Source organism: Microbulbifer sp. SE14, from assembly GCF_059834885.1.
The window spans coordinates 115344-214294 of sequence record NZ_JCBAJA010000005.1 but is presented as its reverse complement, the minus strand read 5'-3'; the positions used below and the strand labels follow the sequence as shown (position 1 = coordinate 214294).

Genomic DNA, 98951 nt, shown 5'->3' with positions numbered 1-98951 from the left:
GTGAGCCTGGAGTTGCTGTTCGAGATCTTTGTTGTCCATTGTTCTGCTCATGGTATCCTCCGGTGCAGAGTACGGGGGCATGAGCAGTTACACAATTTAATTTACAGTCTCCGATAGCCGGGCATTGTCTTACGGTCATATAGAGCGGTCAACGCCACTATTACATTAAAATCTCCCATTCTGGCAGACGCTCTAATACTATGTGCTGCTCGCCATCTCACCCTGGTATCTACATCCCCTAAGAACGAGTAGAGTTGGCATGCTAATGCTGATTCAACTGTACGCTCAGACTCAATTTTATTCGTTGGAAGTTTTAACCGTGTAGTTAGTCGCTGAATATAACGAATTGTGACATCTGCAATTTGTTCCTCGCTGCAATAATCCGTCAGCAGCCTGATCACCGAATATAGCTTAGGTAAGGACAAAATTTCGGAGTTTTTTTCTAATCCCTCCAGCAGCAAGCTAACCGTTTCTTCTTTGTTTAACTCGAGGTTATGAATAACATCTTTCAGCATTCGTTTGTCGTAGCCATAATTTTCACCATAAGAAAACTCACCCAAGTGATTAGCAATTAGGATTGGCAGATTTTCCTCTCTCCAAGCAGATATGGCGTGAGATGACTCTATCCATAAGTCAATGCAGTCAATTAACGTTTTAGCCCATGTATAGCCAAGATCATCAATTACATGTTCATCGGTCAAAAAATCTAGAAAGGTAATACGATCTTTTGATTCCAAACGACTGATTAAAGATCTCAATATGTCATCGCTGGCAATATAAAAATCTTCACCCCTAACTTCTGTTCGCTTGGTGTGAATTGAATTCATAAAATCGGAAGGTGAAGCAAAGGAAATTTCCGCCAATTTTATATTTCCAAGGAACTCGCGCTCCTTTAACTTCCTGGTTGTCGAATCAAGTTTGTCGTTGCTGGTTTTGGTCTTGGTGCTTTTTTCGGTTTGTGATTTAAATTCAATCAATTGATTAAGTGCTGAATGCCAATATTCACTACTATCACTATACGGAACTAGTTCATTTAACTCCCGACATACTTTTGAGCTGCCACTTTTGTTGAATCTCAACAACTCAGCTTTTGCAATTTCCTCTATCAATTGACTAGCTTCTTGAACGGTTGTAGCTGACGCTAATTTAGCCACAAGCTCCTCACTCAAATCGTCACATAAATTAAGCAAGGATGCAGCTTGCGCAGAGCTTATAGTTCCCTCTGAAATACCCGTAGACATCAACGCAGGAAGAGATTCGCTGGCTTGAATCAAATCACAATCTTCCCAATACCCGATAAGGCTGATCGCTTTCGGCATGTCCAATATAGCAACAGCAGAAATTGCATCATTCCAAGGAAAATTATCATAGCCGTCAAGAAGAGTGCCGTACTCCGTTATTATCGCCGCCACATGACTTGCCATTTGTTGCGATTCTGCGGGCGAAAAGTGGTTTTTGGCGTTTTTGGATAACGCTGAAAATAGAGCCACATCATGCATAGCATCAACATCAACGTCATTAGCGATATCAACTGCTATTTTAAATACTTCTCTAGCTTCGTCATTATCTACAAAAAGCAAAGTCCTGGATAAATCCAAAAGAATGTTGATCTTTTCGTTCGCCGCTGCTTTTAGATTTTTCACTTCAACTGAGCGATCGTAGATATCCTTAACAACTATCGGTTTCAACTCCGGTATTTTTATTAAACTTGCAATGAGTTTACGCTGGCCGGGAGAATATACTGACGGCCATTGCTTAAACGTAGCCTTAGACAAGGATAGTACTGTATTCATATCGATATCAGGCACAACAGACAGTTTGGCTACTGATAAAGAAAGCTGACTACATATGGATTCAAAATAGTGATCCCTAGACATCCTCCAGGAATTTGCAAACAAAGAACTTAGTGCGGCCTTAACTTTCTCTTCAGTATTTTCCGGCAAGATATTGGACAGCAAAACATCCGCTCTAACAGCATAAACAGATATTAAACCTGACAGGTTTTCATTTATTTCTTTGTGCTTTTCCGATAACTTTTGTTTCTGTCTATTTTTTTCCGCCTCATCAATATCATCAGGTATTTCCGTATCAATCCAATACGATTCTATTGTGGCGTCGAGACCACGATGACGCATCAACAAAGAGTAAGCCCTAAAAGCAACATCATTTTTAAGAACGTCATGTATGAAGATATTATTGACTAAACGCCATCTATCCGGACATAGATACTCAAGGATTGGCTCAACAGAGGATAAATCTATTCCATTGGCAGCCAATATTTCACAGCCACTAAGTAGAATTTCCGCATAGCTGAAACCGTCTGCGTATTCAGAGGTGTTCCGTTCCAGCTCTTTTAAATCACAATACTTCAGTATTTCCTTGCTGCACAGTGACTTTTCAAGAGCAGTATAATTAATGTCATTACCGACAAGCGCTAAAGGTATGCTGAATAGCGATGACCAAGGCTCTGGCATACAGTCACTATTCAAAAACTCTTGAATTGTGACTGCCTTGCCCGATAACAATAGGCGATCCAATAATCTGAGCGCGACTTCGTAATGGATACTTTTCGGCTTCCAACCACAAATGAACTCGTATGTAGCCTGGTAGCCCTCCATATCCAGCACTGAATGAGCAACGGCGGCAATATCTTCAAGCTCTAATGGCCAAGCCTCTATATGCGAAAACTGGCGCTCACTTTGTTCGTCTTCTTGGCGTTTAATATCCTCACTTCTTCGATTCATCCATTCACGAAGAATGCGTTTCTTTTCACGAGCAGCGATAAAGTCTCTGTCAGCTGCATCACGAGCAATAATATGCGACAAGAACCTGCCATGATTTTCATACGTTTTTGACGAATAAAGTATATTTCGTCCTACAGTATCAGACGCAAAATGGACGGATAAATCCGGGTTTTCAGCGATAATTTTGTCTACGGCATAATCTGTTTTAATAGCTTCAGCACCAACCAACAAGGTAAATATCGCATCTGCTGGTTCGCCTGCTGATCGACACACTTTCATTGCGAGTTGCAACCTCTGACGTTGCACTTCTCGACGAATTATTTGGTCTTTTATAGCTTTTGGCGCTTCATTCTCCTCTATGATTTTTATAATTTCTTGCCCTTGCCCAGCTGAAAATAGTGCTGAAGCCAAGTGCATTGCTGAATACTCATCATTCTCATGGTTAGCGCTGAAATATGCTGCTGAACGCTTATGAGCCTCTAGCAGTTTTGGTTTCGCCTTTTCTCTGACAAAGAATTCAACATCCTCATCAAGAAATCCTACTTTATCTTCAAGAACACGCATTCCGGGAAGGTCAGAGACAATATCATTAACCCTTTCAATTGATATCCCCACAACACTAGCTAAATGTTGCTTTGGAACTGGTGCAGGTAGTGCTACTAACGATGAACAAACAAGAGACAAGACGTCAGAATTACCTTCCTTCAAAATCGCCTCTTCAAAGTGAGCTTCAAAGATTTGATCCAATCCCTTTCCATTGGGTCTTAAAAACTCAATCGCTTTGCCCGGTTCTGATACTGCATAGTCGAATGCGTAACTTTGTACTCGTGGATTCTGATTAGATAGATTATGAAAATCCTCTATCCATGCTGCGGTTGCGCCGGGAAATCGGTTTAATACATTGAGTGTTGTTTCTTCCAATGAGAAATTGGAAATTTCTACCGAGGTGTATTTAGATGGAATAGATAAGGAATCTAAACGTCCAGTCCTTGCAGAGATCATTAGCCGAACATTAGTCGGCAGATTACCGATTTTGATCAGTTCATGAACGAAACTGATTTCTTCTGGTTTACACTGATTTGCACCTGCTACAGAATTATCCGCAGCATCAATAACGACGACCAACAATGCATTATCTTCTTGCGCCTCTAAAACTTTGCTTGCACTTTCGATTCTTAGTGAAAAAGCCTTAATAAAATCTACAGAATTATCCTGGCTAATCAACAAAGGTAATCGCAATCGAGCCGAGGTTTCATTGATTATTTGCAAGTAGGCATCTTTTGGTCTATGCCGATACGCTTCACTATCCAAATAAGTGCCAGCGCCATAACAGTCATATGTAATCATGACTGAGCCTTCGGGTAATAGACTTTCAACCTGCTTTAATACGGTCGTCTTACCACTACCACCTTCGCCATGCAAGCAGATAAATTGATCACCATTGACCATTGCAGTTTGTATCGCAATGGCAGCATTTCTGTTAACTGGATTTTCTACTGCCTTGAGTCTTGGGGGACATGGGAAAAGAGCAAGAGGGTCAGACACATTCATCCATGTCAGTACTGTTTCTCTAGTTATATAACTTCCTGTAGCCTCCGGTAGCATCAGTTTGTGAACACGATCTTTCAAATCCAACACAAACCCTCGATCAGCACTATGTGTTAGATTTAATATTTCATTAATCGCGTTTTCTTCTTGCTCAAAGCGAGACCCCGTACCACAGTCAGAAAAGTCAAAGAGCTTAATAAATTTCTTGAAATTTATTTTATTGAGGCCACTGGCGACTCTCAACGTTTCATATTTCTTGTTACTGGTACTGGAAAGGGATTTCTGAAGGTCTACGCCAATAGGTCGATTACTGACTAGCCTGATTGTTAGCCCAGCAGCACTGATCAGATCTGGCCTGGTTTTTAATATGGCATTAAATGAATCAGCAAGTCCCTTGATAATGCTGCTATTTGAAGACTTCGACTTGGAGCTTGTTAGCTCCGAAACAGTCCAGTTCTTTTCAGGCGTTGATGAAGAATACTTTAACTGCTCAATGACAACTTTTTCAGCTTGCTCTACTGTATGGCCACCATAAAATAAGCCACAATCAACGGAGTCCCATTCCGTCAATCCCTGAGTATTTTTATCATCAAGATTTACACCTTCAACTGTTACGGCAACCAAAGATGTGTCCGGTTCAAGCAGTTGTAATGCTAAACAAAGCGCCCACCATTCATGAAAATCATCGCCAGTATTGGAGGCCCTAGCGCCTAAGTATTCTGCTTTCATGTCCTAGCCATTGATTCATATTTCATGTCCGCTTTGGGTCGAAATTAGACTTACTTTGACCAACGTATAACAGTTAATTCAAAGGCGTGTGCATATATACACACGGTGTCCATATCTAGGAACTTTTGTCTATATCTGGGCATAAGTGTACAGATCTGACTAGCTGTTTGGGTGTTGTTTCGCGGTGGAGTAACTTCGCCTCGCCAAGGAAAGTTCTGTCTATTTATTGATCACCAGTGAATCCAGAAAAAGCCTCACCGCCGGATGCTCCACCGCACTCCGCTTAAAAGTCGCCGCATTCTGAATCCGATACCGAAACCGCTCCGGGTGCAGCGCCACTAGCGCCCCACTCTGTACATACCGCTCCGCCAGGTACTCCGGCAGAAAGCCCACAAACTGGCCCGACAATATCATCGCCAGGCGCGCGGCCATATGGTTGGCCGTGGATTTATGGGGGAAGAGTCGGTACAGGTGTGCCGCTCCGGAGAGTACCGCGTGGCTGGGGGCGGCCAGTTCCTGTTGGGTTAGCAATTCCTCACTTACTTCCTTCGCGCCGGCCAGGGGGTGCTGGCTGCCGCAGTAGAGCAGTGACTGGTGGTGGAACAGGGGCCGGTAGTCGAGGCCGGGGCGGCGGGAGTGGAGGGGGTTGATGCCGACGTCGGCGCGGCCGGCGAGGATTTCCAGTTCCAGTTCCTGGGGGGCGGCCAGTTGGACGTCCAGCTGCAGCTGCGGGGCCTGTTCGCGGATGCGGGCGATGGTGGCGGGCAGGTCCAGTTGGGGGATTTCCAGTACGTCGTCCGGCAGCACTATGCGCAGGCTGCCGGTGAGGCTCGACTGGATGGCGTTGACCTGGCTCTTGAAGGCCTCCAGGTGGCCGTCCAGCTCGGTGATGGCCCGGTAGACGGCCTCGCCCTCCCGGGTCAGCTTGAAGTCGGCGCGGCCGCGGGATCGCAGGCAAAGCTGCATGCCCAGGCGGGCCTCCAGGTCGGAGAGGTGCACGCTGATGGTGGAGCGGCTGATGTTCAGGGCCACCTCGGCGGGGGCCAGTCCGCCGGCGCGGACTACCTCGCGGAAGACGCGCAGGAGGCGGAGGTCCATGTCGGTGAGGCGGCCGGTTAGGGTGGTCTTTGGTTTGCTCATGGTTTGGGGCTCGCTTTGTGTAGGTGTGGCGCGTGGCCGCGATCGGGAGTCGGTGCCAAGGGCGAGTCTGATCGCGGCCAGCGGCGGATGGCCGCCCCGCCGCTCCTACAAAGAAGATTTGCCCAGCTTAGGGGAAAGTTTGATAAAGGTAAATTTTAGTTGGAAAGATACTACTATTCGCCGCTGCCCGGTCACGCCAGAATCGCGGTAGCAGCTGTTCAGACCAATAATTGCAAGGAGATACGCGGTGCAACTGGCGAATCAAGATTTGTTGAAGCTTCAGAACTATATCGACGGCGAGTGGCGTGACGGGGCGTCCACCATCGAGGTGCGGGACCCGGCCAATGGCGAGCTGCTGGCCCGGGTGGCCGACGGCAGTGCCGCCGATGCCGAGGCGGCGGTGGCCGCGGCCAGTGCGGCCTTCCCGGCCTGGAGGAGCAAGACCGCCGGCGAGCGCGCGGCGGTGCTGAAGCGCTGGTACCAGCTGGTTGTGGACAACGCCGACGACCTGGCGCGCATCCTGACCCTGGAGCAGGGCAAGCCGCTGGCGGAGGCCAGGGGCGAGATCCTCTACGGCGCCTCCTTTATCGAGTGGTTCGCCGAGGAGTGCCGCCGCGCCTACGGCCAGACGATTCCCACCCACAACCCGGCCATGCGCCTGAACACCATCCGCCAGCCGGTGGGCGTGGTCACCTGCATCACCCCGTGGAACTTCCCCAATGCGATGATCACCCGCAAGGCGGCGCCGGCGCTGGCGGCCGGCTGCACCGTCGTGATCAAGCCGGCGGTGGAGACGCCCCTGTCCGCCCTGGCCCTGTGCCAGCTGGCCGAGGAGGCGGGCCTGCCCAGGGGCACCATCAATATGGTGGTGGGATCCGACGCCGCGGGTATCGGCAGGGTCTTGACCGAAGACGCGCGGGTGGCCAAGTTCACCTTCACCGGTTCCACCGCCGTGGGCAAACTGCTGATGGCCCAGTGCGCCAGCGGCGTGAAGAAGATGTCCATGGAGCTGGGCGGCAATGCGCCCTTTATCGTCTTCGACGACGCGGACCTGGACACCGCGGTCAGTGCCTGCGTGGCGACCAAGATGCGAAACGCCGGCCAGACCTGCGTGTCCACCAACCGTATCTATGTGCACGAATCGGTGCACGACGAATTTGTCGGGAAGCTGCGCGCGGCCGTCGCCGAACTGAAAGTCGGCCACGGCTGCGACGAGGGCGTGACCGTCGGCCCGCTGATCCACCGCCGCGCCGCGGAGCGGGTCAACGGCCTGGTGCAGGATGCCATCGAATCCGGCGCGAAAGTGGAGCTGGGCGGTGATTTCCTGTCACAGGGCGAAAACTATTTTGCACCTACACTGATTACCGGTGTCACCGACGAGATGCGCATCGCCCGGGAGGAGATCTTCGGCCCGCTGGCGCCGGTGCAGAAATTTAGCGACGAGGAGGATGTCATCCGCCGCGCCAACGCCACACCTTACGGTCTCGCCGCCTACGTGATGAGCGAGAATATCCGCCGCGCCAACCGCGTGGTGGAGGCGCTGGAATACGGCATGGTGGCCTGCAATACCGGCGTCTTCTCCACCGCGGTGGCGCCCTTCGGCGGCTGCAAGGAATCCGGCATCGGCCGCGAGGGCGGTGTCGAGGGGATGGCGGAGTTTTACGAGACCAAGTATTGCTGTTTTGGTGCCTGATCCCAAAAGGGCGAACACAAGGTTCGCCCCTACGGGTCCAGTGCAGTGGTAGAGCCAGGCCACAAAATTAATTCTGTAGGGGCGAACCTTGTGTTCGCCCAACCAAGCCAGAAAATTTAACCGAATTCACAGGGAAACCGCGGAGCGAAAAAATGTCCGAACTGAAAACCGAAGCCTTCTGGATGCCCTTTACCCCCAACCGCACTTTCAAGTCCGCGCCGCGGATCGTCGAGCGCGCCGAGGGCATCTACCTGACCGAAAAAGGTGGCCGACAGATTATCGATGCCACCGCCGGCCTCTGGTGCTCCAACGCCGGTCACTGCCGCGCGGAAATCGCCGAGGCGATTCACCAGCAGGCGAAAAAACTGGATTACAGCTCCATCTTCAATTTCGGCCACGAGCTGAGCTTTGAATATTCCGAGCGGCTGGTGAAGCACACCCCGGACGGCCTCAACCATGTGTTTTTCGGCAACTCCGGTTCCGAGGCGGTGGAGAGCGCGCTGAAAATCGCCCTGCAATACCAGCGCGCCCGCGGCAAGGGTACCCGCACTATGTTTATCGGCCGCGAGAAGGGCTACCACGGGGTAAACTTCGGCGGAATCTCCGTCGGCGGTATCGCGCCGAATTACCAGACGTTCGGCCAGCCGGTGAAGTCCAACCATATGCGCCACACCCTGGATATCGAGCGCAACGCCTTCAGCCGCGGACTGCCGGAGCACGGCGTGGAACTGGCGGAAGACCTGGAGCGCCTGGTGGCCTTCCACGGCGCCGACCAGATAGCCGCGGTGATCGTCGAGCCCTTCGCCGGCGCCGGCGGTGTGATACTGCCGCCGAAAGGCTACCTGCAGCGCCTGCGCGAGATCTGCGACAAGCACGACCTGCTGCTGATTTTCGACGAGGTGATTTCCGGCTGGGGCCGCACCGGTTCCGCCTTCGCCTCCATCGAGTGGGGCGTGACCCCGGACATGATCACCTCCGCCAAGGGCATCACCAACGCGGCGGTGCCCCTGGGCGCGGTGTTTATCAAGGATGAAATCTACAAGACGGTGATGGACGCGGCCCCGGAAGGCGCGGTGGAATTCTTCCACGGCTACACCTACTCCGCGCACCCGGTGGCCTGTGCCGCGGGCATGGCGACCCTGGATATCTACGAGCGCGAGGGCCTGCTGACCCGCGCCGGCGGCGATATCGGCAAACACTGGGAAAACGCGCTGCACAGCCTCGCCGATCTCGACAATGTGATCGACGTGCGCAACTACGGCCTGGTCGGCGCCATCGAGCTGCGTGCGCCGGAAGCGCTGAAGGGCAAGTTCGGCGGCAAGGTCTCCGGCATGGCCTGGGACGCCGGCGTGATGGCGCGCGGTATTGGCGATGCCCTGTGCATGTCACCGCCGTTGATCATCGAGGCGCACGAGATAGATGCGATCGTCGACAAGCTGCGCGGTGTGATCAACGCGCTGGGTTGATCCTGAAAACGACTTGGGGGAGCGCCGCAGCGCCCCCCTTCCATTCTGAAGACTCGATGGTATTCAAAGAAGGAGTTGTGAATGTCCAGCAGTGGACCCGAACATACCGAGGAATTGGGAGCTGTTAACCGCAAGATTGTCGCCGAGGGCGAAAGCCTGCCGGCGGTGACGCTTCGGGATGGCAGCAGGGTGCAGACCGGCACTGTCGCCACCATGCTGAGAAATGTCGAACTCTACAATCGCGGCGAAAGGGGCCAGGTCGAGCGGGAGCTCGAACTGGCCATCCCCACCCTGATCAAGGTCGGACTCTTTGATCTCTTTTCTCCCGAGGAGTGGGAGAGTGGCCAGAATCCCGGCCGCCGCTTTGTCGGCCAGAAGGCCAGGGCCTACTTGGCGGGCGTAACTGGGCGGGAGCCTGGATAGATAACTACACTCCATGGAGCGGCCCGTGGTCGCGACCGCAGCCTTTGCAGAGTCGGCTGCCCGGTCGCGTCCACGGGCCGCCCTTGTTTCCGGCGCCTGGCGGCCTGTGGAGAACGTTTTCCCGGAAAACTTGGATTTTGTGGGCGACGACACTTCAATAGCTCATCGTTAGCTCAGACGAGAGGCCGAACCCATGCCTACCGATCCCAATTTGGAGCCCACCCTGGCGACCCGCCCGATATTGCGGGTGCTGTCGGAAAACTGGTGGCTGCTGCTGTTGCGCGGCATCGCCGCCGTGATCTTCGGTATACTGTGTTTCGTCTGGCCGGGCCTGTCGCTGCTCACGCTGGTGGTGCTGTTCGGTATCTATGCGCTGCTGGACGGCTTCGTCGCGCTGATTGCCGCAGTGCTGGGGCGCCACAAGGCCACGCCGCTGTGGTGGCTCATTATCGGCGGACTGATCAGCGTCGCCGCCGGTATCGTGACCTTCGCCTATCCGCAGATCACCGCGCTGGTGCTGGTGGTTTTTATCGGCGCCTGGGCGCTGGTGCGGGGTGCGTTTGAAATCATCGGCGCCTTCCTCTTGCGCAAGGAGATCCGCAACGAGTGGCTGCTGATGGCCATTGGTCTGCTGTCGATGATTTTCGGCTTTGCCATTCTCGCCAACCCCGGCGCCGGCGCCCTGGCGCTGGTGTGGTTGATCGGCATCTACGCGATACTCTTCGGCCTGCCGATGATCTGGCTGGCGCTCCGGCTGCGCAAGCAGCAGAAGGCCTAACCGAATTTCCCTCTACCTGTGGGGCGAATGGCAGGGCGCCAGTGGGGCTGGATAGATTGATCGCGGCCGTGGGCTGCTCCTACAAGGTTCTTAATTCCCCCTGCAGGAGCGGCCCATGGCCGCGATCGGCGCTTGTAAGAGTTGCTTAATTCGCCGTTTTAGGCAGAGCCCCAATCAGCGCCTCCCCCTTCTCCCGCAACGCCATACACAACTGAATCTGCTCTTGTGTCTGCGCCAGGCTGCGCTGGTAACCGGGCGCCAGTTGACCATGCTGTTTGAACAGCTGCTGCACCTGCCCCAGTTTCTCCTCGTCGCAGAAGGCGCGGGCGAAGGCCGGGGTCTGGCGGCGCCACTGTTCCGGGATCTTGTTCACCACCTTGTCGAAGTTCAGCTGCAGCCACTGCCAGTTTTCGTCCTGCACCGCCGGTTCCGCCAGCGCGCGCTGGATCAGGCCGAAGGCTTCGCGGGAGCCCATGTCCCCGCTAAGGGCCAGCTGGTGGATTTTATCCAGCTGCTTCGGGTTTTCGCTGCGGCCTATGGCGTTGGCGCTGGCGTTGTCGAAGCGCGGGTCGTCCAGCTCGGCGCGCACCTTGATCAGGTGGTCCAGGAAGTCGTCGCCGGCATCCTGTATCGCCACTGCCAATGCGGCCTCGTAGAGGTCGGAGTCCAGCGCCTCGGGATCGCGCTCGCGCTTGAAGCCGGTGAAGGCGATGGCTTTGTCCGCAAGCGTCTTGCGTGCGTCCTCATCGCCGGCGGTCAGCGCCATAAAGCTCAGCAGTTCGCTGTAGAGCAGCTGCTCCTCGCTGTCCGGACTGTCGGCGGTTTTCTCCAGTATTGGCAGATACAGGTTCTGGGTGAAGTTGAGAAACTCCGCTTGCTTCTCTTCGCTCAGGTAATTCTGCCCGTATTTTTGTAAATAGCGCAGCGGTGCGACCACCACCTGGCGTTTGTCCGCCTTTGCCGACTGTTCCACCACTTGGAGCAGCAGGGCTTCCGGCAGCTGGCCCGCCTCGAAGGCGGCGAAGGCGCTGTCGATAATGGACAGCTGTTCGGTGGGTGTGAACTCCGCAAAGCGTTCCACCAGCGCCCGCCACTGCTCCTCCGCCAGACTCCAGCGGTAGTAGCCACTGCCCTGGGCGTTCGGCATCAGCCATTGCGGGCAGGCGCCGCCGGGGATTTCCACTTCCTGCTCGACACTGGTCAGCATCAGGCACTGCTGTGCGTCGGCGCTGCTGCTGAAACAGAAGGGAATACTCCAGTACTGGTCGGCGTCGGGTATCGGCGAACCGAGCGGTTTGTAGCGGTGCTGGCGCACCAGCAGTTTCGCCTCTCCCTCCTCTGCGCAGTCCACGACGATATCCAGCTGCGGTACGCCCTTCTGTTCGACGAAACTGCGGAATGTCTCGGTCAGTTCCGGGGTATTGGTCTCCTCGCCGATCACCTCGTAGAAGGCCGGGGAGTCGGCCACGCCGTCGGCGAAGGTCTCGATATAGCGACCCAGCGCCGGGCGGAATTTGTCCGCACCGAAGTAGTTGTCCACCATATGGATCACACCCAGGCTCTTGGAATAGGTGATGGCATCGTAGGCGTTGCGGATATTGTTGTTGTCCGCAATCGGTTCGCGGATGGCGCGGGTGCTGGCCAGGGAGTCCAGCTGCATGGCGCTGATGGCGCGCACCGCGGCGTTGAGGTCGTGGCCGCCGTTTGGTTCGAAGATGGTCAGCGCCAGCGGCGTGCCCCAGGTGGCGAAGCCCTCTTTCAGCCACAGGTCGTCCCACCAGGGCGGGGTGACCAGGTTGCCGAACCACATATGGGCGATCTCGTGGGCGTGCACGCCGAGCAGGTCCAGGCGCGCGCCGGGGGCCGGCGTGTCGCCGACCAGGATGCGCTGTTCGCGGTAGGTGATGGCCGCGGAGAGTTCGGTGGCGCCGCTGGGCCACTGGGGCGCGGCGACGATATCCAGTTTCTCAAACGGATAGGGGCGTTGCAGTTCGGTCTCGAAAATCTCCACCATGCGCGGGGTGATATCGAGGATGTAATTCATGTCGCCGCCGCGGCCCTTGCGCGCGAAGCCGCGCAGCGGTATGGGATCCTTGCGGTATTTGTTGGCCGGAATCGCCGGGCGCTCCACCACGTCGAAGGGGCCCACGGACAGGGACAGCAGGTAGGTGGACATGGGGCGGGTGGTGGCGAAGGTGACCTTCTCCAGGCCCTCACCGGCCGGCTCCCGTTTCAGCTCGGCGCCGTTGCTGATGGCGGCATGGCCCTCGGGCACGGTGAGGGTGATATCGAAGGGCGCCTTCAGGCCCGGCTCGTCGAATCCCGGCAGGTACTTGCGCGCCTGGATGGATTCGGATTTCGCCAGCGCGTAGGCCTGGCCCTGCTCCTCCACCTTGAACAGGCCGGCGAGGTTGCGGTCGTAGGCGGCGCTGTAGTCGATGCGCAGGGTGAATGTGCCCGCGGGCAGCGCTTCGGCGAAGCTGACCGCGGCCACGCCGCTGTCCAGCACCTCCCGGTATTCGGCGGCCACCTGCCTGCCATCCGGGAGAACTGCGGTTATCTCGCTGACATCGAGGTTTTTGCCGTGCAGCCAGATATGGTCGGCGGCGCTGGTCATCTCGATATCTATCTCCACCTGACCGGAGAAATCGTCGCGCTTAGGGTCCAGCAGAAGGTCCAGCCGGTAGGCGGTGGGGCGCACGCCGTCCGGCAGCTTGCCCGCCGGCGCGTCGCTGTAATCGATGCTGCTTTCCGCCACCGGTTCGGCGGCCGCTTCCGTGGTCGGCTTCTCTTCCAGTTCTGCTTTCAGTTCTTCGGTGGCCTTCTCAGACGGGCCGCAGGCCGCCAGTGCCAGCAGCGGCACGGCCAGCAGGCTGCGCAGGATGGTCTTGTTCATAGCAACTCAGTTGTTTTTGAATGGGTGTGTCGGCGAAGGTGCCATTGTAGCGGCTCGGGGTGGGATTGCCGAAGGTGGGAGCGGGCGAACACAAGGTTCGCCCCTATGGAGAGAGTTGGCAGGTGCTGATCGGTCTGTGCCTGCCACTGCGCTCGACGTGTAGGGGCGAACCTTGTGTTCGCCCAAAAGGGCCGGCTACAGGTGCGGCACCGTCAGCTTGGAAACCCGGCTGCCCCGGTAGGGCACTTCGATCTCGTAGTCGGTATCCGCGGGCTTCTGGTAGATCAGCCCCTCGGTATCTATCGCCAGGGTCACCCTATGTCCCACCGGTACGTCGTAGCTGGTGGTGAAAAACTCCACGCTGATTTTCTGCTCCTGGCCCACCTCGGCATCGTGCAGCGTGATAGGCGCGTGGGTGATCAGCCGGCCCATGCCGAGGGGATCCGTGTCGTACAGGTGCAGGTGCAGCTGCACTTCCGGCTTGCTCGGTTTTATCCACATTTCCAGGGACGGGGTGCCGCGGATTTCCAGGGTGCTCCACTGCAGCGGCGACTGGTACTCGATCGCGTGGTAGCCGTTGATCGCGGGCATATAGGTGTAGACCGGGATACCGAGCCCCTCCAGCGCATCGGACACTATCGGGATGCCGGTGCCAGCCGCGGTGTCGGCGCCGCCGTGGAACTTATTGCTCCAGCTCCAGCCGGAATAGGGGCTGCTCTTCAGACTGCCATTGCCAAAGTAGGTCAGGCGCGGGTGCAGGTACCAGTGGCTTGCATTCTGTGTCACCGGGAAATCGTCGAACTGTTCCAGGCGGTTGCTGATGCGCACCCTCATGTCCACTTTCGGCTCGCTGTCGATGCCGTTGGCCTCGCCCTTCAGGTAGCGGTCGAACCAGCGGAAGCCGCTGGCCCAGATGTGGCCGCCGTTGCCGCCCAGGGTTTCGGTCACCGCGTGGGTGCCCGGGTTCAGCAGCAGTTTTTTCGGGCCCTCCAGCAGTGTGTAGAGGTCGGTCATGCTGTTGGGTTTGAACAGGTAGTCGGCGAAGTTGTTCGACATCAGCACGGCGGTGCCGTTGGCATTGAGGGCGTCGACGAAGCCCAGCGCAGAACGGGGCGCGGCGAACTCGATGACGCCGTCGATATTCTGCCCGCTGCGCAGGTCGTTCCATATCCGGTCGACGATCGGTTCGCGGTTGAAGGCGGTGTTCACCAGCAGGGTGCCCCACACCAGGTTCACCGTCTCGTTCGGGTAGAGCCCCTCCACCACGTCGGACCAGCCGGACAGGGCCGCCACCGCGTCCACCCGCGGATCCGCCGCCGCGGCCAGCAGTGAGATGCCGGCGCCGTAGGAGATACCGGCCATACCCAGCTTGCCCACCGGGTAGTTGGCCTCCAGCCAGTCGATCAGCACGCTTGCGTCGGCGAGGCTGTTGGCTCCGGCCACATCCACCATACCGCCGGAGTGGCCGAAGCCGCGGGTGGAGTAGCTCATCACCAGGTAGCCGTTGTCCGCCAGTGCGGTGGCCTGCAGCAGGTACTGGTGCTTGTCCAGGGCCCAGCTGTTGGTGAAGAGTACCGTCGGGTAGCCGCCGGCGGGGGGCGGGGTGTCGGGCACGAACAGGTTGGCGTCCAGCTCTGTGCCGTCGAAGGAGGGGATATCCAGGTCGGCAATGAATTGCGGCGCGGCCCAGCTCTGCGCCGCCAGCAGGGCGCCGCCGAGCAGCGCCAGTAGCGGTGAGGTCTTCATCTTTTCTCTCTCATCGGATTTATTATTTAATTATTTTGTGACCATTTAGTCTTTTTTGGTCGCTTGCCCAATATAAGAGCCACGGCCATCGGCTGCACAGCCTGGAGAAAGAAAACTGAGAAGTGGGTCTCGGTCATTGACGTTTGCCACATCTACTTGCAGGGCTCGAGACACTGGGTTGTAGGGACTTTTAAGTTCGAAAAAATCCAACGGAATCGGAGTGCTGGTCTAAAATTGTTCTTTTTTTGTACAGCAAAAACCGGTAGTGTGTTGGCTTCCATGTTTTGCCACGGAGGGCTCAGCAAAAAACGACTCGGTGGCCAGAACTATGTTCTATCGCACTCTCGCATTGTTGGTAATTTTTTCCGGTTTTTTCGTTACGGCCTGTAGCGCCCAGCAGAACCTGGCTGAGGAAACCTGGTATCAGATTGACAGCGCTAACTTCCGCATCGTCACCAATGGCGATCCCGAAGCGGTAAAAACCCTCGCCGCGGATCTGGAGCGCTACCGCGCGGTAGCCCTGGAACTGCTCGGCAATGCGTCGAGCGCCCAGGACGACAAGCTGACCATCTACGCCGCCGCTGACCGCCAGACCTACGCGGGTCTGGTCGGTGGGGAGCTGGCAGAGGTGACCAATGGTCTCTACGACACCACTGCCGAGGGCAGCTATGCGCTGGTGAACCTGGATGGCCGCAGCGGCGAGCGCCAGTTGGCGGCGCGGGAGTTCCTCTTCCACGAGTACACCCACTTCCTGAGCTACAACGGCAATACCACCCACTACCCCTATTGGTACAGCGAGGGCTTTGCCGAGTTCATGTCTACCATGACCTTCAATGACAGCGGTGTCTATCAGCTGGGTGGGGTTCCCAAGGAGCGCGCCATGACCCTGCTGTTCACCAGCCCGATGCCGCTGGAGCAGCTGCTGCGCGCAACCGTCTACAACATCCCGGACGAGGAGAAGCCCGGCGTCTATGCCAGCGGCTGGATGTTGGCCCACTGGTTGATCATGGAGAGTGGCAAGACAGAGGAGTTCAAGGAATACGTGAAGGCCTATAATAACGGCGCCGACCCGGTGGAAGCCCTGGAAAAGTCCCTCGGCATGTCCCTGGCGGAGATAGAAAAGCAATACCAGGCGATGTTCGAGGACGGCAGCTTCGACATGGCCAGCGGCCCCATTCCGGCGGATTTCCGGGAAGTTGAGCCCAGTGTGCGCCAGTTGTCACAACAGCGCGCCGTGGCGGAAGTTGCACACTTCATCGTGCAGTCCGGCTACAACCTGGAAAGCCTGCACGCACTGGTGCGCTACGCCCAGGCCCAGGGCATCGCCAGTCCCGAGCTGACTGCTATCCAGGCGGATGCGGAAACCCGCATCGGCAACTTTGCAGGCGCCGAACATCTGCTCGCCAGGGTGCCGGCGAAGGACCGCGGCAACTTCTGGTACCAGAGGACCGATGCCTGGCTCAATCTCAACCGCCAGATCAATCTGCCGGGCGAGGCGCGCGACCGCGAGAGCCTGAAGCGGGCGCGCGACAAGTTCGTATACCTGGTCAACAACGATGCCGACACCGCCTCCCACTGGTTCGGCCTCGCCATGAGCATGGAGATGCTCGACTACCCTCGGGAGAAATACGTGGAAATGCTCGAGCAGGCTTACCTGCGCGCGCCGCGCGAGCAACACATCGCCCAGTGGCTGGCGCGCGAACTCTACGAGCAGAAAGATGCCGAATACTTCGCCCGCGTCGCCCAGCCCCTGCTGCTGGAAATGAGCAGCGAGGAGGAGTACCAGCAGATGAAGATGATGCTGGCGGAACTGCAACCCAAGTCCAAAAAGAAAGAAAAGGAACGGACCAAGCTGGCGCAGAACGAGAGCTAAGCTTGCAGAGATTAAAAAGCCCCGGCCGCAGGTCGGGGCTTTTTGTTTGTGGTGACAATGCAGGAGCCTGCTTGCAGGCGATGGCTACGAAGCTCCGCCCTTGTTCGCCTGCAAGCAGGCTCCTACAGCCCCGGGGCTTTACCGCAAAGACTTAAACCTGCCTGGCCATACCCCAGTAATTAAAACCGGCAAATTTCGGCGAAAGGATATAGCCCGATTCCATAGACTGAATCTCGAAGCCGCCTTCCTCGATAAAGACCGGAATCGGCCGATTCAGGTTGCAGCCGCCGAAGGCCCTGCCCCAATAGGGGTTCAGCCTGTCCTGCCATTTCCTGACTCCGGCATCCGGTGCCCTGCCGTGTTCACTGAAGATCAGCTCCCCGTCCGGCTTCAGCACCCGGCGCATTTCCTCCAGCGCCCTGTGCCAGTCCGGGATGGTGCACAGGGTATAGGTCAGCAGCACTGTGTCGACGCTGTTATTTTCCAGCGGAATCTCCTCGCCGGGGAGGTCCAGCCAGCGGATCTCCAGTGGGGAATTATTGACGTTCCCGCGAGCGCGGTTGCGCATCCCCTTCGAGGGCTCCAGCGCCCAGACAAGTTCGACCTTGGCGGGGTCGTAGAAGGGCAGGTTGAGGCCGGAGCCGAACCCGACTTCCAGTACGCGGCCGCACGCCTGAGGTACCACCAGGCTGCGTTGCTTTTGGATGGCCGTGAGACCGCAGGCGCAATTGATCAAGTGCGGCAGGCAGTGATTTTCGTAGAAGCCCAAAACGGATTCCTCCTTCCCCGCCCCATTTATATAACGTATCCGCAATCCTTGACTATAGCCCCACGGCCGAGCCGATTGCCAATGCCCAAGAATTGATCGCGCCAGTCATGGCATAATCTCACCAGGCTCGAAAAAAAAAGCCACTAAGGAAAGGGTAGAAGTGTGAAGTACAAATTTGTCCCCGCTCTGGTCTTCACTTTATCGACACTCCTGATTGCGCCCGGCTGCGAAAAACAGCGCGAGCAAAGCGAAGCGGAGGCTGCGCCGACGCCGCAGCAGCAGGTGCAGGAACAGTCCCCGACGGAGCCGTCCGCATTTGAGAATTACATCGAGCTTGGCGATCTATCGGCAATCCGCCAACGCGGCGTGCTGCGCCTGCTGGCGCCGCGCGGTCCCGCGGACGACTCGCTGCCCCGTGACGGCCTGCCCAGCAGCGAGTGGCGGCAGCTGGCCGAGAAATTCGCGCACAGCCGCAGACTGGAGCCGCAGTGGGTGTACGTGGACAGCTTCTCCGACCTGATACCGGCACTGGTGCAGGGGCGCGGCGACGTGGTAGCCACCAACTTTTCCCGCACCGATGAACGCGCCGGGCAGGTCGCGTTCACCCGCGCCCTGCAGTATGTGCGCGAGCTGCTGGTGACGCGCAGCGATGCGCGTCCGGACCAGGAGGGCAACGAACCGCTGCAGGTGGCGGTGCGCCGCGGCAGCGCCTTTGCACAGACGCTGTCTGCCGGCGAGCGCCGGGACCGCTATGCCATTACTTACTTGGACGAACCGATAGAGCACGACGACCTGCTGGCCTCGGTAGCCTCCGGTGAGTATCCGGCCACCGTGATCGACAGCAACCTCGCCGACGCGCTGCTGCCCTTCTATCCGCAATTGGTCGCCAGCACCGAACTGGAATCCCAGCGCGCTATCGCCTGGGCCGTGCGCCGCGATGCAACCGGGCTGGAGCGCGCCCTGAATGAATTCTTCACCTCGGAACACCTGCTCGCCAGCCGGCAACAGCAGCGGCCGCGGCGCGACTGGGCAGAGATACAAAAGAGCCGCACCCTGCGCGTACTGACCCGCAACCACCCCGCCTCCTACTTTATCTGGCGCGGCGAGCTGATGGGCTTCGACTACGACCTGCTCAAACAGTTTGCCCGCGAGCACGATCTGCGCCTGAGCATGGTGGTGCCCGGCCCCGACGTCGATCTGGCTGAGGCCCTGAACGCGGGCATGGGCGACATGGTGGCGGCATCGCTGACCGTCACCGAATCCCGCCGCAAGCAGGGAATGGTCTTCTCGCGCCCCTACCTGAAGGTGACCGAACAGCTGATCGCCGCGAAGAGGGAGGAGCGAAGCAGTGCGAAAACGCCGGCGGCGGATTTGCTGGCCGGACAGCAGGTGGCCGTGAATCCCCTCAGCAGCTTCTACGCCCACCTCAATGCACTGGCCGGGGAGCAGCCCGAGCCGATGGAAGTGGTAGCGGTAGAGGGGGCCACCACCGAGCAGCTGATCGATGCCGTGGTGCGGGGAGACTACCCCTACACGGTGGCCGATTCCCACCTGGTAGCCATAGAGCGCACCTACCGCGACGATTTCACCGTGGTGGGCGAACTGCCCGGCGAGCGCGATATCGCCTGGGCGGTGCGCGGGGATCAGCCGGAATTGCTGCAGCGGCTCAACGGCTTCCTGAAGAAACATCACCGGGATCTGTTTTTCAACGTCACCTACAACAAGTACTTCAAGAACGCCAAGCGCATCCGCCGCCACCAGGGGGAGCGCCTGCGCAGCATCGATCAACTGTCCCCCTACGACCCCATAGTGCGCAGGCACGCCGACCGCGCCGACCGAGACTGGCGTATGGTGGTTGCGCAGATGTACCAGGAAAGCCAGTTCAATCCCCGCGCCGAATCCTTCGCCGGTGCCCAGGGCCTGATGCAGGTGCTGCCGCGCACCGGGCGGCAGATGGGTATCACCAATCTGTTCGAACCGGAAAACTGCATTCGCGCGGGCGTCTCCTACCTGGACTGGCTGGAGCAGCGCTTCCCGCGCGACCTGCCCTTCGACCAGAAAATCTACTTCACCCTGGCCGCCTACAACGCCGGCCACGGCCACGTCATGGATGCGCGCAAGCTCGCCGCGCGACTGGGCAGGGACCCAAACCGCTGGTTCGACAATGTGGAAGAGGCGATGCTGCTGCTGTCCCAGCCGGAGAACTACCGCCGGGCGCGCTTCGGCTATGTGCGTGGGCGCGAGCCGGTCAATTATGTACGGGAGATTCGGGAGCGTTACCTGGGCTATCTGTCGGTGGCCAGGAACAACCATTCCCTATAGTGGCTATCAACCCGGCACCAAATAAATCGGGTTCATAGTGCGGCACAGGGGCGTGCCGCCGGCCCGCCGGGTTAATCGTTCAGGAGGCTGCTGCCTGATTTAAGGTATTTTGCAATATCCCGCTTATTAAAACTGAACGAAGCACTGCATACGGCTTCACTATGTTCGTCCGCAGTGTGCATAAAAATAATGTCTGATTTTGTGACGTAGAAGGCGTCAACCGGTCCGCTGTTGGTACAGTCGACACCATTGTCTTTCTCGATCATTGCAATCTTTTCGTTGAGTTTTTCCCTGGCCTGTGAAAGAACGGCCTCCCGGCTTTCATTACTGGAAAACTCCTCGTCGATGTCCAGTACTTTGGCATTGTCCAAATCGATAGTCAGCGCCCCTTCATCACTGTCCGGCGACCACATCGGTGGGCACATCCACATGGATTCGTAGCGGAAGCTCAAAATCTTGGGTGAAGAGTAGGTCAGTTCCGCGGTAAACGTCTCGTCGCCACTGGTATCGCAACTGTACTTTTCCATTAGGTTCGCGATGAGCCCATTGACCTTCCCGGCGCTCCTGTGGGTCTCAGACAGTTTTGGAAAAGATTTTGTCACCTCCCAATAGCCCACCGGTGAGCTGGGGTCATCGATTTTCTTGGACTTCTCGACAACAGATACGAGTGCCGGGGTGCTATCACTTTCTTCACCGGTGGATTTACGGCTTGGTGTGGCGCTCGAATCGCAACCGATGACTAGAACCGATGACAATAGCGCCGCAATTATTCTCCTCATGTCAATGAACCTTCCGTTGAAAATGCCTCATAAGCTTGTTTCATGCGTACATCATACTTGTTTTTCTCATACTCGGGTCCGTTGTAGCCCCTGGCAAACGCGGCCCAGTTCTTCGCCTTCAGGTGTCTATCGAGGCCGGTATCTCGTAAAAATTTTACGAACGCCTGCAGATGAAATGCCTCGCTTTTATACATGTCGGCAACGAAATCCTTCACGTCGGCGTAGCCACATTTTGCATGATTGAAGCCCATGATCTGAAATTTTCCCCAGGACGTGGATTTCATCGCCGCTTCTGCATCCAAGGCAAAGGCGGAACGGTAGCGCTGATACTCGGCGGTCCCGCCTTTATAATGTACCTTCGTCCACTTCTTGTAGGACAGGGTGGGGTGCCGTTCATCAAACTTGCCTTTCGTGAGACGAGAAAACCAGTGACCCTCGAATAATACCTTGGGCTTGCCATTGGAAAGGAATCCATTGCCCCGGCTCTCGACAGAGGATACTGCCTTGATGATGGCAACTTCCACACCAATTAAGGTAGCGGCCTTTTGGTAATCAGATTCAGTCAATATATTAATCTGCCGGTGCTGTTCTGCCGTATGTTTACCGTTGTTTTCGGACCGGTAAAAAATCTGAGTTTCCAGCAAGGCTGGGGAAAATGTGCCTTCCCTCCCACCGGTTGCTGGTTGTTCGCCGCCCGTGCAAAGTGACTTGAAAGTCCTGCCATCGGGGTCGACACGACCATCGGGCCGCTTGAAGCCAGCGATGCGTCTTTGAAACTCGACAATAACGCCGATGGTAATCGGCCCGCAACTCCCGTCCACTTTGAGGGGAAGCAGGGGGACCATGGCTCCTATGTGTCGATTGAGAAGGGCTTGAACTGTCTTTACGTCAGTGAAATGGTTGGGGGCTCTGTTGCCGACGGCAGCACTGATTCTCATTGCCGAACATCCTTGTGTGGTTTCTGTCTGGAAGTGTTGTGAACGCGCTTATATTCAAGCGCAGGTCTGGAGCTGTAACCGGATTAAGCCATGGAGAAGCCTCTTGCGGGCGAACTCTTGGGAGATCAGGCTACTGTGCGGCCCAGGCTGAATGAGCGATTCATCCTATCATTACTGGGGCATTTAATAGGTGAGCAATTGCGGCAATAGTTCACATTACGCCCAATAAACAAATTCCACCGGGTGGGCGGAAGGGCTCGTGGCGCTTATATCTTCCTTTTGGCTTTGCCAGAACCCTCCTACCCCCGGCGGTCAATCCAGTCTTTGCGCCAGGGGACGGCTTTGGGATAGCCCTCCCGGCCGCACACAAACTTCTGTCCAGACACCCGCTATTCATTGCAGCGGTACCCGAACAGGTCCAGCCCCTTCTCGAGATAGTCGGCCAGCAGCGGGTGGGCAATCAGGTATTCCGCCGTCTCGGGATTCCAGCTGTCGGCGGCCTGCTCGAGGGCATCCCGCCACTCCCCTTTGCTGAAATCCTCGCGGCCCAGCCACAGGAGGGCCACCACTTCCAGTTGCTGGTCGGGCTCCAGGTCCGCGATGATAGCCTTGAATTCCTGGAGGCTGGCGTCGCCCGCGTGGCTGGCCAGCATTTGTACCGCCCAGTCACCGCTGGGATTGGCGGGTTCCTCCGGTATGGAGACCTCTTCCTGGGCGTGAAACTCCCGCGCCAGCTCGATCAGGCGGCAGACGGTGTCGGAACCGATACTGAGCATGGCTTCCTCCTGCAGGTTGGGTGCAGCTTTTTAAAGACTAGGCTGTTTTCAGCGAAGTGTGTATGGCCAGTAGCGGACCGAATCTCTGCGGATTGGCGCGATCTAGTCGCCCTGGGCCCATGCCCAAAGCAGATAAATAAAATCTATGGGTAAAAGTCTGGTTATTGTGCCACTGCCAATCTGTAATGCCATAAAGGCCTGAGTGTGAATTCCGTGCTCTCCATACCCGGCTTCTGACTGGCAATTGGAGTACCTGGAAAGCCCGTTGGCACCGGTGGGCCTGTCGATACTCAGATGATCCAGGTCAACAGATGGCAGAGGAAGAGGATGATCAATGGGTTTACGGTAACCGCGACCACCTTGTCTTCTTTTATCTGCGGCGACTGCACTGATCATCCCAGTCGCCGACCAGGCTGCGAAACAAGCTGTAGAGATTTGGGAAATAGCCCCCGCTTGTCAGCCAGTATTCGCCGGGTGTCCTGCAGGGAAAGGATGTCGTGACCGAACAGATCAAGTGCCAGCGGAACAGGAATTAGAAGATACTCAGACAGGAAAATAGCCACCAAGTATTGCTGATGTCTGATTTCTCGTGCGCCTGCTTGAAAGCACTTCAATGGGGCTCTAATTCGAGCATTTGATCTATTAATTTTTCCATGTCTTTGGTGAACAGGCCCTAAGCCTATAGGGATGATTTTATCCCTTACTTGCTTTTTACTTGTAATTCGACCATGGCTACACACCACTCACTCTGCTGTCTACGATTCTTCAATACCCGTTCCAGCGCCGGCATTAGATCCTTGTTCTGTTTCAGCGCCTGACTATACTGATTGATATCATCCTTGCTGCACACAACCGGGAACAGCATCGCATAGGCTTTGTTGTACAGAGTATCTTTGGTGCCGCTGACCTGTGGCACCGCACCGAACAGCTGCCCACTGAAGTCGCGGTACAGGTCCAACTGCTCAGCCGGGAACATTGAACCGGCGGCGGCGCGGATCTGGCTCAGTTTGTACCGGTCACGCCTGTTGAGGATATTGTCCAGCCACTCTTTTTTTGCTTCCGGTGACGGGCGGATGGCGCTGGCGCTGATGGCGTAGTTGCGGGCGCGGTCGGTGTTGTCCTTTTCCAGCTCTTCTTCCACCATCTTGGCGTAGTCGCCGTGCAGGTGGCGATTCATCAGGACGATCAGTTGCCAGCGCTTGTCCTGGTCTATTGGCAAGCCGTCGATTTCCATTTCACCGGACAGCAGCTGGACGGCGTTGCTTAGGGCTTCGTCGCTGTGGGCGAGTTCAGTGAAGGTACCGAACCAGGTTTTTTGCGCGTCGCTGCCGGCGGGGGCGGTGTTGAGCTGGGCCCAGGCGAAATTCTCGACCGCCTGCAGCCGCTCTGCGCGCAGCTCTTCCGGCACATCGAAGCGGTGCGCGTAGGCTGCCGCCGCTTCCAGATGGCTGCTGATGAGGCGGATTACGTTGATATCGCTCTCGGCGCCAGCGTTGTCCAGGGCAAAGTCGATCCACTCGGACAGCGGCATCCTGGCATCGGTGACGCTGTCGAACAGGCTCTGCCACAGCATCAGGCGGGTGAAGGAGCTCTCTATCGAGTTGATATGTCGGGTTACCTGGGTGACGGATTTGTCGTCGAGGCTGGTTTTCACATAGCCCCAATCCTCGTCGTTCAGGGTTAGAATCTGCGGGCAGGGCTCTCCCTCGGCTTCTTTGACTTGGGTCTTGGCGCCGCTGTAGATGACCGGCACGGCGGCGACACGGGTCATGATATTGTCCTGCATGCGGTAGATGCCAAGCTGGATTTTCTGTTCGCGTAATACCGGGTGCTCCTTCGGCGCCATCTGGTTGATCGCCAGCTGGGTGATCCTGTCTTCGGTGCAGGTGTAGGTTGCGGAGATAGTGTTGACGCCGGCCTTGTAGAGCCAGTTCTGGGTCCATTGCCCCAGGTCCCTGTTGGCGGCCTTGCCGAGGCTGCCCATAAAGTCTTTCAGTTCGGCATTGCCGTAGGAGAATTCCTTCAGGTAGCTGTTGACTCCCTGGCGGAAGGTCTCCTTGCCGAGGTAGTGGGGCAGCTGCTCGAGCACCGAGCCACCCTTGCCGTAAGTGATACTGTCGAAGTTGGAGAATGCCTCGGCGGTGTTGGGCACCGGCACTTCGATGGGGTGGGTGGTGACCAGCTGATCGGCCAGGTAGGCGGACTGCTTGGAGCGCAGGTAGAAGTTTTCCCACACGTCCTCGAACTCGCTGTTAGTGGCCAGGGCCAGGCTGGCCATATAGGTGGCGAAGCTCTCCTTAAGCCACAGGCCGTTCCACCATTTCATCGTCACCAGGTCGCCGAACCACATGTGCGCCATTTCGTGGGCGATCACATTGGCGAGCCTCTGCCGTTCGGCCTGGGTCTTTTCACCGCGGGAGACATAGGCCTCGTTGAAGGTCACCGCGGCGACGTTTTCCATGGCGCCGATGGTGAAGTCCGGCACTATCAGCTGGTCGTATTTGCCGAACGGGTATTCGATGCCGTAGTACTTCTGGAAGAAGTCGAAGGACTGCTGGGTAAAGGTGAACCAGTCCCGGGGCTTGACGTTGGGCGCCAGGGTCTTGCGGGCCATCAGGCGCAGGGGGATATCGCCGGCCTCGCTCTCCCACACCACGAAGGGGCCAGCGTGCAGCGGGAAAATATAGGTGGAGAATTTCTTGGTGGCGGGGAAGTGCCAGTGTTTGCGTCCGTCCGCCAGTTCCTCGGTGTTCTCCTCGCGGGTTGCTGTCACCACCTGCCAATCCGCCGGTGCCTTGACGTCGACGGTATAGCTGGCCTTCAGGTCCGGCTGGTCGAACAGCGGCGCGAAGCGGTTGGCCTTGTAGGGTTCGAAGTGGGTGTAGAGGTAGACGTTGCCATCCTGTGGATCCCGGAAGCGGTGCAGGCCGGAGCCGTCAGTGGAGTAGGGGTGGGTGTAGTCGATGGCAATACTGTTGGGGCCCTGCTTTAGTTGCTCCGGTTCGATGGTAATGAAATAACCGTTGTACTGAACTGGAATGTCCCGGCCGTTGACGCTGACCGACTGCACCTCACCGTCGGTGAAGTCGATGGTAAGGGCCTGCTGCAGCGGCCGGGCGATTTCGGTCTCGGCGATCACGCGACCGGAGAATGACTCGGACTCGCTGTCCAGCTCGACGGAAATCCTGTAGTCCACATTGGCGATCTGCAGCCTGCGCAGTGCCGCCGTTGCGACGGTGAGGCCAGGGGCGTCCGGGCGGGCCACGCGCGGGACCTTTTCCATCTTCGGTGCCGATGTGCTTTCGGGCGTCTGCTCTGCGGGCGGTGTCTTCTCGCCGCAGCTGGTGACCAGGGCTGCGCAGAGCAGCGCGGTGGCGAATTTCCTGGTGGGGTTCATTGTGAGCTCCGACTGCCTTCTTTTTCTTGTTTCGGTTATATCACGAGCGCTACTTCTGTGCATGGTGAGTGGATGCTTACTTTTGTGGCTGTAAAGAGGTGGCGTGGGCGAACACCAGGTTCGCCCCTGCGCGGAGGCTGTAGTGGATGCTGGGAATCTGGGCATTAAAAAAGGCCCCGCAGGGCCCTGGTAAAAAGTGCGGTTATTCGGCCTGTGCGCCGCTCTCGGGCAGTCGCCCCCACAGCCGGGCCAGCAGCCAGTTATTCACCTTACTTCCGGGAATCCGCCGCACGGCGCAGGCGTTTCAGGAATGAATGCTCCCGACAACCGCGCTCCATCGCCCACAGCTTCTGCCAGACATCGTCGCCTCCCAGACTCAGCAGCTCGGTTGATGCCTGCTCCATCGCCACTAAGGCCTTCCGCACTTGCAAAAGCTCTTTTCGGCCTTTTGTGGTAAGGCTGATTACTGTTCGACGCCTATCGGCCGGGTCGCTCTTCTGGACCACCAGGGATAGGCGCGATAGCTCCTTGATCCAGGTAATCACCAGAGTGTGTGATTGCTTCAGGAGGCCAGCCAATTCGGTGACCCCGAGTGGCCCGCGTTCATCCAGTGCGAGCAGGGTCGAAATAGTGCGCGGCGGCGCCGAGACGCCCACCGTCGGATACCAGTCCGCAGCGGCCTGGACCAGTTCATCGGCAAGGCGCCTCAATATGTGCGCAAGGAATGCAGGGCCTTGTTGATGGATAAAATCGTTCATTACACCTCTCTATAGCGTTTTCCCGGCCCAGCTGGAGTGCATGAGCTTGACTGTACAATGAATTTACGTCAACGTTTACGTAAATATTGACATAAATGGTATCGAAATGGCCTGCATCACTCAACCGACCGTCTTGCGCGCCCTAACCTTCGTGGCGTTGTACGGCCTGGCATCGCTGAACGTCCGTGCATCATCCGAAGCCGAAGCTGCTTCGCTTCCATGTGAGGTAGGGAGTTACGTGATGGCGGATGGCACATCGCTCGATATCGGCCCGGATAGCCCGGGACAGCTTCGCTGGAGGCGCCCTGATGGGCGTACGGGCGCACTGGCGCCACGGGGAAAGAACCAATGGGCCAGCGCGTTGGGTTGGACCGGCCGGCCTGACGGGCACCAAGTCATCATTCACTGTTCGCGTGGCGAGATCCTCTTCGACGACGTGGCAGGACAGCGACAGCCGCTGGTCCAAACCGATACGCGCTTTCAGAGCGGTGGAGTTGTTCTGGCAGGGCGACTGACCCTGCCGCCAGGCCAGGCGCGTGCTCCGATCGTTGTGCTGATCCACGGGTCCGAGCATTCCTCGGCGCTGCAGCGTTACTCGCTGCAGCGGGAGTTTGCCAGCGCCGGCATTGGTGTGTTCGTCTATGACAAACGTGGCACGGGCGCTTCGGGCGGCCGCTACACGCAGAACTACCTTACTCTGGCGATCGACGCGATCCACGCTACCCGCGAGGCCAGGCGTCTCGCCGGTGCGCGCGCGGGACGGATGGGATACCAGGCTGGCAGCCAGGGAGGTTGGGTGGCCCCGCTGGCGGCACGTATAGAACCGGTGGACTTTGTCATCGTCAGTTTTGGACTGGCGGTCTCGCCGCTGGATGAGGATCGGGAAGCGATTGAGTTCGATATGGAGCGTGCCGGCTTTGGCCCGAAGATCAAGGCCAAAGCCATGGAATTCGCTGATGCCACTGCAAGGATCGTCGAGAGTGGTTTTACCGAGGGCTACGAGCAGCTTGAAGCCGTGAAGAATAAGTACCGCAACGAACCATGGTTCGAATCAGTCCGCGGCAACATCACCGCGTATCTGCTTAACACGCCTGCGGAGACGATACGCAAGGACGCTCCGCGACTGCTAGATGGCGTTCCAGCGGACTATGATCCCATGCCGGTGCTGACCGGCCTCGAGGTACAGCAGCTGTGGATACTGGGAGGGCAGGATCGGGATGCCCCTTCCGGCGAAACGCTCCGCCGCTTGACCAGGTTGCGCAGTGCCGGTCGCCCGATCACGACAGCCGTCTTTCCGGAAGCAGACCACGGCATGTATGAATTTGAGAAAAGCCCGGATGGAGAGCGTCTTTCCACACGACAACCGGAAGGCTATTTCTATCTGATGAGGGATTTCATCAAGGGGAAGCTACTGGAACCGGAATATGGAAGCGCCAAAATATCAGTTGATCGCTCTGAATAGCGCAGGGGGCAGAGGACGTAGAAATACTTCTTCAGCGCCTTGCATATATCCCGGCCGTTAAATATTGTTGTGGTGATATAGTAACGCCCCCCCCTGCAATACCTCGTACAAGGACGATTATGCCTGTCACTGTCTGGGGCCTGGCCCTCGGTACAGCTCTGCTGGTTACCGGCAATATTCTATTGGTGTCCGTTACCGCGCTGGTCGGCCAGCAACTGGCTCCTTCTCCCATCTACGTTACCTTGCCCGTGGCATTGCAGTTTCTCGGCCTGATGTCGGCTACCCTGCCGGCGGCGCACCTGATGCAGCGCCTGGGACGCAAGGTGGGCTTCCTGACGGGAAATCTGGTGGGCGTCGGTGGCGCGGCACTGGCCTACTGGGCGCTGGCGGCGGAGCATTTCGGGCTCTTTTGCACCGCTACCTTTCTGCTGGGCATATCCATCGGCGTGGGGCAGCAATACCGCTTCGCCGCCATCGAGGCCTGTGAAGCCGCGCTGCGACCGCGGGCGATCAGCCTGGTGATGGGGGGCGGCGTAGTGGCCGCGGTGCTGGGGCCGAACCTGGCGGTGTTGTCCGGGCACTTCGCGCCGGAGCGGGAATTTCTCGGGGCCTTCGGCGTACTGATCGGCCTCTACCTGCTCACCCTGGTATTGATTGCCCGGCTGCCGCTGCCGAAGCCGGAGTCCGCCGGTAGCGCCGCGGGCCCGGCGCGGAGTTACGGCGCGCTGCTGCGCCAGCCGATACTGTTTACCGCGATAGTGGCGGGCTCCATCGGTTACGGGGTCATGGTACTGGTGATGACCGCAACGCCCATCGCCATGCACAGCCATCACCATGCTTTTGGCGATACCGCCAGTGTGATTCAGTGGCACGTACTGGGCATGTTCCTGCCATCTTTTGTCACCGGTCGGTTGGTCTCGCGTTTCGGCGAGGCGCGCATCATCCAGAGCGGTTGCCTGTTGCTGGCGCTCTGCTGCCTGGTGGCGCAGTGGGGATCGGGCTATTGGTATTACTGGTTTTCCCTGGTGACTTTGGGTGTGGGCTGGAATTTCAATTTTATCGGCGCTACTTCGCTGCTTGCGTCCAGCTACCGGCCGGCGGAGAAGGCCCGGGTGCAGGGTATCAACGATTTTGTGGTATTCGGCTGTGCCGCCTTCGGCAGCCTGATGGCGGGGCAATTACAGTTGTGGTTGGGCTGGGAGGCGCTGAACCTGTGGATGCTACCCGCGATCGGGCTGGCCATGTTGCTGGTGTGGTATGCCAGTGTGCGCTCCCGGCCCGGGGTGGAGCCGAGTGTGGCCTGAAAAATAGGGCCCCACGGGGCCCTTGTTGAAAAGCGATTACTCGACCGCTGCACCGCCCTCCCGCAGCGGCCCGCGCAGCAGGTCCAGCAGCCGGTTGCGGATGCGCCCGGCGAGTGCGGCTATGTCCACGCCGATCGCATAGAGCGCCGGCACCAGCAGCAGGGTGACGAAAAAGGCCACGAATACCCCGAAAGCCAGCGCCACCACAATGGGTTGCAGGAAGGCCGCCTGGATACTGCGTTCCAGCATCATCGGCATCAGGCCGACAATGGTGGTGATGGTAGTCAGCAGGATCGGGCGGAAGCGCGCCACGCCGGCCTCCACAATGGCCTCCAGCGGTTGCATGCCCTTGTCCCGCAGCCGGTTGCAGCAGTCCATCAGCACCAGGTTGTCATTGACCACCACCCCCGCGGCCGCGGCTATGCCGAAGTAGCTGAAAATCGCCATTGTCATGCCCAGCACCCCGTGGCCGAAGATGGCGCCGACGAAGGCGAACGGAATGGCGATCAGGATCAGGACCGGCTGGAAGTAGCTGCGGAAGGCCACCGCGAGCAGGCTGTACATGGCGAAGAAGGCCATGGTGTAGAGGCCGATCACCTCGCGCACGAAGCGCTTCTCGCCCTCCGCCTGACCCACGGCGCCGCGGCTGATGCCGGGGTAGCGCTTTTCCCACTCCGGGAAAAAGTTCTCGTTCAGGTCCTTCATGATATCGCCGCGCACATCGTCTTTCAGGTCCGCCATGACCCGTGCCGCGCGGTTGCCGTTCCAGCGCTGGATGCGTTTGATGCCCGGGGCGTACTCGAGTTCGGCCACTGCCAGCAGCGGCAGTTCGCGGCCGTCACTGGTGCGCACGCGGAAATCCTTCAGGCTCTCGATGGAGCGGCGCGAGGCCAGCGGATAGCGCACCATCACTTTCACGTCCTGGCCCGCTCGCGGCAGTCGCTGCACTTCCTCACCAAAGTAGGCCTGGCGCACCTGGCGATTGACTTCCGCCAGGGTCAGTCCCAGCTTGGTGGCGCCTGGCCTGAGGGTGATGCGGATTTCCTCCGAGGCGCCCTCCAGGTTGTTGCGCACATCGTAGAGGCTCTCGTAGGTGCGCAGCTGCTTCTCCAGGTCGGCGGTGGCGGCCCGCAGTACCTCCAGGTCCGGGTGGCGGATGGACAGTTCGAAGCCGGGGCTGTCGTCGCCCTGGGTGTAGCGCACCGAGACTTCTTTCGCGTCCGGCACATCCCCCATCAGCTCCCGCAGGCGCACCGCGGCTTCCTTGGCGGACATGTCGCGGACTTCCGGCGGCGCCAGCTTGACGATGGCGATGACGCTGTCGCGGCGGGAACGGGTATACCAGTTTTCGATCAGCACGCCCTCGCCGCCGGTGCGCCGGTTCACCTCTTCCTCGAGGCGTTCCTCCGCGCCCTGCATCTGCGCCAGCACTTCCAGGGCGCGGCTGTAGGGGGCGCCCTCGGGCATCACCACGTTCATGACGATCTCGTCGGATTCGATGTCGGGCATAAAGCTCTTCTTCACCCAGCCGCTGCCGAACATGCCGAATCCGATCATCAGCACCGAGAAAAAAATGCTCAGTGTCAGGTAGCGGCGCTCCACCGCCCAGCCGCCGATGCGGCGATAGTGGTTTTGCGCAAAATGGACGATGCCGTCGGCAATGCGCTTCTGCATGCGCCCGAAGCGCCCCAGCTTTGTACGCGGCTTCAGGCTGCTGAGGTGGGCCGGCAGTATCAGCAGGGACTCGATCAGCGAGAACACCAGGGCCAGCACCACCACCCAGGTGATATGGCGGGTGAACTCGCTGGTGGAGCCGCTCAGGAACAGCCACGGCAGGAAGGCGAGGATTGTGGTCAATACCGCGAAGATCACCGGCTTGGCCACCAGCTGCGCGCCCAGTACCGCGGCGCTGAGGCCGCCTCCATTATGATGGGATTCCGTGTGAATGCTCTCGCCCACCACGATGGCGTCATCAACGACAATACCCAGCACCAACAGGAAGGCGAAGGTGGAGAGCATATTCAGGGACACGCCCACGCTGGGCAGCAGCACGAAGGCGCCGGCGTAGGCGGTGGCGATACCCATCGCCACCCAGAAGGCCACTTTCGGACGCAGGGTAAGCAGCAGTACCAGCAGCACCAGGACCAGTCCCTGCACCGCGGAGCTGCCGATGGTGTTGAGGCGGCTCTTGAATACCTCGGCGTTGTCGGTCCACAGGGTCAACTCGGCGCCGGCAGGCAGTGTCTCGCGGCGCTCGGCAATCCAGTCGCGAACCGATTCGGAGGCGGTGACGATATCCATGGTCTCGGTGGTCATCACCTGGATCAGCACCGCCGGCTCGCCGTTCAGGGTGGCGAGGATCTCGTTGTCCTCGAAGCCGTCCACCACTTTCGCCACATCGCCGACGCGGATGGTGCCGCCGTCCCCGGTCTGGCGCACGATGATGTCGGCGAAGTCCTGCTCGGTGTCCGCCTGGTTGCGCACCTTGAGCTGGTAGCTGCCCACCTCGGTACGCACGGTGCCGGCGGACTGGTTGAGGGAACTGGCGCGAATGGCGTCGGCCACTTCCTGGAAGCTCAGGCCGTAGCGGCGCATGGCCAGCTCGCTGACCTCGACGGACACCTCCTCCCGGCGGGTGCCGAAGAGTTCCACCACGGAAATGGCGGACAGGTTGGCAACCTCGCGCCGCAGTTCTTCCGCCAGGCGTTTCAGCTCGCGCTCACCCAGGTCGCCCTCGCCCAAGTCACCATGTACCGCCACGCGGATAAACTCGTTGCGGTTCACCCACTGCTGCACCTGGGGCGGTTCTATGTCGCGGGGCAGCGAGGAGATGCTGTCCACGCGGATCTTCACGTCGTTCATAAAGCGGGAGAAGTCGACGTTCTGCTCGGCGAGGATATAAACCTCGCCCAGGCCCTCTGCCGACGTCGAGCGGACCCACTCGATATTGTCCAGGTCGCTGACCGATTCCTCGATGCGCGCGACTATCTGCTCCTCCACTTCCTGGGGGGCGGCGCCGGGCCAGGACACCACTATCTGCAGGCCGGGAAAGCGCACCTGCGGATCCATTTCCCGCTCCATGGCACCGAAACCAAAAATGCCGGCCACGAGAATGCCCACCATGGCCAGGTTGGCGGCGACACTGTTGCGCGCCCACCACTCGATCAATTTGTTCATCGGTGTACTCCCCCCTCTTGGGCCTGGTGAGAGTTCCGGGCCAGTTGGGTGACGGGCTGGACCTCCATGCCGTCCACGGCGTTGGCGATGGTGGAAGTGACCACCCGCTCGCCATCCGCCAGGCCGGAGGCGACCACCACCCGGTCTTCGGATGTGGACAATACCTCCACGGTGCGGATATCCAGGCGGTTGTCTTGATCCACCACATACACCTTGTCGGCGCTGCGCAGTGCATCCCGCGGCAGCACCACGGCGCGGCGCTCCTGCACCCCCTGCGCCTCGGCGCTGACGTAGAGTCCCACCGCCAGCGGCACGCCGTCGCTGGCGCCCTCGCCATAGGGATCGGCGACCTCGGCCACGGCGTAGATCAAGCGGGTCTGCTGGTCCACCGCGGCCTGGGTGCGCACTATGCGCCCCCGCCAGTGGCGCTCTTCCGGACCCACCCGGGCCGACAGGGTGACCTGCGGGCCCGGATTCTTGTCAGTGGCCACGAAGCCCATGGGCAGGTCCAGTTCCAGCAACTGGGAATCCGTCAGCGGCAGGCGCACTTCCACCCGGTCGGTGGCGAATGCACGGCCGAGCACAGTGCTGGCGGTGACATACTGGCCCACGCCCACATCGCGCCGGATCACCCGGCCGCGAAACGGCAACTTGATCTGCGTGCGTTCCAGGTTCAGCTGCGCATCGGCGAGTTCGGCCTTGGCGGAGCGCAAATTGGCCTCCGCCTCCGCCACCTGCGGCTGGTTGACTTGCAGCGGCGTCGGTTTGCGGCCCGGGTTTACGGCCTGCCACTGCTGGCGCTTGATATCGGCGGCCGCGCGAGCCTGCAGCAGCAGCACTTCGGCGGCGGCGACACCGGCCTCGGCGCGGGCCAGGGCCAGGCGGTAGTCGGCGTCGTCCAGCCGGATCAGCGTCTCGCCGGGTTCGAAACCGGCGCCCTCGGCGAATTTTTCCGAGATGGCGACGATGCGCCCGGCCACCTGCGGCGTCAGGTCTATCTCCGTGTGCGGCCGCACTTCGCCCTGGGTGCCCACCGCCAGGTGCACGGCCTGCTCGCGGGCTTCTGTGTAGAGCAGCGACACCAGGCGCTGGGTCTCCTCCTTCTTCTCCGGCGCCGGCTTGGCGGCGCTCATGATCTGCACTATCCCAAAACCCAGCGCCAGCACCAGGACGGGAGCGGCGGCTTTTAGATATTTCTTGTTCATTGGTCTCATCTGCGTGGAATGCGAAATCCGCCAGCGGTATCCGCTGGCGCCTGGCGGGTCCCATAGAATCACGGAACCCTGCGGCTGCATATTGGCCAAGAGCCGGGTAGAGCCAATACAGCGGCGAACCCTTCTATTGACCGCCTTGGGGGTGGGTTTGGATGCAGTGGGAATGAAAAATAAAAAGACAGGTGGGCAATGGTGGTCGTCGGTGCGCCCGGAGTTTGGGAGTGCCAGGTTGCCCCGGCTCGAAGGCCGCTGTGTCCGCGGGAAAATGAAGGCAATAAAAAGGCCCCGCAGGGCCTTTTGAAAATTTGCTGTCGTCATCCCGGGCGAGCCCGGGATGACGAGGGGGCTTAGCCCTTGCGGCTACCGCTCAGCAGCGCAGCCATATTCAGGCAGCGCCGGTTTTCAAAGCGGCGGTTCTTCAAGGCCTTCTCCAGCAGCGGGTTCAGTTGCTTGCCGCTGTCGAGGATTTCGCCCAGCTGCTGCACGCCCTTGTCGCTGCAGTTCAGCGGGAAGAGTTTCGCATAGGTGCCGACGTATTCCGGCGCATCGCTGGCGTTCACGGCATCCAGCGCAGAGACGATGCGCTCCACATTGGCTTCAAAGTGCTCACCCTGCTCGGTTGGGAACAGCGAGTATGCCGCGTATTTCAACTGGCTCAGCTTGAAATTGTCGCGGTGCTGGAGGATGTTCTCCAGCCACTTGGTCTTGCTCTCGGCCAGCGGCCGTATGGCTTCTGCGGCGATGGCGTTGAGCTGGGAGCGGTCGGAGTTGTCCTTCGCCAGTTCGCGCTCGATGGCCTGTTCGTAGTCGCCGTACAGGTGCTGGTTCTGCAGCGCGATCAGGTCCCAGCGCATATCCGGGTCCAGGGTCAGGCCGCCGATGGCCTGTTCGCCCTGCAGCAATTGCCTGGCGTTGGCCAGGGCCGCGTCGGAGTGGGCCACACCGGTGAAGGTTTCGAACCAGGTCTTCTGGGCATCGCTGCCGGCCTCGGCCCGCTGCAGCTGGTCCCAGACGAAGTTTTCGATCGCCAGTTGCAGCCGGTCGCGCTCGGCAGCGTCGATGGCAACCTGGTTCAGGTAGCCGTAGGCGTATCCCAGGTGGCGGGACACCAGGCGCACCACATTGATATCGCGCTCGCTGCCGGCGTTGGCGAGTGCGAAGCTCACATACTCGTCCAGCGGCAGCTTGGCGTCGTAGACGCTGTCGTAGAGGCTCTGCCACAGCATCAGGCGGGTGAAGGGCTTCTCGATAGCGTTGATGTGCTTCGACATACTCTCGACGGATACCGGGTCCAGGTTCACCTTGGCGAAGGCCCAGTCGCCCTCGTTGGGGTAGAGGATCTGCGGGCACGGCTGGCCGACGGCCTCGGCGACTTCGGTTTTCTCCCCCTTGTACAGCACCGGGATCGCCCTGCTCAGCACCATGCTGCCGTCTTTCATGTTGTAGAAGCCGATCTGGGTGCGCTGCTCGCGCAGGGTCGGGTACTCCTTTGGCGCGGACTGGGTCAGGGTCAGGCTGGTGACCTCGCCCTTGTCACACTGGAAGCTGGCCTCGATGGTGTTCAGGCCGGCCCGGTAGAGCCACTGCTGCTGCCACTGGTCCAGGTCCCTGCCGGCGGCCACACCCAGGTGGCCCATGAAGTCGTCCAGGGTGGAGTTTTTGTAGGACAGGTCCTTCAGGTAGTTGCTCACGCCCTTGCGGAACTCTTCCCTGCCCAGGTAGAAGGGCAGCTGTTTCAGAATGGAACCGCCCTTGCCGTAGGTGATGCCGTCGAAGTTGGCGAAGGCCTCGTCGGTGTTCTTCACTGGCAGCTGGATCGCGTGGGTGGTGGGCAGCAGATCGGAGTGGTAGGCCCACTGCTTGGTGCCCAGGTAGAAGTTCTCCCAGGTGTTGGTGAACTCGCTGTTCTCGGCCAGGGACAGGTTGGCCATGTAGGTGGCGAAGCTCTCGTTCAGCCACAGGTCGTCCCACCAGTTCATGGTCACCAGGTCGCCGAACCACATGTGCGCCATCTCGTGGGCGATCACATTGGCCAGGCGCATGCGCTGGGCCTGGGTCTTCTCGCCGCGGGAGACATAGGCCTCGTTGAAGGTGACCGCGGCCACGTTTTCCATGGCGCCGGCATTGAAGTCGGGCACGATCACCTGGTCGTACTTCACGAACGGATAATCCACCTCGAAGTACGGCTGGAAGAACTCGAAAGACTGCTTGGTAAAGGTGAACCAGTCTTCCGGTTTCACGTACTGCGCCAGTGTCTGGCGAGCCATCAGGCGCAGCGGAATGCCGTCGGCATCGTCTTCCCACACGTGGAAGGGGCCGGCGTGCAGGGAGAAGATATAGGAAGAGAATTTCTTCGACTGCGGGAAGTGCCAGTGATTCACCTCGCCGTCTTTCTCGATCTTGTCCTCGCGCACGGAACTGACGATGGTCCAGTCTTTCGGCGCGGTTACATTCAGGGTGTAGTGCGCCTTCAGGTTCGGCTGGTCGAAGTGCGGGAAGAGGCGGTTGGCATCGTAGGGTTCGAAGTCGGTGTACATATAGACGTTGCCGTCTTCCGGGTCTTCGAAGCGGTGCAGGCCGGAACCGTCGGTGGAGTAGGGGTGCCGATAGTGCACCGCAATCGCGTGCGCGTTGCCCGGAAGCTGCTCCGGCTGAATGGTGATGAAGTGGCCGTTGTACTCGAAGGGCACTTCCGCGCCGTCGACGCTGACGGAATCCACGCTGCCGCCGGCGAAATCGATGGTCAGTGGCTGCTTGAGCACACCGTTGAACTTGGTGTTTGCGATCACCTGGCCGGAAAAGCTCTCGCCGCTCTTGTCGAGGGTAACGGACAGCTGGTAGTTCACTTCCGCAACCTGCTGCTTGCGCAGCTTGGCGTAGGTCTCGGACAGCCCGGGCGCCTCGGCGCGGACTGCGGCCGCAGAGGTTTCACTGACTGCCTGGTTACTGGATTCCTGGCCACATGCGGCCAGGACGGCACTGCACAGCAGCGTCGCGGCGAATTTTCCGGTTCTGATCATGGTTACCCCCGCAGGATTGTCGTGAGCCCGGGTCTGGCCGGGATCTGTCTTTTGGAAAAGCAATCGTGCCTTATAACACGATGAAGGGGGGCTGGTAGGCACTTCGTCGTGCTCAGGAGGCGGGTTATCGCGGGCCAGTTGATGTTGCTGGCATATCCCGCAGGGCGGGATATTTGTCTGTTTGTGGCGGTTTTTGCGGGTAAGAGTTCTGTCCCGCTGAGGCTTATCAATCGCCGACGGACAGGTATAGGTCTACGGCTTACCTACGCCGAGTGTTCCGTTGAAACTGGTTGCGGTGACAGCTTCAGTACTTCGCCCGGCGGGTAGCTGTTGGGCAGCGGGCGAGGCTTGATACGCTCGTCGATAAAGGCTGCCACGTCTTCGGAGTTGGCTCGGTGGTCGTCATCCCGGCTTTTGCCCTCTTCCAGATATCCGCGCCCGCTCCACATATAGAGCACGTGCTTGGCCTCTTTTATCTGTTCGGGTGTGCATATAAAGACGGGCTTGTCGCTGGCGCCGGGCTGGGCCTGTACCTGGGTGCGCCGGGATGCCGCCTCGGGATTCAGGTCCAGGATCAGGGAATCCATAATCTGGTGCATCAGGGTGAGAAAGTTATCTCTTGGCACTCGCTGTTCAATACGATAGGCGTTGCCGGCATTTCGTGCCGAGCGTTTAATGACAAAACGACAGCTCAGATAGTGTTTATCACCTATTGCGGTATTCCAGGCGATCATTTCAGCATCGCTGACCAAGGGCTGACTTTCGAAGTAGAACCAATCGGCCTCGCCCCGTTTAGCCCATTGACAATTAAGTGGTCCCAGGTAGGAAGGCCAACGATAGGGAGTAAAGTCCATTGGATCTTCCGAATGTCCTTTGTGAAGATCCTGCAGTTCGGTTAAGTCGAATGCACGATACACTTCCCGGGCCAATACGCGATTATCAAACAGGCTTTCGTTGACAGGAAGATCATTTACAGCATTTACATCAACCAGGAGATTCATGTGGCCGCAGTAGCCTTGTAGTATCGGGATACCACTGAATCCCCAGCGTGTAGAGTAGACACGGAGAACTTGCAACTCATCAAATTGGTGCCGCTCACCGGATTTGCGTACCCAGCTAAGCGACCGATATTGTGAGTCGTCAAAAATATCTTGAGACGCAGGTTCTGTCTCCCAGTCCTCGATTGCTGAAAGGGGGGCGGAGTGGGGTGGCGCCAGGAAGTGCAATTTGGAACCGGAAAGGTCGTCGCTGTAACCATTGATGCCGACTTTGATGGGCTTGCCCTCGTCCCCAGGTAATTCTGCATCACCCCGAATTGTGGGGGCCGGCTCCTCGGCAGTAATCCACTGACCACGCTCTTCCTGAAAGTTAGTCCGCCACAAGGCGGCCCGCTTAACTTTGTTTTTTGTTTGAGATGTAAGACGGATGTCTACTATTGTCACATCAGTCTGCGGTCCGCCGTAATAGCTGTTGAGTTCATACTCGATTTCAAAGCCGGAAAAGACGATGCAGTCGGCGACTGGGGTTGCCATCTTTCATGAAGGAATTTACTGGAGAAGTGCAGCCGCGAAGACCGTCAACGGCTTTGGTAATGGCCTGAGCATGATAGGCCTCGCTGCTGGATGTCTGGCTGAGCGGTTTGAAGCCATCGAGCAGCTGTTGATGCTGCGTATTGACAAGCAATGTTCGGCCATTGCCGCTTTTTCCGTAGGGCTTGAGACCGGAGTAGCTGGCGGGTGCAGGTGCGTTGTTCATTGACTGATCCTTATCAAAAATTCCGTGAAGTAACTCAATCCAAACGATACGGCTGCGGATTTCCTACCTGTCGCGCATGAAATCTGGCGAAGGTTGGTGCGCTCACTGACCGATGCGTCTAATTCGAAAGTATTTGATTTTCTCTGGAGGTAATGCTGCTTATCTAAGTGAACTTTCCCATGGACTTCAAGTGCAAAAAAGTAGGGTCGGAGTGGATTTCTGTATCGGCGCAGGGCCGTAGAGTTTCGATTTTCTGTTGACGGAATATCGCCCAGGATACTGATTGTGCAGTCGGGCTGAGGAGAAGGGGGTAGAGGTGGGCGGCCGGGGGCGCTTTGAGACGCCCCCGTCGGGTTGAGCAATCAAACCGCCGTAGCAATCCGATCCAGATAGGGCTCAAGCTCCGGCTTGTACTCCAGGATCTCCTCCCGCGACAGGCCGTCGATCTCGTGCGGGAATACCAGCCACTCGTTGGACTTGTGGATGTAGTAATCCGGCTCGCGCTCGGTTTTGTTGTTGGCCGGCTTGTAGTAGGGCGTCGCCACGCGGATTTCCGGGGTGTTCTTCTTGCAGGCCTTGTGCAGGTCCTTGATGGTCTGGTCGATGCTGAGGCCGGAGTCGTGTACGTCGTCGACGATCAGCAGGTTGTCGTGGGATTCCAGGCGCTTGATCAGGTAGGTCAGGCCGTGCACGCGCACGTGCTTGTCGCGCTGGCCGATGCCGGTATAGGAGGAGGTGCGGATGGCGATATGGTCCGCGTCCACGCCCATCACATGCAGCAGTTCCTGCACCGCGATACCCACCGGCGCGCCGCCGCGCCAGACGCCGACGATATAGTTGGGGCGAAAGCCGCTCAGGAAGACTTTTTCCGCCAGCGCGTAGGAGTCCGCCAGCAGTTGCTGCGCGCTGATAAAGTGTTTTTTCACGTTGGTAGCCATAAAGAGGGGACCCTTCAGAAAAACATGAACTTGGCAATAAACAGTGCCGCCAACAGGTAAACGCTGATGCTGACATCCCGGCTGCGTCCGCTCAATGCCTTGATGGCGGCGTAGGCGATAAAGCCGAGTGCGATGCCGTTGGCAATGGAGAAGGACAGCGGCATCATCACTGCCGCCACCACCGCAGGTGCGGCCTCGGTGATGTCGTCCCAGTCAATGGAAGACAGTCCGGAAGTCATCAGCACCGCCACATACATCAGTGCGCCGGCGGTCGCGCAGCCGGGCACCATCCCCACCAGTGGCGAAAAGAACAGGGCCAGCAGGAACAGGCCTGCACATACTACTGCCGTCAGGCCAGTGCGGCCACCGGCGGCAACCCCCGCGGTGCTCTCGACATAGGTGGTGGTGGTCGAGGAGCCCAGCAGGGAGCCGACCGCCGAGGCGGAACTGTCGGCCATCAGCGCCTTGCCCATGCCGGGCAGTTTGCCTTCTTTGTCCAACAGCTTTGCGCGGTCCGCGGTGCTCAACAGGGTGCCGGCGGTATCGAACAGGTCCACAAACAGGAAGGCGAAGATCACGCTGATCATGCCCACCTCAAGGGCACCGGCGACATCCAGCTGCAGGAAAGTCGGGGCCATACTGGGCGGTGCGGAGACCAGGCCGGCGTATTCCACCTTGCCCATCAGCAGCGCCACTGCGGTGACCGCGAGAATGCCGATCATCACCGCACCCAGCACTCGCCGGTAGGCAAGCGCGGCGATCAGGAAAAAGCTCGACGCCGCGAGCAGGGCATCGCTGGAAGTGAGGTCTCCCAGTGTCACCAGCGTGGCCGGGCTGGCCGTCACAATGCCCGCGCTCTTCAGCGCAATGATCGCGAGGAACAGGCCCACGCCCGCCGCCAGCGCCTGGCGCAGCGACATGGGAATGCTGTCGATGATCCATTCGCGCACCCTGAAGATGCTGAGCAGCAGGAACATCACCCCGGAAATAAACACCGCACCGAGGGCCACCTGCCAGCTGTACCCCATCTCGCCAACGACCACGTAGCTGAAAAACGCATTCAGCCCCATGCCCGGCGCCAGCGCGAAGGGATAGTTGGCGTAGAGCCCCATGATCAGGCAGCCGATTGCCGCCGCCAGGCAGGTCGCCGTGAACACTGCCCCCTTGTCCATCCCGGCCGCGGCCATGATGTTCGGGTTCACGAAGATGATGTAGGCCATCGTCAGGAAGGTGGTCACCCCGGCGATCACTTCCCGGCGCACACTGGTGTCGCGCTCCGACAGCTTGAACAGCCGCTCCAGCAGCGAGGGACTCTCAATCGATGAGGGGGCGGCCGAGGCGCTTGCCGATGGATTGATGTCAGTCATGTTCGCACCCAGTTTCAGAAATTGAGGGCCAGAAGGGATACTTGACCAATAGGTTAACATTTTGCCCGTCGGAACCGATACCGAAGGTGCCGTCCTCGATGCCTGTGTACAGGCTCTTTGGCCGGCCCCGGCGGGCGCCGACATCCCACTTCAGCCGGGAGGGGCTGCGGACAGGCGCTATCGGTAGCTGGTTAAAAAATGAGCGCGGAATTTACCGGATCGGGAGATGGTTTTCCACTTTTCAGTCCCCGAATGGGTGACCCGGCAGGCATAAGTGCAACTTTGATCCTGCAATGGCGCTATTCCGGGAAAGATTTTTCACGTCCGGGGATTGCCTGCACGAAGGGTCGGATTGCCCGGAAGCCATTGTACAAACGCGTCTCGAAAGGCAAAGTGCCGCAATGCGCATTAGCCGACGGCGCAAGCACTGTCGCCGGACTCATAACAATAACCATCGGTGCCGCTGTGGACATCCTGCTGCTGAGCTTCAACGACGTTCCGCTGCTGCTGGTGATTTTCCAGTGCCTGGCATTCGCCGTGCTGTCACTGGTGGTCGGCAGCGGCCCTCCCCGCGCCAACCTCTTCCTGGCCCTGTTTCTGTTCGCGGTGGGCACCGATGCCCTGGACACCCTGCTGTACTGGAGCCCCAGTATCAAGGCGCATTTCTTCAGCGATTCGGTGCACGTCTTTTTTGTGCTCAAGGCCAGTGTCTACCTGGCGGCGCCGGCGCTCTATTTTTACGTCAAGGCCGTGATCCACAGCGATTACCGCTTCACCCGGCGCGAGGCCCTGCATTTCTTGCCGCTGGCGATCTGGCCGTTCTACCTGCAGTTACTCTATGCCGGCTATGGACCGGAGCAGCTGCGGGCCAGCACCCGCGACTACGCACTGCTGTTCAATAACCCTGTGTTCCAGCTGCACATCTGGGCCCGCAACCTGCTCTACGTGGGCTACTGCCTGGCGAGCTTCCTGTTGCTGGCGCGCCACAAGGAGCGCCTGAAAGAGAACTACTCCAACCTGGAGCGCATTGATACAACCTGGCTCAAGCTGCTGGTGAGCGGCTTTCTGGCCATCTGGGCCTGGGTGTTCATGGGCTACCTGCTCAACCTGGCCCGGGCGCCGGCCTGGCTCGGCGACCGGCTGGGCGTCATCGGCAATTTCCTGAATTTTGTATTCGTCAACGCACTGGTGTTCTACAGCCTGGCCAAATCCCATGTGGTCGGTGGACTGCCGACCGAAACCGCCCGCGCCGAGCGCGAGGAGTCGCCGGACCAGTTCGCCATCAGCCGGCTGCAACAGGCCATGGAACAGGATGAGTGCTTTCTGGATCCGGAGCTGACCCTCGAGCAGCTGGCCGAGCACACAGGCCTGTCGGCGCGCAAGATCTCGGCCACCCTGAACCGGCATTTCGGGCAGAACTTCTTCGACTTCGTCAATCACTATCGCATCGAGCGGGCCAAGCGGATTCTCGCTGCCTCCGGTGGCCGCGCGAGTACTCTGGAAGTGATGGCGGATGCGGGGTTCAACAGCAAGTCCACCTTCTACCGCGCTTTCAAGAAACAGCTCAAGCAGACGCCCTCCGAATTCTGCAAGGCCGCCGGGGTGCGCACGGCTTGAATTGCGTATCGGGCCGGGGCCAGCTTCAGGGCGCCCCGGCCCCGGCCTTCTGCCTCCCGCGCAGTTTTTCCGGTTCCCGCATCCGCCGCTTTGCGCTGCGGTTTCCCCCTTATGAATCAAGCAGTTGCACTCCCTGTCCCAGCAACCGCACGCCCCGCGACAGCTATTGAGACTCCCAAAATACGCCGTGTCGTATATCGGGGCGACGCGGCAGCGACCGGGCGACTAGCATCAACGCGCGATCCGCCAGGGGGAGTGGTTGTCCCGGCGGCTCAGGAATAACGCCAATAACACAGACTGAGTAAAGAGAGACCTGCGATGAAACACTCCATATTTAGAAGGTGCCTCGGGTACCTGCTGGCACTGGTCGTGAGCCTGCCGTTGATGCAGGCCCGGGCCCAGGCCGATTTTTCCCACGGCGTCAACTTCGACGGTTCCCTGGCGACCCTGTGGTTCGAGTCCCACGTCAATACCAGCTGGGCGGACGCCCACTACGATGCCGGCACCGGCCAGCAAAACCTGCGCATGAGCTACAACAGCGCCAGCGGCCGGCACGAAGCCGGCTTTGCCGCCGAGTCGGGCACCCTGGTCAACTACTCGTTCACCTACACCAAGGACGGCCTGGCCTACGATTCGGCGCAGTACAGCGCCACCGTCGGCGACGGTAGCGGGGACGACCTGCAGGCGGCCGCGCCGACATTCGATCCGCCGGGCGGCGCCTACGCCGCAGGCCAGACCATCGCCATCGGCAGTACCACTGACGGCGCCGCCATTCACTACACCACCGACGGCTCCACGCCCTCCGCCGCCAGCCCGCTGTACAGCGCGCCCCTGACCGTGTTCGAGGGCACCCTGAAGGCCGTGGCGATCAAGGACGGCCTGCTCGAGTCCGCCGTCGCCAGCGCTGACTACAGCCTGGCCAGCGGCGATTTCAGTCACGGGGTCTCCGACAACGGCAGCAGCGCCGCCCTGTGGTTCCAGCCCGCCGGCTCCAGCGCCTGGGTGGACGCCCACTACACCGTCAACGACGGCGGCCAGCAGAATGTGCGCATGAGCTACGACAGTGTCACCGGCCGCCACCAGCACCTTTTCAGCGTTCCCGCCGGGAGCCCGCTGACGGTGGATTACTCCTTCACCTACATGACAGACGCCGGTGCCAGGGACTCCGTTGCTTTCACCTACAGCCGCGACGGGGGCGGACAGGTGGCCGCGCCGGGGTTCTCCCCCACCGGCGGCAGCTACAGCGAGGCACAAAGCGTGAGCATTGCCAGCGCGACCACCGGTGCGACCGTCTACTACACCCTGGATGGCAGCGAGCCCACCCGAAGCGCCAGTCTCTACAGCGGCCCCATCCATATCGACGAAGACACCAAGCTCCGGGCCTTTGCCGTCAAGGACGGCCTGGCCGATTCCCCCCTCGCCAGCGCCGACTACCTCATCGATGCCAGTGGCGGCGACGAGTTCACCAAGGGCGTTTCCCAACTGGGCGCCACCGCGACGGTATGGTTCCGCAACAGCTACCCCGGTTCCTTCGTCGACCTGCACCACAGCATCACCCAGGACGGCAACACCAGTGCCCAGGAAAACGTCGGCATGAGCTTCAACGACGCCCTGGATCGCTGGGAATACACCCTGGAAACACCGAGCAGTGGCACCCTGAATTACAGCTTCACCTACCCCACCGATATCGGCAACAGGGACTCGAGCTGGTTTGCCCATCAACTCGACGGTACCTGTGAGCTGGCGGCGCCGACCTTCTCGCCGGTCGGGGGGCGCTACGCCAGCACCCAGAATGTCTCCCTGGGCACTGCCGAGAGCGGCGCGGCGATTCACTACACCACCGACGGTTCGGCGCCCACCACATTGTCGCCGGTGTACCTGGGCAGTCCCATCGAAGTGACCAGCGCCGCCACGATAAACGCCATCGCCGTGTTGGGCGACGGCCGGGAATCCTGCCTCGGCAGCGAGTCCTACGTGATCGAAGATGGCTCCACCGAAGTGGCCCCCCCGACCTTCTCACACGGCGGCGGCAGCTACGATCACATCATCCGCGTGTCCATGCTGACGCAGACCACCGGTGCCTATATCCACTACACCACCGACGGCAGCACGCCCACGACCGATTCCCGTGTGTTCACCGCGCCGGTGGAAGTGCGGATTGACCCCGAGCACATGCCGGACGGCACCGCGACCGTCAAGGCGGTGGCGATCAAGGACGGCGTCAGTTCCGAAGCAACCGAAGCGCGCTACACAGTCACGCAAAACGTGAAATCCGAATGGGATGGTTATACCACTTTCAACCTGGTCAACGGCACCGGGGGGGCGTATCCCGACGACCAGGTGTATTGGGCCATCATCGGCAAGGACTGGGACACCGATCAGTTCGTGCATGTGGACAGCAGCGGCAACCTGGTGCCCATGCAGCTGGGCGACAACACGGTGGAGAAAAACGGCGAATACTATGCCGACTACTTCTACACCCTGTCCGAACTCGGCTCGGTGACCATCCCGGCGATCAATTCCGCCCGGCTGATGATCAGCGTGGGTGAGCCCATGTACATCCAGGTCAATGTCGAGGCCGCCACCGGCAAGATCGCCTACGCCGGGGCCAATGTGGACAACCCCACCGATCCCAACCGGGATGTGATCTTCGATTTCGGCGAATTCGCCATAGTGCCGAAAAACCAGCCCTACCAGGGCATCTTCATCAACACCACCCGGGTGGACCACTTCGGCTTCCCGCTGCAGCTGACGGTGGAGGGGCTGGACGGCTTTCGCCAGACCGTGGGCGAGCCGCTGAGCGAAACCCGCGAAGAACTCTTTGCCAAGTTCATCGTCGACACACCGGCGGAGTTCCGGGGACTGGCCCGGGCTCCCTATGCGCCCTGGCGCATCATGGCGCCCGCCCACGCTTCCTTCCAGGTCAGGCCCGACGGAGTCGTGGGCGACCACGCCTATTACCTGGATGACTATATCGACCAGGTCTGGGACAAGTGGCGCAACGAGGATCTGGTCCTGACGCTGGACAACGGTTGGCCCACCTTCACCGCGCGCGTGATCGGCGACGAGCTGGTGTTCGACGACGGCCTCGGCCAGTACAAGATCCACGGCCGGCCCTCCACCTCCGAAGTCCTGCTGGGCAACGGCCTGCTGGACGACCCTTCGGGCACCGTCATCGGCTCGGACGCCTACCACAAGCAGCTGCAACTGCAGGCCCAGGTGGCCGCCGCCATCAACCGCCACGTGGCCCACCTGCAGGGGACGAACTGGCACAAGGTCAACCATTTCTTTCCCGAGGGCAGTGCCGCCAACTGGTACACGAAGTTCTGGCACGACCACGCCCTGAACGGCCTGACCTACGGCTTCTCCTACGACGATATCGGCGGCTACAGCCCGTCCATCTACACCTACTCGCCCGTCTCGGTGACCTACACGATCGGGCGATAAACGCCCGCCCGGCTCGGGGAGAACCTCCTGGCCCGGCTTAGTCGGGCCTTTTTACTGGGTTCGCGAAGACGGAAAACCCTCCGTGTTTCCGTTTCCTCTACCGTCGGGGATCTACAATTTTATTCTGTGCCGATCGATGGATCGGCTTGAGCAGGCTCTCCCGAAGGGGAACAACGATTCCCGAAATGAAATGGAGGTTGATATGAGCGTAAACAACTGGTGCCTGGCCGCCTTGGCGATATTGGCTGCGTCTTCCAATCTGTACGCGGAAGATGTGAAAAGCGAACATGGATATATCGTCGATATAGAAGAAAGGACCGTCTCGAATTCGAACTACCGGGAGGTGCTCTTCACCGGCCCTCGCAGTCAGCTGGTGGTGATGTCCCTGAAACCGGGTGAGGAGATCGGGGAAGAGGTGCACGACGGCATCGATCAATTCCTACGGGTCGAGCAGGGCGAAGCGAAGATCATCCTCGGGGGAAAGGAACATCACATCAAGGACGATGACGCCGTGGTGATACCGGCCGGGGTCCGGCACAACATCATCAATACATCATCCAGTAAAGACCTGAAACTCTACACCATATACAGCCCCCGGGAGCACAAGCCCGGAACCATCCACAAGACCAAGGCAGAGGCAATGGCCGAGCACCACCACGAGTAGCCCGCACCCGACAAATCTCTCAGGCGCTGATCGCTCAGTAAACTCCGAGGAGGAAGACCATGCTGGACTACAGGCTCTACTACTGGGATTTACCGTTTAGGGGCAATTTTATCCAGCTCTTTCTCGAGGACGTGGAAGCGAAATACGAAAAGCACGACGCCACGGATATTTATCCGGAGCGAAGCCTGAAAATCAAAAATCCCGGGATGGCGCCGCCCTATCTCTACGAGTGCAAGAGCAAAACCTATTTCGCACAGATGCCCGCCATACTGATGCACCTGGGCAGGGAATACGACTATCTGCCCAAGCGAGCCGAAACCCACACACTGGCCCTGAAGACAATCCTGGACAGCAACGACATCCTGATGGAAATCACCAACTACAACGGCATGCAGATGTGGGACGAAAAGAGCTGGGATGAATTCCGCTACAACCGCCTGCCGGACTGGATGAAGATCTTTGAAAAAACCGGGCTGGAGCACGGCCTCAAGGGTGAGAAGGGTTTCCTGCTCGGCTCCACCATTTCCGTGGCCGATATCGCCACGGCGGCCCTGTTTGGAACGATGATTCATTCCTTCCCGGAACTGGAAGAGGGCCTTCAGGAAAACGCCCCGCATATTGCAGGGCTCTGCAAGAGAGTTGAGGCTCGTCCATCTATCCGCCGCTTTCTCGACAAGCAAAGGCAGGAGTATGGAAACGGCTACTGCGGCGGCCAAATCGAAAGATCTTTGCGCAAGATGATTGAGCAGTGAACCCCATCTCTAAAAATGGCCGTCGTAGGGTGCGCCGCGCGCACCGAACATGAACTGAGGCCACAGCAATGCCCAGCTGGTGCGCACGGCGCACCCTACACTTCTTCGAAACCTGAAAGATTAGCTCCCCTCCCCCGCTTGCGGGGAAGGTGGCTTAAGCCAGTAACTGAAAAGTAATCAGTGCAAAGCACAGCAGGAATCCAACCGCCGGCATCCATAGCGGATAGCTGATCTCGCCCTCCTCCGCCTTCGCCCCGCGTATCTTGATCGCAACCAGGGAAATGTTAACCAGCGAGAAGATCACCAGCATGATAAAGGCGGTGACCTGTGCCAGCACGACAAGCGGCAGCCACAGGGCGAAAACCAGGATAATCGCCCCCACCAGCAGTGTGGTAACCACCGGGGTCCGGGTCCTGGCGCTGACCCGGACAAAGGCCCGCGGGGCCATACCCTTCTTTGCAATGCCGTACAGCAGCCTGGACGCCATGATGATCTGCACCAGCGCACCGTTCACCACCGCAAACATACTGATAATGCCGATAAGCGCGGGCGAGTAGCCGGCGTTGCTGACGATGCTTGCCAGCGGCGCTTCGCTCTGTGCCAGTACCTCGACGGAGGTGGTGCGTACCGCCAGGGCGGCGACGGCCATATAGAGCAGTGTCGATACCGCAATCGCAATCAGTATCGCCCGTGGCAGGGTCCTGCGCGGGTCCTTCACCTCCTCGGCGAGGTTGACCATATCCTCGAAGCCGATAAACGCGTAGAACGCCAGGAAGCTGCCCACCAGCAGGCCCGTCCAGGCTTCCCAGTCGGGCAGGGCAAAAATCTGCGGCCATTCATGTACGGCAGTGGCCCCGCGGCTGACGTAGATGACAAACAGCAATCCGCCCACTTCTACCAGCGTGACCAGGGTCACGGTCAACGCGGACTCGTTGATCCCCCAGAGTGCGATCAGGGTCAGCAGTGCAACCAGGGTGGTGATGGCGGGGAAGTCCGGAATCTGGATAAAGAGCCCGAGATAGCCGACGAAGCCATTGGCCATCGTGGCCGCCGATACGATGCCGGTGGTCGCAACCAGGACGGCGACGAGCTGCGCGAGCCAGCGCCGGTGCCAGGCCTCGTGGATATAGGCGGCGGAGCCCGCACTGTGGGGGAATCGCGACGAAAGCTCCGCATAGGAGAAGGCGGTAAACGCCGCGATGACCCCCGCCAGCAGAAACGCATAGGGCAGGAACAGCCCCGCGACGGCGCCCACCTTGCCGACCAGCACATAGATGCCGGCGCCGATAATCGTGCCGATGCCGTAGAAGCTGGTCACGGGCAGGGACAGCGATCGTTTCAGGGCAACGGGATCTGGCACGTAATTCCTCAGATGAATGAATTGTTGGGGGAATCGTTAAATTTTGATGACTTCTTGCTGCTGGCGCGGGATTTTTGAGGATTAATATTGCGCAAAAATCTTACTATGAACCGAAATAATCCAAGGATAGTCATTAGCTGGAGGCAACATGAAGTCCAATTGTCTACACCTTGCGATCCCCGCCGGGGATCTGGAAAAGGCCAAGATCTTCTATTGCGAAGTGCTGGGTTGCAAAACCGGCAACAGCGAGGAGGGGCGCTGGGTCGATATCGATTTCTGGGGCAATGAGCTGACCCTGCACCAGAGCGAGGAGCAATTGCCCAACGTGCGCCATGAGGTCGATATGGGCGCGGTGGCCGTGCCGCATTTCGGGATTCACCTGCCGGATGATGAGTTCCAGGCGCTGAAGCGCCGTATCGAGGCGGCGGGCCTGGAGTACCTGGACAAGCCCTATCGCCGCTTCGTCGGCGACGAGTATGAGCAGGAAACCTTCTTTATCGAGGACCCGAACGGCAATGTGCTGGAGATGAAGTCGATGGTGAATCCGGAGTTGATGTTCAAGTAAGCGCAATTAAAAAAGCCCGGCCGCCTGAACAGGTGGCCGGGCTTTTTTATAAGGGCCGAATCAAGCCGGCGCTGTCAGGCCGCGCGCGAGTCGGCCTCGGCCTGGCTCGCCAGATACTCGTCGTAGGTGCCCTGGAAATCGATCAGTTTCCGGTCCTTGATTTCAATCACCCGGGTCGCCAGTGACGACACAAACTGGCGGTCGTGGCTCACGAAGATCAGGGTGCCCTCGTAATTGGCCAGGGCCTTGTTCAGCGCCTCGATGGATTCCATATCCAGGTGGTTGGTGGGCTCGTCCATGATCAGCACATTGGTGTCCATCATCATCAGCTTGCCGAACAGCAGGCGGTTCTTCTCACCGCCGGAGCAGACCCTGGCCTTCTTGTTGGCGTCGTCGGCGGTAAACAGCAGCCGGCCCAGCATGCCGCGCACCGCCAGGTCGTCGTGCTTGGGGGTGCGCCACTGGGACATCCACTCGAAGATGGTCAGGTCGCCGTCAAAATCCGCGCTGCTGTCCTGCGGGCAGTAGCCCACCTGCGCATTTTCGGCCCACTTGATCACACCGCTGTTGGCCTGGATCTCGTCCACCAGGCAGCGCAGGAAGGTGGTCTTGCCCACGCCGTTCTCGCCGATGACCGCGAGGCGCGCGCCGGCTTCCAGAATCATCTCGCCGCCTTTGAACAGCGGCTCGCCGTCGAAGCCGTGGGACACGCCCTCCAGGGTCAGCGCCTGGCGGTGCAATTTCTTGCACTGCTTGAAGGTGATGTACGGGCTGACCCGGCTGGATGGCTTGATCTCCTCCAGCTTGATCTTCTCCATCTTCTTGGCTCGGGAGCTGGCCTGCTTGGCCTTGGAGGCATTGGCGGAAAAGCGGTTCACAAAACTCTGCAGCTCTTCCAGCTCGGCGCTCTTCTTGGCGTTCTCCGCGTGCAGCTGCTCCTGGATCAGCGTCGAGGCCGCGATAAAATCCTCGTAGTTGCCCGGGAAGATGCGCAGCTCGCCGTAATCGATATCCGCCATATGGGTGCATACGGAATTGAGGAAGTGGCGATCGTGGGAAATGATGATCATGGTGCTCTTGCGCTGGTTCAGCACTTCCGCCAGCCAGTGGATGGTGTGGATATCCAGGTTGTTGGTCGGCTCGTCCAGCAGCAGGATATCCGGGTCCGCAAACAGCGCCTGCGCCAGCAGCACCCGCAGCTTCCAGCCGGGTGCCACCTGCTTCATCAGGCCGAAGTGCAGGGATTCGTCGATGCCCGCCTCCAGCAGAATCTCGCCCGCGCGGCTCTCGGCGCTGTAGCCGTCCAGCTCGGCAAACTGCACCTCCAGCTCCGCCACGCGCATGCCGTCCTCCTCGCTCATCTCTGGCAGCGCATAGATGCGGTCGCGCTCCTGCTTTACTTCCCACAGCCGCGTATCGCCCATGATTACCGCGTCGACGACGGTATAGTCTTCGAACGCAAACTGGTCCTGGCTCAGGGTGCCGAGGGTACAGCCGGGCTCGATGGAGACATTGCCGGCCGTGGGGGCCAGGGCGCCGCTGAGGATCTTCATAAAGGTCGACTTGCCGCAGCCATTGGCCCCGATCAGGCCGTAACGGTTGCCATTGCCGAACTTGGCGGAGATGTTCTCAAACAGCGGCTGGGCACCGAACTGCATGGTGATGTTCGCGGTGGTAATCAAGAGCGTATTCCTGGGGACTTTTTCCGGAGACTGGGACAGGGGGGCTGTTAGCCAGCTTGCCTTGGCGGAGACATACAGGCGGGGGCGCACTATAAGGGTTGGGTGCCAGGGTGTCGAGAAATTTGTTCAATAATCGAGCAGTGCGGCTGGCCGCCAGGAGGGGCAGTCTCTTGCCAATGCGTGCCTCTGCCCCCATCTATTGATTTCCTGTAACTACTCACTCGGAACCCGGAGAAGAATGCCGGGCTACAATGCGAAGGCCCTGATGTCGCGGGCATTCGGGAAATGTTTGCCGATGAGGCTTTTTCCCAAATGCCCCCGACAGCAGGGCCGCCCAGGCCTCCGCTTAGTGCCACCGAGTGGCTGCGATTTTCCATTTATCAGTAGAAATTTATGTCGAATGCCGCCGAATCCGTCGCCAGCTCGCCCGTGCAAGAGCCGCCGGCTAACAGCCCCTCAAGCATGACCTCCCGCGAGATGATGGCCGCGCTCTGGCAGTTCGTGCGGCCCTACAGGAAAGTCCTGGGTGGCGCGGCTGTGGCACTGGTGTTTACGGCCGGTATCACCCTGTCCATCGGCCAGGGTCTCAGGTTGCTCGTGGATGAAGGCCTGACCGGAGATTCCAGCCAGGCCCTGGCCCAGGCCGTGCTGATCCTTCTCGCCCTGGCAGGGCTGATGGCGACGGGCGCCTACGTGCGCTTCTACCTGGTGTCCTGGCTGGGAGAGCGTGTGGTGGCCGACCTGCGCAAGGCGGTGTTTGACCATATCGTGACGCTGCACCCGAGCTATTTCGAGACCAATCGCAGCGGCGAGATCATGTCCCGCCTGACCACCGACACCACGCTGCTGCAAAATATCATCGGTTCCTCCTTCTCGATGGCACTGCGCAGCGCGCTGATGTTTGTCGGTGCCTTGATCCTGTTGCTGTTCACCAATCTCAAATTGAGCCTGATCGTATTGGTCGGCGTGCCCCTGGTGCTGCTGCCGATATTGCTCTGCGGCCGCAGGGTAAGAAAACTCTCCAAGGCCAGCCAGGACTCCATCGCCGACGTGGGCAGCTACGCCGGTGAGATTATCCAGCACATAAAAACCGTGCAGAGTTACACCCGTGAGCCTTATGAAAAGCAGGCGTTTGCGCAGGAGGTGGAAACCGCGTTTGCCGTAGCCAAACGGCGCGTGCGCCAGCGGGCCCTGCTGATCGCGGTGGTGATACTGCTGATGTTTGGAGCCATCAGCGCCTTGCTGTGGGTGGGCGGCAACGACATGATCGCCGGGCGCATGAGCAGCGGCGACCTGGCGGCGTTCGTGTTCTACGCGGTGATGATGGGGTCCGCCGTGACGACCATTTCCGAAGTCTATGGTGAACTGCAGCGCGCCACCGGTGCCACCGAGCGGCTGATGGATCTGTTGCATGTGGAATCGGAGATTCCTATCGGCGCCGGTGGAGCCGAGCCCGGCCAGCCCGCAAATGCATCCAGCGCCCTATCCAGTGCCCAGGTCGCTTTCGAGGCCGTTGATTTCAGTTACCCCTCCCGGCCCGATCAGCCCGCGATACGCGGCCTGAGCCTGAATGTGGAAGCCGGCAAGAGCCTGGCTCTGGTGGGCCCCTCGGGCGCGGGCAAATCCACACTGCTGGAGCTGCTGCAGCGCTTCTACGATCCGCTCGGCGGGCGCATCACACTGGATGGCGCAGACATCCGCGGGATGGACACCGCTACCCTGCGCGGGCAGATGGCGGTGGTGCCGCAACAACCGGCACTGTTCACCGCCGACGTCTGGTACAACATCCGCTACGGCAGGCCCGACGCGAGCGATGCGGAGGTCATCGCCGCGGCCAGGGCGGCCCATGCCCACGAATTCATTGAACAATTGCCGGACGGCTACAACAGTCACCTGGGCGAGCAGGGCACGCGCCTCTCCGGCGGCCAGAAGCAGCGCCTGGCCATCGCCCGCGCGATCCTGAAAGACCCGAGGATACTGCTGCTGGATGAGGCCACCAGTGCGCTGGATGCCGAGAGCGAGTACCACGTGCAGCAGGCGCTGCAGACGCTAATGAAAGACCGCACCACTGTCATCATCGCCCACCGGCTGGCGACGATTCTGCACGCCGACCGTATTGCCGTGCTGGATCGGGGGCAGCTGGTCGCACAGGGCAGCCACCGGGAGCTTATAGAAATCTCACCCCTCTACAAACGCCTGGCGGAGCTGCAGTTCCGGGAGGCCAGTGCTTAGGGATTGCGAGGCGGGTGGCGAATCAGATCAGCGGCCGCCCCAGGGGTTCTGCTTGCTGAAAGTCGCTATGTATAGCGCTTCCACTTTAGCGCGCGCCCAGGGCGTCTTGCGCAAAAACTTGAGGCTGGACTTCAGTGACGGATTGCTCTTGAAGCAGTTGATATCGATCCGCTCCGCCAGGCCGTCCCAGCCGTAATGGGCCTCCAGCTCTTCGACGATGGTGGCCAGGGTTATACCGTGGAGCGGGTTGTTGGGCTGGGAATCGGGCATCTTGACTGCCTGGCTGGGCGGCTACTCGCCGACATAATCAATGGTGTGGCGGAATTGTACGGGCTCAGCCGCACATCGATCTATAGTAACTTTCTACAGTACCTTTCTATAGCAACTCTAGGCCAGATTCGCCCCTGAGCGGGATGCCGGCTGAACCGCTCGGCAAATTTTTTCAAAAAACTTCGTCCCCCTGTCGAATTCCGCCGACCCCGTTCGACTAACCATCGAACCGCATGAATTCAACGAAGCAATACGCATTGCGTCACAGCGGCCGCCGGCGCGCCCGGGCACCATATGGACCCTGGAGAGGTAACCCCAAGCGCGCGAATGCAGCCATTATCGATACAGAAGGAGCACATCATGAAGTACCTGGCGCTGGTCTATTACGACGAAAAGATCATGGAGCGCAAGTCCCAGGAGGAATGGGACTCGCTCAACCGGGAATGCATGGAGTGCGTCGCCCGCCTGAGCGAAAGCGGCCACTACATCACCGGCAGCCCACTGCTGCCCACCAGCACGGCGACCACGGTGCGGGTACGCGACAACCGCATCACCACCACCGACGGCCCCTTTGCCGAAACCAAGGAGCAGCTCGCCGGTTTTTATATGCTCGAAGCCAAGGACCTCAACGAGGCAATCGCCTTGGCCGGCAAGATCCCGCCGGCCCGCTACGGCTCTGTGGAAGTCCGCCCGGCGCGGGAGCTGATGGAAAAGGGCAACCAGGCCGGTGGCAACGCCGGTTGATAAAAGGGGCATCCACGTCCTTAGTACCAAACAGCGTGCAGTAACAATACCCAGCACCAGTACTGACCAGGAGAAACACCATGAGCGGAACCGTACATTTACATCGCGTCCTGCGCGCACCGGCCGAGCGCGTCTATCGCGCCTTCCTGAATCCACAGGCGATGGCCAAATGGCTGCCGCCGGACGGCTTCTACGCTGAATTCGAGCACCTGGATGCCAGGGTGGGCGGCACCTTCAAGGCCTCGTTCACCAACTTCACCAACGGACACAGCCATGCGTTCGGCGGTGAATACCTGGAACTGGTGGAGAACGAATTGATCCGCTACACCGACACCTTCGATGACCCGAACCTGCCCGGAACCATGAATGTTAGGGTCACCCTCAAGACCGTGTCCTGTGGTACCGAACTGAGAATCGTCCAGGAAGGCATTCCCGACATGATCCCTGTTGAAATGTGCTACCTCGGCTGGCAGGAATCGCTATCGGCACTGGCCCGCCTGGTGGAACCGGAAATCAACCAGTGACAGAAGCGCAAGGAGAAACGATGAAAGACTTCTTTGCCATTTATCTCGGCACCCCGGATTCAATGAAAGGATGGGAAGACCTGTCCGAGGACGAGCGCGAGCAGCGCATACAGAAAGGCATGGCCGCCTGGGGTGCCTGGATGGAAAAGCATAAAGACATCCTCGTGGCGTCTGGCGGCCCGCTGGGCAAGACCAAGCGTATTGACCCCAACGGAATTGCCGATACCCGCAACAACATGTCGGGATATGTCATCGTAAAGGCGGAAACCCTCGAGGATGCGGCAAAGCTCTTTGAAGGACACCCGCACTTCAGCATCTTCCCCGGAGACTGCGTGGAAGTGATGGAGTGCGTGCCAATCCCCGGGCCTTGAGTATATTGACTTCCGAGGTCTGTGGATTCCTGTCATGGCCGGCCTGAGCTGGAAATGCTCAGGCCGCCTTCTTCACGCAAACATAAACGGAGTTCGTGGATTCTCCACTCAGAAACGGGTTGTAGAAAGAAATCACATGGGGTTCGACCGTTTCAAATACCGTCTTCAATAGCGCCTCGAAATGCTCCTCCGGCAGGTTTTGTGACCACATGGCAAATACGCCCCCGGGTTTCAGCTGCTCCGCCATCAACGCCAGGTTCTCGCTGGTATAAAAGCCCGCGTTGGCCGCATTCAGGAACTCAGTCGGCGAGTGGTCGATATCCAGAAGAATGGCATCAAACTTTTTCCCCGGGCTTTCCGGGTCAAAGCCCGTATCCGGGGCCGTGGCCAGCTCGAAGAAGCTGCCGTGCACATAGCGATTGCGCGAATCGGCATTGAGGGTTTTCCCCAGTGGCACCAGCTCATCCCTGTGCCAGCCGATGACCGTGTCCAGGGCCTCGACCACAAGCAGCTCGGCAATCCGCTCGTCCTTCAGTGCCGCCACGGCGGTATATCCCAGCCCCAATCCGCCGACGACCACATTAAGCCTGTCGCCCTGAACCTGAGCCAGGCCAAGCGTAGACAGCGCCTCTTCCGCCTCCACAAACATGCTCGACATCAGGAATTCTTCGCCCAGCTTTACTTCGTAGATATCCCTGTCGCCGAGTGCGGGAATGCGCCGCCGGCGCAGGGAGATTTCACCCAGGGGAGAGGGTTGGCTGTCAATTTCTTCGAATAACACGGACATCGCTGGTTGGTCCTGAAATGGTCGAACAATGGGCACGGAGTGTCGAGGGCATTGTACAGCAGTTGTACAGGTAGGGGCGAAGTATATGAATCGCCTACTGTTGCGACTCTTTCCTATAGACAATGAAGATAATCAGATTTTCATCTTCAATCTGTCGCAGACCATGGAAATTGCCCAGGCGAGTGAGAATAACCGTACCCAGCCCCAACCTCGGACCTTATGTCATTCGTGATCAGCTAGCCGGTACCGTTGATCACATGGTGCCCGATAGCTGCGCCTAGCGGAGCTGAAGTTTCAGGATTTCCGGGGGCAGAGTGCGTAGTCCTTGCTATCCATAATCTGCGACTTGCCCCCGGATTTTTTCGGAAAGCTATGGTGAAAGGGTTGCCAGGTGAAAGTTGGTCCTCTGCATCAAGGATGCGGTGCCGGCATTATTGCCGACTTGAACTTTTGGCCGGTGATCATCTGTCGCAACAGAATCGGCGCCGCCGCGTAACAGTGCATCTTTCAGTTCACTATGGGGGATTTTATTGTTATTGTTCTTGCTGAATACGTAAAAATTCAGTTGGCATGAAACGCCCAGAATCTTTGCTGCTTGAAGAACCGCATTGCAGGTACTGGAATACAGATCTTTATTGATCCTAATCTTGATTTCGTCGTGTTTGCTGTCCACATTTTCGGCATTCAAGTTTTTTGCATAGACATTTTTCAGTAGAACATCCGAAGATACGTCGTAGTAATGAGATGCAAACTTGACTGCCGCAACGATATCTTCTGCGCGTGTTGCGTCAATTTCAAATGCCCACATTTCACTGTCTATGATCGCAGCCTCTTTGATTACGCTGGCGGAGCGGTCTTCGTGAGGTGACACGCTGATATTGGAATTTCTGGTCTTCCAGATAGGCAAGCTATGCAGTGTTGTTCTCAGTACATGTGTTCTTGTAACACTCTGATTACCGAAAATAAGATTTACGTCTGTTTTAAAGGCGTACTTGTCCTCTGCAACGGACATGGCTCCACTCTGAGAATCCATCTTACAAATCCTTTTGATAAAGTTGTTAATCCAGGTTGGAAATGATGTGCTTATATTGCGTTTCTTCCTCTATATCCTCAGAGCGGAAAGCACTAAACACGATGTTTTGGCTGGTTTCCGCGGACTGTGCGAGTTCATGGATGTCGTTGCCGCTGTCGCCGATTACTTCCCACTGTGACGAATCAAAGCGAACGATCATGGAAATATCCACAAGTTCGAATTTTTTATCCAGGAGTTCGTTTCTGGCTTTTCCGATGATCTCTTCAAAAACGATCTGTGGATCAGTTGGCGTGTCTACAGGGACATAGGCTTCGCAGAAATAGAATTCACAGCCGTCGAAATCGAGATCGCAGCCAGGTAGAGGGCGGCTTTTGGTAAAGACTATCCAAATATCTTTGGGTTTCATTTGGCTCTCCGTATCAATAATTTTTTGATCAAAAGGGCGGCTGAGAAAGCGTCAGGTTTTGGCTCGCTCCGCCTTTTAAGTGCTTGCAATAATTCTGTATCTCTGATTGGGAAGTCTGGTACGTTGTTCTTAGCTGCAGTAGCCCTCACTAGCTACAGAATTCTGGGGCTGGGAAGTTATATCACGATGAATTTTAGAATGTGTAGAGTGGAAAGAAAAAATTTTGATGGATCTCTTATTCTTAGAGCAAAAGATAATTTCACTCTGACACGAATTTAACTGTTTGGCTAACCCGGACCACCGCCGTGGCCGGGAAAAGCGGTAGCCCGCGAAGGCGGGGGCAGAGCGTGCAGCGGGCGATATAGTGCGCGTAAGGGTACCCATTTCGGCTGTAAGGCTTTGGATGGTTGTCGTGCCGAAATGTTACTCTGACCCCACTGCCAATATTCCACCCCAATATTCCCAATATTCCTGCAATATTCCTGTGCAATATTCCTGACCCCAATATTCCAATATTCCAATATTCCAATATTCCAATATTCCAATATTCCAATATTCCAATATTCTGATTTAAAATTCTCCAGCTCTCCGAGCTATGTTATTTTGCCTGCGGATAAACTTACCCAAGTAGTTTAAGAAAGTATGAAAATCTATCGGATATTCCAGAACGATAGCGACTACATGACTCTATATTTCGGCCCTGACGAGGTTGAAGATAAGCTCGGGAATGACGATTTTGTATTTTTCACGACGCCTAAATCCTACGCGAGTGACTGGGTACCATTGGAGCTGAGTATCAAGGCATGTGATTCCCCTCCCATGATTCCATCAATTTCAACCTGGCAAAACTATCTCGTACTACATAATTCGGCATATCAAGCGCTGGAAGGGTTGTTGGCCCCTTACGGTGAGTTTCTGCCCTGTATGTATCAGGAAGCAAAATTCTATCTGTTCAACCCTTTGACCATCACTGAAGATCTTAACGCTGTGGTGCCGGGCTCGGTAACGAGGAAAGGAAACTTACTCTCCGGTATTGAATTTGATGCAGGTAAGTTGGAGCGTGTGCCGGTTTTCAGGACCAAAGAAAGCTATATTAGTATCTACTGTACAGAGGTGTTTAAGGAATTGATTCAGTCTGAAAATCTTGATGGGTTGCTGTTTAGCACCAACCTGACGCAAGTTTAATAATTTGTCAGGAAATAGGAATACGAGGGGGCAGAGTAACACATAGACGCGCAATCCATTAAGTGAACTAAGCGCCAAAATGTTACTCTGACCCTAATATTCCTAATATTCATGCTGATCCTAATGTTCATAATATTCTATTCAATATTTAATCTGAGCTGAGCCAATATTTTATAGCGGTGCGGGTAGCATGCATGAAGTGAAGATCGGCTCCGGTGGTGGGAAATTGGCGATTTGCAGCCTATCACTGGACCGATCTTTTTCGTATCAAATGAAATGCTTGGGATTAAGTAAGTGCCGTTCGAAGTGCCATTCGTCACTGCCCCTACTTATTCTCGACTTGGCTAAATGTATTGTTCATCATGGAGTCAAGGAGATCCTCTCGCACCAGAGGTTTACCACCAATGATAACCGAGCCAAATGTATCATCTACGATTATCTGCCCGTTCCTATATATATGGACGTGGATTCCCTCCTCCTGTGGCCTTTCTCCGGTCCAAACAATAGCTGGCGTAGATGCCCATACGTCATAGACAACATTACTACCATAAGAATCTATGTCGATCTCTCTATCCACAGTTTCATATTTATTACCGTATTCGAAATGATCATGTAGTACTCTCAACGGGTTCGATACCATTGGAGGATTAGTCCAAGTGCTGTCATTCCCGCAATTAGCACAGAAATGTTTTTTATGAGGTTCGGACGCAAACATGCCTAGATCAAGATGAGGAAAGTGGCACTTGTTACAAGATACACAGCCCAAATCTTCAGCGTCATTTTTTAGAAAAGCCTTCAAGAAGCCGATAATTGCGGGCGGGGTGATCTGAATTTTCGTTATTGCTGGCGATTCAAATAGTCCCGCCTCTCGCGGGTTTACGCATAGTATAGCGGGATAATCACCATCTATAACTTTTTTGTCGGCGCCTTTCTCTCGGGCATGGACGTGTACACGCGGCAGTCGCTTAGGAATTTTACGGCTCGATAGTGCGGCTGGCAATGAACACCATATCCCTACCTCTTCGAAGGCGTTTAAGTCTAGCTCAAGCGGATTTTTGACGTAACTAAATCGCATGGATGCGTTACTACAAACTATATCACTCTTGTCGTCACAACTTTCTTTATCTGCCTTAGTTCCCCAATAAACCATGTGGGTTCTGCAATACCATCTCGGAGCTCCATGTCTAAACTTTCCTGCTTTGATGATATTGCATGGGAGCTGAGCATCGTCACCCTCGTCGTCCTGAAATTGACCCAAAACAGACGCCGAATCAACAGCTATGTTTCCCATAGTGCCTTCGAAGGACCAACAGATGGCTTGCCCTGGAGACAAATCCAACTTCGCAGTCCCGTCGTCTTCGCCAACTTTATCGATGAATCGTTTATGACTAATCCCATTGTCTCTTACCCATTCATATGTCCAGATCTCGACGTTCCCGGTACTTTTGTTAAATCTTCTTGTCTTAAACATATGTAATCTCTGGCTCCTTCATGGTTCGATGCTGGCCGATTAGAGCTGCACTATATCAACACTGGCCATCCGGTGCATTCGGTAAGTTGCACTTGGATTTTGCCACCGCCTGACCCCAATATTCTTATATATGCTTTGAGCCAACAAGGGTTGGCCCTTGCAGTCCAGGGGCCGCAGATCTATCATTCAATTGAGCATTGCATGAAGCCGACGTTTCCGGGGGCGTACCCCAGGGCTATCCTCGGATAGCTTGATCCTTAGACAAATGGTGTCAGATCAACATTATGACGCTAATTTATTCAGTAGAATGTCCAGCCAGAAGCAATATTTTAAGATGATTCGCTCTAAAATCAGTGTAAGAATTTCCCCCTACCTTTTTACGAAACTTTTCTCTCAAATTAGAAGTGGGCTGTTGAGTCAAGATTTGACCCTCTATTCGCCCTTGCGCCCTATTTGCCTCTACTCCGCTTAAGTGGACAGTATTACGCAGTTGCAGGCTTTTATTTGTGTAAGTAATCAACTTTTTCTTTGACATCTTTCTTTCTGAGCTCATTTAGAAAGAAATAATTTGCAAGGATTACCCTGAAAATGGCATATAACTGCGAGAATGTGAGGAGCGCGATTATAAAGAATCCGATATACCTAAAGGTTACCTTTGCAGATTTAATATCTAGGGCTTGTATTACAGGCACAACAAACTGGGTAAGTAAAACCGCCATTAGTACTATTGCCGACACCAAGACAATTTCGACCAATTGGCTGAGGTAGTCAGTGTCAGCTCTTGCTTCTTCTAGAGCCGGTTGGTTGAGGTCTTCTCTCTTGAAGACTCTGCCAATAGCACGCGGATAAATTATGGCAATCCAGGCGCCGATGATTGCAAAAATGATTGACGATATATTGAGCAGAGCTTCCAGCGTGGCTTGGTAGCCTTTGTGGTCAAGTTCGACTGCCGCCTTGTTGAATATGACGGTGGTGAGAAACGCTAAAAGTGCGATTGCGCCATATTTTTTCATTATGCTTCAGCTGTTTCTCCAGCTGCCTCTTCAATTTCGAAAGGGGCTTCATCTAATGCTCGGAGGAGAGCATCTCTTCGCGCTGCAAGGGCCCTCAGAAGAGATTGCGGGCGGACAATTTGATTTGCACGACGGGTAACGTTGAGTTCAGTTTTCGCCGTGACACTCTTTCCGTTGAGCATTACCCTCGTTTGGTCATTGTAAACGAAGCCGATATTCTTTATCGAGCTTTGCGGCCCCCGCTCAGAGTAGCTGTTCACAATCTGTCGGATTTGCGGCGCTGTAGGCTCAAATTGCAGTTCGTGTGAGATCGTCCGGGCACGGCTATCGAATTCTGGTGTGTTGTCCGTAAGGCTGGAAAATATTCTCTCAATCCAGTTCCGGCCGTCCTGGCTGGTGTATTGCAATGTTTCCCGTTTGATCATTCTGCGAATCCTGTGGCGATTCTGCAGCAGTTCCTGTTCGAGCTCATCCTGCTTGCGGCCTGTGGATACGAAGTGAGAGAGCGTACTGGCCGAGTTGTTATCAGCGCTCCCATCCCTGGAATACCCAATAACCTTGTTTCTGTCGTTTGGGTCGAAAACCCGATACGGTGATTTATTGGCCATGTACCCTTTGATGAAGAAATCCAGATTCCGCTTGCCGGACATCGAGTGATCGAATATCACTGTTGCGAACACTCGGAAGTCTGGAATGAACCAAAAGTAGCTTGGTGAGCCTGGAATCGCGGGCTCGTCTCCAAAGTCTGTGGCCCGCATAGCGCGCTCGCCAGGCGTTGCGTCTGGGCTCATTCCATATATTACGCCTTTGTCGTTTTGCACTTCGTTCCACAGCACTAGAACGCTATCACTGCCACCATTTGGCCTGAACCAGTCGCAGAAGTATGTATTCAGAATGTCCTTATCGGGGTCTGGCTCATACGTTGTTGTGTTTACCAATGTTCTGCCGGGAGCCCTTGCCCAGGTGTCTAGCTTTGACAGTGTATCGTTGATACCCCCAAACAGTGGGTTTTGGGCGGCCCTGAGGTAATACCCGCATTTTTTTATATCATAGAACTTTATTCGAGCTTCAAGCATCAGTTATCTCGGTCAGGGTAATTCAGTCATCTCGGTCAGGGTAATTCAGTCATCTCGGTCAGGGTAATGCGGCGAACACTAAGCTTCCAAGGGGGCTATTTCGTGCCGCCGGTCATCAGCTCTAGGCTGCTTTTCTAAATAATTGGGGGCTGAGTAATATTCGGCGCCAAATCACACGGAATGGTGCGGCTGCGTGTTGTACTGGGTAACTTCTGCGTGACGCACATCTCATTCTTATTGCGCGTTTATAACACGATAAATGAAGCAGGTGGAGATTCTGTAATCGGGTGTAATCTTGTTTGTGTGTATTCACCAACCGCGTAGTTGTCGCCGCTAAACACCACTCCTGCTATCTTCCTGCCCATAACAATGCACAGGAATCCCCCATGCTCAGGAACCTCACGGCCTCCATGGCCCTGCTGGCCGCCGCCTCCATCCCGGCCCTCGGCCTGCTGGGCTGCGACCGCTCCAAGCCCGAACCAAAACCTCAGTCGGAACACTCGTCCCAATTCGCCATCGACTACCAGCAATTCCAGCTGGATAACGGCCTCAAGGTCCTCTTCCATATCGACCGCTCCGACCCGGTGGTGGCGGTGTCGCTGACGGCCCATGTGGGTTCGGCGCGGGAGAAGGCGGGGCGCACGGGGTTTGCGCATCTGTTCGAGCACCTGCTGTTCCTGGAGTCGGAGAACCTGGGCAAGGGCGGGCTGGATGCGATGAGTGCGCGCATCGGCGGTTCCGGGGCCAATGGTTCCACCTCCCGCGATGTCACCAACTATTACCAGACGGTGCCCAGGGACGCGCTGGAGAAGATGCTCTGGGCCGAGGCGGACAAGCTGGGCTGGTTCATCAATACCGTGACTGAGCCGGTGCTGGCCAAGGAAAAGCAGGTGGTGAAGAACGAGAAGCGCCAGAGCGTCGACAACCGCCCCTACGGCCACACCCGATACGTGATCGACCGCAACCTCTATCCCGAGGGGCATCCCTACAGCTGGCAGGTGATCGGCTCGCTGGAGGACCTGCAGAATGCGACCCTGGAGGACGTGAAGGAGTTCTTCCATCGCTGGTATGTACCCAACAACGTGACCTTGGTTGTCGCCGGCGATTTCGATCCCGAGCAGGCCAGGGCCTGGGTGCACAAGTATTTCGACGAGGTGCCGGTGGGCGAACCCATCGCGCGGGCGCTCAGGCAGCCGGCGGTGTTGAAAGAATCCGTGCGCCGCTACCACGAGGACAATTTCGCCCGCGAGCCGGTGCTCGTCCTCGCCTGGCCGGCGGTGGAGCGCTACCATCCGGACAGCTACCCACTGGCGGTGCTGCTGGAATACCTGTCCGAGGGCAAGCGCGCGCCCCTGTACCGGGTGCTGGTGGAGGACCAGCAGCTGACCGCGGACGTGTCCATGGACAATTACGATTCCGAGCTGGCCGGGCAGGCGCATCTGTGGGTGCGCGCCTTCGAGGGGCGCGACCTGGATGATGTCTACGCGGGCATCGAACAGGCCTTTGCGCTGTTCGAGAAGGAGGGCATCGCCGCGGAGGACCTGCAGCGCATCAAGGCCGGCCAGGAGGTCGGCTTCTATAACGGCTTGTCCAGCGTGCTGGGCAAGGGCTTCCAGTTGGCCCAGTACCAGGTGTACACCGGCGATGCCGGCTATGTGAGCGAGGATATCCGGCGCCTGCTGGCGGTGACCGCGGAAGACGTGCAGCGGGTGTACCGCAAGTACCTCCAGGACAAGCCGTTTGTGGCGGCGAGCTTCGTGCCCCGCGGGCAGAAGGCGCTGGCGCTGGCGGATTCCAGCCCGGCGCAGGTGGTGGAGGAGCAGATAGTCACCGGTGCCGAGGAGCAGTTCGATGCGTCCGCGCAGGCCCTATCTGTTTTAAAAAGAGGCGAGCGCACCCCGTCCATCTTCGACCGCAGCGTAGAGCCTGCCTACGGCGAGCCGGCCCAGACCGCGGTGCCGCAGGTGTGGCAGCAGGAACTGGCCAACGGCCTGCAGGTCTCCGGTATCGAGAGCGGCGAGGTGCCCACGGTCAATTTCAGCCTGGTGATCGACGGCGGCCAGCTGCACGAGAAGCTCGACAAGACCGGTGTGGCCAACCTGACCGCGATGCTGATGGAGCGGGGCACCGCCAGACGCACCCCGGAAGAACTGGAGACGGCGATCCAGAAACTGGGGGCCAGTATCAGTGTTTCCGCCGGTGAAGAATCCATCCGCTTCGATGTCACCACCCTGGCGCGCAACTTCGAGCCGGTGTTCGCGCTGGTGGAGGAAATGCTACTGGAGCCGCGCTGGGATGCGGATGAGCTGGTGCTGGCGAAGAAGAGCGTTGCCAGCCGCATCAAGCGCGCCACCGCCGAACCCAATGCCATCGCCGCCAGGACCTTCGCGCGCCTGTTGCACGGTGTAGACAGTGTCCGCGGCTACAGCCTGCTCGGCAGCGAGGAATCCGTGGCCGCGATCACCATGGATGACCTGCGGGCCTTCCACCGCGATTACCTCTCGCCGTCGGTGAGCCGCGCCCATGTGGTGGGCGATATCGCCCGCGGGGATTTCCTGGAGGCGGCGAACTCGCTGGTTGAGCGCTGGCCGGCCCGGGAAGTGAAGATTGCCGAGCCCGAATCCGCGGCCGCCGCGCCGGGTATCTACTTCGTCGACGTACCGGGCGCGAAGCAGTCGGTACTGCGCATCGGCCGCCCGGCCATGTCGGCGCTGTCCGGGGATTACTACCCGGCGGTATTCAGCAACTACATCCTCGGCGGTGGCGGCTTTGCCTCGCGCTTTATGCAGCAGCTGCGCGAGGGCAAGGGGTACACCTACGGCATCCGCTCCGGAATTTCTGCCGGCAAGACCCAGGGCGAGTTCATGATCGGTACCGGTGTGCGCGCCAATGTCACCGCGGAATCGGTGCGGCTGATCCACGACATTCTGCGGGACTATGCCCCCACCTACTCTGAAGCGGATCTGGAGACCTCGCGCTCCTACCTCACCCGCAGCAACGCCCGCGCCTTCGAAACCGCGCGGGCCAAGCTCGGCCTGCTGGAAAACATGAGCCGCTACGATTGGCCCGCCGACTATGTGCGCAGCCGCGAGGCCGTCAGCAAGGCGATGACTGTGGACGAGGTGCGCAAGATTGCCGGGACCTATATGCAGCCGGATTCGATGATCTGGGTGGTGGTGGGTGATCGCGCGACCCAGTTCAGCCGGCTGGAAGAGCTGGGCCTGGGTGAGCTGACATTGCTGGATGGCGAGGCGTCGACGCAATTGGCGGAGTTGTCCACAGCAGAATAAACGCGATATGACCCGGAATTTCCCGGCCTCCCGTTTAGGCCGGGGCCGGGCTTTCAGCCAATCACACCGTCAGCCTGCAGTTGTTCAATATCCTCCCCGCTGTAACCCAGGGCTTCCAGCAACTCCCGCGAGTGGGCGCCGAGTGGTGCGCCGGCGGTGTGCTGTTGCGGTTTGTGGCCGTCGAATACGAAGGGGCTGTTGATCTGCGCTATCGCGCCGCCGCCGTGCAGATCTCCCGTGCACAACATCTGCCTCTCCCGCAGCAGCGCGCTGCCGGCGGCCTCGCCGAAATTCAGTACCGGTTCCACGCAGGCATCGCCGTCGGCGAACAGCCGCACCCAGTCTGCCTGGGTGCGGGTTGCGATGGTCGCGGCGATATCCCGTTTGAGTGATTCCTGCTGCCCCGGGTCGAGTACCCGCTCCAGCCACTCCGGCCGGCCGAGTGTGGCGAAGAACTGCTGCGCGAACTGCGGCTCCAGGCTGCCCACGGACAGGTAGCGGTCGTCTGCGGTGCGGTAGTAGTCGTAGTAGCTGCCGCCGTTCAGCAGTTCCCTTTCCAGCTGTGGGTCGCCGGCGCCGGCCAGGGCGCTGGCGCCACCGATGGCGTTCAGGGCGAAGGCGCAGTCGGTCATGCTGATATCGATGCGGCTGCCCTCACCGCTCTGCTGGCGCTTGTAAACGGCGGCGAGGATGGCCATGGCGGCGTGGTGGGAGCCGCCGGCGATATCGGCGATCTGGGTGCCGCTGAGGCTGGGGCCGGAGTCGGCGCGGCCGGAGTAGCTGGCGAGGCCGGACAGGGCCAGGTAGTTGATATCGTGGCCGGCGCGGTCCTTGAGTGGTCCGCTTTGTCCATAGCCGGTGATGGAGCAGTAGATGAGGTCCGGACGGGTTTCCCTCAGGGATTCATAGCCGAGGCCGAGTTTGTCCATGACGCCGGGGCGAAATTGTTCCAGCACTACGTCGTATTCCGCCAGCAGGCGTCGGATGATTTCTCCTGCGCGGAGGTCCTTCAGATTCAGGGCCAGGGATTTCTTGTTGCGGTTGATGGTGGCGTGGGCGGCGGATACCGGATTGTCTTCGCCCACCATCGGCGGCAGGCCGCGGAGCATGTCCGGGCGGGTGGGGGATTCTATGCGCAGGACTTCGGCGCCCAGGTCGGCGAGGAGCATGGTGGCGTAGGGACCGGGGAGTAGGGTGGAGAAATCGAGGATTTTCAGGCCTTTTAGTGGGCCGTTATTGTTTTGCATGGTTTAGCTTTTTATTGAGTTCTTTGTTGTCGTCATACCGGCGCAGGCCGGTATCCAGTGCGGTGGTTTCTGGATTCCGGCATTCGCCGGAATGACGACAGGGGCCTGCGGCCCGCCCCTCCCCCGCAAGCGGGAGAGGGGGGCTATTCTTTCGAGTCCCGAGTCCCGAGTCCCGAGTCCCGCTTCTAGTCCTTCAACAGCTCGCGGGAGATGATCAGTTTCATGATCTCATTGGTACCGGCGTAGATGCGCTGCACTCTTGCGTCGGCCCAGGCGCGGGCTATGGGGTATTCCCACATATAGCCGTAGCCGCCGTGCAGCTGGACACATTCGTCCAGCAGCTTGCACTGGAAGTCGGTGGCCAGCAGCTTGGCCTTGGCGGCAGTGGCTGCGTCGAGCTGCTTCTCGTAGTGCAGTTCCATGCAGCGGTCGACGAAAACGCGCAGCGCGGTCAGCTCGCTGTCCAGCTCCGCCAGCTTGAACTGAGTGTTCTGGAAGGCGGCGATGGGTTTGCCAAAGGCCTTGCGCTCGCGCACATAGTCGATGGTCCACTGCAGGCCGGCCTCGGCATTGGCGATTGCGCCTATGGCGACACCGAGGCGCTCCTGCGCCAGTTCCTGCATCAGGTAGACAAAACCCTGGCCCTCACCGCCGAGCAGGTTTCCCGCCGGAACCTTGACGTCGTCGAAGAAAAGTTCGGAGGTGTCCTGGGCCTTCATGCCGACCTTTTCCAGGTTGGTGCCCTTCTTGAAGCCGGGGAGGTCGGTCTCGACCAGCAGCAGGCTGACACCGGCGGCGCCCTCGTCCGGGTTTGTCTTCGCCACCACTATGACCAGGTCGGCCAGCTGGCCGTTGGTGATAAAGGTCTTGGAGCCGTTCAGCACGTAGTGATCGCCATTTTTTATCGCGGTGGTGCGCACATTCTGCAGGTCGGAGCCGGTGCCCGGCTCGGTCATTGCGATGGCGGTGATGATCTCGCCGCTGATGCACTTGGGCAGGTATTTCTGTTTCTGCTCCTCGGTGCCGTAGTTGACGATATAGGGCACGGCGATATCCGAATGCAGGCCCCAGCCGATGCCGGTGAGTCCGGCGCGGGAAATTTCCTCGGCGACGATCGCGTTGTAGCCGAAGTCCAGGCCCAGGCCGCCGTATTCCTCGGGAACCTGCGGGCAGAGAAAGCCCATCTCGCCGGCCTTGTTCCACAGGGCGCGGTCCACCTGGCCGTCCTTTTCCCACTGGTGGTGGAAGGGGGCGGCCTCCTTCTCGAGGAATTTGCGCACGGTATCGCGGAACTGTTCGTGTTCTTCATTGAAGACGCTTCTTGGGATCATGGGTTTTCTCCGGATTTATTATTCAGTGTACCTGCTGTAGGAGCGGCCCATGGCCGCGATCGGGCTTTGGGGATTTCTCGTATATCGATCGCGGCCATGGGCCGCTCCTGCAAAGGGGGGTTAGTCGTCAGTCAGGGCTCGGTTAGAGGTCGCCATTTCCTGCAACACCTGCGGCGGCGCGAAGCGCTCGCCGTAGCGTTCCGCCAGCTGCCGTGCGCGCCGGGCGAATTCCGCCGGGCCGTACTGGTTGATGTACTGCAGGGCGCCGCCGGTCCAGGGCGGGAAGCCGATGCCGAAGATGGAACCGATGTTGGCGTCGCGCACGCTGCGCAGCACCTTTTCCTCGTAGCAGCGCAGTGTCTCTATGGCCATGATAAACAGCAGCCGTTCCTTGACGTCCGCGAGCGGCGGCTGTTCTCCGGGGGGGAATTCCTTCGCCAGGCCGGTCCACAGGTGTTTCTTTTCACGCCCTTTTTTATCTTCTTGGGGATAGCTGTAAAAACCGCCGCCGGCGGCCTTGCCGGCGCGGCCCAGCTCCAGCATATGGTCGATCACCTTGTCCGCCGGGTGGGACGGGGCCTGTTTGCCTTCGCGCTGCAGGTCGTTGATCGTCTGCTGGCGGATCTTGCCCATCAGCGTCAGCGAAACCTCGTCGCTGACTGCCAGCGGACCCACCGGGAAGCCGGCCAGGGCAGCGGTGTTTTCTATCGTGGCCGGGTTGACGCCCTCGCCGAGCATGGCGATGCCCTCGTTGGTGAAGCAGCCGAACACCCGCGAGGTGAAGAAGCCGCGGCTGTCGTTGACGACGATTGGCGTCTTGCCTATCTGCAGCACGAAGGCGAAGGCGCGGGCCAGGGTGAGATCGTCGGTTTGCTCGCCGCAGATGATTTCCACCAGCGGCATCTTGTCCGCCGGGGAGAAGAAGTGCAGGCCGATAAAATTCTGCGGTCTCTCCGACGCCTCGGCCAGTCCGGTGATCGGCAGGGTGGAGGTGTTGGAGGCGAAGATGGCGCTCTCTTCCAGCTGTGCCTCCGCCTCGCGGGTGACCCTGGCCTTGAGTTCGCGGTCCTCGAATACCGCCTCGATAATCAGTTCGCAGCCCTGCAAATCCTGCGGATTTGCAGTAGTTTTAATGCGCGCGAGTATCTCGCACATTTTTGTCTCGTCGATGCGTCCGCGCTCCAGGCGCTTGTCGAGGGATTTCTCTGCGTAGCCCTTGCCCTTTTTCGCGGCTTCCAGCGATACATCCTTCAGCACCACCTCGACGCCCTTACTCGCGCAGGCGTAGGCGATGCCGGCGCCCATCATGCCGGCGCCGAGAATGCCGATCTTGCCGATGGGCGCTGTCGGCTTATTGCGCGCGCCGTCCGGCAGCGAGGCGCCGGCCTTGACCGCGTTGAGGCCGAACCAGAAGGTGCCGATCATGTTCTTCGCCACCTGGCCGCAGGTCAGTTCGACGAAGTAGCGCGACTCGATGCGGGTGGCGGTGTCGAAATCCACCTGCGAGCCTTCGACCACCGCAGCCAGTATCGCCTCGGGTGCCGGCAGGCAGCCCTGGGTTTTCTGCTTCAGCATTGCCGGGGCGACGACCAGCAGCTGCGCATTCTTCGGGTTATTCGCATCGCCGCCGGGCATGCGGTAGCCGTCCCGGTCCCAGGGCTGTTGGACTTCGCCCTCGGCATTGGCGAGAACAAAGGCGCGCGCGTGATTCAGCAGTTCTTCCGCGTCCTTTGCAGTCTGGTGAATCAGGCCCGCGTCCAGCGCCTGTTGCGCACTCACCTGTTTGCCTTCCAGCAGATAGGGCAGTGCTCTCTGCATGCCCAGCAGGCGCGGCATGCGCACACAGCCGCCGCCACCGGGCAGCAGGCCCAGGGTGACTTCCGGCAGGCCGATTTTTACCGACTTGTCGTCGATGGCGATGCGGTGGTGGCAGCTGAGCGCCAGTTCCCAGCCGCCGCCGAGGGCGGCGCCGTTGATTGCGGCCACCACCGGCCTGCCCTGGGTTTCCAGCCAGCGCAGGTCCGCCTTCAGGGATTCGCAGTACTGAAAAAACTCTTCCGCCTCCTCGCGCTTGGCCTTGTACAGCCAGTTGAGGTCGCCGCCGGCAAAGAAGGTGGATTTCGCAGAGCGCACTATGACGCCGGCGTAGTCGTCTTTCCCGAGGCGCTCTCTCGCCTCGTGCAGTGACTCGGCGAAGTCCCGGTCCATCACATTGGCGGACGCGTTGGGGTTGTCCAGGATCAGGTGGATGATGTTGTCACTGTCTTTTTCCAGGCGAATGGATTTCATTTTTCTCTTCCCCTCACCCCGTTAACCGAGTCGCTCGATAATGGTCGCCACACCCATGCCGCCGCCGACGCAGAGGGTGACCAGTCCGTAGCGCTGCCCGCGCGCTTCCAGTTCGTCCAGCACCGTGCCGATCAGCATGGCGCCGGTGGCACCCAGCGGGTGGCCCATGGCGATGGAGCCGCCGTTGACGTTGATTTTCTGCGGGTCTATATCCAGTTCGCGCTGGAAACGCATCACCACCGCGGCGAAGGCCTCGTTGACCTCGTATAGGTCGATGTCCTGCACCGTCAGGCCGGCGACCTTTAAGGCCTTGCGCGTGGCCGGCGCCGGGCCGGTGAGCATGATGGTGGGGTCGGTGCCAACAACCGCGGCGGAGACGATGCGCGCGCGGGGCGCTATGCCGAGGTCGCGGCCGGCCTGATCGCTGCCAATCAGCAGCGCGGCGGCGCCGTCGACGATGCCGGAGGAGTTGCCGGCGGTGTGCACATGGTCGATGCGCTCCACCTGCGGGTAGCGCTCGCGGGTGACATTGTCGAAGCCCAGTTCGCCCATACCGGCGAAAGACGGCTTCAGCTGGCCCAGGCCCTCCATCGAAGTGTCCGGGCGCACCAGCTGGTCGCGGTCGAGAATCAGCAGGCCGTTCTGGTCCCGCACCGGCACTATGGATTTGGCGAAGGCGCCGCGCTCCCAGGCGGCGGTGGCCTTGCGCTGGGATTCCAGCGCGAAGGCGTCCACATCCTCGCGGCTGAAGCCGCCCAGGGTGGCGATCAGGTCGGCGCCGATGCCCTGGGGGGCGAAGTCGATATCCAGCGCGGTGCGCGGGTCCGCGGCCCAGGCGCCGCCGTCCGAGCCCATGGGCACTCGCGACATGGATTCCACTCCGCCGGCAACCACCAACTGCTCCCAGCCGGAGCGCACCTTGGCCGCGGCGAGATTCACCGCCGAGGCACCGGAGGCGCAGAAGCGGTTCAGGGTAACGCCGCCGATATCCCAGTCCCAGCCGGCCACCAAAGCCGCGGTCTTGGCGATGTCGGCGCCCTGGTCGCCGATGGGGGTGACGCAGCCCATGACCACGTCGTCTACTTTCTGCGTATCCAGGTGGGCGCGTTTCTGCAGTTCCCGCAGCAGGTCGGCGAGCAGTGTCACCGGTTTGACTTCATGAAGGGCACCGCCGGGCTTGCCTTTGCCCCGGGGCGTGCGGATGGCGTCGTAGATATAGGCTTCTGTGGGCACTGTTGGGGCCTCTTTTATTTTTGCAAGGCTATAACCATAGTTGCACCCGGCGACGGCGCAATGATGAAAATCACCACGGATGGTGACTCCGGCGACAGCCTGTGACCATAAAGACATTTTAGGTTCCCGAGTGATGGTTATTCGGAATCAAACTAATCCGAAGAGTTAGCTGCCATACACTCAGTGGAGACGTTTAGAGGTTTGTAAACGAGGCTTTGCCATGGCGGACAATCTACTGGAAATGGCGGTGCGCCAACTGGGCTCTTCCGGTTTGAGCGCGCTCGACAGTGCCCTGGGAATTCCGGAGGGAAAGGGGGAGTCCGCCGTCAATGCGGGAATGGCCACGATTATTGCCGGCATGTTGAAAAGGGGTACCAATCGCAGCGGCCCCGGCAGCCTGCTCAATATCGTTACCGGCGGCAGCGAGCTGGACCTGTCCTCTGCCAGCGAAGCCTTCAGGGATCCGGACCGGATGAGCAAGCTGCAGGACAGCGGCAGCGGGATGCTCGACAGCATTTTCGGCAACAAGCTGGATCGTATTGCCCAGGCTTTTTCCTCGTCGCTCGGCCTGGACAAGGATACCGGCAGCCGCCTGCTGAAAGTGATCGCTGCGATAACCGTGTCGCTGCTGGGAGAACAGGCGAGAAGCAAGGGCCTGGATATGGGTGGCCTGGATTCGTTGTTGCTGGAGCAGAAACCGTTTATTCGCGACAAGCTGCCGGGCGATATGCTACAGGAGTTGGGTGTCACCAACTTCGAACACCTGGGTGAAGGTGCCCGCGCCTTTTCCCGCGGACACGCCGAACCCCAGGCCGCGCGCAAGCCGGCAGAGCGGGAGCACAAGCGCGGCAGTTTCGGCAAGTGGTTCTGGCCGCTACTGATCGCACTGGCCGCGCTCTACGCGCTGAATATGTGCGCGAAGAGAGGGCAGATGGAGGACAAGCCCGGTGAGGTGCTGCTCGAGGAGGAGTCGGTGATTATCGAGGAGACTCCGAATGCGACAGCGGTGCCGCCGGATGACACGGCCGTAGTGCCAACGAGTGAAGAGCCGGTGGATTTTGCCAGCAGTTTCCGCGAATACCTCGCCAGCCCCGCGCGCGACCCAAATCGCGAGTTTCCACTGGCCATTCAATTCGCGGAGGACAGCGCAGAGGTCACCAGCACCTCCGTGCCGGATGTGGATGCACTGGCGACGATACTGCAGGAAAACCCGGGGGTTACCATCGCCATCGAGGGGCACACTTCCGGCAATGGTGACGAGACGGCGAACCAGCAGCTCTCCCAGCAGCGCGCCGACGCGGTGACGCAGATGCTGGTGGAAAAGGGGGTAGACGCCAATCGGGTGACCGCCACCGGCATGGGTTCCGCCAAGCCCATTGCCGACGAGAGCACCGAGGAGGGCAAGCAGAAGAACCGCCGTATCAGTGTGCGGGTGGTGACTTTCGAATAGCTCTGTGCTTATTTAAAAAAATCCCCGCAGCTGCGGGGATTTTTTTTGGGCGAACCTTGTGTTCGCCCGCCCCGAATCAACCGCGGTATTTATCCCTATAGGCCCCCGGCGCCAGCCCGGTCCACTTCTTGAAGGCGCGGTTGAAGGCGCTGGGCTCAGAGAAGCCGAGGCGCTCGGCGATCTCCGCCACCGCGGTCTCCTGCTTTTTCAGCTGGTAGACGGCCATGTCGCGGCGCACCGAATCCTTGATGTCCTGCCAGCTGTTGCCCTCTTCCTTCAGGCGCCGGCGCAGTGTCTGCGGCGAGGTGTAGAGGCGCGCGGCCACGTCGTCCAGGGACAGGTTCTCTATGCAGTTCTGGCCAGCGAGCATGCGGCGGATGCGGCCGGTGAAGCTGTTGTCGGACTTGTACTGGGCCAGCAGGCATTCGGGGGCGCGGGCGAGGAATTCCGCCAGCTGCTGTTCGTCGCGCACCAGCGGCATCTGCAGGTAGCGGGTGTTGAACACCAGGCAGGTCTCACGCTGGTGGAAGTAGTGCCGGCAGGGGAACATATCGCTGTAGTCTTCGTTGTAGTCCGGCGGCGGGAAGGCCAGGTGCACCCGCTCCAGCAGAATGGTGCGGTCGATCAGCCAGCTGAAGAAGCGCAGCCAGATGACCGCCATGGATTCGACGAAGATCTGGTTCGGCAGCTGTTTGTCGTTGCCGTGGTGGAAGGTCAGCCGCGCCTCCTCGCCGTCCTCCACCAGCTTGATCTGCAGGTCGTCGCTGACCATGGACACGAAACGGCCGGAGCGCAGCAGGGCGCGGCGCAGGTTGGGGCAGCTGATGCAGGCGTGGCCCATCATCGCGAAGGTGCCGCGCTGCCAGGGGCGGGCCAGGTAGCCGCCGGACTCGTCGTTCAGCAGGTCCCACTCGCGGCACAGCAGGGTGGCCACCTGTTCGCGGCCGATGCGGCTGTCGGGGACTTCCAGTTGGGCGGGGTCTATACCGCTGTCCAGGAGCAACTGACGGCAGTCCAGGCCTGCGGCCCGGGCGCCGGCCAGTTGGGCGCGCACCGCCGCGGCGAGTATGCCGGGGTCCGTATCGCGGAGCTTGGGCGCCCCGTTTTCCAGCTCATTTTCCAGATCATCGCTTTCCACTGTCTCAGCCCTCTACTTATTGTGCTCGCAGCGTGTGTCCGCTGATGTGGAACCCGGATTATGCGCAAAGCGGCCGCGAAAGTCAGGGCTGAGCCGCGCGATTACAGCGCATCGCGCTGTGCGCGGCTCAGCGACCCGCCAGGGATGGCGGGGCCGGGGCTGGATCGAAGGCACCAGAGCCGCGCCAGGGATGGCAGGTTTGTCGCCTGCCGGGACTCGGGACGATCAATGTGCTACAACGGGGTTCCTTGCATAAACGGGACACACAGTGACAATGGATCTGCAAAAGCAGCTCAACCCCACCATCTGCCGGCGCATGCTGATCGCCCACCTGATCGCAAGCCTGCCCAAGCCCAACAACCCGGCGCTGGAGGAGACCACCGGCTGGCCGCGGCGCACGGTGCAGGACATCATCGCCAAGGGACTGCCGGGACACGGGACCCAGGTGGAATTCGTGCAGGAGGGGGTGCGCAACAACGACGGCTATTACGTGCTGCGGGACTGGGGCTCCTTCGACAAGGACTGGATAGAAAAGCACCTGCGGGAGATCTGCGCGGCGCTGCAGCTCCCGCCTTTGTAATATCCCGGACATGAAACCGCTCACTTTTCGGGCGTCTTCACATCACTTTTGGGCCCGGGCGCACAGTCTGGGCATATGGGCCGGTTTTCTCCATACCACTGTAATAGTCTCCCCTGCGGCACGAGGTTTCGCCACCCGCGATAACTGATTCCCACGGGAGACAAAAACATGAAAAATAAGTACCTAAAAATGACAGCGCTGTCGGTGTCTGTCGGGCTGGCGTCCGGCGGCGCCTGGGCAGCCGATGGCAAGCTGGTGGTGCGTTTCAAGGAAGTGGCCCATCCCTATGTCGAGTTGAGCTACGCCCAGCGGGCCGGCCAGCTGCGCGGCAACGGCAAACTGAAGGCCCGCTTCCCGCTGCGCGCCGGCCGCGCCTCGCCGGCATCGCGTGGCATCGATCGCAGCCGGGCCTACCACCGCTTCCGCCTGGACCGCTATTTCGAGATGCCCGTGCCCGAGGGCGCTGGTCGGGCGCAGATCGACAACCTGATCTCCAGCCTCTCCGGCAATGCCGACGTCGAACTGGTGTACTTCGAGCCCGAACCGGAGCCGGCCGCGGTCGCCGAGCCGGCCGCGGTGCCGGATTTCTCCAACCGGCAGGGCTACCTGTACAGCCGCGAGGGCAACCCGAACGACAGCTACATACTCGGCGGTGTGGACGCCCACTACGCCTGGACCTTGCCCGGTGGCGACGGCAGCGGCGTGGATGTGGTCAGCAACGAGATAGGCGCCTTCAACAACAACCACATCGACCTGCCGCAGCCGTTTATGGTGGTGGGGGACTATGTGATCGACGGCCACGACACCGCCAGCGCCGGCATCATCGCTTCCCTGGACAACGGCTTCGGCACCACCGGCATCGCCCACGGCGCGCGCCTGGGCTATGCCAAGTACGGTGTGGACCGCATGATCCAGGCCGCGGAGCAGCTGCCGCCGGGCAGCGTGATGCAGGTGGGTATTCACTACCGCAACGACAGCCTGGACCAGTACCTCGGCTGCGGCAGCAGCTGTTATGTGCCGCTGGACTACTACGACGGCCCCTACGACGCGGTGCGCTATATCACCCAGGAGCTGGGGGTGCATGTGGTGGCGGCGGCCGGCAACGGCAATATCAACCTGGACCACAGCCACTTCAACGGCCGCTTCGATCCGGCCCTGCGGGACTCCGGCAGCTTCCTGGTGGGCGCGGCGGATCCGGCCACCGGCCTGCGGGCCAGCTTCAGCAACTACGGATCGCGGGTGAATGTGTTCTCCTGGGGCTGGAATGTGACCACCACCGGCTACGGCAGCCTCTACAACGAGCCCAACGCCGAGTACACCGCCACTTTCAGCGGCACCTCGTCCGCCAACCCGATAGTCGCCGGCGCCGTGGCCAGCCTGCAGGGCGTCGCCCGCGCCGCGGGCCTGGGCGCGCTGGGAACCGGCGAGATGCGCGACCTGGTGGTCTTGACCGGCTACCCGATGCAGAACGGCGACGACACCACCATCGGCACCCACCCGGACCTGCATGCGGCCGCCGATGTGTTGCTCGAAGGTACCGGCGGCAACCGGGCGCCGCTGGTCTCGGTACCTGCCACTGCGGCCGTCACCGAAGGCGAGAGCTTCGAGCTCGCCGCCGACGCCAGCGATCCGGATGGCGATCCGCTGAGCTACCAGTGGACGGCACCCGGCCTGACCCTGGTGGACGGCAGCGGCGCCATCGCCAGCCTGGTCGCACCCCAGGTGGACGGGGACACCGGCTACACGGTGACAGTGGCGGTCAGCGACGGTATCGACACCACCTACGCCGAAGTGGCGGTGACCGTCGAGGATACCGCCAGCGGCGGCTGCGAAATGGTGGATCCCGACGCGGGCAACTACCCGGCCTGGAACAGCGGCACCGTCTATACGGGAGGCGACCAGGTGAGCCACAGCCAACTGGTGTGGCAGGCCAACTACTGGACCCAGGGCAACGAGCCCGGATTCTCCGCGCCCGAGTGGACGCTGATCAGCGATGTGGAGGTGCCTTGGAGTGCGGATTCCACCTATAACGGCGGCGACGAGGTGAACCACGAGGGCCGGCGCTACCGCGCCCAATGGTGGACCCGCGGCGACGAGCCGGGAACGGCCAGTGTGTGGGTGGATATAGGGCCGTCCAGCTGCAACTGACGGCATTTGCCGCGGCGCTTTCCGGCCGCGGCAGTTCTCAATTTATTCTTGCGGCTGCCCCTGCTGCAGTATTTTGTTGACCCTCTCTACCAGGGTCGGGTCAGACTTGAGGCTTGTCGCTATCTGCTGGTACTGGTCTTTTGTCAGTCCCGTCTCTTCTATGGCCGCGATCATCTTCCCCTGCGCCTCCCGATTGAGCGCCTCGGCCTCCTCGATATCCGCCGCAGCCTTGACCTTGGGGGCATACTCGCGGCTCAGCAGGACTATGGCCCGGTAGGCATCGGCAAACTGCTGTAGCTGCGGATCACTGTACGCAACCTTCTGCGCGGTGACCTGCGCGGCGTCACTCTGTGCCTGGGCGAATGGCAGCGCCGCGAGCAGTGCGAGAGCGGCGAGAAAAATAGCGGGTGTTTTCATCGAGCACCTCGAAAAAGTCAGGGGACGCTTTTGCTTCGGCGAGGAGCGCCCAGCGTCACATTTGGGGGGCTACAACGTCAGTCTTTTGCCGATGCAAAAGTGAGGTGTTGTCAGCAGAGGGTAGACAGTTTTGCCGCAGTGTTGGGCTATTTGCCGCCAGCCGTATGAATTTTTATCGGCTGCACATTGGAAAATTAAAACAGGCCGAGAAACTTCTTGCGCCGCTTCAGCGAACCCTCGCAGCTGTTCAGCTGGCGCTGGTAGCTCTGGGCGCGGGCGGACACCTTGTGGGAGACCTTTTTCAGCCAGGCCTTGTTTCTAAAAGTGCGCCGGTTAAAGCCACCCTGTCCCTCGTGATAGGCGAGATAGAGGTGATAGGTATCGTCGGGCTTGATGCGGCACTGGCGCGCGCTGGTGTTGTTGTACCAGCCGACGAAGTCGATGGCATCGCCGAAGTCGTCACGGTCGGCGCCGTAGTTGAAGGTGGAGCGCTGGTAACCGCGCCAGGTGGTGCCCAGCGCCTGCGGGTAGCCGTAGGCGTCCGAGGGGCGGGGGCCGGGGATAAAGCCGAGGATCTTGGTGCGCGGCGGGCGCGCGTCGTGCACGAAGCGGGATTCCTGGTGCAGTATCGCCATCATGGTGGCCACCGGTGAGCCCCACTTCTCCTCGGCGTCCTTGGCCTCGCCGTACCAGCCCTTCTTCTCGCGGAAGATGGAGCAGATATCGTCGGGATTGCTCGGCGGACTGGTGGCGCAGCCCGCGGTCAGCGCCGCAACAGCGAGGGACAGGGAGGCGAAATTCCGTTTGTTATTGCTTTTCCACATGGCGATACAGTTTATTTGACTTATTCGGCGGTAAAGGTCTTAACCCCGGAAGTGGTGCCCAGCAGCAGGATGTCTGCCGGGCGCCGGGCGAAGATACCGTTGGTGACCACGCCGGTGATATTGTTGATCGCCTCTTCCAGGGCCTTCGGCTCTGTGATCTTCAGATTGTGCACATCGAGGATGATATTGCCATTGTCGGTGGTCACCCCCTGGCGGTAGACCGGGTCGCCGCCCAGCTTGACCAGCTCACGCGCCACCAACGAGCGCGCCATCGGGATCACCTCCACCGGCAGCGGGAAGTCGCCGAGAATCGGCACCCACTTGCTCTCATCGGCGATGCAGACGAATTCATCGGAACAAGCGGCGACTATCTTCTCCCTGGTCAGTGCCGCGCCGCCACCCTTGATAAGCTGCAGCGCCGGGTTGGCCTCGTCGGCGCCGTCCACATAGCACTGGATGCCGTCGACGCTGTTCAGGTCGTAGACCGGGATGCCGTGGGATTTGAGCCGCTCGGCGGAGGCCTCCGAACTGGCCACGGTGCCGTCGAACTGGCCCTTGATCTCCGCCAGATAGTCGATAAAGAAGTTGGCGGTGGAGCCGGTGCCGACGCCGACGATGGAGTCCGCTTCCAGTTTGGGGGCGATGTAATCCACCGCGGCGCGGGCCGTGGCCTTCTTGAGTTCGTCCTGAGTCATGCTGTGGCTGGTTTCCTGTGCAATTATTTGTGCATTATCGCCCTTGCGGAGAGAAAATTTCTCGCGAAGGCGCCTTTCCGGTGGTAAAGATGCTGGCGGAGGATTAGACTGGCTTGCCGGTGTCGCGCCTCACGCAGCCCTGCCAGGGTGCATACTGAGAGCTGTCGCACACAGAGTTGAACCGCTGTTTTTTACCGCTACGGCCGCCGAATCCCATGCCCAAGTCCTATATCAAGCGCATTTTAGACGCGCGCATCTACGATGTCGCCACCGAGACGCCGCTGGAGCCGATGCGCCAGCTGTCGCACCGCTTCAACAACCGTATTCTGTTGAAGCGCGAGGACCTGCAGCCGGTCTTCTCCTTCAAGGTGCGCGGTGCCTACAACAAGCTGTTGCAACTGCCCGCCGAACAGCGCGCTCACGGCGTTATCGCAGCCTCCGCCGGCAACCACGCCCAGGGTCTGGCGCTGGGCGCGGCGCAGTTGGGGGTGCGCGCCACCATCGTAATGCCGAAGACCACGCCGCAAATCAAGGTCAATGCGGTGCGCATGCGCGGTGCCGAGGTGGTACTGCACGGCGACACCTTCGACGAGGCCGCGGCGCGCGCGCGCGAGCTGGTGGTGGAGCGCGGCCTGACCTTCGTGCATCCCTACGACGATCCCGATGTGATCGCCGGCCAGGGCACCGTGGCCATGGAGCTGTTGCGCCAGCACTCCGGCAACCTGGATGCGGTGTTCATTCCGGTGGGCGGCGGCGGCCTGGCCGCGGGCATGGCCGCCTACATCAAGTACGTGCGCCCGGAGGTGAAGGTCTACGCGGTGGAGCCGGAGGACGCCGCCTGCCTGAAGGCGGCACTGGATGCCGGCGAGCGGGTGCGCCTGCCCCAGGTGGGGCTCTTCGCCGACGGCGTCGCCGTGGCGCAGATCGGCGAGGAGACCTTCCGCGTGCTGCGGGAAACGGTGGACGGCGTCATCACCGTGACCACCGACGAGATCTGCGCGGCGATCAAGGACATCTTCGAGGACACCCGCTCCATCGCCGAGCCCGCCGGTGCCGTGGGCCTGGCGGGACTGAAGAAGTACATAGAGCAGGGCGGCAGCCGCAATGCGGCCCTGGCCACCGTGTGCAGCGGCGCCAACACCAATTTCGACCGGCTGCGCTATATCAGCGAGCGCACCGAAATCGGCGAGAAGCGCGAGGCGGTGCTGGCGGTGACCATCCCCGAGCGCGCCGGCAGCTACCTGCAGTTCTGCCGCGACCTGGGCGATCGGTCCATCACTGAATTCAACTATCGTTTCGCCAACAGCGGCGAGGCGCATATCTTCGTTGGGTTACAGGTGGCCGCGGACGCGGACCGCCGCCAGTTGGTGGAGAAGCTGCAGTCCGGCGGCTACCGGGTAACCGACCTGACCGACAACGAGATGGCCAAGCTGCATATCCGCCACCTGGTGGGCGGGCGGGCGCCGGGCCTGACCGACGAAGTCGTCTACCGCTTCGAGTTTCCCGAGCGCCCCGGGGCGCTGCGCAAGTTCCTGGAGCAACTGGCCGGGCGCTGGAATATCACCCTGTTCCACTACCGCAACCACGGCGCCGCCTACGGCCGGGTGCTGGCCGGACTGCAGGTAGCGCCGGGGGAGCGGGAGCAGCTCAGGGAGCTGCTGGACCAGCTGCAGTTCCCCTTCTGGGACGAGACGGACAACCCCGCCTACCGCTTCTTCCTCGCCAGTTGACCGCCTTGGAGAGGAGAAGTCAGGCAGTTGAGCCTGAGAACCTGTTTGAGATCTTCAAAAAACGGCCTCCGTGCCGGAGCTGGGTGGGGTACCGCTTTCCGGGACACGGGCTAGGCGCCCGCCCTAAATCCATCCCTGGAGGCTTGTCGGCGAGGTCCCTCTCGCCAACAGTCCCGGAAAGCGGTCCCCCACCCAGCACTGATGGCTTCTTGCGAGATTCCAAACAGGTTCTGAGCGGACAGGGCGCCGCCACGTAGACCAGGGCGGCGGCCCTGTCTAACTTTTTTGCGCAAAAATGCGACAAAAATCACAAAAAACACCCGCCGGTCGGTTACTATTTCACCGTTCTTAAAGTATCTTCTCAGCTGTGGAACTTCTGCGTTGAAGCGAGTCTAACGCGGGGTGAAACGCTGATAACAAGGCACACAAAAACAGCCGATCTTACAGGATGGTCCCCATGAAACCCGACGCACTGACAATCGCTGTGGTTGTCTTTGTCGCGGGCGTACTGTTGAGCAGCACCGGTCTGACCGAGGTCTTCGCCTCGGATCCGGAACCGCCGGCGGCTCTGCAGCAAGGCGTGGTGACGCGCTAGCCCGCAAGCAAACAGAAAAGGCCGAACGCCCCCGCGTTCGGCCTTTTCTGTTGGTGCCATCCGGAACCCGGATTCCTTATGTTGGGCTTCGCGGAGCTCAGCCCAACCTACACTCGACCACCGACCACCGACCACCGACCACCGACCACCGACCACCGATCACTGTCACCGGCAGCGGTAGAGCCGCTCCTCGGTGACCACTGCATCCAGTGGGATATCCCAGCTGTCCGTCGGCAGCTCGGGTACGCACTGCAGCTGGTGGGCCGCGCCGATCAGCGCTGGGCCGGCGCCGGGCAGCAGTCGCTTGAAGGCGAAGGTGCGGTCGTAGAAGCCGGCCCCCATACCCAAGCGGGCGCCACTGGGGTCGAAGGCCACCAGCGGCACCAGAACCAGGTCCAGCCGCTGCGGCGGCTGGCTGTGGCCGCGCAGCGGCTCCGGAATGCGGAAGCGGTTGCGGTAGCTGAGCGGAGCGCCGTGCCAGCGGCGAAAGCGCAGGTGCGGGTGTGGCTCCGCCGGCAATACCGGCAGGTAGAAGTGCTTGTCGGTGAAGCGCTTCAGCAGCCAGCGGATATCCAGTTCCCCGTCCATCGGCCAGTAGATGCCGATATGCCTGGCGCGCCGCATACGCGGGCTGCGGCTCAGGTGGATGGCGGCGGCGCGACCGTGAAGGCGCTGCTGGTACAGGCTGAGCGCGCGTCTGGCCGCGCGCATGCGGCGGCGCAGCTGAGCCTTCTCAGATCGGGCTTTGCTTTCGGTCATTTTGGGGGGATTGGAGAAAAATTAGGAACCCCGAGTGTGCGGCTGAAGACGTAGCCTTGAACCGTTAAGTTCAAGGTGGCGGCCTCCGGGATACATAAGGCTTTCCGCTGCGCGGCGGACCTGCACACCAGCATCCGCTGGAAACCACCGGGGTAAAAGTATCGGCTCGAGGACATAGTCTACTGGCCAACACCCCAGGGCAGACAAATTATAACGCGGTGGGCGAAAAAAGGCTAAACGGCTTGTTGGCGGAAAAATTTGGATGGGCGAATTGTCAAGCGTCGTTCACGTCCATTTTGCCCAGCGCGGACTGGACCTTTTCCTGCAGCCGGTCGAGCATTTCCTGTTCCAGCGGTACGCGGGTGAGTTCGGCCTTGGCCTGGATCAGCTCGTGGGCGATGTTCAACGCCGCCATCACCGCGATGCGCTCCAGGCCGATCACCGATCCGCTGGCGCGGATGCGCGACATGCGCTCGTGCAGCAGGCGCGCGGAGGCCTGCAGTTCGGCGCGCTCGTCTTCCGCACAGGCGACGCGGTACTCCTTGTCGAGGATGGAGACGGTTACGGTTTTCGGTGCTGAGTCACCCATCAGGAATCTTGCGCTAGCCCCTTGAGGCGGTTGATCATGGCTTCGACCCGCGAGCGGGCGGCCTCATTGTTTTTTACCAGGCGCTGGCGCTCGCGCTGCCAGTCGGCTTCCAGCCGACGCAGCTCGCGGTTGTCCTCGGCCAACTGCTGACAGCGGGCGATCAGGGAATCCACAGTGCTTTCTAACGCTTGCAGCTTATCCATAATTCCTTGCGTCGATATCGGCTGGCAACGCTACAGACTGCGTAGGCCGGGCTATTCCGCTACTATATTGCCGGTGTATGGGTGGGTCAATCGCCCCGCCCGCGCAGGCAATCACAAAAATTGCCCCCGATCGGCAGCGGCCGGCCGCCGCCGGATACTGCTGGGCAAACTCTGACCATATTGGAACAATACTGAGCGGTAGCTATGACACGTGCAGGCAACGAATTTGAATCCCTGGCCAATTCCATCCTCGCCGCCGGCGGCCAGGCGGATCCGAGCGAGCTGCACGGTTTTGTCTGTGGCCTGCTGGCCGCGGGCACGCGCCCGGACAAGCACCGCTGGCAAAAGGAGCTGGGAGAGTTGCTGGAGCTGGACGCGGTGCCCGCGGACCTGAACCGGGATTTTCTGCAGCTGGCAGAGGAAAGCCGGCAACAGCTGGGCGACAGCAATTTTGATTTCCAGCTGCTGCTCAGCGAGGATGAGGACATTGTCGCGCGGACGCTGGCCCTCGGCCACTGGTGCCAGGGATTTCTGCATGGCTTCGGCATAGGCGAACACAGGGGCGAACTGCAGCCTACCAGCAATGAGGCGCTGCAGGATCTAAGTGCCATTGCGCAGGTGGACGCCGATCACGCGGAGCAGACCGAGGAGGCGGAAAACCAACTGCTGGAATTGCAGGAGTATGTGCGCGTGGCGGTGCTGAATGTCTACACCGAGGTGAATGGGGCAGAGGTGCGCGGCGACAAATCCGGCAGCGGGCCTACTGTGCACTGATGGCCAACTCCAGAAGTGCAGCCGTGGGCATCAGCAGGGCGGAGTTCGCCCGTCGCCGCGCGCGCCTGGTCGCCGGCCTGGCTCCGGGCAGCCTGGCCATAGTGCCCGCCGCGCGCGAGCAGCTGCGCTCGCGGGATACCTATTTTCCTTTTCGCCAGGACAGCGATTTTCTCTACCTGACCGGCTTCAACGAACCCGAGGCGCTGCTGGTGCTGGTGCCCGGGCGCCCCCAGGGCGAGGCGCTGCTCTTCTGCCGCGAGCGCGATGCGGAAAAGGAGATGTGGGACGGCCCGCGCCTGGGGCCGGAGCGCGCGGCAGAGCAGTGCGGCCTCTGCGACGCCTTCCCGATCGGTGACCTGGACGACATACTGCCGGGCCTGCTCGAGGGGCGCGAGCGTATCTATTTTACGATGGGCCGTTTCCCGCAACTGGACCGGCGCCTGCAGAACTACCTGCAGGCCATAGATGCGGCACCCGGCAGCGGCGGCAGCCCGGAAATGGTCGCCCTGGACCACCTGTTGCACGACCTGCGCCTGTACAAGAGCGCCGCCGAGCTGCGCCTGATGGCGCGCGCCGCCGGGATCAGCGCAGAGGCGCACCGCCGCGCCATGGCCCGCTGCCGCCCCGGTTGCTACGAATACCAGCTGGAGGCGGAGATACTGCACACCTTCGTCGCCGCCGGCGCGCGCGAGCCGGCCTACCCGACCATCGTCGGCGGCGGCAGGAACGCGCTGGTAATGCATTACTGCAGTAACAATGCACAGTTGAAAAACGGCGACCTGGTGCTGGTGGATGCCGGCTGCGAATACCGCGGCTACGCCGCCGATGTGACCCGCACCTATCCGGTCAACGGTCGCTTCAGCGGTGCGCAGAAGGCGCTGTACGAGACAGTGCTGGCCGGCCAGTTGGCGGCGATCGAACAGATAAAAGTCGGCAACCACTGGGACCAACCCCACACAGCCAGCGTGGAGATGATCACCCGCGGGCTGGCGGACCTGGGCCTGCTGCGCGGCGACGTCGACGGCCTGATAGAGTCCGGCGCCTACCGCCGCTTCTACATGCACCGCGCCGGCCACTGGCTGGGCATGGACGTGCACGACGCCGGCGACTACCGGGTGCACGGCCAGTGGCGCCAACTGGAGCCGGGCATGGTGATGACCGTGGAGCCGGGTATCTACATAGCCGCGGACGACGAGACAGTGCCGGAGAAATTCCGCGGCATCGGCATCCGTATCGAGGACGATGTGGCGCTGACGAAGGACGGCCCCCGGGTGCTGTCGGCGGCGGCGCCGAAGGCGGTCGCGGATATCGAATACACCATGCGTGAGGGTTTGGGGTGCCAGGCACAGGACCCGATGCAGGAGGAGCTGTGGTGAAAGGTAACTACTCGCCCCTCGGGACTCGGAAAAGAATGCCAGCGTCGGAAGCGAAGGCGCTGATGCCGGGGGAAGTTTGCGGGACTGTCAGCGAGAGGGACCTCGCTGCCAAGCCTACAGGGATGTATTCACGGCGTGTCCCGCAAACTTCCACCGGCAGCAGGGCCGCCCGGACCTTTCTTATTGCCAACAGGGGTGAGCAGTGACGGTGAAAGAACGGAAAACGGATTTGGCCATCGTCGGCGGCGGCATGGCCGGCGCCAGCCTGGCGCTGATGCTGGCCCGCTACTGCCCGCAGCTGTCGGTGGTGCTGCTGGAGCAGCGCCCGCTGCCGGACGCGGGCGCCAGCATACAGCTGCCCAGCTTCGACACCCGCGCCACCGCCATCGCCGCCGGCAGCCTGCAGATCTTCTCCGAACTGGGCCTCTGGCCGCAGCTGCGCGACTACTGCGCGCCCATCGAGCGTATCCAGGTCAGCGACCGCGGCCGCGCCCTCGGCATGTCGATGCAGGCGGAGCGGCAGCAGCACGCCAGCTTCGACGGCATGCTCGGCGCGGTGATAGAGAACGCCGCCCTGGGCCCGATACTGCATTCCGCCCTGGCGCAGACGCAGGTGCGGCTGCTGGCGCCGGCGCAGGTCACGGATGTGCAGATGAATGGCGAGGGCGCGCGGCTGCGCTGGCGCGCCGGTGGAGGCGATGCCGAAGTGGAACTGAGGGCGGCGCTGCTGGTGGTGGCGGACGGCGTCGATTCCCCCCTGTGCCGGCGGCTCGGCATTGGCACCGAGCGAATCGAGTACCGCCAGCGGGCGCTGGTCACTACAGTAGGGATGCAGAGGGATCACGGCGGCCTGGCCCACGAGCGCTTTACCGACGCCGGTCCCATGGCGCTGCTGCCGCTGCCGCAGAGGAGCGGCCAGCACCGCATGGCGCTGGTGTGGACCTGCGCGGAGGAGGATGCCGGGTCACTGTGTGAACTGCCCGAGGGCGAATTCATCGCGCGGCTGCAGCGCGCCTTCGGCTGGCGCGCCGGCCGCATCCAGCGCGCGGGCAGCCTGCACAGCTATCCGCTCAGCCTGTCCCTGGCGCGGGAACAGTGGCGCCGCAACCTGGTACTGGTGGGCAACTGCGCCCACTTCCTGCACCCGGTGGCGGGCCAGGGGTTCAACCTGACCCTGCGGGACTGCTACGGCCTGGCGCGGGTTCTCGCCCAGGCGGATTTGGCGTTGAATTCAACCGAACAGCTAGACTTGTTACAGGCCTACGGCCGCGACCGCCAGTTGGATCAGCAGCTGACCATCGGCTTCAGCGACCGCATACCACCGCTCTTCGCCTCCCCCGGCCTGCTGGCGCGGGGGCTGCGCCAGGCGGGCCTGCTGGGACTGGCGCTGGCGCCGCCGCTGCGCGCCAGTTTCGTCGGCCAGGCGGCGGGTTTTGGGCTTTAATTGTGTCCTGCCGGCATCGCGCCGGTGGGGACACAACAACAGAGACACCCTATGAACAGACAACGCCTGGATATCGCGATCGTCGGCGCCGGCATGGTGGGCATGGCCCAGGCCGCACTGCTGGCGGTGCGCCACCCGCAGTTGCAGGTGGCCCTGCTGGAGGCGGCCGCCGAGGTGCCGCAGGTGCCCGCCGACCGTTACGACGCGCGCGTCGTCGCCCTGACCCAGGCTTCCCGCGAGCTGCTGGAAGAGACGGGTGCCTGGGAGGAGATCGGCGACCGCGCCTGTCCCTACACCGAGATGCGCGTCTGGGATGCGGAGGGCACCGGTTCCGTCTGCTTCAACAGCCGCGATGTGCAGCTGCCGAACCTGGGCCATATCGTCGAGAACAGCGTGGTGGTGAGGGCGCTGCGCGCCCGCCTCGAGGCACTGCCGAACGTGGAGCTGGTCAATGGCTTTCGCCTGGAGAGCTGGTGGCGCGACTGCGGCCTCTGGCACCTGCAGCCGCGCAGCGATCGCATCAACGTGATCGAGGGTCTGGAGGAAAACGGCGAGATAGTGCGCACGCGCCTGCTGGTCGGCGCCGACGGCGCCCGCTCCCGGGTGCGAGACCTGCTGCGCATCCGCTCCCAGGACACCGACTACCACCAGACGGCGCTGGTGTGCGTGGCCCGCTGCGAGAAATCCCACCGCCACACCGCCTCGCAACGCTTCCTGAAAACCGGTCCGCTGGCCTTCCTGCCCCTGGCCGGGCTCGGCGACGAGAACCACTGCGCGGTGGTCTGGTCCGCGGACGAGGAATTGGCGCGGGAGCTGGTGATGCTGGACGACGCCGCTTTTGCGCTGAACCTGGAGAAAGCCTTCGAGAGCAGCCTCGGCAGGGTGGAATCGGTCAGTGAGCGTTTTTCATTCCCGCTGCGCGCGCGCCACGCGGAATCCTACTATGGTCCGGGTGCGGTGCTGGTCGGCGACGCCGCCCACAGCATTCACCCGCTGGCGGGCCAGGGGGTGAACCTGGGCCTGCAGGATGTGCGCGTGCTGAGCGATGAGATAGGCCGCGCCCTGAAGCGCGGCCTGGAACCGGCGGACCCCTCGGTGCTGGCCCGCTACCAGCGCCGCCGCCGCGGCGACAACGCCGCGACCCTGAAGGCCATGAGCACCTTCAAGTCCCTGTTCGGCGCCGGCGACCTGCACTGGCGCTGGTTGCGCAATACGGGACTGAGCGTGGTGGACGCCAGCCCGTTGCTGAAGAAGCGTATTATTCTACGGGCCATGGCGGTGTAGGCTGGTCGGGACTCGGGACTCGGGACTCGGGACTCGGGACTCGGGACTCGGGACTCGGGACTCGGGACTCGGGACTCGGGCGGTGCGCGCGGCGCACCCTACGCTGCTTCGGAACCCGAAAGAATAGCTCCCCTCTCCCGCTTGCGGGAGAGGGGGCGTCATGGTCCCGCACCACCGCTGATGAAAGGCCCAAACCTTGAGCCACTGGATTCCCATCTACCAATTTCCTCTGGATAAAGACCTTACCGAGCTGGCGCAGTTTATCCGCCGTTGCCGGCTGCCGCTGCGCATTGCCGAGGAGAACAATCAGCAGGTTCTCGCGACTCCGGATCCGCAGCTGGGCGAGTTTCTGGTGCCATTGCTCACGCGCTGGGAAGCCGGTGAGATAGATCTTGCCAGGGTGCATCTGCAGCCGGTTGAGGCGGAAGAACCGAAAAATAGTGAGAGCACTGCGGAGCCGGCAAAAAGTGCAGCCGGGAAAGACAGCGAAGAGCGCGATGAAAAAGAAGCCGAAGAGGGAACAAAATTATCGCCGCTGCCCAGCTGGCCCCTGCAGAAAACGCCCCTGAGCCTGGTGCTGATCGCGCTCTGTTTTATCGGCTGGTTCCTGCTGCGCAACAACCTGGCGGAGACGCTGCTGATCTATCCCGATCGCGGTGGCGGTTTCCAACTGGACACTGTTTCCCGGGCTCTGGGCAGTATTCCCCGGGCTCTGGGCAGTTCCACCCTCGCCCAACACTGGGCGCACGGGGAGTACTGGCGCCTGTGGACACCGGCCATAGTGCACTTTTCCCTGCCCCACGCGCTCTTCAATGCGCTGGGCATCTGGATACTCGGGCGGCCCTTGGAGGCGCGCGCGGGCACCCTGGCAATTGCGCTGCTGGTATTTGTCAGTGCGGCCGTTGCCAATCTCGCGCAGTACTTGTGGTCGCCGCAAACCCTTTTTGGCGGCATGTCCGGCGTGGTCTACGCGCTGGTGGGGGCCGTTTTCGTGTTGCAGCGTTGGCAGCCGGGTTGGCGTGATGTGCCCGCCGGCCTGGTCCCGTTGGCGCTGGGCTGGTTGCTATTGTGTGCCACCGGCCTGGTGACTTATGTTATCGGCACCGGTATTGCCAACGCCGCGCATATCGGCGGATTTATTTGCGGACTGTTGATGGCACTGATTTACTGCCTGGCCGGCGGAGCCCGCAACTTTACCAATCAGCGGCCAGGGCCTGATTCTCCATGATCCTGCTTATTGTCTATGTCCTGATAGCGCTGGGCTTTTCCTTCCTTTGCTCCATCGCCGAGTCGGTTATCCTCAGCGTCACCAAACCCTATATCAGTTTGCTCGAGCGGGAAGGGCGCAGTTCCGGTGCCGTACTGCGCAAACTGAAGGATGATATCAATGCGCCACTGGCTGCGATACTGACACTCAATACCGTCGCTCACACCGTGGGCGCGGCCGGCGCCGGTGCCCAGGCTGCAATCGTGTTCGGCAATCAGTATCTTGGGGCGATCTCCGCGGTGCTGACGCTGCTGATACTGGTGTTTTCCGAAATCATTCCGAAAACCCTCGGCGCCTTTTACTGGCGCCAGCTGGCGCCGGTCACGGGCTATGTCGTGCGCTTCATGGTGTGGGTGCTCTACCCCTTCGTGAAGATGTCCGAGTGGCTGACCCGCGGCCTGTCCCACGGCCCGATGCTGACCGGCTTCAGCCGCGACGAGTTTGCGGTGATGGCGGAACTCGGCGAGGCGGAGGGGCAATTGGAGCGGCGCGAGTCGAGCATCCTGCGCAACCTGTTTTTTACCCTGCGCGACCACTCGGTGCGCGAGGTGATGACGCCGCGCACCGTGGTCTATTCCCTGTCCCAGGACTCGACGGTGGGCGAGTCTTACGAGGATGTGGAAAAGAGCCGCTTTTCCCGCATCCCGGTGTACGAGCGCGGGGACCCGGACTGCGTGGTGGGTTTCGCGCTCAAGCAGGAACTGCTGCTGGCCTTTGCCAGGGGAGAGAGGGACAGGAAGCTGGCGGAGTTCCGCCGCGATATGCTGATGCTGCCGGAGACCGCCACCATCTATCAGGTATTCCAGAAGATGCTCGCCCGCCGGGTGCAGATCGCCGCAGTGGTGGACGAGTACGGCAGCCTCGAGGGCCTGGTGACCCTGGAGGATCTGCTGGAGACCCTGCTCGGTGAGGAGATAGTCGACGAGGCGGACAAGACGCCGGACCGCCAGGAGCTGGCCAAGCGTTTGTGGCGGCTGCGTTCCAAGCGCCACGGATTGAGGGTGGACGAAGCCGCGCAACAGGAGCATGATGCAAAGGAGACGGGCGAGGATGTCGACAGCGAGCAGCGCCGCTCCGGCAGTTGAAACTCGTACCTTGACAGGACACATGGGAACCCCGCCCCGATCAATCGGTCTCAGAGTCAAGCGGTTTTCTGGAATTGGCATGGTGCGAACCGGGATTTTCTTTTTAGTTCTCCAGTCCCTGCTGCTGTGCGCAGCAGTGCAGGCTGAGCCCGGTGCGACGAACGTTTCTCACGTCGACTTCGCAGTCGCCTTCCAACCCGCGGACGCCGGAAACGGTGTGTTTGCGGACGATTCCGTGGACGAGGAGGATGCGCAAAAGCCCGCTGACTCCGCGATCCGCCTGTTTGCGGCGACCGCATCCAACCTCTTCCCCATCCGGCATGTGCCGCAGACGCCCCGCCGCGAAGGCCACGGTATCCGCGCTCCCCCTCTCCTGGCATAACTCCACTTTTATTTTTCTGTTTTTCGTCATTGCACCCCGAGTGCAGTGGCCTCCGATTTGCCTGCGCGCCCGCGGGGCGCGCTTCACTGTGAGTTATCGCCATGAAAAACCTGAATTTTTTGCAGCTGCAGGATTTCGACAGGCTCGTTTTCCCGGAGGAATTCAGTGAGCTGACCCTGGATTCCCCCGCTCTCAGTGTTGTCACCGATTTCAAGAGCCACCACCCGGCCCTGCTGACTCCGGCGGTATCCGCCATGCAGGCCGCGCAGATAATGCACGCCGGTCACCTGAATGCATTGCTGGTGCTCGATCGGGAGGGGGTATTTACCGGCCTGCTGACGGAGGAGGACATCAGCTACCAGCGGGTGATGCAGCGGGTGGCCGCCGGCGTGTCGCGCCAGGAATTGACCGTCGGCGATCTGATGCGCTCGCGCGGTGAGTTGAAAATACTGAGCTACCAGCAGGTGGAGAAAAGCAGTATCCGCGAGGTGCTGGAGGCCATGCGCCGCCACGGCCAGCGGGACTGCCTGCTGGTGGACCTGCACAACCACCACCTGCGTGGATTGATCAGCGCCTCGGATGTGGGCCGGCGCCTGCATGTGGACATCGATATCGATTCGGTGCCGACATTCGCCGATATCCAGCGCGCGGTGGCGTCGGCGCATTGAGTGGAACCGGGCGAGAACGCCCCTGAGCTGGAGGCTCCGATCGGCCCTGCTGCCGGTGGCCGCCCGGGAAAAAGCCTCATCGGTCTGTTTACCAGCCACAGGCGTTTTCCCGGGCGGCCACCGGCAACAGGACCTTACATTGTGCCGGCAGAAGGCTTGTTGCCCGCTGACTTGCTACGTTCAAACGGGCGATGGACGGCAACGGCCATCGCCGTTCTATTTGGCCGGGTCGATACTGTCGCCGAGACTGTTATTGACCCTGAACCAGCCGGTGACGCTGTAGCGCGGCCGGTTGACTGTCAGTACCTCGTGGGGGAATTCCTCGCTGAGGAAGATCACCATCTGCCCGAAGCGCGGCGCCACTTTCAGGAAGGGTTCCGCTGTCGGCACACCTTCAATTTCCGGCGGGTAGACCGCCAGCTCACCGCCGTCCCGCGGCTGCCAGTTGGGCGTCAGGTAGAGCACGGTGCTGAGCACCCGGTTGGTGCTGCCCTTGAAGGCGTCCAGGTGTTTTTTGTAGAAGGTGCCGCGGTCGTAGTAGGCGTAGTGACACTCGTAGTCGAACAGCCCCAGGAACAGGCGGCGGTTCAGGCCCAGGCGCAGGCTCTCCATCCAGTTCAGGTAGGAGGCCACCGCGGGATTGGCGTTGTCCAGCCAGAAGATCTCGTCGCCGCGCACGAAACGGTTCAACTGGTGATCCTCCTCGCGGCCGATACCGGCGCGCTTGAAACGCTCGCGGTCAATGGATCTGAAATGCCGCAGCAGTCCCCCCAGTATCGCCGGCGACAGTGGTGCCGGCAGCACTATATAGCCGTCCTTGCGCAGGGCCGTGGCGATCAGGTCCATGGGGTCGCCGTCGCGGGGGCCCGAATAACGGAGGGAAGAGTGGCGGACCTCCGGAGTGGCGGAAACTGCAATGTTCAATAGGGGAATCTCTGCCTGCGGCGCTGTGCCGCCTGTGGGGAATCGCTCTTATACAGGCAAATTCCCCCTCCGCAAAGCCATTTCATATCGCCCGCTGTCGTATATTGAGTCCTGGCGGAATCTTTGGCGGCGACCGCGGCCGAATGCAGGTTTTAGTCCCGGCGCCTGCTAGGCTTGCAGCATGGCGCCGTCTGGTAACGCCGGTGGCGCAACCGCTAGAATACGCGGCTTTCTTGGCTGGCAGATTGAGAACAAAAGATGGGAAACAGAACGCCTCTGTATGACACACATGTCGCCATGGGCGGCAAGATGGTGGACTTCGGCGGATGGGACATGCCGCTGCACTACGGCTCACAGCTGGAGGAGCACAACAAGGTGCGCACCGATGCCGGCATGTTCGATGTCTCCCATATGACCGTGGTCGATGTCGACGGCGACGGCGCCCGTGACTACCTGCGCTTCCTGCTCGCCAACGATGTGGCCAAGCTGGACGGCAATCCGGGCAAGGCCCTCTATACCGGCATGCTGAACGACCAGGGCGGTGTGATCGACGACCTGATCGTCTACCTGGTGGATTCCGGCTACCGCGTGGTGGTCAACTGCGCTACTCGCGAGAAGGACCTGGGGTGGATGAACAAACAGGCGCAGGCCTTCGACGTGACCCTGACCGAGAGGCCCGAGCTGGCCATGGTGGCCATCCAGGGCCCCAATGCGATCGACAAGGTCAAGCAGGTCATGGGCCTCGAGTGGATCGCCGCCATCGACAGCCTCAAGGTGTTCCAGAGCGTGGCCCGCGGCAGCTGGTTCGTGGCCCGCACCGGCTACACCGGCGAGGACGGCCTGGAGATCATGCTGTCCGGCGAGGATGCCCCCGGATTCTGGCGCGCCCTGGCCGACGCCGGTGTGGCTCCCTGCGGCCTGGGCGCCCGCGACACCCTGCGCCTGGAAGCGGGCATGAACCTCTACGGCCACGAGATGGACGAGGACACCTCGCCGCTGGTCGCCAACATGGCCTGGACCATTGCCTGGGAGCCGGAGGATCGCGAATTTATCGGCCGCGCGGCGCTGGAGCGGGAAAAGGCCGGCGGCGTGAAGGAAAAGCTGGTCGGCCTGGTGTTGGAAGAGCGCGGTGTGCTGCGCGCAGAGCAGCCGGTGGTAGTGGACGGTGCCGACGAGCGCGGTATCATCACCAGCGGCACCTTTTCCCCCACCCTGGGCTACTCTATTGCGCTGGCGCGGGTGCCGGTCACCGTCGGTGACACCGCCCAGGTGGAGATGCGCAAGAAGCTGGTGCCGGTGAAGGTGGTGAAACCCTGCTTCGTGCGCAACGGCAAATCCGTGATTTGACCGGTCGCCACCGAGCTATCCCCGGGCCGCGCGTTACCCCTGTCGGCCCAGCCCCGGATTCGAAACTTGAATTAAAAATACACAATCGAGGGATCACAGAATGAGCGAGATTCGCAGCGAACTGAAATACCTGTCCAGCCACGAGTGGGCGCGGCTGGAAGAGGACGGCACCGTCACCGTCGGCATCAGCGACCACGCCCAGGACGCGCTGGGTGATGTGGTTTACGTGGAGACCCCGGAAGTGGGCACCACCCTGGCGGCCGGCGACGAGGCCGGCGTGGTGGAATCCGTGAAGGCGGCCAGCGACATCTACTCCCCGGTATCCGGCGAGGTGATCGCGGTCAACGAGGCCCTGGAAGACGCCCCGGAAACCGTCAACGCCTCCCCCTACGACGACGGCTGGTTCTTCCGCGTCAAACCCAGCGATGCGAGCGAGCTGGACAAGCTGCTCGACGCGGATGCCTACCGGGCCGAGTCCGAGGAGTGATTCATTAATGCGGAATGCGGAATGGTGAATGCGGAGTAAAAACGCATATCATCATTCCGCATTCCGCATTCCGCATTCCGCATTCCGCATTCCGCATTCCGCATTCCGCATTCCCGTCACTGCCCCGCCGCCGGCTGCAACAGCGCCTTGAGCCCTATCTCCTTCAGGTAGGCCCGCACCGTCTCCTCTATTTCCTCAGCGCAGTGCATGGCCATTACCCGCTGCAGCAGTTTGTCCGCATCCACTTTGCGCACCGCGCGCAGGGCCGCCTTGACCCTCGGCAGGTTGGTGGCGTTCATCGACAGTACGTCGTAGCCCATGGCCACCAGCAGCAGGGCGCCGCCCGGGTCGCCGGCCAGTTCGCCGCAGATGCCCACCTTGGTGTTGGCGGCGTGGCCGGCATCCACCACCTGCTGCAGGGCGCACAGTACCGCCGGGTGCAGCGCGTGGTAGATATTGGCCACGCGGCTGTTGTTGCGGTCCACCGCCAGCAGGTACTGGGTCAGGTCGTTGCTGCCCACAGAGATGAAGTCCGCGCGCTCGGCGAGTTCGCGGGCCTGGTAAACCGCGGACGGCACCTCGATCATGATGCCCAGCGGCGGCATGGCGATGCCGTAGCCCTCCTCCAGCAGTTCCCGGTGGGCGCGCTCCACCAGCTTGCGCGCCGCCTCCAGTTCGCCGACCCCGGTGATCATCGGCAGCATGATGCGCAGGTTGTCCAGGCCGACGCTGGCTTTCATCATCGCCCGCACCTGGGCGAGGAATATCTCCGGGTGGTCAAGGGTGACGCGGATGCCGCGCCAGCCGAGGAAGGGGTTGGTCTCGTCGATAGGGAAGTAGGCCAGCGCCTTGTCGCCGCCGATATCCAGGGTGCGCATGGTCACCGGGCGGGGGGCGAAGGCCTGCAGCTGTTCGCGGTAGATCTCGCGCTGCTCCTCCTCCGACGGGAAACGGTCGCGCAGCAGGAAGGGCACCTCGGTGCGGTAGAGACCGACCCCCTCGGCGCCGCGCTCCAGGGAGCGCACCACGTCCGCCATCAGGCCGGTGTTGACCCACAGGCGCACCCGGTGGCCGTCGGCGGTCTCCGCCGGCAGGCTCGCCAGGTGGTCGAGGTTGCGCGCCAGTTCGCGCTCTTCTTCGACAATGCTGTCGTAGCGGCGCCTGAGCTCCGCGCCCGGGTGCACGTGCAGTTCGCCGCGGTAGCCGTCCACCACTATCTCGGCGCCGTCAATCTGTTCGTAGGGCAGGTCCTGAACGCCCATCACCGCCGGCAGGCCCATGGCGCGGGCAATAATGGCCACATGGCTGTTGGCGGAACCCTTCACGGAGACCAGGCCGATCAGCTTCTCCCGTGGCACCTCCGCCAGCACGGCGGCAGTGACCTCCTCGCCGATCAGTATGGTGTTGTCCCCGTAGTCGCGCCGGCTCTGCTGCTGGCTGCGCAGGTGCGCCAGCACCCGCGCGCCCAGGTCGCGCACATCGGCGGCGCGGTCGCGGAAGTAGGAGTCGGACATGGCCTCGAAGCGGCGCACATGCTCCAGCATCACCTCGGCCCAGGCGCGAGGGGCGCTGACCTGCTGGCGGATGCGGTCGCAGACCTCCACCGCCAGTGAGCTGTCGTCGAGCATGCTGATGTAGGCGTCGAAGAGGGCGCGCTCCTCGCGGTTCAGCTGGTCCTTGAGGCCCTCGCCCACTGCGCGTATCTCCTCGCGGGCGTTGGCCAGGGCCCGGTGGAACAGCTCCAGTTCGGCGTCCACGTCGATGCAGCAGGAGTAGGGCACGGTGGCCAGGTTCGCCGCCGGCGCGACTATATGCACGCGGCCTATGGCCACGCCGGGGGAGGCGGCGATACCGTTGAACTTGGCTTCGCGCCGCTGCTGGCCGATAGCGGCCAGGGCGCCGGTGGCCTCGGCGTGGGCGATGACCCCGGCCAGTTGCGCGGCCAGGGTGACCAGGAAGGCCTCCTCGCCCTCGTCGAAACGGCGCTTCTCCGCCTGCTGCACGACCAGCACGCCGAGCACTTCCCGGTGGTGGATGATGGGGGTGCCGAGGAAGGCGGAAAAGCGCTCCTCACCGGTGGCTGGGAAGTACTGGTAGGCGGGGTGGGCCTCGGCCTGCTCCAGGTTGATGGGCTCCTCGCGGGTCACCACATTGCCCACCAGGCCTTCGCCGGGGGCCAGGTGCACCTGGCCGACCGCATCGGGGTTGAGGCCGCGGGTGGCCATCAGCACATAGTTGCCGGACTGCTTGTCGCGCAGGTACACGGAGCAGACGCGGGTATGCATGACCTCGCGCACCCGGTGCACGATGATATCCAGCACCGCGGGCAGGTCCCGGGCCGCGTTGACTTCCTGAACAATACTGCGCAGAGATCCGAGCAAAGGCCTGTCCTCGCCTTCCGGTGGATTTGAATTTTAGCTGCCGCTGTAGCTACGCGCCCCCCTGTTGCCAGTAAGAGAGGCCTCGGCGGCCCTGCTGCCGGTGGCCATTCGGGAAAAAGCCTCATCGGCAAACATTTCCCAAATGGCCACGGGCATCAGGGCCTAAGCATCGGGCTCTGGTATTCTTTTCCGAGTCCCGAAGTGAGTAGTTACGCGCCGCTTTGGGCAAAGCCGTCCCCGCCGGCCACGAGGTCACTCGTGTTCTTGCAGCCAGCGTCTCTCCAATTGTATTTGCTGCGGGGCCAGTTCGGTCAGAGCGCGCCGGTACACCTCGCGCTTGAAGGTCACCACCTTGCTGAGCGGGTGCCAGTAGCTGACCCAGCGCCAGTGGTCGAACTCCGGCTTGTAGCCGTTATTGAAGCTGATCGTGCTCTCCGGCGCTTCCAGCTTGAGCAGGTACCACTTCTGCTTCTGGCCGATACAGAGGGGCTCAGAGCGCTTGCGCACAAGCCGCTGGGGCAGGCGGTAGCGCAGCCAGCCGCGGGTGCAGGCGATCATGCTGACCTGGTCGCGGGTCAGGCCTATCTCCTCATAGAGCTCGCGATAGAGCGCCTGCTCCGGCGTCTCGCCCGGATTGATGCCGCCCTGGGGAAACTGCCAGGCGTCCTTGCCGCCCACCCGCCTTGCCCACAGCGCCTGGCCGCGGGCGTTCAGCACAATGATGCCGACATTGGGGCGAAAGCCCTCGGCGTCGATGTTGCTGCTGTTGTCGTTGCCGCGCCCGCGGCTTTTCCTGCTGCTGCCGGGGTTGTCGGTGCGGTTGGACTGCTTGGCGGATCTGCGGCGGTTCTTGCGCCCGGCCTGCGCCGGTTTTCCGTCGCCCAAAATACCGTCCTCGAATCTGTTGCGCGCAGCAAATTGCTGCGCAGGCTTGTTTCGCATTGTTCCACAGCGGGGGTATTACGGCAATTCGGTGAAATGGTCGCTGTGAAGCGGGTCCCGGCGGGGTAAAATTGTCCGCCGGCGTGGCGCCGGAATATCTATAGTGGAAGAAGGGGTTTGCGGTGCACCTGGCAATATTCGATCTCGACAACACCCTGATCGGCGGCGACAGCGACCACGCCTGGGGCGAGTTCCTGGTGGAGCGGGAACACGTGGACGGTGAGCGCTACCGCTCCGCAAACGACCGCTTCTACCAGGACTATCAGCGTGGCGAGTTGGATATCTTTGCCTACCTGGAGTTTGCCCTGGAGCCGCTGGCCCAGCTGTCCCGCGGCCAGCTCAACAACCTGCAGCGGGAGTTCATGCAGGAGGTGATCAGCGAAATCTGGCTTCCGCGGGCGGAAGAGTTAATTGGTCGGCATCGCCGCCAGGGCCACCGTATTATGATCATCACCGCCACCAACCGCTTCGTGGTGGAGCCCATAGCCGCGCGCCTGGGGGTGGACACCCTGTTGGCCACGGAACCCGAGGAACGGGAGGGCAGGTTTACCGGCCGGGTGGTGGGCGAGCCCTGCTACCAGGGCGGCAAGGTGGTGCGCCTGCGCCAGTGGCTGGCGCACAACCCGGAGTACGCCTCTGCCGAGAAGTGGTTCTACAGCGACTCGATCAACGACCTGCCCCTGCTGCAGGAGGTGGAGCACCCGGTGGCAGTGGATCCGGACACGCGCCTGCGCACCGAGGCGGAGAACCGCGGCTGGCCGGTCATCAGTCTGCGCGATAGCGAATGATTTTGTCATGAGATGAATTTTTGGGCTTTTTCTTTATGAGCGGAAAGATGTTAGGGCGCGGAAAACTGGTACTGCTGATCGCGCTGCTGGCGGCACTCGCGGCCTGTGAATCCCGGCGTGAGGCGCCGGCGGAGGTGGAGCGGGAGCCGGCTGCGCAGGCTTTCAACGTGCAGGCGGCGGAGGAGCTGTCGCAGGCCGTCTGGCAGGCCGGACAGGCGCAGCTGGCCGACGCCCAGGCCGCGGTGGAGGCCCTGGAGCGCGCGGTGGCGACCCTGCTGGAGCAGCCCAGTGAGGATCACCTGGAGGCGGCCAAGCTGGCCTGGCTGGATGCGCACCGCGAAATGGCCGCGGCCCTGCCCTATATCCAGTTGGCCTTCGCACCGGCACAGCTCCAAAGCCAGGGGCGTTCACTGCTGCTGGCCCTGGACAGCTGGCCGGTACAGCCCGGCTACCTGGACACTGTGCCCGGCTACTCCGACAGCGGCATAGTCAACGACACCGCCATAGAGCTGACCCTGGCCAACCTGCGCAAGCAGCACCGGCTGACCGCCCACGAGGAGGCCAGCACCGGCTTCCACGCGATGGAGATCATGCTCTGGGGGCCCACCAGCGAGCGCACGGCGGAACAGTTCGAGGCGGTCAGCGAGGGCGAGAAGCCGGAGGCGCTGGCAGCCAACCGGCGCCGCGAGTTGACCCGCCTGATCGGCCGCGGCATGGCGGAGGACCTGGACGGCCTGGTCCGCCGCTGGCCCACCTCCGCCAACGACCTGTCGCGCCACTACCTGGCCCTGGGTCCCGCCGCGCGCCTGCAGCAGATACGCGCCGCCCACACCCGGGTGGTGGACGAGGAGTTGCTGCGGCGCCTGCCAGAGAGTTCCGAGAGCGACGTGGAGAGCGGCCGCGCGGCGGATTCCAAGCAGGCGCTGCTGGCGATGCTGCGCACCCTCCAGGCCAATTGGGTGCCCGCCGAGGGCGCCGGCCTGGCGGAGCTGCTGCTGGATCGCCACCAGGCCAGCGCCCTGGAGCAGACCTTCGCCCAGCTCGAGGAGCTGCTGCTGAAGATGGAGGATCCG

The 98951-nt window shown here is 60.3% G+C and carries 76 protein-coding genes and 1 other RNA gene (1 of these 77 only partly in view); 36 read left to right on the top strand and 41 right to left on the bottom strand.

Features of this window, described 5'->3' with window-relative positions:
• Nucleotides 1-101: 101 nt before the first annotated feature.
• Nucleotides 102-5021 carry an ATP-binding protein gene (locus tag AC6R19_RS05890; protein ID WP_500578801.1) on the bottom strand — a complete coding sequence of 1640 codons (4920 nt, stop codon included), beginning with the start codon at nt 5019-5021 and terminating at the stop codon, nt 102-104.
• Between the two features lie 219 nt (nt 5022-5240).
• Nucleotides 5241-6161, bottom strand: coding sequence for a LysR family transcriptional regulator (locus tag AC6R19_RS05885; protein ID WP_500578799.1), 921 nt, complete (start codon nt 6159-6161; stop codon nt 5241-5243).
• 268 nt (nt 6162-6429) lie between these two features.
• Between AC6R19_RS05885 and AC6R19_RS05880 the strand changes: the two genes are divergently transcribed.
• The 4 genes from AC6R19_RS05880 (at nt 6430) to AC6R19_RS05865 (ending at nt 10521) form a co-directional block, all read left to right on the top strand.
• Nucleotides 6430-7854 carry an NAD-dependent succinate-semialdehyde dehydrogenase gene (locus tag AC6R19_RS05880; protein ID WP_500578797.1) on the top strand — a complete coding sequence of 475 codons (1425 nt, stop codon included), beginning with the start codon at nt 6430-6432 and terminating at the stop codon, nt 7852-7854.
• A gap of 152 nt (nt 7855-8006) precedes the next feature.
• Nucleotides 8007-9320, top strand: coding sequence for an omega-aminotransferase AptA (aptA, locus tag AC6R19_RS05875; RefSeq protein WP_500578796.1), 1314 nt, complete (start codon nt 8007-8009; stop codon nt 9318-9320).
• 81 nt (nt 9321-9401) lie between these two features.
• Nucleotides 9402-9743, top strand: a complete 342-nt coding sequence (locus AC6R19_RS05870) for a DUF7709 family protein (protein WP_500578795.1) — start codon at nt 9402-9404, stop codon at nt 9741-9743.
• 193 nt (nt 9744-9936) lie between these two features.
• Nucleotides 9937-10521, top strand: coding sequence for an HdeD family acid-resistance protein (locus AC6R19_RS05865; RefSeq protein WP_500578794.1), 585 nt, complete (start codon nt 9937-9939; stop codon nt 10519-10521).
• A gap of 145 nt (nt 10522-10666) precedes the next feature.
• On the opposite strand, the gene AC6R19_RS05860 is transcribed toward AC6R19_RS05865, so the two are convergent.
• Nucleotides 10667-13417 carry a M1 family metallopeptidase gene (locus AC6R19_RS05860; protein WP_500578792.1) on the bottom strand — a complete coding sequence of 917 codons (2751 nt, stop codon included), beginning with the start codon at nt 13415-13417 and terminating at the stop codon, nt 10667-10669.
• Between the two features lie 195 nt (nt 13418-13612).
• Nucleotides 13613-15163 (bottom strand): alpha/beta fold hydrolase, encoded by a 1551-nt coding sequence (locus tag AC6R19_RS05855; RefSeq protein WP_500578790.1) that lies wholly within the window; start codon nt 15161-15163, stop codon nt 13613-13615.
• 328 nt (nt 15164-15491) lie between these two features.
• Between AC6R19_RS05855 and AC6R19_RS05850 the strand changes: the two genes are divergently transcribed.
• A complete protein-coding gene (locus AC6R19_RS05850; RefSeq protein WP_500578788.1) occupies nt 15492-17036 on the top strand; it encodes a hypothetical protein in 1545 nt (514 codons plus the stop codon).
• A 151-nt stretch (nt 17037-17187) separates the two neighbouring features.
• Here AC6R19_RS05850 and AC6R19_RS05845 read toward each other — a convergent pair whose 3' ends face one another.
• Nucleotides 17188-17805, bottom strand: a complete 618-nt coding sequence (locus tag AC6R19_RS05845; RefSeq protein ID WP_500578786.1) for a class I SAM-dependent methyltransferase — start codon at nt 17803-17805, stop codon at nt 17188-17190.
• 162 nt (nt 17806-17967) lie between these two features.
• On the opposite strand from AC6R19_RS05845, the gene AC6R19_RS05840 reads away from it, so the two are divergent.
• Complete coding sequence (locus tag AC6R19_RS05840) at nt 17968-20127, top strand: MltF family protein (RefSeq protein WP_500578784.1); 2160 nt, start codon at nt 17968-17970, stop codon at nt 20125-20127.
• 71 nt (nt 20128-20198) lie between these two features.
• Here the strand turns inward: AC6R19_RS05840 and AC6R19_RS05835 are convergent, their stop codons facing one another.
• From AC6R19_RS05835 to AC6R19_RS05815, 5 genes are all read right to left on the bottom strand, one after another.
• The gene (locus AC6R19_RS05835) at nt 20199-20906 is read right to left on the bottom strand and encodes a hypothetical protein (RefSeq protein ID WP_500578783.1); all 708 of its coding nucleotides are present in this window, start codon (nt 20904-20906) and stop codon (nt 20199-20201) included.
• Nucleotides 20903-21844: an N-acetylmuramidase domain-containing protein gene (locus AC6R19_RS05830; RefSeq protein WP_500578782.1), complete on the bottom strand. Its 942-nt coding sequence runs from the start codon at nt 21842-21844 to the stop codon at nt 20903-20905. Before AC6R19_RS05830 ends, AC6R19_RS05835 begins: the two co-directional genes overlap by 4 nt.
• 389 nt (nt 21845-22233) lie before the next feature.
• Nucleotides 22234-22620 (bottom strand): DUF3775 domain-containing protein, encoded by a 387-nt coding sequence (locus AC6R19_RS05825; RefSeq protein WP_500578781.1) that lies wholly within the window; start codon nt 22618-22620, stop codon nt 22234-22236.
• Between the two features lie 700 nt (nt 22621-23320).
• Nucleotides 23321-26017, bottom strand: coding sequence for an aminopeptidase N (gene pepN / locus AC6R19_RS05820; protein WP_500578780.1), 2697 nt, complete (start codon nt 26015-26017; stop codon nt 23321-23323).
• Nucleotides 26018-26286: 269 nt separating this feature from the next.
• Nucleotides 26287-26775, bottom strand: coding sequence for a MarR family winged helix-turn-helix transcriptional regulator (locus AC6R19_RS05815; RefSeq protein ID WP_500578779.1), 489 nt, complete (start codon nt 26773-26775; stop codon nt 26287-26289).
• A 106-nt stretch (nt 26776-26881) separates the two neighbouring features.
• On the opposite strand from AC6R19_RS05815, the gene AC6R19_RS05810 reads away from it, so the two are divergent.
• Both AC6R19_RS05810 and AC6R19_RS05805 read left to right on the top strand, forming a co-directional pair.
• Complete coding sequence (locus AC6R19_RS05810; protein WP_500578777.1) at nt 26882-28237, top strand: alpha/beta hydrolase family protein; 1356 nt, start codon at nt 26882-26884, stop codon at nt 28235-28237.
• A 119-nt stretch (nt 28238-28356) separates the two neighbouring features.
• Entirely contained in the window at nt 28357-29541 is a 1185-nt protein-coding gene (locus tag AC6R19_RS05805; RefSeq protein ID WP_500578776.1) for an MFS transporter, read from the top strand.
• 36 nt (nt 29542-29577) lie between these two features.
• Here the strand turns inward: AC6R19_RS05805 and AC6R19_RS05800 are convergent, their stop codons facing one another.
• From AC6R19_RS05800 to AC6R19_RS05770, 7 genes are all read right to left on the bottom strand, one after another.
• The gene (locus AC6R19_RS05800) at nt 29578-32718 is read right to left on the bottom strand and encodes an efflux RND transporter permease subunit (RefSeq protein WP_500578775.1); all 3141 of its coding nucleotides are present in this window, start codon (nt 32716-32718) and stop codon (nt 29578-29580) included.
• Entirely contained in the window at nt 32715-33923 is a 1209-nt protein-coding gene (locus AC6R19_RS05795) for an efflux RND transporter periplasmic adaptor subunit (protein WP_500578774.1), read from the bottom strand. The genes AC6R19_RS05800 and AC6R19_RS05795 overlap by 4 nt, the downstream gene beginning before the upstream one ends.
• A gap of 356 nt (nt 33924-34279) precedes the next feature.
• Nucleotides 34280-36952 (bottom strand): aminopeptidase N, encoded by a 2673-nt coding sequence (gene pepN / locus AC6R19_RS05790; protein ID WP_500578773.1) that lies wholly within the window; start codon nt 36950-36952, stop codon nt 34280-34282.
• A gap of 263 nt (nt 36953-37215) precedes the next feature.
• Complete coding sequence (locus AC6R19_RS05785) at nt 37216-38484, bottom strand: hypothetical protein (protein WP_500578772.1); 1269 nt, start codon at nt 38482-38484, stop codon at nt 37216-37218.
• Nucleotides 38441-38707 carry a hypothetical protein gene (locus AC6R19_RS05780; protein WP_500578770.1) on the bottom strand — a complete coding sequence of 89 codons (267 nt, stop codon included), beginning with the start codon at nt 38705-38707 and terminating at the stop codon, nt 38441-38443. Before AC6R19_RS05780 ends, AC6R19_RS05785 begins: the two co-directional genes overlap by 44 nt.
• A 362-nt stretch (nt 38708-39069) precedes the next feature.
• Nucleotides 39070-39645 (bottom strand): phosphoribosyltransferase, encoded by a 576-nt coding sequence (locus tag AC6R19_RS05775; RefSeq protein ID WP_500578769.1) that lies wholly within the window; start codon nt 39643-39645, stop codon nt 39070-39072.
• 14 nt (nt 39646-39659) lie between these two features.
• Nucleotides 39660-41012, bottom strand: coding sequence for an NCS2 family permease (locus AC6R19_RS05770; RefSeq protein WP_500578767.1), 1353 nt, complete (start codon nt 41010-41012; stop codon nt 39660-39662).
• Nucleotides 41013-41477: 465 nt separating this feature from the next.
• Between AC6R19_RS05770 and AC6R19_RS05765 the strand changes: the two genes are divergently transcribed.
• The 4 genes from AC6R19_RS05765 (at nt 41478) to gst (ending at nt 47492) form a co-directional block, all read left to right on the top strand.
• Nucleotides 41478-42629, top strand: a complete 1152-nt coding sequence (locus tag AC6R19_RS05765; RefSeq protein ID WP_500578766.1) for a helix-turn-helix domain-containing protein — start codon at nt 41478-41480, stop codon at nt 42627-42629.
• A 318-nt stretch (nt 42630-42947) separates the two neighbouring features.
• Nucleotides 42948-46076: a chitobiase/beta-hexosaminidase C-terminal domain-containing protein gene (locus AC6R19_RS05760; RefSeq protein WP_500578765.1), complete on the top strand. Its 3129-nt coding sequence runs from the start codon at nt 42948-42950 to the stop codon at nt 46074-46076.
• A 202-nt stretch (nt 46077-46278) separates the two neighbouring features.
• On the top strand, nt 46279-46740 hold the full coding sequence (locus tag AC6R19_RS05755; protein WP_500578764.1) for a cupin domain-containing protein: 462 nt from the start codon (nt 46279-46281) through the stop codon (nt 46738-46740).
• Between the two features lie 59 nt (nt 46741-46799).
• Nucleotides 46800-47492 carry a glutathione transferase, Atu5508 family gene (gst, locus tag AC6R19_RS05750; protein ID WP_500578762.1) on the top strand — a complete coding sequence of 231 codons (693 nt, stop codon included), beginning with the start codon at nt 46800-46802 and terminating at the stop codon, nt 47490-47492.
• Nucleotides 47493-47646: 154 nt separating this feature from the next.
• Here the strand turns inward: gst and AC6R19_RS05745 are convergent, their stop codons facing one another.
• Nucleotides 47647-48852: an APC family permease gene (locus tag AC6R19_RS05745; protein WP_500578761.1), complete on the bottom strand. Its 1206-nt coding sequence runs from the start codon at nt 48850-48852 to the stop codon at nt 47647-47649.
• A 148-nt stretch (nt 48853-49000) separates the two neighbouring features.
• On the opposite strand from AC6R19_RS05745, the gene AC6R19_RS05740 reads away from it, so the two are divergent.
• Nucleotides 49001-49417, top strand: coding sequence for a VOC family protein (locus tag AC6R19_RS05740; RefSeq protein WP_500578759.1), 417 nt, complete (start codon nt 49001-49003; stop codon nt 49415-49417).
• Between the two features lie 74 nt (nt 49418-49491).
• Here the strand turns inward: AC6R19_RS05740 and AC6R19_RS05735 are convergent, their stop codons facing one another.
• The gene (locus AC6R19_RS05735; protein ID WP_500578758.1) at nt 49492-51099 is read right to left on the bottom strand and encodes an ABC-F family ATPase; all 1608 of its coding nucleotides are present in this window, start codon (nt 51097-51099) and stop codon (nt 49492-49494) included.
• A 393-nt stretch (nt 51100-51492) separates the two neighbouring features.
• Between AC6R19_RS05735 and AC6R19_RS05730 the strand changes: the two genes are divergently transcribed.
• Nucleotides 51493-53331, top strand: a complete 1839-nt coding sequence (locus tag AC6R19_RS05730; RefSeq protein ID WP_500578757.1) for an ABC transporter transmembrane domain-containing protein — start codon at nt 51493-51495, stop codon at nt 53329-53331.
• Between the two features lie 27 nt (nt 53332-53358).
• On the opposite strand, the gene AC6R19_RS05725 is transcribed toward AC6R19_RS05730, so the two are convergent.
• Nucleotides 53359-53601: a VF530 family protein gene (locus AC6R19_RS05725; protein ID WP_500578756.1), complete on the bottom strand. Its 243-nt coding sequence runs from the start codon at nt 53599-53601 to the stop codon at nt 53359-53361.
• Between the two features lie 360 nt (nt 53602-53961).
• On the opposite strand from AC6R19_RS05725, the gene AC6R19_RS05720 reads away from it, so the two are divergent.
• From AC6R19_RS05720 to AC6R19_RS05710, 3 genes are all read left to right on the top strand, one after another.
• Nucleotides 53962-54345 (top strand): YciI family protein, encoded by a 384-nt coding sequence (locus AC6R19_RS05720; RefSeq protein ID WP_500578755.1) that lies wholly within the window; start codon nt 53962-53964, stop codon nt 54343-54345.
• A gap of 80 nt (nt 54346-54425) precedes the next feature.
• On the top strand, nt 54426-54869 hold the full coding sequence (locus tag AC6R19_RS05715; RefSeq protein ID WP_500578753.1) for an SRPBCC family protein: 444 nt from the start codon (nt 54426-54428) through the stop codon (nt 54867-54869).
• A 20-nt stretch (nt 54870-54889) separates the two neighbouring features.
• Nucleotides 54890-55240, top strand: a complete 351-nt coding sequence (locus AC6R19_RS05710; protein ID WP_500578752.1) for a YciI family protein — start codon at nt 54890-54892, stop codon at nt 55238-55240.
• A gap of 58 nt (nt 55241-55298) precedes the next feature.
• On the opposite strand, the gene AC6R19_RS05705 is transcribed toward AC6R19_RS05710, so the two are convergent.
• The 3 genes from AC6R19_RS05705 to AC6R19_RS05695 all read right to left on the bottom strand — a co-directional run bounded on the left by AC6R19_RS05705 (nt 55299) and on the right by AC6R19_RS05695 (nt 57466).
• A complete protein-coding gene (locus AC6R19_RS05705) occupies nt 55299-56027 on the bottom strand; it encodes a polyamine aminopropyltransferase (RefSeq protein WP_500578751.1) in 729 nt (242 codons plus the stop codon).
• A gap of 370 nt (nt 56028-56397) precedes the next feature.
• Nucleotides 56398-57039, bottom strand: coding sequence for a hypothetical protein (locus AC6R19_RS05700; RefSeq protein WP_500578750.1), 642 nt, complete (start codon nt 57037-57039; stop codon nt 56398-56400).
• 46 nt (nt 57040-57085) lie between these two features.
• Nucleotides 57086-57466: a hypothetical protein gene (locus AC6R19_RS05695; protein ID WP_500578748.1), complete on the bottom strand. Its 381-nt coding sequence runs from the start codon at nt 57464-57466 to the stop codon at nt 57086-57088.
• A gap of 642 nt (nt 57467-58108) precedes the next feature.
• Between AC6R19_RS05695 and AC6R19_RS05690 the strand changes: the two genes are divergently transcribed.
• A complete protein-coding gene (locus tag AC6R19_RS05690; RefSeq protein WP_500578747.1) occupies nt 58109-58651 on the top strand; it encodes a hypothetical protein in 543 nt (180 codons plus the stop codon).
• A gap of 325 nt (nt 58652-58976) precedes the next feature.
• Here the strand turns inward: AC6R19_RS05690 and AC6R19_RS05685 are convergent, their stop codons facing one another.
• The 3 genes from AC6R19_RS05685 to AC6R19_RS05675 all read right to left on the bottom strand — a co-directional run bounded on the left by AC6R19_RS05685 (nt 58977) and on the right by AC6R19_RS05675 (nt 62211).
• Nucleotides 58977-60122 (bottom strand): hypothetical protein, encoded by a 1146-nt coding sequence (locus AC6R19_RS05685; protein ID WP_500578746.1) that lies wholly within the window; start codon nt 60120-60122, stop codon nt 58977-58979.
• A gap of 500 nt (nt 60123-60622) precedes the next feature.
• The gene (locus AC6R19_RS05680) at nt 60623-61135 is read right to left on the bottom strand and encodes a hypothetical protein (protein WP_500578745.1); all 513 of its coding nucleotides are present in this window, start codon (nt 61133-61135) and stop codon (nt 60623-60625) included.
• Nucleotides 61135-62211 (bottom strand): hypothetical protein, encoded by a 1077-nt coding sequence (locus AC6R19_RS05675; RefSeq protein ID WP_500578744.1) that lies wholly within the window; start codon nt 62209-62211, stop codon nt 61135-61137. The genes AC6R19_RS05680 and AC6R19_RS05675 overlap by 1 nt, the downstream gene beginning before the upstream one ends.
• Before the next feature lie 386 nt (nt 62212-62597).
• On the opposite strand from AC6R19_RS05675, the gene AC6R19_RS05670 reads away from it, so the two are divergent.
• A complete protein-coding gene (locus tag AC6R19_RS05670) occupies nt 62598-65501 on the top strand; it encodes a M16 family metallopeptidase (RefSeq protein ID WP_500578743.1) in 2904 nt (967 codons plus the stop codon).
• Between the two features lie 53 nt (nt 65502-65554).
• On the opposite strand, the gene AC6R19_RS05665 is transcribed toward AC6R19_RS05670, so the two are convergent.
• From AC6R19_RS05665 to AC6R19_RS05650, 4 genes are all read right to left on the bottom strand, one after another.
• Nucleotides 65555-66748, bottom strand: a complete 1194-nt coding sequence (locus AC6R19_RS05665) for a CaiB/BaiF CoA transferase family protein (RefSeq protein ID WP_500578742.1) — start codon at nt 66746-66748, stop codon at nt 65555-65557.
• A gap of 185 nt (nt 66749-66933) precedes the next feature.
• Nucleotides 66934-68079: an acyl-CoA dehydrogenase family protein gene (locus AC6R19_RS05660; RefSeq protein WP_500578741.1), complete on the bottom strand. Its 1146-nt coding sequence runs from the start codon at nt 68077-68079 to the stop codon at nt 66934-66936.
• Between the two features lie 120 nt (nt 68080-68199).
• Nucleotides 68200-70368, bottom strand: a complete 2169-nt coding sequence (locus AC6R19_RS05655) for a 3-hydroxyacyl-CoA dehydrogenase NAD-binding domain-containing protein (protein ID WP_500578739.1) — start codon at nt 70366-70368, stop codon at nt 68200-68202.
• Nucleotides 70369-70389: 21 nt separating this feature from the next.
• Nucleotides 70390-71601 carry an acetyl-CoA C-acetyltransferase gene (locus tag AC6R19_RS05650; protein WP_500578738.1) on the bottom strand — a complete coding sequence of 404 codons (1212 nt, stop codon included), beginning with the start codon at nt 71599-71601 and terminating at the stop codon, nt 70390-70392.
• A gap of 220 nt (nt 71602-71821) precedes the next feature.
• Here AC6R19_RS05650 and AC6R19_RS05645 point away from each other — a divergent pair, with 220 nt between their 5' ends.
• Nucleotides 71822-73051: an OmpA family protein gene (locus AC6R19_RS05645; protein ID WP_500578737.1), complete on the top strand. Its 1230-nt coding sequence runs from the start codon at nt 71822-71824 to the stop codon at nt 73049-73051.
• Nucleotides 73052-73127: 76 nt separating this feature from the next.
• Here AC6R19_RS05645 and AC6R19_RS05640 read toward each other — a convergent pair whose 3' ends face one another.
• Nucleotides 73128-74189 carry an AraC family transcriptional regulator gene (locus AC6R19_RS05640; protein WP_500578736.1) on the bottom strand — a complete coding sequence of 354 codons (1062 nt, stop codon included), beginning with the start codon at nt 74187-74189 and terminating at the stop codon, nt 73128-73130.
• A gap of 274 nt (nt 74190-74463) precedes the next feature.
• On the opposite strand from AC6R19_RS05640, the gene AC6R19_RS05635 reads away from it, so the two are divergent.
• Together AC6R19_RS05635 and AC6R19_RS05630 are read left to right on the top strand one after the other, a co-directional pair.
• Nucleotides 74464-74769 (top strand): helix-turn-helix domain-containing protein, encoded by a 306-nt coding sequence (locus tag AC6R19_RS05635; protein WP_500578813.1) that lies wholly within the window; start codon nt 74464-74466, stop codon nt 74767-74769.
• Between the two features lie 168 nt (nt 74770-74937).
• Nucleotides 74938-76917 (top strand): S8 family peptidase, encoded by a 1980-nt coding sequence (locus AC6R19_RS05630; protein ID WP_500578735.1) that lies wholly within the window; start codon nt 74938-74940, stop codon nt 76915-76917.
• Nucleotides 76918-76959: 42 nt separating this feature from the next.
• On the opposite strand, the gene AC6R19_RS05625 is transcribed toward AC6R19_RS05630, so the two are convergent.
• From AC6R19_RS05625 to rpiA, 3 genes are all read right to left on the bottom strand, one after another.
• Nucleotides 76960-77334, bottom strand: a complete 375-nt coding sequence (locus AC6R19_RS05625; RefSeq protein WP_500578733.1) for a DUF4168 domain-containing protein — start codon at nt 77332-77334, stop codon at nt 76960-76962.
• Between the two features lie 194 nt (nt 77335-77528).
• Complete coding sequence (locus AC6R19_RS05620) at nt 77529-78158, bottom strand: transglycosylase SLT domain-containing protein (RefSeq protein ID WP_500578731.1); 630 nt, start codon at nt 78156-78158, stop codon at nt 77529-77531.
• Nucleotides 78159-78178: 20 nt separating this feature from the next.
• Entirely contained in the window at nt 78179-78853 is a 675-nt protein-coding gene (gene rpiA / locus AC6R19_RS05615) for a ribose-5-phosphate isomerase RpiA (protein ID WP_500578730.1), read from the bottom strand.
• 215 nt (nt 78854-79068) lie between these two features.
• Between rpiA and ilvA the strand changes: the two genes are divergently transcribed.
• Both ilvA and AC6R19_RS05605 read left to right on the top strand, forming a co-directional pair.
• Nucleotides 79069-80583, top strand: coding sequence for a threonine ammonia-lyase, biosynthetic (gene ilvA / locus AC6R19_RS05610; RefSeq protein WP_500578729.1), 1515 nt, complete (start codon nt 79069-79071; stop codon nt 80581-80583).
• Nucleotides 80584-81040: 457 nt separating this feature from the next.
• A complete protein-coding gene (locus AC6R19_RS05605; RefSeq protein ID WP_193189208.1) occupies nt 81041-81178 on the top strand; it encodes a hypothetical protein in 138 nt (45 codons plus the stop codon).
• A gap of 165 nt (nt 81179-81343) precedes the next feature.
• Here the strand turns inward: AC6R19_RS05605 and AC6R19_RS05600 are convergent, their stop codons facing one another.
• From AC6R19_RS05600 to AC6R19_RS05585, 4 genes are all read right to left on the bottom strand, one after another.
• A complete protein-coding gene (locus AC6R19_RS05600; protein ID WP_500578727.1) occupies nt 81344-81937 on the bottom strand; it encodes a 5-formyltetrahydrofolate cyclo-ligase in 594 nt (197 codons plus the stop codon).
• A gap of 23 nt (nt 81938-81960) precedes the next feature.
• Nucleotides 81961-82141, bottom strand: a non-coding RNA gene (gene ssrS / locus AC6R19_RS05595) — 6S RNA.
• Between the two features lie 70 nt (nt 82142-82211).
• Nucleotides 82212-82526 carry a cell division protein ZapA gene (locus AC6R19_RS05590; RefSeq protein ID WP_500578726.1) on the bottom strand — a complete coding sequence of 105 codons (315 nt, stop codon included), beginning with the start codon at nt 82524-82526 and terminating at the stop codon, nt 82212-82214.
• A complete protein-coding gene (locus tag AC6R19_RS05585; RefSeq protein WP_500578724.1) occupies nt 82526-82729 on the bottom strand; it encodes a TIGR02449 family protein in 204 nt (67 codons plus the stop codon). The genes AC6R19_RS05590 and AC6R19_RS05585 overlap by 1 nt, the downstream gene beginning before the upstream one ends.
• Before the next feature lie 204 nt (nt 82730-82933).
• On the opposite strand from AC6R19_RS05585, the gene AC6R19_RS05580 reads away from it, so the two are divergent.
• The 8 genes from AC6R19_RS05580 to AC6R19_RS05545 all read left to right on the top strand — a co-directional run bounded on the left by AC6R19_RS05580 (nt 82934) and on the right by AC6R19_RS05545 (nt 91009).
• A complete protein-coding gene (locus tag AC6R19_RS05580; protein WP_500578723.1) occupies nt 82934-83503 on the top strand; it encodes a UPF0149 family protein in 570 nt (189 codons plus the stop codon).
• Nucleotides 83504-83526: 23 nt separating this feature from the next.
• Nucleotides 83527-84879 carry a Xaa-Pro aminopeptidase gene (pepP, locus tag AC6R19_RS05575; RefSeq protein WP_500578811.1) on the top strand — a complete coding sequence of 451 codons (1353 nt, stop codon included), beginning with the start codon at nt 83527-83529 and terminating at the stop codon, nt 84877-84879.
• 208 nt (nt 84880-85087) lie between these two features.
• Nucleotides 85088-86323, top strand: coding sequence for an FAD-dependent oxidoreductase (locus tag AC6R19_RS05570; protein WP_500578722.1), 1236 nt, complete (start codon nt 85088-85090; stop codon nt 86321-86323).
• A gap of 51 nt (nt 86324-86374) precedes the next feature.
• Nucleotides 86375-87607, top strand: a complete 1233-nt coding sequence (locus tag AC6R19_RS05565; protein ID WP_500578721.1) for a UbiH/UbiF/VisC/COQ6 family ubiquinone biosynthesis hydroxylase — start codon at nt 86375-86377, stop codon at nt 87605-87607.
• A 196-nt stretch (nt 87608-87803) separates the two neighbouring features.
• Nucleotides 87804-88835, top strand: coding sequence for a rhomboid family intramembrane serine protease (locus tag AC6R19_RS05560; protein WP_500578720.1), 1032 nt, complete (start codon nt 87804-87806; stop codon nt 88833-88835).
• A complete protein-coding gene (locus AC6R19_RS05555; RefSeq protein WP_500578719.1) occupies nt 88832-89959 on the top strand; it encodes a CNNM domain-containing protein in 1128 nt (375 codons plus the stop codon). Before AC6R19_RS05560 ends, AC6R19_RS05555 begins: the two co-directional genes overlap by 4 nt.
• Before the next feature lie 79 nt (nt 89960-90038).
• Nucleotides 90039-90341, top strand: a complete 303-nt coding sequence (locus AC6R19_RS05550) for a hypothetical protein (RefSeq protein ID WP_500578718.1) — start codon at nt 90039-90041, stop codon at nt 90339-90341.
• Between the two features lie 101 nt (nt 90342-90442).
• The gene (locus AC6R19_RS05545; RefSeq protein ID WP_500578717.1) at nt 90443-91009 is read left to right on the top strand and encodes a CBS domain-containing protein; all 567 of its coding nucleotides are present in this window, start codon (nt 90443-90445) and stop codon (nt 91007-91009) included.
• 216 nt (nt 91010-91225) lie between these two features.
• Here AC6R19_RS05545 and AC6R19_RS05540 read toward each other — a convergent pair whose 3' ends face one another.
• The gene (locus AC6R19_RS05540; protein WP_500578716.1) at nt 91226-91933 is read right to left on the bottom strand and encodes a 2OG-Fe(II) oxygenase; all 708 of its coding nucleotides are present in this window, start codon (nt 91931-91933) and stop codon (nt 91226-91228) included.
• Between the two features lie 258 nt (nt 91934-92191).
• Between AC6R19_RS05540 and gcvT the strand changes: the two genes are divergently transcribed.
• Together gcvT and gcvH are read left to right on the top strand one after the other, a co-directional pair.
• Nucleotides 92192-93280 (top strand): glycine cleavage system aminomethyltransferase GcvT, encoded by a 1089-nt coding sequence (gene gcvT, locus AC6R19_RS05535; RefSeq protein WP_500578715.1) that lies wholly within the window; start codon nt 92192-92194, stop codon nt 93278-93280.
• A 100-nt stretch (nt 93281-93380) separates the two neighbouring features.
• Nucleotides 93381-93767, top strand: a complete 387-nt coding sequence (gene gcvH / locus AC6R19_RS05530) for a glycine cleavage system protein GcvH (RefSeq protein ID WP_500578714.1) — start codon at nt 93381-93383, stop codon at nt 93765-93767.
• Between the two features lie 116 nt (nt 93768-93883).
• Here the strand turns inward: gcvH and ptsP are convergent, their stop codons facing one another.
• Nucleotides 93884-96148 (bottom strand): phosphoenolpyruvate--protein phosphotransferase, encoded by a 2265-nt coding sequence (gene ptsP / locus AC6R19_RS05525; RefSeq protein WP_500578713.1) that lies wholly within the window; start codon nt 96146-96148, stop codon nt 93884-93886.
• Between the two features lie 252 nt (nt 96149-96400).
• Entirely contained in the window at nt 96401-96904 is a 504-nt protein-coding gene (locus AC6R19_RS05520) for an RNA pyrophosphohydrolase (RefSeq protein ID WP_500578809.1), read from the bottom strand.
• A 308-nt stretch (nt 96905-97212) separates the two neighbouring features.
• Between AC6R19_RS05520 and AC6R19_RS05515 the strand changes: the two genes are divergently transcribed.
• Nucleotides 97213-97878: a histidinol-phosphatase gene (locus tag AC6R19_RS05515; protein ID WP_500578712.1), complete on the top strand. Its 666-nt coding sequence runs from the start codon at nt 97213-97215 to the stop codon at nt 97876-97878.
• Nucleotides 97879-97925: 47 nt separating this feature from the next.
• Nucleotides 97926-98951, top strand: partial view of an imelysin family protein gene (locus AC6R19_RS05510; protein WP_500578711.1) — the 5' portion only. The gene runs 144 nt beyond the window's last position; the window shows 1026 of its 1170 coding nt (coding positions 1-1026); it begins with the start codon at nt 97926-97928; its stop codon lies off the right edge, out of view.

Coding starts and splice junctions, on each gene's coding strand:
- rpiA (WP_500578730.1), bottom strand. CDS start 78,853: ATGACTCAGGACGAACTCAAGAAGGCCACGGCCCGCGCCGCGGTGGAT.
- AC6R19_RS05885 (WP_500578799.1), bottom strand. CDS start 6,161: ATGAGCAAACCAAAGACCACCCTAACCGGCCGCCTCACCGACATGGAC.
- AC6R19_RS05830 (WP_500578782.1), bottom strand. CDS start 21,844: ATGAGAATCAGTGCTGCCGTCGGCAACAGAGCCCCCAACCATTTCACT.
- AC6R19_RS05785 (WP_500578772.1), bottom strand. CDS start 38,484: ATGGCAACCCCAGTCGCCGACTGCATCGTCTTTTCCGGCTTTGAAATC.
- AC6R19_RS05715 (WP_500578753.1), top strand. CDS start 54,426: ATGAGCGGAACCGTACATTTACATCGCGTCCTGCGCGCACCGGCCGAG.
- AC6R19_RS05710 (WP_500578752.1), top strand. CDS start 54,890: ATGAAAGACTTCTTTGCCATTTATCTCGGCACCCCGGATTCAATGAAA.
- AC6R19_RS05805 (WP_500578776.1), top strand. CDS start 28,357: ATGCCTGTCACTGTCTGGGGCCTGGCCCTCGGTACAGCTCTGCTGGTT.
- AC6R19_RS05705 (WP_500578751.1), bottom strand. CDS start 56,027: ATGTCCGTGTTATTCGAAGAAATTGACAGCCAACCCTCTCCCCTGGGT.
- AC6R19_RS05620 (WP_500578731.1), bottom strand. CDS start 78,158: ATGTGGAAAAGCAATAACAAACGGAATTTCGCCTCCCTGTCCCTCGCT.
- gst (WP_500578762.1), top strand. CDS start 46,800: ATGCTGGACTACAGGCTCTACTACTGGGATTTACCGTTTAGGGGCAAT.
- AC6R19_RS05815 (WP_500578779.1), bottom strand. CDS start 26,775: ATGAACGATTTTATCCATCAACAAGGCCCTGCATTCCTTGCGCACATA.
- pepN (WP_500578780.1), bottom strand. CDS start 26,017: ATGAACCCCACCAGGAAATTCGCCACCGCGCTGCTCTGCGCAGCCCTG.
- AC6R19_RS05580 (WP_500578723.1), top strand. CDS start 82,934: ATGACACGTGCAGGCAACGAATTTGAATCCCTGGCCAATTCCATCCTC.
- AC6R19_RS05725 (WP_500578756.1), bottom strand. CDS start 53,601: ATGCCCGATTCCCAGCCCAACAACCCGCTCCACGGTATAACCCTGGCC.
- AC6R19_RS05760 (WP_500578765.1), top strand. CDS start 42,948: ATGAAACACTCCATATTTAGAAGGTGCCTCGGGTACCTGCTGGCACTG.
- AC6R19_RS05565 (WP_500578721.1), top strand. CDS start 86,375: ATGAACAGACAACGCCTGGATATCGCGATCGTCGGCGCCGGCATGGTG.
- AC6R19_RS05890 (WP_500578801.1), bottom strand. CDS start 5,021: ATGAAAGCAGAATACTTAGGCGCTAGGGCCTCCAATACTGGCGATGAT.
- AC6R19_RS05870 (WP_500578795.1), top strand. CDS start 9,402: ATGTCCAGCAGTGGACCCGAACATACCGAGGAATTGGGAGCTGTTAAC.
- AC6R19_RS05695 (WP_500578748.1), bottom strand. CDS start 57,466: ATGAAACCCAAAGATATTTGGATAGTCTTTACCAAAAGCCGCCCTCTA.
- AC6R19_RS05585 (WP_500578724.1), bottom strand. CDS start 82,729: ATGGATAAGCTGCAAGCGTTAGAAAGCACTGTGGATTCCCTGATCGCC.
- gcvT (WP_500578715.1), top strand. CDS start 92,192: ATGGGAAACAGAACGCCTCTGTATGACACACATGTCGCCATGGGCGGC.
- AC6R19_RS05795 (WP_500578774.1), bottom strand. CDS start 33,923: ATGAACAAGAAATATCTAAAAGCCGCCGCTCCCGTCCTGGTGCTGGCG.
- AC6R19_RS05865 (WP_500578794.1), top strand. CDS start 9,937: ATGCCTACCGATCCCAATTTGGAGCCCACCCTGGCGACCCGCCCGATA.
- pepN (WP_500578773.1), bottom strand. CDS start 36,952: ATGATCAGAACCGGAAAATTCGCCGCGACGCTGCTGTGCAGTGCCGTC.
- AC6R19_RS05860 (WP_500578792.1), bottom strand. CDS start 13,417: ATGAACAAGACCATCCTGCGCAGCCTGCTGGCCGTGCCGCTGCTGGCA.
- AC6R19_RS05775 (WP_500578769.1), bottom strand. CDS start 39,645: ATGGCTACCAACGTGAAAAAACACTTTATCAGCGCGCAGCAACTGCTG.
- AC6R19_RS05690 (WP_500578747.1), top strand. CDS start 58,109: ATGAAAATCTATCGGATATTCCAGAACGATAGCGACTACATGACTCTA.
- AC6R19_RS05550 (WP_500578718.1), top strand. CDS start 90,039: ATGGTGCGAACCGGGATTTTCTTTTTAGTTCTCCAGTCCCTGCTGCTG.
- gcvH (WP_500578714.1), top strand. CDS start 93,381: ATGAGCGAGATTCGCAGCGAACTGAAATACCTGTCCAGCCACGAGTGG.
- AC6R19_RS05605 (WP_193189208.1), top strand. CDS start 81,041: ATGAAACCCGACGCACTGACAATCGCTGTGGTTGTCTTTGTCGCGGGC.
- AC6R19_RS05590 (WP_500578726.1), bottom strand. CDS start 82,526: ATGGGTGACTCAGCACCGAAAACCGTAACCGTCTCCATCCTCGACAAG.
- AC6R19_RS05780 (WP_500578770.1), bottom strand. CDS start 38,707: ATGAACAACGCACCTGCACCCGCCAGCTACTCCGGTCTCAAGCCCTAC.
- AC6R19_RS05835 (WP_500578783.1), bottom strand. CDS start 20,906: ATGAGGAGAATAATTGCGGCGCTATTGTCATCGGTTCTAGTCATCGGT.
- AC6R19_RS05600 (WP_500578727.1), bottom strand. CDS start 81,937: ATGACCGAAAGCAAAGCCCGATCTGAGAAGGCTCAGCTGCGCCGCCGC.
- AC6R19_RS05660 (WP_500578741.1), bottom strand. CDS start 68,079: ATGATCCCAAGAAGCGTCTTCAATGAAGAACACGAACAGTTCCGCGAT.
- AC6R19_RS05655 (WP_500578739.1), bottom strand. CDS start 70,368: ATGAAATCCATTCGCCTGGAAAAAGACAGTGACAACATCATCCACCTG.
- AC6R19_RS05850 (WP_500578788.1), top strand. CDS start 15,492: ATGTTCTATCGCACTCTCGCATTGTTGGTAATTTTTTCCGGTTTTTTC.
- AC6R19_RS05855 (WP_500578790.1), bottom strand. CDS start 15,163: ATGAAGACCTCACCGCTACTGGCGCTGCTCGGCGGCGCCCTGCTGGCG.
- AC6R19_RS05665 (WP_500578742.1), bottom strand. CDS start 66,748: ATGCAAAACAATAACGGCCCACTAAAAGGCCTGAAAATCCTCGATTTC.
- AC6R19_RS05675 (WP_500578744.1), bottom strand. CDS start 62,211: ATGCTTGAAGCTCGAATAAAGTTCTATGATATAAAAAAATGCGGGTAT.
- AC6R19_RS05630 (WP_500578735.1), top strand. CDS start 74,938: ATGAAAAATAAGTACCTAAAAATGACAGCGCTGTCGGTGTCTGTCGGG.
- AC6R19_RS05740 (WP_500578759.1), top strand. CDS start 49,001: ATGAAGTCCAATTGTCTACACCTTGCGATCCCCGCCGGGGATCTGGAA.
- AC6R19_RS05680 (WP_500578745.1), bottom strand. CDS start 61,135: ATGAAAAAATATGGCGCAATCGCACTTTTAGCGTTTCTCACCACCGTC.
- ilvA (WP_500578729.1), top strand. CDS start 79,069: ATGCCCAAGTCCTATATCAAGCGCATTTTAGACGCGCGCATCTACGAT.
- AC6R19_RS05685 (WP_500578746.1), bottom strand. CDS start 60,122: ATGTTTAAGACAAGAAGATTTAACAAAAGTACCGGGAACGTCGAGATC.
- AC6R19_RS05645 (WP_500578737.1), top strand. CDS start 71,822: ATGGCGGACAATCTACTGGAAATGGCGGTGCGCCAACTGGGCTCTTCC.
- AC6R19_RS05800 (WP_500578775.1), bottom strand. CDS start 32,718: ATGAACAAATTGATCGAGTGGTGGGCGCGCAACAGTGTCGCCGCCAAC.
- AC6R19_RS05545 (WP_500578717.1), top strand. CDS start 90,443: ATGAAAAACCTGAATTTTTTGCAGCTGCAGGATTTCGACAGGCTCGTT.
- AC6R19_RS05825 (WP_500578781.1), bottom strand. CDS start 22,620: ATGCTCAGTATCGGTTCCGACACCGTCTGCCGCCTGATCGAGCTGGCG.
- AC6R19_RS05720 (WP_500578755.1), top strand. CDS start 53,962: ATGAAGTACCTGGCGCTGGTCTATTACGACGAAAAGATCATGGAGCGC.
- AC6R19_RS05810 (WP_500578777.1), top strand. CDS start 26,882: ATGGCCTGCATCACTCAACCGACCGTCTTGCGCGCCCTAACCTTCGTG.
- AC6R19_RS05755 (WP_500578764.1), top strand. CDS start 46,279: ATGAGCGTAAACAACTGGTGCCTGGCCGCCTTGGCGATATTGGCTGCG.
- AC6R19_RS05555 (WP_500578719.1), top strand. CDS start 88,832: ATGATCCTGCTTATTGTCTATGTCCTGATAGCGCTGGGCTTTTCCTTC.
- AC6R19_RS05700 (WP_500578750.1), bottom strand. CDS start 57,039: ATGTCCGTTGCAGAGGACAAGTACGCCTTTAAAACAGACGTAAATCTT.
- AC6R19_RS05625 (WP_500578733.1), bottom strand. CDS start 77,334: ATGAAAACACCCGCTATTTTTCTCGCCGCTCTCGCACTGCTCGCGGCG.
- AC6R19_RS05670 (WP_500578743.1), top strand. CDS start 62,598: ATGCTCAGGAACCTCACGGCCTCCATGGCCCTGCTGGCCGCCGCCTCC.
- aptA (WP_500578796.1), top strand. CDS start 8,007: ATGTCCGAACTGAAAACCGAAGCCTTCTGGATGCCCTTTACCCCCAAC.
- AC6R19_RS05770 (WP_500578767.1), bottom strand. CDS start 41,012: ATGACTGACATCAATCCATCGGCAAGCGCCTCGGCCGCCCCCTCATCG.
- AC6R19_RS05730 (WP_500578757.1), top strand. CDS start 51,493: ATGTCGAATGCCGCCGAATCCGTCGCCAGCTCGCCCGTGCAAGAGCCG.
- AC6R19_RS05635 (WP_500578813.1), top strand. CDS start 74,464: ATGGATCTGCAAAAGCAGCTCAACCCCACCATCTGCCGGCGCATGCTG.